The organism is Leptolyngbya sp. FACHB-671, assembly GCF_014695745.1.
In the GTDB taxonomy this organism is placed as follows: domain Bacteria; phylum Cyanobacteriota; class Cyanobacteriia; order Elainellales; family Elainellaceae; genus JAAUTN01.
On the sequence record NZ_JACJOV010000074.1, the window covers coordinates 1 to 91,236 of the forward strand.

A 91,236-nucleotide genomic window follows, 5' to 3' on the forward strand; every position below is an offset into this window, starting at 1 on the left:
CTCAAGAGCAGACTGTTATCCCACTATTTGATTGGGCAACTCAAATCACCCACTCTTGCTATGAAATTGGGCTAAGCTGACCACCACATTTAGTACATCTGCGTAAGTCCTGAGATAGATTCATGCAAGAAGCTGAATAAAGGGCAAAAAGTAAGCCCCAGCCAGTCCGAAGACTGCTGGGGAACCATCAGGGTGCATCTATTGATTTCAGTATACCCCCATGAGGGGTGAAACCCCTCACCCCGCAAAAAAATATTTTTGGGAATTTGAAATTGAGGTTGGGGGTTAGGGCTAGAAGGTGCGTGACCATTCCTGAAACCAGCGCTCGACAACGACTTTGGTCTGAGTGAAGAATTCGACAGCGTGATGACCTTGACCGTGCAAGTCGCCAAAGAAACTTTCCTTCCAGCCGCTGAAGGGGAAAAACGCCATTGGGGCCGCTACGCCGATGTTGATGCCGATGTTCCCGGCTTCTACTTCGTAACGAAATTTGCGGGCGGCAGCACCACTGCTGGTAAACAGACAGGCCATATTGCCATATTGCCCCCGGTTGACCAGGGCGATCGCTTCTTCAATGGTGTCTAAGTGAATTAAGCCCAACACCGGTCCAAAAATTTCGGTTTGAGCGATTTCTCCAGTTGGCGGCACATCTTGTAAAATCGTCGGTCGCACAAAATGTCCCTGCTCATAGCCTGGAATCTGAGGGCTACGTCCGTCTACTAGAACTTTTGCTCCTTCTTCTGCACCCCGTTGAATGAGTTTTTCAATTCGCGCTTTGCTTTCAGCCGAAATCACGGTGCCCATCTCGACTCCAGGGTCGAGTCCGTAGCCGACTACGCGAGATTCAGCGGCAGAGGCGATCGCTTCGGTGAAACTATGCCGCGCCTCTCCGACCGTGATAGCAACCGAGGCGGCGAGGCAGCGCTGTCCGGCACAGCCGAAGGCACTATCTGCCATGATGCGAGTGGTCGTGTCGAGGTTAGCATCGGGCAACACAATGACCGGATTTTTTGCACCACCCTGACACTGGGCCCGTTTTCCATTAGCGGCAGCACGGCTATAAACATAACGGGCTACAGGGCTTGACCCGACAAAACTCACAGCTCGAATGGCAGGATGATCCAAAATTGCATCGACTACATCCTTCGCCCCATTCACTAGATTCAACACACCGGGAGGTAAATCTAACTGATCGATCAGTTCAAATATTTTTCGCATCGTCAAAGGCACTTTCTCGGAAGGCTTGACGATGCAAGTGTTGCCGCAGGCGATCGCATAGGGCATAAACCAGAAAGGAATCATGCCCGGGAAGTTAAACGGACAGATGATTGCCGTCACACCGAGCGGCTGACGAATCATGATTTCATCCACACCTCTGGCGATGTCTTCTGAGTTGTAGCCCTGCATCAAAATTGGAATACCGCAGGCAACCTCAACATTCTCAACCGCCCGGCGCATTTCGCCGCGCGACTCTGCCAGCGTTTTGCCACACTCCTGTGTAATGGTCTGGGCTAAGTCGTCAAAGTGTGTTTCTAGAAGTTCTCGTAACCGAAACAAATATCGCACTCGTTCGTTAGCGGGTACTCGCCGCCATTCCACAAATGCAGCAGATGCAGCCTCAACAGCCCGCTCAACTTCTCCAGCTACAGACAAAGGAACCCTGGCAAGCTGCTCAAGTGTGGCAGGATTGGTGACTTCCAGAAGATCAGTGGTATCTGGAACAACCCATTGACCGTTAATATAATTTGCCAGGTCGTTTGTACTCATGCAGCAACATTCCTCAAGCGTCTGGTAATGCACAGTGTGGCTCAGATGACGCTGTTTTGGGCCACTGTTTTAGATATTATCGTTATTTGTCATTGGTCACAGGTCATTCGTTGTTTGTCATGAATGCAGAGTAAGCCATAGCATAGGGGCGGTTCGCGAACCGTCCCTACAGGGGTTTGTGGTTTATAGAAGTGAGAATTGCTGTAAGGATTTCTGAGAGGGGTTTTATACCGATTTGATTTGAAAAGAATGCAGATGCCCACAAGGGCGAATGGCCATTCGCCCTTACAAGGAGTTAATGTGTCGTGAAACCTATTTAAATCGGTATTACATCAATAGGGGCAAAACCTTCGTTCCCCCCTATCAAAGTGTCCTTAGAGTATTGTCAGATCAGCGATCGCTCCTTTTCTGAGGAATAGTTTCAAGCATCCTGATCTGTGGAAGTTTCGTCTGCATCTCTGTACAAATCGACTCTTAAATCTCGTCCTTCTTGATACATTTGGGGAGCAACTCCAGGGTTTCCCAAAATTTCTTGGGGGTCGCCTTCATACCCACCTTTAGATACTAAATCCATTACGTCATAAGTTTTGGAGGTGTCATTGGGGCGATCGCCAGTTTCACCTGGCTTTTGAGCTGCATTCTGCTTGTTCTCATCAGGCTTGGAAGATTGATTCGTTGGGCGATCGGTCATGGCTATTCACACTCCAAGTTTTGAATCTTTTCCTATCCTTTAGCAATCTTTGCAAAGTAGCATCCTACTTTGGGACAGGTTGTTGCTTGAGGTAGCGGGGTTGAGGAAGGGTAATGCAGTAGCGCACTGAGAGCATTCTCAAGCTTAATGTCACCATAAACCCCAAGAAAGTTGCCGTGGCAGTTGGAATATCGAGACTGACCGCCAATAAAAATGTCCAGGAACCTATAAAGGCACAGGTTGCATATAAGGAAGTTGAAGTCCTGAAGATCATTGGAATTTGAGCTAATAGGACATCTCGCAACACTCCACCAAACACACCTGTAATTACGCCAATAATCGATGCCACCAGGTAAGGCATTCGAAAGGTGAGCGCGTAAGATGTTCCTGAGATACTAAACAGAGCTAAACCCATTGCATCGACAATCGTAAATAACCTTCCAGTCACAGGTTGGTGAGGAATTGAAATTCGCGGCGAATATAAAAAGATAATAGCCATCAGCAAAACAATCAGCGGATATTCCTGATGCTCTACCCAAAACAAAGGTCGTCGATTTAACAATAGATCTCGCAGCGTTCCACCCCCAAATGCATTGACGAATGCCACGATGTAGATACCCACGAAATCTAGCTGTTTAGTCTGAGCAGCCAGCATTCCAGATAGAGATGCTGTAATCACAGCCCCAACTTCAATCACATATCCAAAGAATGCAAGCCGCTGTAAGTGATAGGCGATCGCCGTATCACGAGGCAAAGCCGACGTGAGCAAAACATCAAACCAATAACTGTCAGGGGGATGGAAAAACATAGTGGCAGGATTGCGATTAGCATAGAAAGCATAACCGAACACACTACCTATCCCGATGAAAACGAGCAGAATTCACCACGTTGCCATCATTTGCTCTAACTATGAGAAGTCAAAACAGTTTTATGTAGAGACTTTGGGGTTTGAAGTGATTGCGGAAACATTTCGTGCAGAAAGAAACTCTTACAAATTAGATCTCAGAGTTGGTGAACACGATCAGATTGAGTTGTTTTCTTTCCCCAATCCGCCCGATCGCCCCAGTCGCCCTGAAGCTTGTGGGCTGAGGCATCTGGCATTTGTGGTGGAAGATATTGAAAAATCGGTTGCGGAACTTCAGTCAAAAGGGGTTGCTGTGGAAGAGGTGAGAGTAGATCACCTGACGGGAAAACAGTTTACCTTTTTCCAAGACCCTGATGGATTGCCTTTAGAGATTTATCAGGCTTGAGCAAAACTGGTGTGTTGCTTTGAAGACTAATGGATTATTTGGGCGATCGCTTCGAGCGTTTTGACTTAGGCGGGGTTCGGTGTGCCCCAAAATATTTCTCACTGCGATAGCGCAACCACACCCGCAACTCCTGCGGAATTTGGTCTTTTTGCTCTTTGGTCAGAGTGTTGTAAAGTGCCAGAGCGCGTTCTCGCTCACCCCGACAAGCTCGATTGTTATGAGCATCCCAATAGCTGCGGGCAACCCGAATTCGCCGACAGACTTCTTTGATTAATTCTTTTTCGGGGAGGGGTTCTTGCTGTGCCATACTTCAATTGCAACGTCCTCTTCCCGATCCTAACTCACTCTCATCTTCCTCAGCCGCTCTGATGCCATCTAGTCAATTCCTAGGGAAACGCGATCGCCTCCGATCGCTCGCATTTGACCCAGAACATTAACAATTTGCTGGTAGGGTAGTCGGTAATCTGCCTGCAAAATAATTGAACCTTCTGGATTCTGACTCAAATACGCTTGCATCTGCTGGCTCAGTTGTTCTTGACTCACAGGTTGACCATTCAAGGAAAGTTGTTCCTGCTCATTCATTCCTACAATTAATGGATCAGGGTAGTTGACAGCATTAGCTCCTGAGTCAGCATTGGGAAGTGTAATATCTAATGCTTGCGAACCAAACTGAGCAGACATCGAAACGATGATGAAAAACGTCAGGATGGTCATTAGAACGTCCATCATTGGCACCAGGTTGATCTCTGGCATTTCTTGCTTTCTAGACCGATTGAATCGCATCGCTAAATCACGCCTCATCAAGCTTCTGCTGTCAACTTCATTTTAGGGCTGATTGTTGATCTAGTCAGATTCAGGTGGCTAAAGATTTGCTCGTTGTTTGCTCGTTGATGAAGTAGAGACAAAAACTAAAAGGGTTCAGCAGATTAGCTTCCTGAACCCAAATCTGATGTCTAAACGTTCTTATTACTCATAAACAGATTTGATTGTCTATTTTGAGGTTTTTATAAGAGCGTATACGGTTTTATTAAAACTCGCAGATTAAAGTGAAAAAGTATATTTGACAGGCGTTTAATTTCGTCTATAACAGGCGTTTAAATGCGGATAAACTGATTGAATTGCTACATTTTTGTATCTACCCTTGTGTGTAATTTTGATAGGCATCAATCATGAATTGAATTAAATGATGTCTTAATTCCGGAGAGTGGGAAGACGTGGGTATTCGGATTTTTGCAACCTTAGTAGTTGCTTTTGGTTTGTCAATGGGTTTATTTACAGGAGAAGCCCTGGCTCAAGCTCCTGATCCACTGGAGGCAGCGGCCACGGCTCAAAGCGCGGCAGATACAGCATTTATGCTGATCTGTTCTGCTCTTGTGCTACTGATGACTCCTGGCTTGGCATTCTTTTACGGTGGGTTTGTGCGATCGCTCAACATCCTCAACACGCTGATGATGAGTTTTGTACTCATGCTGGTAGTTGGGGTGACTTGGCTGCTTTGGGGATATAGTCTGGCATTTGCACCAGGAACCTCTTTTATTGGCGGCTTGCAGTGGCTGTTCCTGAACGGAGTTGGACTGGAGACAACGGACTATCTAACAGGTTCAGAACCAGAGGCGGTAGTGTCCTACGCTGCAACCATTCCTCATCAAGCGTTCATGGTTTACCAGGGCATGTTCGCTGTGATTACGCCTGCCCTAATTTCTGGAGCATTAATTGGACGGCTCAAGTTTAAAGCCTATTTCTGGTTCGTCCTGCTCTGGTCCGTGGTAATTTACTGTCCCTTAGCCCATATGGTTTGGGCGAAAGGTGGATTGATGGGGCTTTATGGTGGGTTTGGAGCGCTCGACTTTGCTGGTGGTACGGTGGTTCACATCAGTTCTGGAGTTTCCGCTTTAGTCGCTGCGATAGTTTTGGGCAACCGTAAGAGCTATCCTGGACATCTAACCCCTCCTCACAATGTCCCTTATATTCTGTTGGGGGCTGGCTTGCTGTGGTTTGGCTGGTTTGGCTTCAATGCAGGCAGCGCTCTTGCTTCTGGAGGGCTGGCAACCGTAGCCTTTGTGTCTACTAATGCCGGGGCGGCGGCGGCTGGACTGGTTTGGATTTTGATGGAATGGGTATTGACGGGTAAGCCGACCGCTGTGGGACTGGCTACTGGAGCCGTTGCAGGACTGGTTGGCGTTACTCCGGCAGCAGGATTTGTTACTCCGATGGGAGCATTACTCATTGGTGGCATCACGGCCTTTTGCTGCTATTACGCCATTCGCATTAAGAATAAGCTAGGAATTGATGATGCTTTAGACACTTTCCCCGTTCACGGAGTTGGCGGGACAGTTGGGGCAATTTTGACAGGAATCTTTGCCACCACGGAAGTGAATGCAGCGGGCGCAAATGGCTTACTCTTTGGAAATCCTGCACAACTGTTTAAGCAGTTGGCTGCTGTGGCGATCGCTTATGTTATTGCTGGAGTCGGCACGCTTGTACTGCTCAAGATCCTGCAAGCAACTATCGGGCTGCGGGTTTCAGACAATGCTGAGACTCAAGGATTAGATCCTTCAGAGCATGACGAAATTGGGTATGGTGAGCAAGGTCTTTCTGACTTGTCTGCGATTACTGCATCGAGCAGTACAGGTAAATTGAGTACCGAATAGAATTGGATTAACTCACAAATCTTTGGGTTATTTGCCACAAAACATATCAAACAAAACAGGGGAGTTAGAATGCTAAGAAATCTCAGTATTCTAACTCCTAGTTTTTGAATTAGGGTTGTCGTCAATACTTTTATGGTTTACTCATTGCTGCGTCCAATCTCTATATCGAGTCAAAATTCATACTCAAACATTTTTTGGCTGGTCGTTGGATTGTTCGCAATGGTCGTCTTTCTGGAACTTGTCACCCTCGCTGACTATGTTTTTAGCTATTTCTACATTGGTCCAATTCTGTTGGCTAGTCTTCGTCTAAATCGCAATGTTGCCGTTCGCTTAACGCTGTTGGCATCTGCATTAACTATTATTAATCTGTGGATTCCTGGTAGTCATATCATTACGGCCCCAACGGTCGGAAACCGGATCATTGCTGTATTTGCACTGGTTGTGACTCAAATGTTAGGCGATCGCAATCGCTACTACGAAGAGGCGATCGCTCAACAGAGAGCAAAACTGCGATTTCAAGAAAAACTAGCGAACTTACGAGAAGATTTTGTTCTCACGCTGACTCACGACCTGAAAACACCGCTGCTGGGTGCGATTGAAACCCTGAAAGCATTTCAGCAAGAGCGATTTGGCGCTGTAACTGAGATGCAGCATAAGGTACTCTCTACAATGACCCGGAGCCACCAAGCCAGCCTACAACTGATTGGCACGGTGTTGGATGTGTACCGCAACGATGCAGAAGGGGTCAGGTTAGAGCGATCGCCCGTCAACCTGATTGAACTCACCGGGCAAGTAATTCAGACCCTCAGCGATTTAGTATCCAGATATCAGGTATCGATTCATCTCAACACTGAAGCAATAAACGCTCAGTCTTGTTGGGTAAATGGGGATGCCCTTCAGCTTCAACGAGTTTTATCAAATCTGGTGATCAATGCCATTCACCATTCACCTACTAATGGAAATGTTGAGGTGATTTTACAGTCTGAGAACAATTCTCACGCAGCGCAGCAAGTAGTAATCAAGGTGTTAGATGAAGGGCCTGGAATTCATCCAGAAGAATTACCTCAACTCTTTGAGCGGTTTTATCAGGGACACAGCGATCGCCAAGCAAAGGGATCAGGTCTAGGGCTATACTTATCTCGACAGATCGTTGAAGCACACAGCGGCACAATCTGGGCAGAAAACCGATCCTCGCGTGGAGCCGTATTTGGGCTGTGCCTTCCTGCTCTCACGCCATAGCCCCTTTCCTTAGTTTCTATGGATTCCTCTCAGTTACGAATTTTACTGGTTGAAGATGACGAACTATTTCGTCTAGGGCTGCAAATGAAGCTGCAACAGGAACCAGACATTGAGATTGTAGCTGAGGCAGGAGACGGCGAAACCGCCATCAGATTAGCTAGCGAACATATCCTGGATGCGGTTTTGCTGGATATAGGACTACCCAGAATTGGTGGCATTGAAGCTTGTCGTCAGATCAAGCAAAACTGTCCTAACCTACCTATTCTGGTCTTGACCTCTCGCTCCGACCGAGCGCTGATTAGTCAACTGATTCAGGTGGGTGTCCGAGGTTACTGTCTCAAAGGCATTGCGGCTCAAACACTGGTGTTAGCCCTCCGCTCTGTGGTTGCAGGAGCATCCTGGTGGGATGAAACCGCAACGGTTGAAATTCAAGCGCTAGCCCACTCAAAAACTACAAATAAATCACCTTTAACCCCAAGAGAACAAGAAATTTTACAGTTAATTACTGCTGGCAAAACGACACAAGAAATTGCCCAAACGTTTTACATTACCCCTGGAACGGTCAGAGTTCACATTCACGCGATTCTACAAAAACTAGATGTTCGCGATCGCACTCAGGCTGCTTTACTGGCGCTGCAAAAAGGATTGATTACCTCTACCTGAATACGTCTGGAATAGACACATAATCCTTGAGTAGTGTGTCAACTTAACTTGTAGAGAAGGGATAGAATGCAAGTTTATGTACTCTTGTCATCGCTTCCTGATTCTGTCTGCTCTTTACGAAAAGCAAAAAGTCCAGCACTTCTTCTACAAGTGCATCTGGAACTTGTGCAATTTCTTGGATAAGTTGCTCTCTAGCTGTCCTGGGTGTAATTGCTATGGTTCTGTAGCTATTTTACCAAGTCCAAATTTGGCAATCCGCCTCTTTTGACTGAGCGATCGCTGCAAGTGAGAGGACGTTTGAAAAGTTCAATCTGTAGCCCAAAGATTTGTAGAGGCGTGGCATTCGGGCAAGGATTTTTGATCTATTTCAGGGTCTACCTGCCGAATGCTACGCCCTTACAGGGACATTCGCTACTTTTCAAACACCCTCTGAGGCAGCGGTACAGGTTTTAGGATTTTTCTCAGCAAGAATCGACTTTTCTACAGTAATCAATCAAGGTAATTGAACAAGTAAGAGCCACTTTATCTGGATTGGCAACCAGATTCTTGAAATGCTTTAAGCCATTCCATAAGTGATGTAAACCGTCTGTTCGATTGGACTCAGTCAACAAGGTGTCAGTTCTCATATCTGATGTTGAGAATGAGTCAGAGGCGATCGCTGTATTCTCTAGTAAGTTGCGATCGCCCCTAACCCAAGCTGAATATTGCATTGAGGATTAACTCGACGCAGATGTAGCAGGCTTGCGGGTAGGACGCTTGCGGTCTGATTTCTTTTTCAGCCCTACGGATTGCGCCTGATCGCTATCTGAGCCGTAGTGACCTCTTACCACTTCTTTCATGGCTAAAACTGCATTGTGAAATTCCCATTCTGCTAGTCGCGCAGCGTCGGATGCAGCTCGGTACAGGGCTAGTTTTTCGGTTTCATGCTGCTGTTGCGTCAGCATGGTTTGATATGTTTGTTTCAGATTGTCTGAGGTTGCTTCGGGGCGAACGGTTATGTAATCAACCACTGTTTTCAAGCCATTGAGCGAGTCGATGTCTTGACTGATGACTTGATCAGGAAGACGACGGTTTGTATTAGGAGCTACCATAGGCTACACCTTGATGGAGGACAGCATCAGTGTGCCCGTAGCCCTGTCGTTGCTAACAAAAGAAGTTACAATCTGCTGACGCAATACTAATGTGATGACTTACAGAAGCATTGTGATGACTTACAGAAGCATTGTGATGACTTACAGAAGCATTGTAACGACTTACAGAAGCATTGCAGCCAATGCAGAAGCATTGTGATGACTTACAGAAGCAATGTAACGACTTACAAAAGCATTGCAGTTGCTCTCTTCATACAATTTGCTTCGGTGCAGAGTCAGCGATCGCCCCTAGTTCATCCTATGAGCAGGGGTTAGGAGTAAATGGGGCGGTCGCCCCTGTTGCTTTTCCTAATGTGCTGATTGACTTGGCAAATCTGTTGAATTGAAGGCGATCGCTAGTTTTCTTGATACGAAAACGCTGGGCTTTGCTAATTGCAAGTTAGAACGGTGACAACAAAGCCATAACGCGGTCGGCAGAAGAAGTTTTAGATGAGGGTGATCGCATATCAAAATTAGCGGTAACAAAGATTACTCAACTAGGTACAAAAGGAAAACCGCAAAAAGTATTGCCCATCCATCTGATTTAGAACAGCATAAAAAGTATTGCAAGCCTAATTACAGCAGGTCACTGGGCCGTGGTTAGGACGTACCCATGAGTTACATGTGAACAAATAAAACTCAGTAGTCATCCCGCAAATTACCCAATAACAAATACTTAAATTCTTCAGGCTTCTGCTTCGTAAGCAATGATATTACCGTCATCATCCGAAGTAATAATATGCAGTTTGCAACCTTCGAGCGGTTTAGGAGCAGGGGGATATCGGTTCTTAGTTTTATATTGTTTGGAGTGAATATCATCTGTATAAAATTCTTCTAACCAATTATCTACGGCTGTTGCAAAACTCTCTATTAAATCCTGACGTAGCTCTTGCCTAGATAACTTCTTCAAGAATTTGGTAGCAATTTTCTCATCAACTTGAGCGAAGGAAACACCAGTACTCACATTTGGAGCTACTATCATTAGGAAGATTCCATTCAGTATCCTTGCTGCTCTTTCTCTAGCTGTGTTATATGTTGGATACATCTTAGGGTGAAAAGGTTTGCCTATCTTTGGCCGGTAACAAAAAATCTCAAAACCAGAGCCGATTATTATAGGGTAAGCACTGTTTAGCTTAAGATCCACTAGCTTAAGACCTATCAGCATTTCCTCTAGTTTTGAATCTTTGAAGTTTATCATTTCAACATAGTTTACTTTTGTTTCAAAATTGATTTCATGAATTCGGACCATTAGGATTGGCTGTCCTCGCCAAACAATAAGTCCCACTTCATCACTTCTGATGATTTCACCAACAAATAAACAAAGATTTTGAACAAATTCTCGACTAGGATCAATGACTAACTTTTTGCTGAAAACCCATTTAATGTCAGTTACTTTTATTACTTTCATCATTTTTGAAGGTTTTTGCATGAAAAACTTGTCGCTCTTGAAATAAGGGATGTTTAAACAAACAACTTTGATTATTGTTATAACTATAAAAATGGTGCATAGAAGTAGACTAAAGAAAAGTTTTTCTTTGTCCTCATGCCTCTATAGGTTCTACTTAGATCGTTGGTGCTGAAGATGCGACTGACCCCACGTGAAAAGGCAGAGAAGGCCCTTGCAGCAGTCTTTGATCCTGTTGATGTCATCGGCAGAGCGGTAATGGGAGATTTGTGGAAAACCTTGTGTGAATCTATACAGGACGCGGTTGCACTCAGTCTGCTACTCCAGATTCCAAGCTTAATTGGGCGGTGGATTCTAGGCAAGGAGTTTTCAGGATTTGATGCTTGCATGCACGAAAACCCGTTTGGAGTTAATCGCTATGCATGTTTCATTATTGTTGCTTCAGACTTTTGCCTATGGATCGTTTTAGCAGGTCGGGTCATCAGCCGTTTTTTAGCAGACCTTAACCAACTTCTTGCCAAGAAGGGAGGTGGACGTGCGGGTAATCCTTAACGTGCCAGTACTTTCAAGGCTTCAAACTTTAATGAAGCAGATACTTCCAGTCTTCTTAGGATTTGCAGTCATGCTGTTAATTACTAAGGGCTATCCACCATCCTCTTGGTTAGCCACCTATGTCACTGTGAGCATCTTTCTTGTTGCTTTAGATGAATATAGAAAAAACTTTCATTTTTCAGAACTCAAAGAGGATTTTTTTGAGTTAAGCAAAAAAGAAGTAGCTCAGCAAACTTTGATAAATAAGAATGCTCAATTAGAAATACTCCAACGCAATGTTCACGAATGGAATGATTGGAGACAAGAGTCAACTTCAGAAATTAATCTAAGCGGGATCAACCTACGTGAAATTGATCTCTCTGGAGCCGATTTTTCTGATGCTAATCTGCGTGGAATTAACCTGCGGGGAGCTAACCTTGCCAAGGCGAACCTTCAGTACGCAGACCTGCGGGATTCATACCTTAGCAGAGCTAATTTACATCGAGCTAATCTTGCTGGTGCTAACCTTAGCGGGGCTAATCTTAGTGAGACAAACTTTAGCAGAACTGATCTTAGTGAGGCTAACCTTAGTAGATCACACTTAAGCGGAGCAGATTTCAGTGAAGCTAATCTCTGTGAAGTTAACTTCAGCAGAGCTAATCTTAGTGAGGTCAACTTTAGTAGAGCTAATCTCAGCGAGTCTAATTTTCTATCGGCTGACCTTAGTGGAGTCAACGCTCAAGGTTCTGATCTTAGTGGAGCCAACCTTATTGGAGCTGATTTAAGCGGAGCTAACCTTCAAGAAGCTAACCTTAATGGAGCCAACCTCTATAGGACTGATCTTTGTGGCAGTAGTCTTCTAAACACCATCCTTAGCTACGCTAACCTTACTGGTGCTAATCTCAGTGAAGCTGATCTCACTAGTACTAGTGTAGAAGGGACAATTTTCGGGAACAACCGTGGTTTAAAAGAAGAAGATAAGGCAAATTTACGTGCCCGTGGAGCTACCTTCCGAGATATGCCAGACTCTGACGTTTCAGCTTTCATAGAACGTTAATACTAAGCTGACAAAATTGCGATTGTCCTAATGCAATAACAGGATGTGTTAAGAGTACATCTTGGGAGGGTGGTGATCGCCCTTCTACGACTGAGCAGTAACCTAATCTAGAAACAAGGAGAATTGTAATACAGCAAAATTAAAATTTTAGAAGGACAATAAAATAGGACATCAGGAGAGTAACTAAGTATCATGTGAGGGGGATGATTCAATCATTTAGCAATGTTGGCACTGAAGATATTTTTAACGGGCAAGACACCAAAGCTGCTCGTCGCACCTGTCCCCAATCACTCTGGAAGGTTGCCGCACGAAAACTCGATCAATTAGATTCTGCGGCAGAGTTAGACGATTTACGAGTACCACCAGGAAACCGTTTAGAAGCATTAGAGGGCGATCGCGTTGGACAGTATAGTGTTCGTATTAACGATCAGTATCGCCTTTGCTTTACCTGGCACGAGAATGAACCTAGCAACGTAGAAATTGTTGATTACCACTAGCCGTCACCTTAGTTAATCCAATGATTCGAGTTCCTACTCATCGTGTACCCACCCATCCTGGGGAAATGCTACTGGAAGAGTTTTTGCTGCCCGTCAACCTGCCTCTTCAAGAACTTGCCGCCGCGATCTACGTCCCCATGGCGCATATTCAGGCGATTGTGCAGCAACAGCAGTCCATTACGCCTGGGCTTGCTTTACGGTTAGCAAAATACTTTGGCACCTCAGTCGATTTCTGGATGAATCTACAACTGCGCTGGGATTTGTACCACGCATTAAATGCAGAAGCAGATACTCTGTCTCAAATCCAGCCTCGCTCTGCCTAACATCTGCTTTATTAGGCAGAGCCTCTAGGTCAGCATTTCCATGCTTTGCGTGGAAAGAAAGGGTTGATGTTTCTATTTTTCAGCATCCTGGCTTGAAGGGCCTAAATCATCGGGGAGCCGATCAACTGAACATTGCAAAATATGAAGCAGTGCTTTGAACTGACGGATGGTTAGCTTTGGTTCTGCTCTGCCCACTTCCCAATTGCTGACCGTTTGCACTGTAATCCCAAGAGCGTCTGCTACTTGCTTTTGAGTCAGGTTACGAATTCGCCTTAACCGGACTAACGCAGATTCTTGTTCTAGCTCCTCGGTCATTTATGCCTAAATTGATTTATATAAAACAGATTGACAAGCAGCCCTAAATCGATTTAGATAAGATAGAGGCTTAAATCAAACTGCCTCCTCAGAGACAGCACTAGTCAGAGGCATATCCTCACCATCTGGCATCTCTAAGTTTCTCACTATCCAAGTAACTTAAGGCATTTTAGTCCAGTCAGTTGGCTGTTTGTTCTGCTTGCCCTCAAGCAGTCAGGCCAAGTTGAGGCTTTGCCATGCCTATTTACCCTTGCCGCGACGCTAATAGCGCGATCGCCCACTTTCCCATGCCATCCTATCGAGATTCCCTGCATCCCTGGTGCATCGTCCGCTCTTTTCCCAACACTCATACCCTGGTTGTCGCTCGTTTTCGTCGTCGCAGCGATGCAGAAGCTCAGCTGAGAGCCTTGCAACGTCTGATTCCAGCGGCTACCTTTTGCATTGTGTTCGATGCAGGACAACATTCTGACCCGCCTGAAACCGAGGGAGAAGACAGCTAAAGGCGATCGCTAATCAGGGTAGCACCCACTTGTCAGGGCGATCGCTGAACTTTCTGATGGCGGAGAACAATTTGCCTCGCTTCACAGATGCCGTGTCTCTGCGGGTGCCGCCCACCAGTTGTTGTTGCGTCCATCGGCATACTGAACCGGAGCATCAACCAGCTCTTGCAAATCTACGTTGTCGAGGGCAGCGGGTTTGACCGAAACGTAGTCACCGCCAAGCTCTTCAAGGTATCCACGTCCAAACGGGCGGACACCACAGCGTTTACAGAATAGATGATGACTGCTCTGGGTATTAAACTGGTAGTCACTCAGATCATCTTCACCCGCGAGCAGTCGAAATGCGTCAGGCTTGATGATTACGCTCCAATTTCGAGTCTTAGTACAGATTGAGCAATTACACTTGCCTGTGCCCAAACTCAGATCGATATCTGCTTCAAAACGAACAGCGCCGCAGTGGCAGCTTCCAGCGTATGTCTTTTTCATGGGTGCATCTCCATAACGACTTCATAAGAACTTTGCTGACCGAGTTTCAGAAAATTCTTATCCTCAACCTCTCAGGAATCAGAACAATGGTGGCTCGCTTTTTCTCTCGGATTATCTCTCGCCTTAATAGAACAAGGTTTCCTGCGATCGCCTTTGTTGGCTTTACAGCCTTGCTTCTGCTCTGGTTTATATCTCCCGTTTTGTCTCAAGAATCGTTAGAAGAGAAGGTATTTAACGAGGTTTGGCAAACAGTTAACGATAATTTTTATGATGACAATTTTAACGGAATTGACTGGGCAGCAATGCCAGACAAGTATAGACCTCAAATCAGGCAAGTACAAAGTCGTCAGCAGTTTGCGGAGGTCATTAATCAGATGCTAGCTGAATTGCAAACCTCCCACACCTACTTTTACACCCTAAGCGAAACTGCTTACTACCAACTTTTAGGGATTTTTCAACCTGAAATCAACGATCTACCAGCTACTGCAAAAGCACTATTTCCCAACGATAGATATGAGTACACCGGCATTGGTATTTTCACTAAAACCAGCCACGAAAAAACTTTTGTCAGCGCGATTTTGGAGGGCAGCCCAGCGGCGATCGCAGGTTTAAGGGTAGGCGATGAATTACTTAGCGTAGATGGCAACCCCTATCAACCGATTGAGTCATTTACAGGTAAAGCAGGACAAGACGTAACGCTGTTAATTCAGCGATCTGCTGATCCCACCAGCCAGCAGGAGATTAATGTCACTCCTCAAACATTCGACACGACGACCTTGTTTAAAGAGGCGCAGCAAGCCAGTACTCAAGTGGTTGAGCAACAGGGTAAACGCATTGGCTATATTCACATTTGGTCAAATGCGGCTGATCTTCATCAACAGCAGATGATGGAAGATTTGATGTTTGGCAAGCTCGCCGATGCCGATGGTTTGGTATTAGATATTCGTGACGGATGGGGAGGAGGTTCGATCGCCTATCTCAATTTCTTTACGGGCGAGAGTCCGAGCATCACCAGTATTAGACGAGATGGAAGTGCATTCATCGCCGATTACCGCTGGAAAAAACCCGTAGTTCTTCTGATGAATGAGGGCAGCAGAAGCAGCAAGGAAATTATCGCCTTTGGCTTTCGGCAAGCTGAAATTGGGACTTTAGTCGGCACGACCACCGCAGGCGCAGTTGTAGCGGGACGCGGCTTTGTGATGCAAGACGGCAGTTTGCTGTATGTTGCTGTAGCAAATGTGTTGGTAGATGGCAATCAGAGATTAGAAGGAAAGGGAGTAACCCCAGATATTCCTGTGGCTTTTCCGTTGGAATACGCAGAAGGCGTTGACCCTCAAAAGCAGCAGGCGATCGCTACATTAGTTACTGCTATTGAACAGCAACACCACCATTAACTGCAACCGCTTTATCAAGAGAAGATAAGAAACAAAGCAGAGTTTCCTACCCGCTAACGTAGCGCTACGCACATACTTTAAATTCGATGTGTAAATTTTGTAGGGGCATAGCAATACCATGCCCCTACGAGGGGGTTGAGAGCCGTGAATCATACCCGCATTCAGCAACGCCTCAATTACTTTTTGTTTACGGTGTGCCCGTGTTCGACTCGGTGATGTCGTTGCTGTCACTTGGAGGTGGCTCTGGCTCTGCACCTGAACGAAGTGCAGCGTTCACCGTAACACTTTGAACACCCTTGATTTCTCTGGCAAGTGTCTCAATCTTATCGAGTTGAGCTTGGTCAACCACTGTGCCTGCAACTGTTACCGCGCCATCTTTTGCTTCAACTGTTAACTCAGCTGCGGGTAGATTAGCTTCAAGTTTTGATCTCACCTCACTCCGCAGATCGCCGTCCGCTTTCTCAGCATCGCCTCCCGTTATGTCATTGCGCTGCTCAGCAGAGCGAATATCAGAGTTTAGCTGCCTGCGACGTAGCTCGGAAGTTGCATCGTCTTGGTTAGTTTCGGCAGTGGGTTGATCCAAATCAGCTTCAGCATTAGCCGCCGAATCAGGAGCACTGCTGCTGGTTCGAGCGGTAGAGCAACCTACGGCACTGATTAACAAAACGCTACCCAAAAGTAATGAAGTTACTTTTTTCATAATCTGAATCCAATGATGTTGTAAAAAACGTTTACTGCACAAACTTTGAAGGCAAATTCAAAGGCAAATTATTTAGCAGCAATGCATTAGAAATAGCCTGAAATTTCTAATATTCATCTAATGCTTTTAATGCATTGCTGATAAAACTACACCTAAGTGCGATCGGATGGAAAATCAACCGGTCCCTCTACTCTTGGATGCCCTTTAACTTTGACATCCAGTTCCTCATGACGAACGGTCTCTTCAGCATTCACAACTTCCTGGTTGACTTCCTTCCGTAAGCTGACTTCTTCTCGCACAAAGGCTTGTTTTTGGATGTTTGGTGTTTCTTCGTACATCTCCATCCGCATTACTTCGCCTTCACGGAAGTCCGCATCGCTAGGAGCTACAGCTTTACCGATTTCAGACGAAATGCGCTTAACCACAATGCGCTCTTTCTCGATTGGAACTGCAACCCTAGCTGTCTCTGTTTCAACGTGCTTGCTAACCGTTACCTCGCCTGCTTTTTGCCGGGTTTTCCCGACCCGCAGTTGTTCTTCGTAAAGCCGAACTGATTCACTATCAGTGACTGCTCGAACCGGGGTTTCAACGGTGCTACTCGGCGGGTTGATTGGAGCAGCAACAGGTTGCGCCTGCTCAACGGTTTGGGTGTGGGAAGCATCCGTTACGTTGTAAATGCCCCAGTCTTGAATGGTGTGCCGCTTGAGAACTTGTTCAGCGTGCTGAACATCGGCATCTGTACCTTGCACCATGACCAAGTAGTCACCACGAGAAACGCGATCGCTATAGACCTGCGCTTCTTTTTCAGGAATGCCTAGCCCAACCAGCGCTCCCAGCAAACCACCTGCTGCTGCTCCAATTGCGGTTCCCGAAAGAGCCGTCGCCAGCACGGTTGCTCCAGCCCCAGCTAACATCACAGGCCCGATGCCAGGAATTGCTAAAACGCCCAAACCCACTAACAACCCAGTGAGTCCCCCCAAAGCGCCTCCTGATACTGCACCTGTTTTGGCTCCGTCATCAGCTTTGTTGCCTACATGCTCACTCACGCTTGCACCAGCAAGTTTATCAGTGCGGTCATCTCTGGCAATTACGGAGACTTTGTCCATTGGGAAGCCACTACGCTCCAGCTCGTGCAGCGCTTGTTCTGCTGCGCGTCGAGTGGGAAACGTTCCGATCGCTCTTCTGGTTTGAGTTAAAGCCATACTTCCGCCCTTTCATCTAAAGTAAACCTGTATTTCTTACTTCATGTTGGGTCAGCTTGACGGCAGTCGTGTTCCCCTAAAGACTGAGCCCAAAATGCTCGAAAGAAATAGCTTTCGGCTAATACCTCATATTGCTTTCAGCCCTATGAATACTTTTGTTCACTCCTTTTTCCACTAAATAATTCAGGGATGTATCCCTGCTTCCCTTGATCTTTTAGTACCTAATCTTTAATCGGGAAGAGAGTAAAGTATTTAGGTAATTTTTACTTGAGGTGGTAGTGGTAAGATTAAAATACTCTACACAAGAGTGTTCGCGTAGCGCTTGCACTAGACTTGACTGCCCAATTGGGTTGTGTGATTGAAGCACAATTCAGCGATCGCAAACACAAAGTAAATCAATCTGATATTTCTAATCCCTAACACCGAGCTTTAATCCTTGCTTTACCCGTATGAATCCTTTGAAGTTGCGCCCTGAAGATTGCTCAGCCTTTGGACAGTTGGTGTTGCAGTATCTTCAAGACAACCCTCAAACCAACATGAGTCAGCTTGCTAAACAAGTGCATATTTCTCGTGCTGGATTGGGCTGGATTTGCCTCAAGCGCAGTGGTCCTGATGAGGAAACTGCTAAGCGGATTTCAGAGGTGATTGGCGCTGATCTACGAGAGGTTGCACGACTAGTGCATGAAAACAAAGTAGAAAATTTGTCAAATTTGGGTGGGTTAAACTACGTTGCTAAGGTGAATGGCAACAGGGTGAAGCGATTGATTCCTGTCTCTGATGCTCTCGCGGGGTTAAATAGTCTTTATCAAGCATTTCATCAGGTCACAAGAAGCGTCTCACTTGCCGAGAAGCCGTCAGAATTCCAAATTTACAAGCAGTCGTTTGAACTGCTAAAAGCACACCTTCTCAAACCTAAACAGAGAGCTTCTAAACATTCTGATAGCTTTAATTCGCCTGATCAAAATTGATATCTTTACCAGATTGATATCCTTGTCAGGCTGAAGCGATGCCTTGCTCAGAGGTTCGCTCCAGACACCCTGTCTCCTGACTAGCGTTTCATTCACCAATGACATGAGGAAGAAAAGCCCGTCTCACTTCCGATGCTCCCCGTAGGCTTGGCTCGATCGTCGCTGTGAACCAGGATAGATCGCCTTTGAGGAAATGAGCGTGGAGATCAACGAGCTTTCCATAGCGGTTGGCGATCTCTTGAATTGCTGTATTTATGCGCTGAAGGTTTTTGCGGGCGATCGCTGGCTCAATTCCTGAAAAATTGAGCCTGTCGTCTCCCAAGGTTGGATCGTACACATTACCTAGCAAAACAGGGCGAATGGGAAGGTGCTGCACAAAGGTGTCGAGAGCGTTAGCAAAGGTGGCAATTCCTGGTCCTGTATCTTGCATGAGTCCACGAAGCAGATCGTTCCCACCAACAGTGATCAGGGCAATTGCTTTTCCTTCAACCCGCAATCCTTGTGCTTGAGTGGGCAGACCCGCAACTGTTGCCCCATCAACGGCACGATGTTCAAGTCGGGCAGATCCATGTGAGGTAAGGTCTTGACCCTGAAATTCGGGAAACAGGCGATCGTCGTTCTGAACCAGCAGTTGTCCTGGATGAACGCCAAATTCGTTGTATCGTCCGCAATCTAAGATCGAATCACCGAATGTGTAAAGGGTTGTCATGGTTTGCTCCTGCTGAGTGTTTTGCTCCCGCTGATTGCAGCCCAAAAGTGCCAGGAGGCTTACTCCTCCGACTGCCTGGATCAATTGTCGTCGCGTCACTCGCAACGAAGTCATCTCTATTCTCCTCCTTGTCCGACGTTGATTAAGCCGGATAGATCCGCAAACGACGGTTCGGTTCTACTCCAAAGCTGCTAGATTTGAGCCGATAATGCTCAATAAATTCATGCTGCAGCTTGCGAACATGAGCGGAGCGTGGCAGCAACTCGACAGGCTGACCTTTTGGAATCACCACTTGCTCAACGGCTAGTCGCGCTTCTTCCAGGGCATCCCACTCATCATCTTCATCACCGCTGTAAGCAGACTCGCTTGATTCCAAATCAGGCTCTACCGATTTGTCCTCTTGTCCCAATGCCTGCTGTAAGGTGCTGGCAATGTGAGCAACGGTGTTGGCTTTAACCGCATAGATCGGCAGCCCATAGCCTTCTGCCATCCGCCGTAGGTTGGCGTGTTTTCTTAAATTTGCCTTCAGCGTCAAAATTGCATCTGCTCGTTCAACCCCACCCACGACTCGAACCGGCAATTTCAGTTGTTCAATTACTTGTTCAACCAAACTCCGACTCATTTGGTAGGGGTAAAGAGATAGCGATGTCTCTGAGTTGTTTTGAGCCGGTGGAATGGCGTCTATCTCCCAATCGCTCAGTAAGCGCTCAGGTTGGGGAATCACCAGCGGTTCCGTCTCCACGCGCTGTGGAAATGGCAGCACATGCCCTGCTGCATGTCGTTTGAGTGTTGGTGTGGATGGTGTAGAGTATTGCCCACCCCGACCTGTTCGCCGCCCTAAGGGCACTTGTGGAATCTCTTGGGTAATCGTAATCTGTCCCTGCTCATTCACAGTTCTGATTTGACGCGCAGGCTGATTTCCACGCAGGAGGCGATCGACGGTGTCGGTTACACTCTCATGCACAACCCACTTTTGGCGTTCCTGCATTTCAACCGCAATCTCGAAGGTTGGAGGTGCTTTTCGCTCTAGCACACTCTTCTGGGAACCACGACGACGAGCTTCGTCATCGCCTAGGGTTACAGATTGGATACCACCCACTAGATCTGATAGGGTTGGGTTCTTGATCAGGTTCTCCAACTGATTGCCGTGAGCCGTACCGACGAGTTGCACCCCGCGTTCGGCGATCGTTCGGGCTGCTAGTGCCTCTAGTTCAGTGCCGATCTCATCAATTACGATGACCTCTGGCATGTGGTTTTCCACCGCCTCAATCATCACCTGATGCTGTAACTCAGGACGCGCCACCTGCATTCGTCTTGCCCGTCCGATCGCTGGATGAGGAATATCCCCGTCACCTGCAATTTCATTGGAGGTGTCTATGATCACGACCCGCTTGTTCAGGTCATCTGCCAGAACACGAGCAATTTCCCGCAAAGCTGTCGTCTTACCCACACCTGGACGACCTAACATCAGAATCGATTGTCCTGTTTCGACTAGGTCGCGAATCATGGCGATCGTTCCTTCGATCGCACGACCGACCCGACAAGTTAGTCCGATGATTTCGCCTTGACGGTTGCGAATGGCACTAATGCGGTGCAAGGTTTGTTCAATTCCTGCCCGATTATCTGCTCCAAAATGACCCACGCGATCAGTGCAATCTTGCAATTGCCCCTGAGTGACCACTTGCTCTGAGAGATACTCGGCTTGATTGGGAAACCGGGCTTCTGGTCGTCGTCCTAAATCAAGCACCACTTCAACCAAAGCGTCGCGCTGAGGATGATGATATAACGATTGCCCAATCTCCTGAGGCAGCATCTCCAGCAGTAGCTGAAGTTCGTTTGTTGTATGCATTCTATAAACTGGCGTATCAGCGCCGATAAAAGAACGTAATTTATGTTGCAAAGCTTGCTTTTACCAAGTCCCAGGTAGCAAAACGTAGCAGATGAGTGGGGACTGGGTGGACTGAGTGAATTGTATAAATGTCTTTGATTTACATCCTAGACCTAGGAATCTTGCTATAGAAGATCTTGATTGTAACAAACCCACCTTTAAAGTATTGGATGAGAACCGAACGTTTTAGTGCGGATCGTGGCGTTGCCAAATGCGGGTACGACTCCCGGATCTCAATCCCCTTTGTAGGGGCATGGCATTGCCATGTCCCCACGAAATTCATACATCAAATTAGCAGTAAGTTGGCAATGCCTGGAGCATTTCTTTCAATACAAAAGCTGCTTAAAGAAAATAAGCCAAATGGTAGAACGCACACAGGGGGAAAGCTCCCAGTTACAAAACTTTAGATGGAGCAAACTCAAGTATTGGATAGATTAACCTTAAAATCATATTCTAAACAACACTTCCACTATGCAATCTGAATTCTCAATGCCCTATCAGACTGGTGCAAAAATGCCTCAAAACTCCAGTCATGTTAAAAACTCCAGCAAGGCAAAACTGACGACCTCAATTTCACCTCCCAACATTGAGGGTTCTCCAAAAGAGCAAAATTGACGTTCAGGAGGGTTGCAGTATCTCCAACAGTTGCTTGGAAGGTATGCTGAGGCGTTTCGCTACGAAATAGGTAGTTTGTGTGGCGATCGCCCTCATTCAGGGCTTGCTCGAAACAACCATTTTCTACAAGTTGCCTTTAGAAGATTACATCCAAAGTTGAATCTACAGACCGGAAGGAAACGTTTCTGGAACTTCTGTCGCTTCAGGCTGGCCTAGGTGATCGAGCGGTTCTACTGCATGGGTATGGTCAATGTGAATTACTGCATCAAATTGTGCCGGAAGTTGAGCTTTAAAGTAATGGCTTCTACGCTCGGTTCGGGGTGAATAAACCACCCCGATCGCCCTTTCTAGGCGTGCTTTTTGCAGTCCTGTAATCGCTGAATTATCGTGACGTAGATTCAACCAAAACTGAGGCAGTTCAACCTGATGAAAGACTGCTTCGTAGCTTCCGGGTAAAGCCGGTCTAACTTGCTTTACCTCGACCGGATCTCCCCAATGAGAAGCTGCTGCTACGGTTCCGCTGTAGGTAGTAAAACCAATGAGAACAGCCTCTTGTCCATAACGTTCTCGCACCAGTTGCCCTAAGTTCCACTCACCTGCTTTTTTCATATCGGTTGCCCGTGCATCTCCCAGGTGAGAATTGTGCGCCCAGACAACAATCTTGGGCTGTTTTCCCTGGCGGTTAAGGTGGGCAATGAGATGATCTAATGTCTCTGCCATGTGGCGATCGCGCACATTCCAGGAACTCTCTCGATCTTGAAACACTGAGCGGTAATAGGCTTCTGCGTTTTTGACTAGACGGGCATTCTGTTCTGCGTAGAAGAAGTCATCTTCTGCTACACGTCCATCCCGTTGAGCATACTCTCCCTTATGGCGCTGCAATTCCATCAATTGATTGATAGCTTCATTTTCACAGGGAGTAGTTAAGCCAAAAGTGGTCGCGTATCCGTAACTTTGCGAGTCTTCGCCAGCCTGGTCAAAGCAGGAATAACGATGACGGGCCTGTTTTGCTGCTTCCGGATCAACCTGTTCTAGATATTTCAGCACGGCCTCCATTGAGGCATACATACTGTAGAGATCTAGCCCATAGAACCCTACTTTTGCGCTATAGTCAGGCAGGGTGTCGTTATATTGACGTAGCCAGTCTACGAAGTTCAATACATCAACATTTCGCCACATCCATAGCGGAAAGTCTTGGAAATCGTCCAAAGCATCTGTTGCTGTTACATCTTTGCTAATGCCCCGGACAAAGCGATCGACCCGATCAGCGTTGGGAAAATCAGCTTCTACTGCTACTGCGACAAAACCTTTCTCCTGAATTAACTGTTTTGTCAGGTCTGCTCGCTGCTGATAAAACTCATGAGTGCCGTGGGAAGCTTCTCCAATCAACACAAATCGAGCATCCCCAATAAGCTCCAGCAAAGAATTATAGTCTTGCTCGGCTCCAGTTAAGGGATGAGCAAGTTGTTGAATACTGTTTATTAGAGGGGCGATCGCTTCCGACATGACTTTCAAAAAGCCTCGATTGAATTTAGCTATGATAGTGCCTACATCAGATCAATTTTGCGAAACAGTTTCCATTGCGATGATGTCATAATACTTCCCTCCAAATATCAGTGATGACAAAAAGCTGTGTTACTCTTTCGTGAGTTTGCTCTCATAGTATTGAGGGTCAAAAATAGCTCCATCCACCCTTAGGATTAGTGCGATTTCACAAAGGACAGTATTCCGTGTCACGCGTATTGGTAATTCACAACAGTGTATGGATCTTTCCAACTTTGAATAACTGAGAGCAATCCTAAATGGATTGTGAGAGTCCACTTTTTAAGGGGTGCCTCTCACAACCTGCTCATCTCACCAGTAATTTAGGACTGCTATAGATGTAGTGAAAACTACGAAGCTTCACGTGAGTCTAGCGACACAGACATGATGATTGATGCCAATCTTGCTATTTAATCTTGCTGGAAGCCATTTTCAACACAGCTTGTAGCAATGTATCTGGGTCAACAGGCTTGGCCAAATGCTGCTGAAATCCTGCCGCAAGTGCTTGCTGTCGGTCTGATTCTTTAGCATCGCCTGTTAGGGCGATCGCTGGCACCTGCCCCCCTTGCTCCGCCGTCAATTCTCTAATTCGGCGAATCAAGGTATAGCCATTCTCCTCAGGTAACCTAATCTCACTCACCAGGATGTCTAGTTGTCGCTTTAGAAACGCTTGCAGTGCGTCGCTGGTTGAACGAACTGCTGTTACATCTGCACCGTAAGTCTCAAACAGAAAAGCGAGAAATTGAAGGTTGTCATTCCCATCGTCTACGACCAACACCTTCAAACCGTTCAGGTTTAGATCATTATTTGAAGTCATAGAGCAGGAGCTTTAACAAAGTCTTTGAATATGGTTAATTATGCTCACTGAGAAACTCGCCTATCGTCGTCTAGCTTACCAAGCTTCAGATCTCCATCTTTAGATAGATGCACTACAAAGGTTAATAGTGGCGATCGACACATTGGCGGATTAAGCGTTATCCCTGCTCTTTCCATTCCCTTTAAAGATAGATGTTGTTCAAGACAGTTCAGGCAATGTTGGAATGACTCATCAAAAAAGGGAAGTTATGGCAATCGAAGGGGTAATTCTGGATGTGGACGGCACCTTGGTCGTGAGTAATGATGCTCATGCACAAGCTTGGGTTGAAGCATTTGCGGACTATGGCTATGAAATTTCTTTTGACCAAGTTCGTCCTCTCATTGGCATGGGTGGCGACAAGGTTGTTCCTCGCATGGTTTCTTCCCTGAATGGCAAGAATGGCACTGGCAAGGAAATCGCCAATCGACGTAAGGAATTGATTATCAGTAAGTTCGGTGCTCAACTTCCACCAACAAAGGGGTCACGGGAGCTAGTGAAGAAGTTGCAAGCAGAGGGGCTGCATTTAATCATTGCCAGTTCTGCGACTGAGGAAGAAATGGGAGTTTTACTTAAGGCTGCTCAGGTCGATGATTTGATTTCGGAATTCACGACTTCTAGTGACGCAGAAGAGTCGAAACCAGAACCAGATTTGGTAGAAGCTGCTTTGGATAAAGCCCAGTTGCAGCCCGATCGCACCATCATGCTAGGAGACACACCCTACGACATTGAATCAGCAGGGAAAGCGGGTGTGGGCGTAATTGCCTTTCGCACAGGTGGATTCAGTGATGAGCAGCTTCAAGGGGCGATCGCCATCTACGACGATCCGAGTGACTTGCTAAATCACTATGAGACCTCGGCGATCGCAGGGGAGGGTTGACCTTCTGCTAGAGCTACAAACCGGGGCGACAGCAGCGCAAAACGCAACGAATTTAACTCAAAGGCTTTTGAAGCACTGGTTTGTAGTTTAAACATCACTACAGCTTCATCATTGGCTCATTCTAAGGATATGGCGATCGCCCCTACACTCATTCCATTAGTTTGAGGGAGGCGAACAATTCATAGCCATAGAATGGTTGCCAATGCTCCGTTTTGGAGTAATTTTTGCGTCACTATTTAGAGCTAAACTTTCACAACTTTCTAGCACCATAACAATAAAAATGTTCCTCGCCCGGATTACGTTATCCTCACTGCGTGCGTATTGGACTCGACTGCTCAGGCGACCCCAGGGGCGATCGCTGTCATCATTTTCTCTGGTGTTTGCGATCGCCTTGAGCTTGAGTCTTGTGCTTTCTGCTTGCGATTCAGGTCTGTTGAATAAATATGTTGCAGTACCTCAATTTAGCATTGGGTTAGATCGAGAAAATGTGATTCGGTTAGGGCATCAAAAATATGGAACGCTGAGCATTGTCAGAATGCAGCGGTCGGTCGAAGAACGACTGAAACCCCTCGGCGTTACGGTGCGCTGGAATCAATTTTCCACCGGGCCACAATTGCTAGAAGCGTTGAACGCGGGGCGGCTTGACTTTGGACATGCTGGAGAAGCTCCCCCTGTCAATGCTCAAGCCGCAGGAGCGTCCTTGCTCTATGTGGGTAGTCAACCTCCCAACCCCGCAGGCGAGGCAATTTTAGTACTCCCAGATTCTCCAGTTCGTCAGGTTGCTGACCTAAAAGGCAAAAGAATCGCATTCAACAAAGGCTCAAACGTGCATTACTTCGTAGTGAAAGCACTGGAAAAAGCCGGATTAGACTATAGCGATATTGAACCTGTTTTCTTGCCGCCCGCCGACGCACGAGCCGCTTTTGAGCGCAAGAATGTAGATGCCTGGGCAATTTGGGACCCCTTTTTCGCAGCGGCTCAATATGCAACTGATGCTCGAATTCTGACAGACGGGCAGGATATTATTGCAAATCGTGAGTTTTTTCTATCTTCACAGCACTTTGCCCAAACCCATCCCGATCGCCTTCAAATGGTTTTAGATGTCATTGCAGAGACGGCTGAATGGGCAAAACCACGACCCAGAGAGGTTGCCGCTTTAATATCCCCCCTACTGGGCATTAATGTTGAGGTTTTGACACAGGTTTCTGCTCGAACAAGCTATGGTCTGAATCCAATCACACCAGAAGTTGTCGCTTATCAACAAGAGTTAGCTGACACATTTCATCGTCTGAAGCTAATTCCAAATCAGATTGATATCAAACAAGTGGCGATGATGAATCCACAGATGAATCAACAAACAAATCAACAACAGTCATCATCGTTAGAGCGATCGCCAGTTACCACTAACCCATGACCCCAGAAAATTGATATGCACCGCAGACTTCCTAAAGTAGTCATAGGACAACTCACTCCTTGGATTTTGCCCATTACTTTGCTCATCCTTTGGCAAATTTTGGTGCAAATAGGCTGGCTCTCAACTAAAGTATTGCCTGCACCATCTGATGTGGTGATTGCAGGAGGATGGCTAGCTCTGACAGGAGAATTATCTCGTAACCTGATTATTAGCACCGTGCGTGCCATTATCGGGTTCTTAATTGGAGGCTCCATCGGCTTTGGTTTAGGATTGCTGAATGGTATTGCCCGTCCTGCCGAAGAAGTGTTAGATACCTCCGTACAGATGATCCGCAACATTCCCCATTTAGCCCTGATTCCACTCGTCATCTTGTGGTTTGGCATGGGCGAGGAGGCAAAGATCTTTTTAGTCGCGTTGGGTGTCTTTTTCCCAATCTATCTCAACACCTTTCATAGAGTTCGCTCAGTTGATCCAGAATTGATTGAGATGGTAAAGTCCTACGGTTTACAGGGCTGGTCTTTATTCAGAAAAGTGATTTTCCCAGGAGCATTAAGTTCAATTTTGGTGGGTGTGCGCTACGCGCTCGGCATCATGTGGCTGACGTTGATTGTGGCTGAGACCATTACCCTGGACTCTGGCATTGGCTACATGGCGATGAATGCGCGTGAGTTTATGCAAACCGATGTCGTCGTCTTGAGTATTCTTATGTACGCCATTCTTGGAAAGTTAGCCGACGTTGCCACCCGTGCGGTCGAGAAGAAATGGTTGAAGTGGAATCCAAACTACCAGACTGTTTAAGCAGAAATTTTAAAGCATGTCATTAATAAGAAATTAATAAGAAATTAATAAGGGTGTATCACTATGGAAAGGGCAAGCGGTGCAGATGTAAAAATCATGGGTTTAACGAAAACCTATGGGGATAAAACAGTTCTACAAAATCTTAATTTAGAAATTGCACGCGGAGAGTTTGTGGCGATCGTTGGGCGCAGCGGTGGCGGTAAAAGTACGCTCCTGCGGTTGATTGCAGGATTTGAAGAGGCGACAGACGGAGGCATCCTGATTGATGGAATGCCACTGCATGGACGCAATCGAGCAGCCTGCACCATGTTCCAAAATGCGCGTCTCCTGCCCTGGGAGCGAGTGCTTGAGAATGTTGGATTAGGACTACACCAGAAAAACTGGCGACAACAAGCACAACAAGCGTTAGCACAAGTCGGATTAGCGGAACGAGCTGGGGAGTTGCCGGCTGTTTTGTCGGGTGGTCAAAAGCAGCGGGTTGCCCTCGCTAGATCTCTGGTTAGAGAGCCGCGCTTACTTATGTTAGATGAACCGCTTGGTGCCCTTGATGCCTTGACTCGAATTGAAATGCAGCGGCTAATTGAAAGCATTTGGCAAGAAAAACAGTTCTCTGTGTTTCTCATTACTCATGATGTGGATGAAGCGGTAATGCTTGCCGATCGCGTCCTCTTAATCGAACATGGTCAGATCAGCCTGGATATGCCTGTGCCACTGCCCCGCCCCCGTCAACGAAAATCACGGGCGTTTGTAACCTTGGCAGAAGACATTCTAGAGCGGGTAATGGGAAATCAGGTGAATTTGATGAGTGTTTAATTAGCTCAGTATTTAAGGGAAGCCAAAACCTCGTTGTAAGGGACAACGCCTGCGACAGCATGGTTCACCTGCTTAGCCATACGAGAATTCTGTTTCATCAACATGGGCGGACTTAATTTTGATTGCTTCTTCTACAAATTCATTAGACTGGAGGGATATCCCTATCTGCTGAAGACTTTCTGTGCGGCTAACGAGAGCGGAAACTTATAGAATGACCGTCAGGTAGAGCTAATGGAGAGGCAACACCACCAAGCATGATTTATGAATGATGATCCGGTCAAACTTCATTTTCAAGTGATCCGGCAGCGAATTACGGCGTTGCAACAGGAAGATGCAGCAGCTTGGCAAGGAATTGATGTTGCGCTTGAAGACCTGCAGGTGATGTGTGAGGAGATGCAGAAAAATTTGGAGGCAACCGAGGTTGTCCAGAATGATTTACTGCATTATCGCGATTTGTTTCGGTCCTGCCCGATCGCCTATTTAGTCACTGACGCTGATGGGGTGATTCTGGAAGCGAACGAGGCGATCGCCAAACTCCTCAATGTACCGGAACGTTATTTAGTTGGAAGACCTCTCGCTTTATATGTGGCAGAAGGCGATCACCCCGCTGGAGAACTGCGAAGCAACCGCTTGGACTTTCGGACTCGATTGAACCAGCTTTCTGAAGCCCGTGAGACACAGATTTGGCAGATAAATTTATGCCCACGGGACGGGCAACCGTTTGCGTCTGAGTTGCATATTGCGCCCCTTGCGGTATCGACAAAGCAGCACGCTCATAGTCCGAATGGGCTAATCGAAATGCGAATTGGGGTGTACGACTTAAGCCGCTCTCAGCAGATCGTTTCGCCTACAGATTTGCACGAAACAATGGCTCGTCTGGCTGAGCAACAACCTTGGGAAGCCAAACGAGCAGAAGGGATATCCCTAATGAAAATACCTCATGCTCTAGATGGCTTACGAGTGCTGGTGGTCGATGACGAAGCAGACATCCGTGAATTTATCACCACTGTTTTGAATCCTATGGCATTGGGGTCAGGGCAGTTGCTAGCGCAGCGGCAGCGCTAGAGGAGCTAGAGCAATTTCATCCTGATATGTTGATGAGTGATATTCGGATGCCCAATGGAGACGGTTATAGCCTGATTCGGCAAATCCGGGCGTTAGAAGCTGGGCAGGGAGGGCACATTCCTGCTGTCGCAATCACCGCTTACCTAGACGAGGATCGGGAGAAAGCGTTGAAGGCGGGCTATGAGACACATTTGCACAAGCTAGCTCATCCCACTACATGGATTGAGATGGTGGCTCAATTAGCTGGATATTGATGAAAGCGGTAAATTTTGAGGGCTGGGCATCGGGATTCATCCTGATTTTCTGCCTATGTCTTTGATCGCTTCGCTCAAGCGGAAGTCTCCAGCAGCCATTCACCGGGAGGAGTGGGAATTGGGCTGGCGATCGCACGTCACCTAACCGAGTTGCACCACGGCAGGATCGAGGTCGCCAGTGAGAGAGCAAGACAAGGAGCAACCTTGACCGTCCGATTACCATTCATGAACGCGGCTGAACTGAACTCAAACGCCTCGGAACAGAAAGCGTAAATTTTATGCAACTCGACAATGACAAGCAGCTCTGCATCAGCGATCCCTTGCAGGATTCGGAAGTACTCCTGCGGGCGATGGTTGAAAATCTGCCGGGTGGAGCTGCGTTTGTGGTTGACTCCGATCTACGCTATCGGCTTGCTGAAGGTGAAGCGCTCTCTGCTGCTGGTTTCAAACCCGAAGATCTGGTTGGGCATACCATTTTTGAGGTATTACCGCCTGACTTAGCTGCGAGCTATGAGGGGCTGTATCGTAAAGGGTTGGCAGGTGAGACATTTAAGCATGAGCACAATGCTCACGATCGCTTCTACATCTCATGGGGCACGCCTTTACGGTCTGCAAATGGTGAAGTCTACGCCGTGCTGGCCGTCTCCTACGACATTACCGATCGCAAGCGTGTCGAAGCTGAGCGCAAACAAGCCGAAGCCGCTGCTGCTGCCGATCTCGAAGACACGCAACGGCTACGAGAACTTAGTACCCGACTGGTGGCTGAAGACGACATTCAAACGCTGTATCAAGAGATTGTAGCCACAGCGATCGCCCTCACCCGCGCCGATGCTGGATCAGTGCAAATTCTCGATGAAGCTACGCAAGATTGTCTGCTGCTGGCGGCTCAGGGTTTTGAGCAAACTATAATCGAGCGTTTCTATCGCGTTAACGCGAGTTCAAACGCCTCCTGCGGTATGACGCTGGCAACGGGCGATTGCGCCTTCATTGACTTTGATGGGCCCCATAAAGACCTCGATGCCTCAGTACGATGGCACTTTGAGGCAGGCTATCTCTCGGCTCAGTCTACGCCGCTGATTTCGCGTTCGGGCAAAGTGATTGGTATGGTTTCGACCCATTGGCGCAAACACCACCGACCGAGCGATCGCGAACTGCGCTTTCTAGATTTGCTTGCCCGCCAAGCGGCTGACCTGATTGAGCAGCGGCAAGCCCAAGTCACCTTACGCGAATCAGAAGAAAAATATCGATTGTTGTTCAACGCCATTAATGAAGGATACTTTCTCATTGATGTAATTTTTGATGAAACTAATCAGCCCGTTGACCTCTTGTATCTGGAGTCCAATCAAGCTGCGATCGCCATGACTGGGCAAGATTTCACCGGACGACGGCTGAGCGAAATTAACCCGAATTATGAACTCTTTTGGTACGAAATCTTTGGTCGCGTTGCCCGCACCGGCAAAGGTGAGCGATTAGAGCGATATGCCAAGCCGGATCAAAAATGGTACGACTTCTACGTGGTTAAAGTCGGTAATGCTAGCGCTCGCCGCATTGCCGTCGTCTTTCAAGACATCACCGAGCGCAAACAGGCAGAAGAAAAATTGCACCGAGCTGCCGAGATGGATGCCTTTCGGGTCAAGCTGTCGGATGCACTGCGATCGCTCACCAATCCGGTTGAAATTCAGGCAGTCGCCGCACGGGTGCTGGGCGAGCACCTCGGCGCGAATCAGGTACACTACGGCGAAACCATCGGCGAGTACGTGGTCATTAGTCAGGGGTACGGTAACGGACTTCCACCTATGGTCGGGCGCTTTCGCTTCATTGATTTTGGCGAACGACTCATAGCTGACTACCGGGCAGGTCGGATATCGCTATCGCGCGATGTGGTCAACGACCCCAACATTACCGAGTCCAAGCGACAAGTTATCACTGGAGCCGGTTTCCGCGCCTATGTCGCTGTGCCGCTCACCAAAGCAGAAGGATGGGTTGCCACCCTCGCCGTTCATAGTATCGCCTCCCACGGCTGGACGACCGATGAAGTAGAGTTGGTGCAGGAAACCGCCGAGTACACTTGGGCAGCGGTTGAACGTGCCCGCGCAGAAAAAGCCCTACGTGAATCGGAGATTCAACGGATTCAAGAACAATCTGCCCGTGAGCAAGAACGCCAACGCGCTGAAGCACTAACAGAACTCGATCGCGCCAAAACGATCTTCTTCAGCAACGTCAGCCACGAATTCCGTACTCCGCTAACGCTGATGCTGGCTCCCCTACAAGATGCCTTGAGCGATCGCGCCCTCCCTCCTGCTCATCGAGAAGGCTTAGATCTGGCTCATCGCAGTAGTCTTCGCTTGCTGAAACTGGTGAATACGCTCCTCAACTTTTCTCGCATCGAAGCCGGACGGATGGAAGCCGTTTATGAACCAGTCGATTTGGCACAGTGCACAACTGAGCTAGCGAGTGTGTTTCGTTCTGCAATCGAGCGGGCAGGTTTGCGACTGATTGTCGATTGCCCACCTCTACCAGAACCTGTCTTTGTAGACCGGGAGATGTGGGAAAAAATTGTCCTCAACCTGCTCTCCAACGCCTTTAAGTTCACCTTTGAGGGCGAAATTACCTTATCCATCAGAGCGGAAGCAGGGGAAACGCTTCAGGCTTCGACTGCCAAAGTTGATAGTTTCACCTCAAAACTCCAAATGCCAGGCTCCAAACTTGAAACTCTGAGCTTGGAACTTGAAACTCCGAGCTTGGAGCCCGAAATTCCGAGCTTGGAACCCGAAACTTCGAACTTGGAACTCGAAACTCCGAGCTTGGAACTTGGAGTCTTGAGATCAGAGGTCAAATCATCACCCTCATTCCCTCGTGTTGTTTTGGAAGTGCGAGATACAGGCGTTGGTATCTTGCTGGATGACCTGCCTCATCTGTTTGAGCGGTTCTATCAGGTGCGAGGCACCCAAGCACGAACCCATGAAGGATCAGGAATTGGTCTAGCCCTGGTAAATGAACTCGTTCGACTACATGGCGGCACCATCAACGTGAGCAGCACTGTAGGGCAGGGAACTTGCTTTACGATCGCCCTCTTCTTTGGCACAGAACATTTGCCCAGCGATCGCCTTCAGGTTGAAGGCGATCGTATTCAGCCAACCCGTACCCTAGCATCAACCGCGATTGATGCAGCCCTTTGTGTCAAAGCAGCAGAGCAGTGGGCTCCTCTGGGGTCCACCGAGACGCAGAGATACGGAGACGCGGAGAATTCTACTGTTTCTCCCACTCCGCGCCTCCCTCTTCCCGCGTTCTCCTGGTGGATGACAACGCTGATATGCGAGAGTACCTGACCCGAGTACTCAGCAAACATGTTCAAGTAGAAGCCGTGGCAAATGGAGGAGCGGCACTGGCAGCCGCTCAAGCGTAAGTGCCCGATCTAATCGTGAGTGATGTGATGATGCCAGAGCTAGACGGCTTTGGGTTACTTCAGGCATTGCGGGCAGACCCACGCATGAGAGAAGTTCCCATCATCTTGCTGTCGGCGCGTGCCGGAGAAGAAGCGATCGTGGAAGGACTGGAAGCTGGGGCAGACGATTACCTGATCAAACCCTTTTCGGCGCAAGAACTGGTGTCTCGCGTCAATGCCCATCTTCAGATGGCACAACTGCGTGGGGAAGCGCTTAATCAAGCAAGAACCACCATTCGCAGAAAGGATGAACTGCTATCCACGGTTTCCCACGAACTCAACACTCCCCTGGTCTCGATTTTGGGCTGGACGCGCCTGCTGAGAACTAATCCCCCCAGTCCGGCCATATTAACCAAAGCGCTAGACACGATCGAGCGCAACGCGACGCTGCAAGCCAAACTCGTGCAAGATTTGCTAGATATTTCTCGAATCACCACAGGCAAGCTGCGGTTGCAGCTTCAACCCGTCGAACTAACAGCTGTGATTGAGATGGCGATCGCCTCTATCCATCATCTCGCTGAAGCCAAAGGGATTGATTTGGTGAGTTGGGGCAAAGGTCAAGGTCAAACGGTTGATGCTGTGGTGATGGGAGATAGCGATCGCCTTCAGCAAGTCATCTGCAATCTCCTGACCAACGCGATTAAGTTTACGCCAGAAAGTGGGCAGGTCGAGGTTCAACTCATCACTCATGCCATTTCGCAGTCCGCAAACTACGCCGAAATCCGTGTCACCGATACAGGCATTGGGATTGCTGCTGATTTTCTGCCTCATGTCTTCGATCGCTTCCGTCAAGCCAGAGATTCTGATTCAGAGAATGGGCTGGGATTGGGACTGGCGATCGCCCACCACTTAGTCGAACTTCACAACGGGACAATTCACGCCGAAAGTGCAGGAGAAGGAAAGGGCACAACCCTGATTGTCCGCTTGCCGCTGCTAACATCAATGCCCGTTGAGCAATCGACAGGACCATCATGATTTGATGAAAGATACTCCCCTATCCGCAACAGATTTGATCTGCTCTCCTGTACCTTTTCTCTGCCATTTGACAGGGGCTTTGTTTTTGGGAAATTCCTACGATCTTTGTGTGGAAAAACACATTTTCATTTCTCCTTAATTTCACTTTTCTTTGATTTTGCCTTAATAATATGAGCTTCCTTTCGATTGAAGAACTGAAAGAACTGGTTGACCAGCCGCAAGGATTGTGTGTATCGATCTACATGCCCACTGTGCAGCTTGGTTCTGAAACTCAGCAAAACTCTGTTCGCTTTAAGAATCTAATTCGACAGGCGCAAGCAGAGTTAGAAAAATATGAATCGCCACCTCTCGATCTAGGTGAATTTCTTCAGCCTGCGATCGCCTTGGATACGGATGAATTTTGGCAGCATCAGGACGCGGGTTTAGCTTTGTTCGTCTCAGAAGGATTTTTCCGCTTCTATCGCGTGCCGCTCGAAATGATTGAACTGGTGGTCGTGAGCAATCGCTTTCATCTCAAACCATTAATTCCGCTGTTGGGCGGAGATAACCGCTTCTACATTCTCACGCTTGGTCAGCGCGATATCCGTCTTGTGGAAGCTAATCGCTACGGCATTACCCGTGAGGTTGAAATCGAAGGCTTGCCAAAAGACATGGATGAAGCCTTGCAGTATGACGAAACATCAAAAGATCAACAGCGGCGGCAGGAGGGCGGTGCAGGTCGTGCAGGCTTACAAGGTGGCGGCTCATATCACGGACAAGGAGCCGATCGCGAAAACGTGAAGGAAGATTTGCTGCAATATTTTCACTTAGTGGATAAAGCGCTGCACGACTTCTTCCGCAACCGTCGCTCTCCGCTTGTTCTAGCTGGCGTTAACTATTTGCTGCCAATTTATCAGGAGGCAAATACCTACAATTTTATTGTGGAAGAAGGCATTCAACACAATGTCAAAGAGCGATCGGCGGAAGAGCTTCATGCGGAGGCTTGGGCGATCGTAGGGCCACAGTTTGAAGCAGACCAGCAAAAGGCGATCGATTACTATCATGAGTCGATTGCTAATGGTAAAGGATCAAACGATTTGAATGAAGTGATTCAAGGTGCGTTTTATGGTCGTGTAGAACAGCTTTTTGTTCCAGTTGGGGTGCAGAAATGGGGGCATTTTGATCCGGACTCAATGCAGCTTGAAATGCACGATGAGACTCAACCGGGTGATGAAGATTTGCTCAATGCAGCAGCTATTCAAACGGTTCTTCATGGTGGAACGGTGTATGCCGTTGAGCCAGAAGGAGTACCGGATGAGACACCCGTTGCAGCAGTGTTTCGCTACTAATTGCGATTTATAGAGCGACACGTCAATTTCTGTGAGGGCGCACCGCGGTGCGCTCCTACCCACATCTACAACATCTTCAAATCAATAGAACAAAAAAGAGGACGGAGCTTTAGCTCCGTCCTCTTTATCAACTTCGTGAAGGTGAGGGTGTGACCGTGACAAGTCGAGTGCTTGAGTCGATTGCCACTTTTGCCAGTCCAAATTGCTCAATCACCCAGGCATTGGTGATCAGATGAGTACTGATTTCTGCCACTCGATATTGGCTGGGTTCCAAAGCTAAGGCGGCTGGCAGGAGGAGCTGATCCGCTAAATGAACATCAACGGGTGCTCCATTTTCGTGGAACGCTAGAAACTCCTGGGTGGCGATCGCAGCAACTTCTTCGGCAGGTAATCCGATTTTTCCAACTGCCCCAAAGCCTGTCCGGGTATGCTCATACTCTGCCATCAAAAAGATGCCCGTTCCGGGACCAACGCCTCGTTCTCGTTGGGGCTGCACCTGAGCTTTTAACTGCGCCTGCTCTAACAAATTCTGTGCTCTGTTTGCCATCCGTTGAGGAATGTGGGACGGCAGCTCTGTGGCGATCGCCAATCCTTTAACCTGATGTAAGTCTCCCCGCTCTAGCAGGTGAATTGGTTGAAGTGAACCCACTCCACCATTTCCACTAACCTGCAAGTTCAACTCACCGCCACCCCGCGGATACCAGCCCCAAGCCTTCAGTTTCACGGTTGCCTGTACACCCATCTGCTGCAAACAGGGCAAATACACATGTTCAATGTAAGGAGCGGGTGGACTCCAGGGAATAAAAGTGCCTCCTCTCAAAGTCACGATCGACTCCCCTTGAGTAAGTGCCAAGGGCAGCAAAACCGTTTGTAGAATTAGGGTTACGGCTCCGGCTGATCCAGTTCCTACCGTTTGTGCAACGTCAAAGGTATATTGTCCCGCTTGAATGGGTTGGCTGGGAGTAAATTCTATCTGGGTTGAACCAACGCGATCACCTACAACCTTCGCTTGACACAGCATTGCGGCTGCCCGCACTCCAGTTAAATGTTGGATTGCCAATCCTGGCTTTTCCCGTTTTGCTCGAATGCGATCGATCCGAATCGCTCGCCCGGTAATCGCCGCTAAACTCAAGCTGGTGCGAAGGATTTGCCCTCCCCCTTCTCCATAGGAACCGTCGATATGTAGCATCTTAAATATCCAGAATCACTTGTGCCATCCAACCCGACTCTGTTTTTTCGAGTTGAAACTGATGGAGCGTGACAGCTTTGACATCCACTCGCTGATGATGGCGATCGCGATCTAACCTTTCTCCTTGAGTCATGGCTGTCAGATGATAAATAGATTCCTTTTGGGCAATTTCCACCTGTTGGGCTCGGAGTAATAACAACTCACTGTCCTTGTAATAAACAAATTCTTGTAAAAAGTTAAATAATAGTAAATCCAGCTCATCATTTTCTAGTTGAAATGTGCGCGCTTCAGTGAGTGCGATCGCTTCGAGATTATCAATCATTGTGTTAATTACAGCATCTCCTGCCGCTCTGAATACTTCCTCCAAATCGTCTCCCCAGGCATGGAAGGCAATATCAGCCGTAGCGATATCTTCAAGGAATTCGTAGGGCATAGCACTTACTTTTGCTCACAGGATTGAAGGCGATCGCAAATTTCAGGTTTTTGTTGGGTGACGTGTTTGCCGATAAAAACAAGTTCTGTAGAAGAGGGTTCAAAGAGTTCTAAGTCCCAACGTCCGGCAACAAAATTGAACAGGTGGGTACCTTCAGGAAATTGCACAAACCCCTTGGCTCGATAGATATCAGAACTGAGAGAATCGGCAAATTCAGTAAAACAGGTGCGATCGTAAACTGCCTGCGATGTGTAACTGAAAGACTCAAACTCAGGTTGATGATGATGATGCAGGGATGGCTGTAAGCGCTCTCGACCAATGCCAAATAACAAATCGGGGTCGATCTGACAGCGAATCGTGGGAATGATCGAAGCAATTTCATTCAGACTCTGAAGTTTGCCCGTAATCGTTGCTAATTCCTGTTCAGAAACGAGATCTACCTTGTTGAGCAGCAAGATATCTCCAGACTCAATCTGGATGCGACTGGTATGTCCCACTTGGGGATACTTCACCAATCCGTCTGCATCAATGACCGTGATAACGCCATCTAGTCGAACTTGGGGCAAACTCTCTTGAATATCAAACACCAGAGCATCGGGTTCTGCCACCCCAGTAGTTTCGACGACAAGATAGTCTGGATTCACCGTCGCAATAATTTCATCGACCGCCGCTTCAAACTCACCTAGCAGCGAACAACAGACACAGCCGCCGCCCAGATCTGCCATCTCTACATTCTTGCCTTGCAGAATCTTAGTATCGATCGCAATTTCGCCAAACTCATTCATCAAAATGGCAATCTTGCGCGGTACCACCGTCAGAATGTGCCGCAGCAGCGTCGTCTTGCCGCTACCCAGCGGCCCCGTAAGAACAGTCAGTGGTGTACGTCCTGGCATACCTCACCCCTTCACATTGCCGATCGGGGTTAGTCTGACCACCCGCCGACTGATGCCTGCTAACTCTGCGGCTTCGATTACCTCATCGACATCCTTGTAAGCACCTCCCGCTTCCTCCGCCAACCCTGCATAGGAGGTACTGCGAACATAAATGCCCTTTTGCTGCATTTCTTTCTGAAGCTGCTGCCCCTGCCAGGTTTTGCGGGCTTTCGTGCGGCTCATCGTGCGTCCGCTGCCGTGGGCGGTGCTAAAAAAAGTTTGATCGCCTGTAGCTACGCCTGTAAGCAAATACGATCCCGTTTCCATGCTGCCACCAATAATCACGGGCTGACCGGTTTCTTGATAACGGTAGGGCAAATCACTCATGCCAGGACCAAAGGCGCGGGTGGCTCCCTTGCGGTGAACGAGCAGCGATCGCTCCTTACCATCCACGATATGTTTCTCTAACTTAGCGGTGTTGTGCGACACGTCGTAAACCATGTGCATTCCCAGAGCTTCGGGCGATCGCTCAAACACTTGAGAAAACACTTCACGAATGCGGTGTAAAATCACCTGTCGATTGGCAAAGGACATATTGATGCCACATTTCATCGCAGAAAAGTATGCTTGTCCTTCGGGGGAATTAAAGGGGGCACAGGCTAATTCGCGATCGAGGATTTTGATACCATACTTGCTTTCCATCACCTTGAGAAAGCTTTGCAGATAATCCGTCGCGATCTGATGCCCAAACCCACGGCTACCACAGTGAAACATTACCACCACCTGATCGGGACGGGTAATCCCCATCGCTTTAGCTAGATTCTTATCAAAAATATTTTCCCGTTTAGCAACCTGAATTTCCAGGTAATGATTACCGGAACCCAGCGTACCAATTTGGTGAACGCCGCGATCGATCGCCTTTTCACTAATCTTTTTGGCATCGGCTCCCTTTAAACAGCCTTGCTCTTCGATTAACTCCAAATCCTCTTCCCAGCCATAGCCATTATGAATGCACCATTGAGCTCCCTGCTCTGCCACCTTACGGAACTCATTACGGGAAAGTTTCACAAATCCAGTGCTGCCAACGCCTGCCGGAACCCGCTCATACAGCTTATCCACCAATTGTTTAATGTGCGGTTTGACCTCTTTGTAATCTAGATTGGTCGTCACTAGACGCATTCCACAGTTAATGTCAAATCCAATGCCACCAGGAGAAATGACGCCGCCCTGATCTATATCCATCGCTGCTACACCGCCGATCGGGAAGCCATAGCCAAAGTGTCCGTCGGGCATACACAAGGCATATTTGGTGATGCCGGGCAAAGTTGCGACATTGGTAATTTGGTCATAAACCGCATCATCCAATTCTCGAATCAATTTTTCAGTACCATAAATCCGCGCAGGTACCCGCATTCCATCCTTGTAAGAGACTGGAACCTCCCAAATGACATCCGAAATTTTGTTTAAGACATCGATAGGAGCCATGACTTTACCTCGTGAACTGCGCGAAGGATGTCTTCGACTTATGATTCATAGGGAACTGCGTCCAGTTTCTAAAGACACGGCAAAAAGAACCTCCCTCTATGGGTTTATCCATTGAGCGATTGTCACGAGTAGAGTTCGCACGGTTTCAGTAAGGTGTGACTGGGAGAATATTGACTTCTGCCACCACGGTTTCTAACCGGGTTACTGCACAGGGTTCAGCCCCTTGACAACCGCTGACACGCACTTGCCTATACTCCAAGCTGGCTCGTTGGTTCAGAAAGCGGTCTTGCTCCGCGCAAACATCAAAGGTGGCTCCGACATTCTCATATCGATCGCCTTCATCATCCACAATAGTGAGATAACACAGCACATCGTCACTCGCTACACTTTCAACTGTACCGACGGTTGGGTACTCCTCTGAATGAGGGGTTTGAGCAGCAGCAGGAACAACAGAAGGGACAAGAATTAAGGCGAAGAGTAAGGAAACACCGAGATTTAGACGTTGCATGGTTACGATGACCTCATTAAGTTGAATACGGTTGAAAAGGTAGATGCGATCGCACAACATAAACGAACTTACCAGCCAAGCAGACGACTAACCAGAAGGCAGTGAAGCCCACACGGCAACTAGCAAAGCCAATACCAGCAGATAAGCGAGTGGTACGAGGCTGACTTTGAAGGCGATCGCTGTTCTCCGAATTTTAGCCATCACCAGAGTCATGACAAGAGATACAAAATAAACTAATGGGTAACTGATAGACCCAATCAGGACGCTCTTAGCAACTACCGTCAATAGTGGTTCATTGTCCGTCCAAGGAGCAGCAAGGCTAATTGATACACCGATAAATACACCTGGATATATCAATAATGGCAACCCTCCAGCAATTAGGGAAAGCGCTATTCTGAAACGAACTGCTCTGCTACTTCGTAGCCGGTAATTTGAAATTCTTTGAGACATAGATGCAACCTACTGTTCCGAGTGTATAGGTAAGGCTCCGGGTAGACCAATTGCTACTTGTGTTTGGATAAACTCACTGTATGAAATTGGCTCTGGCTTGTCGTCCACTCAGAGTTGGCACTTTTATTAAACAAGTGATCAATCGTGAATCCATCTTGCAACGGGTTCTGAATGCCAACTAAAGTTGGCATTCAGAACCCACCATAAGCACAAGTTGCAAACTGACAATACTCTTCTTCAACACTTAATGCAGTGGCATTGCACAAATTGAGAATGATGCGGAAATTCCTAATATGCAAATCGCCCACTGTAGGGGCACGGCAATGCCGTGCCCCTACGAAAATCATTCGTTAAATGGGCACCCCTAATGCAGTTGCCCCCAATTGTATCAATCTCAGCAGAATCCGGAAGATTAAAGTGAAGTTGATTAGTATTAGCCGCTACATTGGATAAGCTGATGTGCCAAGTTCCTATCTATCGTGTAGCTACTCGTCTCGTGAAATGCTACTGAATTTTTTTTTGTTATCCGCTAATCTTTCAGAGGCGATCGCCTCTTGAATATTAAGAAGGTGAAGTATTATTGCTTCCACACCCGCTATAAAACGTGTCATCTATCGTAGGGATAGAAACAGTCAGTATGCTGTTAATTTAATCATGCTCAAAAGCTGACCCGATTGACCTTTCTATACCTAATATGAATAAAAACCGAACCTAGCCCTCTACTTCTATCCTGAGCACAAAAAAGAGAATGAGTATTACGATCGCTGGCTACGAGTTGCTCGAAGTTTTATATGAAGGAGCCACCACCTGCGTTTATCGAGCTAGGACGGCGTCTAAAAGCGATCTGGAACCAAATTCTGTCATTATCAAAACCCTAAAAGCCGAGTATCCGACCCTTGATCAATTGACTCGGTTGAGACACGAATATCAGATTCTTCAAGACTTAGATATCGCGGGAATTGCTAAACCATTAGGCTTAGAAAACTACCGCAATGGACTAGCCTTGATTCTGTCTGATTTTGATGGAGAATTGCTGGCTAAACTGATTGATTTGCAGTTCTCCAACGGGGTTGTCGCTACGCGACAGGTCAAGATAAACAATTTTTTACAAATTGCAATTCATTTAGCTTCAATTCTGGCGCAGCTTCATCAGCAGAACGTTATTCATAAGGATGTTAAGCCCCAGAATATTCTCGTTAATGAAGAAACAGGCGAAGTCAGGCTGATTGATTTCGGTATTGCGACCCGTCTATCTAGAGAAAATTTAACGATTACTAACGTTAATGTTCTCGAAGGCACGCTTTCATACATGTCTCCCGAACAGACGGGGAGAATGAACCGTTCAATTGATTACCGCACTGATTTTTATTCATTAGGCGTTACTTTTTATGAGATGTTGACGGGGCAGTTGCCATTTCAGGCGACCGATGCCCTGGAAATCATTCATTGCCACATTGCTAAAACACCGCTCTCGCCTCATTCGGTCAATTCAGACATTCCAGAAGTAGTGTCCGATATTGTGATGAAGTTACTGGCCAAGACGGCAGAAGACCGTTACCAAAGTGCACTAGGACTCAAGGCTGACTTAGAGACGTGTCTAGAGATGCTGCGGTCTTCTGGGGCGATCGCTCCCTTTAAAGTGGGAGAATTCGATCTATTTAGCCAATTTTCGATTCCAGAGAAGCTATATGGGCGCGATCGCGAAGTTAGTTTGTTAATGGATACCTTCGCTCGCGTCAGTGCTGGTAAAACTGAAGCCATATTGGTGAAGGGTTACTCTGGCATCGGTAAAACATCGTTAGTCAATGAGATCCGTAAACCCATTGTTGGAGCGAGAGGATACTTCATCCCTGGTAAATTTGACCAGTTTCAACGCAATATTCCTTACTCTGCAATTATCACTGCCTTTCAATCATTAGTGAAACAACTTTTGACTGAAAGTGAAACCCGACTCACACAGTGGCGAACCAAACTTTTAGCGGCTCTGGGCAACAACGCCCAAGTCATTATTGATGTTGTTCCAGATGTGGAGTTAATTATTGGCAAGCAACCTGCTGCTCCTAACCTGGCACCTACGGAAGCACAGAACCGATTTAATCTCGTTTTTCAAAACTTCATCCGAGTCTTTTGTTCAGCAGAACATCCCTTAGTCCTGTTTTTAGACGACTTGCAGTGGGCTGATTCCGCCACGCTAAAGCTGCTGGATGTGATCTTGATGGACGTAGAAACAGGCTATTTATGCTTAATTGGAGCCTATCGAGATAATGAGGTTAATCCAAGCCATCCTTTAGTCATGGCTTTAAACACTCTACGATCTAAAGCCGTTGTCATTCATGAAATCAATTTAGCGCCCTTAGCCCTCGTAGATATTAGTAATCTTATTGCTGACACGCTGCATAGTGATGATTCTGTTCAACCATTGGCTGAACTAATCATCCGCAAAACATCAGGTAACCCATTCTTTGTCAATCAGTTTCTCAAAACGCTACATCAAGAAAACCTTTTGACTTCTGAAACTCCAGCTAGTGTAGACAAAGCTTATTGGCAATGGGATATTACACAGATTGAAGCGATCGACATTACAGACAATGTCATTGAATTAATGATTCAGAAGTTACGAAAACTACCTGAATCAACTCAGCACGTCTTGCAGTTAGCGGCTTGTGTGGGTAGTGCGTTTGACTTGCAGGCGCTTTCCACAATTCATGGGCGATCGCCAGTCCATACTTATCAAGATCTTTTGCCAGCGATTGAAGAAGGTTTAGTCTTACCTATCTCTGAGCTAACCCTTACACAAAATTTGACTGATACGCATCCAGTCAACCTAGAATCTAGATTTCTGCATGACCGAGTGCAACAGGCAGCATACGCCCTGATTGACAATAGTTCTAAGGAAGCGACTCACTTGCAAATTGGTCGTTTGCTTCGACAAAACATGTCACCCGAAACATTATCAGAAAAGATATTTGAGATTGTCGATCATCTCAACTTAGGAATCAAGCTCATTACAGATACAGCAGAACGAACCGAAGTCGCCCAACTTAATTTAATAGCTGGACAGAAAGCCAAAGCAGCAATGGCTTGTGCTGTGGCTACAGAATATTTACAAACAGGGATGAACTTCCTCGCAGAAGATAGCTGGACTCATCAGTACGAACTTACGTTAGCACTGCATACCGAAGCGGCAGAGTCAGCCCATCTGAGCGGTGACTTTAAAGCAATGCAGAGATTCATCGACCCCGTACAAAATCACGGTAACAGCCTATTAGACAAATTAAAGGTTTATGAAATCCAGATTCAAACTCATGTACTGCAAAACAAGCTGCTAGATGCAGTGAATACAGCATTACAAGCCCTAAAGCTATTGGGGGTAAATTTTCCCGAACAGCCAACTCCATCTGATATTGGGCAAGCACTTTCAGAAACTGCGGCAATTTTGAACGGCAAGCAAATTGAGGATTTAGTTGATCTGCCTCAAATGAGCGACCCCTATCAATTGGCAGCTATTAGACTTTTAGCGAGTATCTTTGCTCCTGCTTATATTGCGGCTCCTACCCTGTTGCCGTTGACGCTATGTAAACAGGTAGATTTATCCGTTCAATATGGCAATGCTTCCGTTTCTCCGATGGCTTATGCCAATTATGGTCTTCTGCTGTGTGGAGTTGTGGGAGATATTGATTCGGGCTATCAGTTTGGACAACTCGCGTTAAATCTGCTGTCAACATTAAACGCTCAAGAAATTATCACCAAAACAACCGTCATCGTTAATATATTTATTCGTCCCTGGAAAGAGCATCTGAGACAAACCTTAGAGCCTTTGCTATCAGCTTACTCTAGCGGAATGGAGACAGGAGATTTAGAATTTGGGGCTTTTGGTCTGTTAGTGTATTCCTATTTTTCTTACTACAGCGGCAAAGAACTGAATGCCCTTGAAAAAGAGATGGCAGTCAATAGAGAGGCAATTGATAAAATTAAGCAAAAAACAGCGCTTAATTATCATGAAATCTATTGGCAGTCTGCCTTGAATTTGTTAGGAAAAAGCGAAAATCCTTGCTGTCTTCAGGGTGAAGCGTTTGACGAGCAGATCAGATTGCCACTACACGAGCAAGCAAACGACAAAGCAGCGATCGCCTACATTTATTTGAACAAACTTCTACTCTGCTATTGGTTTGAAAATTACTCAGAAGCAATTGAACATGCTGCAACTGAAGAGAAGTATTTGGATGCAGTGGTTGCGACCCCTCACATTCCTCTCTTCCATTTCTATGATTCTTTAGCAAAACTGGCGGTTTACTCTGATGCTTCACAGTCAGAGCAACAAGGCATTCTGGATAGCGTAAAAGCTAATCAAGAAAAAATGCAAAGATGGGTACATTTTGCGCCAATGAACCATCTTCATAAATTTCATCTCGTTGAGGCAGAAAGGCATCGAGTTTTAGGCGAAGAAGTAGAAGCAATGGAACGGTATGACCAAGCCATTGCTCTTGCTAAAGAAAACGAATATGTGAACGAAGAAGCACTGGCTTATGAACTGGCTGCTAAATTTTATCTAAGCTGGGGAAAAGAAGCGATCGCCCAACTCTATCTGCAAAAAGCACATTATGCTTATCAGGTTTGGGGTGCTCAGGCTAAAGTTGAGCATTTAGAAGAGAAGTATCCCCAATTACTAGACAGAACAACCTATAGTAGAAGCAATACAGATCATCAAACAACTGTCTCTACTCACAATCATTTTGAAACTGGCACTAGCTTAGATTTAACAACCGTGATGAAAGCCGCTCAGGCATTTTCGGGTGAAATCGTTTTAAGCAGGCTGCTAAACAAGTTGATGCAAATTGTGCTTGAAAATGCGGGAGCAGAAACTGGGATATTAATTCTGGACAAAGCTGAAAAACTTTTCATCGAAGCAACGGGACATGTTAATCAAAGTGAGATTGTTGTGCAGCAATCTATTGCTGTAGAAATGAATCGGTCATTACCACAGTCCATCATCAACTATGTCCGGCAAACCCAGGAAAATGTTGTTTTAAAGGATGCGACTCGTGAGGGAATTTTCACGACAGACGACTACATTCTGAATCACCAACCCAGATCCATTTTGTGTACGCCAATTGTGCATCAAGGCAAGCTGATTGGCATTCTTTATTTGGAAAATAATTTAACAACAGGTGCTTTCACGGCAGAGCGAGTAGAAGTTTTACAGCTGTTATCGTCACAAGCTGCTATTTCAATCGAGAATGCCCGTCTCTATCAAGATTTGGCTACCGCCAATGCTGGTTTAAAGCGATCGCACGAACAGTTAGCCGACTATAGCAAAACCCTAGAAGTAAAAGTAAAAGAGCGAACCGTACAGCTTCAGCACGAAGTGCGCGATCGCCAACGCGCCGAAGAAATTGCTCAGTCTGCCAATCGAGCCAAGAGCGAATTTCTGGCAAACATGAGCCACGAACTGCGTACCCCGCTAAACGGCATTTTGGGGTACACCCAGATTTGCCAAAAAGACCGAGCCTTATCGGAACAGCAAAAGAATCGCATTTCAATCATCCATCACTGTGGAGAACACCTACTCACGCTGATTAACGATGTTTTAGATCTTTCTAAAATTGAAGCCCGCAGAATGGAACTGTATCCGAGAGAGTTTCATCTCGCTGACTTCCTGCAAAGCATTGTAGAAATTTGTAGAATTAAAGCTGAACAAAAAGGAATTTCCATAACTTATCAATCGCGCTCTCCCCTGCCCAAGGTCATTCGAGCGGATGACAAACGCCTACGTCAAGTTCTGCTAAATCTGCTGGGCAATGCTGTCAAATTCACCGAAGCGGGAGCGATCGCCTTCACAGTGGGGTATCACGAGCAAAAAATTCGCTTTCAAGTCGAGGACTCCGGCATTGGCATTGCCTCCAACCATCTAAGTGAGATTTTTAAGCCGTTCCAACAGGTGGGTGAAGACAGCCGTAAGACAGAAGGAACAGGGTTAGGGTTAGCCATCAGCGGTCAACTGGTTGAGATGATGGGCGGAACGCTTCAGGTCAAGAGTACCCTGGGAATAGGCAGTACCTTTTGGTTTGATCTAGACTTGCCGACCGCTGATGCATTGATGGAGGCTGCTCATGCTTCAAAGCGCACAATTATTGGAGTCAAAGGTGACAAGCCCAAGATTTTAATCGTAGATGACAAACCCACCAACCGCTCTGTCCTGATTAATCTCTTAGAACCCATCGGGTTTGACGTGCTAGATGCTGTGGATGGACAAGACGGACTCAACAAAGCACAGTCTTTTCAGCCCCATGTCATCCTGATTGACTTAGTCATGCCCAAGTTAGACGGTTTTGAGGCAACCCGTCGACTTAGAGCCATGCCAGCCCTGAAAGACGTTATTGTGATCGCAGTCTCAGCCAGCGTTTTTGAATTCGATCACCAACAGAGCCTCCAGGTCGGCTGCAACGACTTTCTGGCAAAACCGATTCAAGAAGATAATTTGCTTCAGAAATTGCAAGAACACCTGAAACTGGAATGGATTTACGAGAATGAGAGTGAAGTCGGGGAATCCTCGAAGAATGTAGACAACCAGGACAGCCAGGTGAGTTTCTCAACTTCTGACCTCTTAATCCCGCCCGCAGAAGAAATCGCTATTTTCCTGGACCTAGCAATGCGAGGAGATTTGCGAGCCATCGCTAAACGAGCTACGCAGCTAGAGGAGGCAAACCAGCAGTGGAGTCCTTTTGCCGCTCACCTACGACAGCTTGCCAAGGGCTTTAAAGGACGGCAGATTCTGGAATTTTTACAGCAATTTTAAGAGGTTTTCATGGCTACAGGGACTGCGGAAGAAGGTGTGATTTTGATCGTGGATGATACCCCCACGAATCTAGATGTGCTGCTCGATTTACTAGAGGCTGCTGGGTTCAAAGTGGTGGTGGCTGAAGATGGGGAAAGAGCGATCGCCCTGGCAGAATACGCCCCACCTGATTTGATTTTGCTAGACATCCTTATGCCCGGTATAGACGGGTTTGAAACCTGCCGTCGGCTCAAAAGCAAGCCAGCTACCCAGGAAATTCCAATTATTTTTCTGACCGCGGTTAGCGATAACGACGACAAGGTCAAAGGCTTAAATCTTGGAGCAGTTGATTACATCACTAAACCGCTCAACCACGAAGAGGTTCTAGCGCGAGTCAACACTCACGTTCGACTGCAAAATTTAGCCAAGCGGCTAACAGAACAGAATGAGCGGCTAGAAAAGGAAATCCAACAGCGTCAGCAGCTAGAAGCAGAACGCGAGCAAGCATTTAAAGCACTACAGCGTAGTGAAGCTCGATTTAGACATTTAATCGAGTCCAACGTGATTGGGGTGATTTTTAGCATGGCTGATGGCAGGATTACAGATGCCAATGACGCCTTCCTCCAAATCATTGGATACAGTCGCGCTGACCTACAGGCTGGAAAGATCAATTGGCAGACCCTTACGCCTCCAGAATATGATTATCTCAATCAGGCAGCAATAGCAGAACTAGCCAGTTCTGGAGCGTTTAGTGCTTTTGAGAAAGAATATTTCCGCAAGGATGGACACCGCATTCCTGTGATGATCGGCGGGGCTTTGCTGGATGAATCTGAAGAGGCGATCGTTAGCTTTGTGCTTGATTTGACACAGTACAAGCAAGCAGAAGACAAGATCCGGGAACAGGCAGCTCTACTCAACATCACAACAGATGCCATCCTGGTACGAGACTTAAACAACAAAATTAAGTATTGGAATAAGGGAGCAGAGCAAGTCTACGAATGGAAGGCTGAAGAGGTCATCAACCAGGACGCAAATCGGCTCTTGTATCGGTTAGACTCGCTTGACCAACTTGAAACGGCTCAAAGAGGCTTAATGGAGTGCGGTACCTGGCAAGGCGAATTGCATCAGGTGAATAAACAGGGCAAAGAAATCATCGTCGCTAGCCGTTGGACATTAATGCGCGATGCCCAGGGGCAACCCAAATCTGTTTTGACGGTTAATACAGACATCACTGAGAAGAAACAGCTCGAGAGCCAATTCTTGCGAACGCAACGGCTCGAAAGCTTGGGCACTCTTGCAGGTGGTATTGCTCATGATCTCAACAACATTCTGACTCCCATTTTAAGTACGGCACAGCTGTTGCAGTTGAAGTTTCCCAATGCCGACGAGCAAAGTAAGCATTTGCTTAAAATCGTTGAAACCAACACCAAACGTGGGGCAGCTCTGGTCAAGCAAGTGCTTCAGTTTGCTCGCGGTGTCGAGGGCAAACGGACGATCGTGCAGGTCAAGCACCTAGTCCACGAGATTGAGCAGATTGCTGAAAAGACATTTCCTAAATCTATTGAGTTGTCGACTAATGTGGAGCCAGAGCTTTGGTTAGTGTCTGGAGACGCGACCCACCTACATCAGGTGCTGATGAATCTAGTCGTCAATGCGCGTGATGCGATGCCTCACGGCGGCACACTCACCATTTCTGCTAAAAACCTGTTTATAGATGAACACTACGCCCGCATGAATCTTGACGCATCCGTTGGTTCTTATATTGGGCTGAGCGTCAAAGATACCGGAACCGGGATGTCAACCGAAATCGTAGATAGAATTTTTGAACCGTTTTTCACCACGAAAGAGATTGGGAAAGGGACAGGGTTAGGACTTTCTACGGTAAGAGGTATTGTCAAGAGTCACAGAGGATTTATCGAGGTATTGAGCAAAGTGGGCGAAGGAACTGAATTTAGAGTGTTTTTACCAGCCGTCGAAGCCTCCGTTTCTCCCCGAGTAGAGCCTGCTGCCTCATCCAACGGGAATGCAGAATGGATTCTCGTGGTGGACGATGAAACGGCAGTTTTAGAAACAATCAAAGTTTCGCTAGAAGCCTACAACTATCATGTGTTGACAGCCAATGATGGGATTGAAGCAATTGCACTTTGCGCTCAATACAAACACAGAATTGCTGTTGCGCTGGTCGATATGATGATGCCCTCTATGGATGGCATCACAACCATTCAAACTCTCCTAAAAATTGATCCGCAGATCAAGGCGATCGCCATCAGTGGATTTGTGTCTAACGGTAAGTTGAGAGAGGCTAGCGGAATCAAAGGTTTTGTTGTGAAGCCCTACACCATTCAAGAGCTGCTGCAAACGTTGCAGGCTGTATTAGAACAGCCCGTTCAACCAGGATTTCAGCCCAATATCAATATCAATTCCCTCTAAGGCTATTTCTCAACGATTTCCCAAAGGTGCGTAACCTCAGCTTTAGCGTAGATAGACATCAGTTCAAATCCTTGTTGGGTCTGGAGCGTTTCACGAAATCTGTAAGACGCATCAAACAAGAAGCGCTCTCCCGGATAGGCAGGAATTCGAGGAATCTCAGGTGGGAAAACCAGCAACATGGGAGTATCTGGCTGTAAATAGCGGCTGGTAGCAAGCAGCGCAATGGGGTCAGCATCACTAATGAGCAAAGGTCGATTGGATCCATTTAGAATGTCGGCGACTGGTAGATAATGTCCGCTGCGATCGCGGCTTTTTGTCCACCAAACGTCTGCCTGCGCACTAAGGGAATTACCAATCACACCCAATGTAATAAGGATTGCCAAAAATGCTTTTGCAATTCTGCGTTGGCGCACCTTCTCACCATTCAGTTGGGTTGCAATTAGATAGGAAACGGCAAGCTGAACTCCTAAACAGCATGGAGTTGCATATCGCATCAGAGTAGAGCGTCGACCTCCCAGAATGACGTCTGGCAAGAGCAAGGTGAGCGCAGTCACTCCAGTTAAGCTAAGCACAAATAGCCAAACTGACCTGGGTGTTTTGCGGCAAAGAAAGTAAAGGGAATAGATCGTCAAAACCACAAACAGGATATTTAACGAACCTTGTTCATGGTCAAGAAAAATCCGGTTGAAATTGAGAAACCACTTGTCTATCAGTGATGAAAAAGTCAAGCCCCTGCGGGAACCTGCTGTGATGTCGTGAATTTTGAAAAACCCTGAAATGACGACAATTAACCAGGGTGTAAAAGACAAAATTCCAGCCCCCGAAGCGAGCAGGTAAGGCTTAAATGCTTTATCACGCAGATTTTTGCTTAGCAGAACATAAATGCCGTGGCTCACGCTCACCAACACCGCTAAGAGGTGAGCATAAAGCCCCAATGCAATGGTGATTGCGTAAAGCCCCCAGTTCACAGCTTTCCCCAGCCGAATTGCTTTGAGCAGGGCTGCACTAGATAGCAGAATTGTGACGGTCCAGAGGCTATATTCTCTCGCTTCCTGAGAATACAGCACGTGGAAGGGGGAGATGGCAATGACTGCCATTGCGATTAATCCGACCTGGGCAGAACCAAACAGTTCCAGGCAAAGCCAGTAGGCGCAGGGAAGTGCCAAAACGCCAATTACCGCAGTCAGGCTTCTCATGGCAGCAACTGAACTACCAAACCAGCTTGCCCACAGCCGCGCCATCAGATAGTAGAGGGGTGGATGCTCGGCGTTTCCGGCGAGGGCGGTGAGGGTATCACCCAGGTCTTTTTCGGGGCTGGGCTGCTGGAATTGCTGAAGCTGCTCAGCGGTAATGATTTCACCGTCAAATGCTTTTTGAACCAGTTCTGTCTCGGTGTGACCAAAGATTCGCAAAGAGGTGAGCGTTTCGTCATGCCAGTAGACTTTGCGGTCGAGGTTAACAAAGCGAAAAAAGATGCCGAGAACCAGCACAATCGCGATGAAGACGTGTAACCCGGTTAAATGTTTCCTCAAACGCCATATTGATTTGCTGTTCATACTCAAAGCGGTTTCTCAGCAGGTTCGATCTTTCACAGAAGCTTACAATATTTCAGGCTGATTCAGTTGCAGGGGTGGACGATGGTTCACCCTACAATCGGATGTGAGCAACCTGTACCTTCCTTATCGCTGCTATTCTAATGGCTCGTCTACATCACTTGTTTATGTCTGAAACGGCTCATAAATCTGGGTCTCAGCTAAAGTTTTGGTTTGGCTTTAGTTTAGCTTTCGCGGCAATTTATGGCATTTTGGGGCTTCAGCAGGCGTTTGGCAGTGAGTATGTGGTGCAGGATGATGCTCGTCAACATGTTTTTTGGATGCAGCGGTTCATGGATGCGGCGCTGTTTCCAGGAGACTTGATTGCTGACTATTTTCAGTCTGCTGTACCCGTTGGCTACACCAGTTTGTATCGGTTGGGAGCTTTGCTGGGCATTGACCCGATGATTTTTAATAAGCTGCTGCCGATCGCCCTCGGTCTAATCACGACGGGCTTTGTGTTTGGCATCAGTATGCAGATTTTGCCGATTCCGGTGACGGGTTTCCTAACGACGCTGCTGCTGAATCAAAACGTGTGGATGAAGGACGATCTGTCCTCTGCGACCCCTAGAGCCTTTCTGTATCCGCTATTTGCAGCTTTTCTGTATTTTTTGCTGCAGCGATCGCTCCTCCCGATGCTGGGGGCGATCGCCCTTCAGGGATTGTTTTACCCGCAATGTGTCCTAATCTCAGCCGGAATTCTCTGCCTCCAACCGCTTCAGTGGAATCAGGGGAAACCAGGCTTTTCTAAAGTTCGGTCAGACTATGAATTTTGTTTGGCAGGTCTAGCTGTAGCGGTACTGGTGCTATTGCCATTTGCACTGCAATCCTCAGAATTTGGCCCGACGATTACACCTGCTGAGGCGCGAGAATTGGCTGACTTTGGTGAGGATGGGCGATCGCGCTTTTTCATCAAAGATCCGTTTGAGTTTTGGCTGGTGGCAGAGCGCAGCGGTATCTTTCCGGCGCTGTGGGTGCCCCGATTGATGCTGAGCGGTTTACTATTGCCGATCATCTGGCGCTTTCCTGATCGCTTTCCGCTGCTGCGGCAGGTGACCAGTCAGGGGAAGCTACTGTCGCAGATCATTTTGGCATCAGTGGGTTTGTTTTTCATCGCGCATCTGTTGCTGTTTAAGCTTCAGCTACCCAGCCGCTATACTCAGCACAGCTTTCGCTTTGTCATGGCAATTGCAGCGGCGATCGCTATTACGGCAATTCTGGATGCTCTATTTCAGTGGGCAAATCGACCAGGCGATCGGGTCGCCTACAAAAAACTTCTAGCCGTGGGGCTTACTGCCCTGCTGAGCGGCGGACTGATTTTTTACCCCAGCCTGGTCGAAGAATTTCCTCAGCCTAACTACAAAGTCGGTGAAATTCCAGCCCTATATGAGTTTTTTCAGCAGCAGCCCAAAGATACGCTGATTGCTTCCTTGTCTAACGAAATTAACAACATTCCCTCCTTTGCTCAGCGATCGATTTTGGTCGGTCGGGAATATGCCATTCCCTATCAGCTTGGCTACTATCGCAAGTTTCGAGAGCGTGTTGTTGATTTAATTCGAGCGCAATACAGCTCCGATTTATCCGCTGTGAAGGCGTTTATTCAGCAATATGGAATTGACTTTTGGGTGCTGGAGCAAGATTCACTCACCGCCGAATATGTCGTAGACGAACGCTGGGTCAGGCAGCACGAAGAAGTTGCGGCAGAAGTAGTCACCACGATGCAGCAAGGCAACGTCCCTGCACTGAGCCGCGCATTAGAACAGTGTTCTGCCTTCGAAGTTGAAAATTTGATCGTGTTACAAGCTGACTGCCTTTTAGGATTGTCAGACTGAACTCACAGCCGTTTCCCCTTGGATAAACCACAAATCCCTGTAGGGGTCGTTCGCGAACGACCCCTACGCTATGGACCCATCGGAACATGGCTGTAATATTGCTTCTATACCTAGCTATATTCCGCCAAAGGTTTTGTCTGCAGAAGTTCCTGGCTCAGTGCCTGATGAATTTGCCCATTGGTTGCCAGAATTCGTCCCGAATTAATCACAAAAGGGCTTTCATCATAAGCAGTCACCTGACCGCCTGCCTCTTCTACCAAGATGACTCCAGCAGCCATATCCCAGGGTGATAGTCCCCGTTCCCAGTAGCCATCTAATCGCCCACAGGCAATATATGCTAGGTCAATGGAGGCAGACCCACCGCGCCGTACTCCCTGAGTTAGATGGGTCAGGCGGCAGAACTCAGCATAGTTATTGTCAGGGGTTTCGCGGCGATCGTAAGCAAAGCCTGTCACCAGTAGGCTTTTACCTAACTCAGCAGTTTTTGAAACATAGATGGGGCGGCGGTTGCGGGTTGCTCCCAGTCCTTTTGCAGCCCGAAACAAATCCTCGTGAAATGGATCAAAAATTGCGCCAACTTGTGGAACTCCATCAATCAGCAAACCGACCGAAACGGAGCAAAAGGGATATTGGTGGGCATAGTTGGTGGTGCCATCCAGCGGGTCGATCGCCCACAGATACTCACTGGTCGCTTCTCCCAGTTGCCCTGACTCTTCCGCCAGGATGGGATGGTCGGGCAGATGCCGCTGCAACACTTCCAAAACGGCTACCTCTGACGCTTTGTCTGCCTCAGTTACCAGATCTCCGGGTCGTCCTTTTTCCTGAATTTCCTCCAGTTTCCCCCAGTAAGATTGCAAAACTGCTCCTCCTGCAAGGGCCGCTTCGGTTGCAATATCGAGCAGGGTTTGGAGTTGGGCGGAGGAGTGGGGCATGGGATTGGGGGTTAGAGGTTGGGAAGGAGGGAAGACATTAACTGGGGCAAGAGATGGTTTCGTCTGGCGATCGCTGTTGTCGAAATTCACAGGGTAATTGTCGCATTGGCTGCTGCGGATTCCAAATGCCAACGCCTAAGAGTCGCGCTTTTTCTTGGGCACGGGTGAGGCGATCGCCATATTTGGGGTGGGGCGTCCCGACTGATAGCGCCAAACCGTCCTCAACTAACTGCTGGTTGACTAGTACGTCATTCAGCCAGACATAGCCCCAAATTCGGTCATAGCTGTCTCGCGTTGCTACATCTGCCTCTAGCAAAACCGTCTGTCCCTCTACCAGTTCTGCCAATCGTTCTCTCGCCTCGGTTCCCCACGGTTCCTGCTCTGGATGAGGCGCATCAATTCCTATCAGTCGAACTTCCTGATTGAGAACTGTTTGTCCAGTCGGGTCTAAAACCTCAATAGTTTGTCCACTAACGGCTCGCGACACCTGCACCGCTGTGCCTTGAGGCTTAATAGATGCTTGACAGCCGATGAGCAACAGACAGCAAAGAAGCAGGAGAAATTCCCTAATCTTCATCCAACGGTAAACCTGCTCGAACCCGTCCTTTGCCAAAATAGCGACCAAACTGAAGCTCATACACCTCGTCTTCATTTTGAGTCTCTACCTCCAGATCCGAGCGAGGATAGCTAACACATAACAGCGCATAGCCAGAATCCTTTAGCTTGGGAGAAAGCCCCATTGCTTCAGGCTGGTGAATTTCACCAGAGAGTACTCGCACCGCACAGGCTGTGCAAGCTCCATTGCGGCACGAAAAAGGCAATTGCACGCCCTGCTCCTCAGCAGTTTGCAAAATATAGCGATCTTCAGGAACCTGTACCGTGTGATAGGTTTCTGTCTGGCTATTGTGAATCCGGACAGTGTAAGAGCGAATCATGGATCTCGATAACCAGAAAAACACACAACCTCTGTATGATAAAGCGCTCTGCGCCCAACAAAGCATCACTTTAAGAGCTACCGTTCACGCACGAGGTCTAATATAAGACTGGGTTTGCTATTTTTAATAAAGCCTAAAGTCGTAAAATCAGACGTTTTGGATCAGCTATTGAACGACCCAACCGATCAACCCGCTCAAGCCAAGCGTCGCTGTGTCTTGGTTTGCCAGCACCGCTCTTGCCTGCGAAGTGGCTCGGCTGATGTGTTGGCTGCCTTTCAAGCTGCTGCAACTCCTGGCGTATTTGTCAGCGCTAGCGATTGCATGGGGCAGTGCGGTTCTGGGCCAACGGTGAAGGTTGCTCCTGACAACACGTGGTATTGCCGGGTTAAGCCCACTGATGTACCTGTGATCATTGAGCAGCACTTGCAGTCGGACAAACCTGTAGAAGCATTGCTGCATCCCCGGTTTCATCCTCGGATGGATGCTTTCTCATCCCAAGACTAAAAAAGCAGGGGCGGAATGCACCCCTGCTTCAAATTTAATAAAACTTATATTCTAAACTTCGCCGTGTGCCTCATCGTTCTTGCTGGGTGACGAGTTGTAGAGTGCATCAAGCTGCTCACGCGCATCTTCAACCGTGAAGGAGCGCATCACCAAGAATGGCTCATTCACAATGTTCCCAGCCTCATCCAACAGTTCTGGGTGGGGCACAGAACGCACTCGCCCATATCCTACTTGAGGCTGACCCGTTGAGTTGGGTGAAAATCGACCTTGCGGAGCATAAGAACGCTGAGACTCAATGCCAAGCGTCATTAAATTGCGAATCAAATTGCCAACCGCTAGAAACGCCAAAACTGTAAAGGCAAGAATGTAAATTAGATGTAACATAACCGCTCTCCTTTCGACCGACTGCTCACCGGGACAAAATACTCTTACTAAAACGCGCTCTTGGTAGTTACAGAACCTGAAGCCATGCAGACGACTAAATCGACTGCAACAAAAGTACCTATCTAACTTGTAGGGTATTCAGCTAATCTAAGCATCCATATTTTCTCAGATTTTTGCCTCAACCATAGGCTTAGGAACTTAATCAACCGGATTTTCTAAGCGAAATTGAATGGCAACCTGCCAGCACTCCGTAACCAACTGATGCCAAGGCATTAATACCGAAGTTTCTACCCCAACCTGGTTGTCAGTTGCTTTCATCAACATTTGAGCACTGCTAACCTGCTGCTGGGCTTGTTTGACTCGCTCTAACAGGTCTGCCTGCTTCTCGTCACCCAAAAAGTTGATGGTTTGGGATTCGAGTAAAGTGCGCGATCGCCCAAACCAATACTGAAAATCTTCCAGCAGAGGCTCCAACAAAGTCTTGAGCAGCTCAGGCTCAGGCACATTGAAATTAGAAGAGTTAAACATTGATTCAGATATAAAATTCTAGCTTAACTAAAATCTTAACTTAATTTACGTTTCGTAACAATTATTAGAAGGGAATTAGGGGCTAGGGGCTGGGGGCTAGGGTTAAGAATAAGGATCAGCTTCTGCTCGCTAACTTTTCATCCTTCATCCTTCCTCGTCCCCCGTGTAAGATAGAGGCTGTAGAATACTCAACCCTATGACCTATGCGAACTAGCACAGCTTTAACCCCAAACCGAACTACGGAATTGCTGAACGACTCATTCTTTGACCGATTTTGTCCATTTGTAGTCTCTATCAACCGATCACCAGACAATGCCTAACCTAGAATCATCTCTTTCCCAACAGCCTGAATCGCTTCAACAGCAGCCAGAAAAACAGCCAGAGAAAGTCTACCTGCCGCGCACCAGCGAATCTGAAAACTTGAGAAAAATTCGTCACACCGCTTCACATGTGATGGCGATGGCCGTACAAAAGCTATTTCCCAAGGCGCAGGTAACTATTGGACCCTGGATCGAAAACGGTTTTTATTACGACTTTGACAGTCCTGAACCGTTTACCGAGAAAGACTTAAAGGCAATTAAGAAGGAGATGACTAAGATTATCAACCGAAAGCTGCCCGTGACGCGGGAAGAAATCAGCCGGGAAGAAGCTGAACGCCGCATCAAGGAAATTAATGAGCCTTACAAATTAGAAATCCTGGAAGGGCTAGAAGCCCCGATTACGATTTACCATTTGGGCGACCAGTGGTGGGATTTGTGTGCTGGACCGCACCTGGAAAGCACGGTTGAACTGAATCCTGATGCGATCGCTCTCGAAAGCGTGGCGGGTGCCTACTGGCGCGGCGACGAAACCAAAGCGCAGCTTCAGCGTATCTACGGCACTGCCTGGGAAACGCCAGAGCAGTTAGCTGAATATAAGCGCCGCAAAGAAGAAGCCCTTAAGCGCGACCACCGCAAGCTGGGCAAAGAACTAGGGCTATTTATCTTCGCAGATCCGGTTGGGCCGGGTTTGCCGCTGTGGACTCCTAAGGGAACGGTATTGCGATCGACGCTAGAAGATTTCCTTAAGCAAGAGCAAGTCAAGCGCGGCTATCTGCCTGTCGTTACACCGCATATTGGACGGGTTGACCTGTTCAAAATTTCGGGACACTGGCAGAACTACAAAGAAGACATGTTCCCGATGATGGCGGAAGATGACGACGCCCGTCAGGCAGAACAGGGATTTGCGCTAAAGCCAATGAACTGCCCCTTCCACATTCAGATCTATAAGAGTGAATTGCGCTCTTACCGGGAACTGCCCATGCGGCTGGCAGAGTTTGGCACGGTCTACCGCTATGAGCAATCGGGCGAACTGGGCGGATTGACCCGCGTTCGGGGCTTTACGGTAGATGACTCTCACCTATTTGTCACGCCCGAACAGCTGGATGAAGAATTCCTCAGCGTCGTGGACTTAACTCTATCGGTGTTTAAGAATCTGCAGCTGAAAAACTTCAGAGCCAGACTTAGCTTCCGTGACCCTGCGTTAGATAAATATATTGGCTCTGATGAAGCCTGGGACAAGGCAGAATCTGCCATTCGCCGTGCAGTAGAAACGCTAGGCATGGATCACTTTGAAGGCATCGGGGAAGCAGCTTTCTACGGGCCAAAACTCGACTTTATCTTCCAGGATGCGCTCGATCGCGAGTGGCAGTTGGGTACGGCGCAGGTTGATTACAACTTACCCGAACGGTTTGACCTAGAGTATGTGGCGGAGGACGGTAGCCGCAAGCGCCCTGTGATGATTCACCGCGCTCCGTTTGGCTCTCTCGAACGGTTAGTTGGCATTCTCATTGAGGAGTATGCAGGTGACTTCCCGCTGTGGCTATCTCCGGTTCAGGTACGCCTGTTGCCCGTGGGTGAAGAGCAGTTGCCTTTCGCTAAAGAAGTTGCAGCCAAGATGCGATCGCTCAACATCCGCGTCGAAGTGGATAACAGTGGCGATCGCCTTGGCAAACAAATCCGCAATGCTGAGAAGGAAAAGATTCCGGTCATGGCCGTCATTGGCGCAAAGGAAGTGGAAGCCAATTCTCTCAGCGTCCGTATTCGTGAAGCCGGAAAGGAAACGCAGGATCTCGGCGCAATTCCAGTTGAGCAAGTGATTGAGCGGGTGAAAGGGGCGATCGCTCACTACAGCCACTTCTAACCAAACTTGATAGGGTGCGTCGTGACGCACCCTACTTCTTAGTGCCTATGAGATATTAGGTGTTCCTGAACTGTGGCGCTACGAGAATGGCAGGTTAAAGGTTAGCGTTCTTCAAGCTGGTAAATACAGTGAATCTGAGACCAGTCCGACCTTCCCTAATTCGCCTATTGTTGAAACCATTCCTCAGTTCATAGAACAGAGCAAAAGTAAGGGTACAAGCCCTGCTTTAAGGGCATTTCGGTAGTGGGTAAAGGATAAAATTTGCTAGAAAGAGGAAATCTCTCCATCTGGGGCGGTTGTCTGGGGTGAATTCTATTGGCTCAAGATCTATCTTGAAAGAGCTGATGAATTGGATTTTGTGTTTTGAGTTTGAAGATTGCCACGCCACAAGAGCAAGACCGTGAGGCGCTTAACCGCCTTCTCAACATTCAGACGATCTATTATGAACCCGCTGTTTTAGAAGTTCCGCGAGGGCAGGAGATTTTTGCTCAATATCCCGATACGCAGCGAATTGAGGTCGAGTCACACTGGCAGATTCCTGAACTACATGGCAACGAGGGAGCCGTAGAAGACTGGAACCGGATCAAGCGAAGTGTCTTAATTCTGGGTGTGAAAAAGTCACTTCAGGCACGTCCTAACTCTCGCAGTTCTGACTTTATTGCACCTTCCCATGCAAATGGCTGTGCGATGGCTTGTTCATACTGCTACGTGGCCCGGCGCAAGGGCTTTGCTAAGCCTATTACTACATTTGTCAACATCGAGCAGATTCAGCGATATCTTCAGCGTCATACAGCTAAGCAGGGTAACAAGCCTGAGCCAAATCAGGTCGATCCGCAGTATTGGGTTTATGAGATTGGTGAGAATAGCGATTGCTCGGTGGATGCAGCCATTTGTGACAACGTGAAGGATATCATTCAGCTTTTTCGCACCATTCCAAATGCAAAAGCAACGTTTGCCACAAAGCGTGTTAATCGTGAGTTGCTTGACTATGGCCCACAGGGCAAGACTCGCATTCGGTTTAGCTTAATGCCTCAGTCAAAAGCGCAGATTGTGGACATTCGCACTTCTAGTATTGGCGATCGCATCTCCGCCATCAACGACTTTGTCGAAGCGGGTTATGAAGTTCACATTAACCTTGCACCGGTGATCTACACCGATACTTGGCTGACTGACTACGAGGAGCTGTTGCAGCAGATCGACGACACGCTGTCCCCTCAAGCAAAAGCCCAACTGAAAGCAGAAATCATTTTCCTGACTCATAACGATAAACTGCACGAGGTTAACATGGGCTGGCATCCGCAAGGAGAGACCTTACTCTGGCAACCTGATTTGCAGGAACAGAAGCATTCTCAGACGGGTGGCAAGAATGTCCGCTATAAGCGCGGCTTTAAAGGAACTCTCGTGGATGCCCTTACTCAGTTAATGCAGGAGCGCTTACCCTATTGCACCATTCGCTACGCGTTTTAGATGAGAGGATTAGAGTAGGTCTGTGGGCATCCAAGAAACCACCCTTAAAACCTGCTCCTTGTATCTTTCGGAGATAGTTGTTATTGGTCTAAATTGCTATCTATCGTGCTATCAATTCCCCCTGACTGCAAGAACTCACGCCAAGTCGTATCGATACTCAGATCATCAGGTTGGCTGCGCTTTAACTCGAATAGGAGAGTAAGGGCATCGTACCAAATGCCATCCTCTTGATATAGTGCAATACGCCGGGCAGGGGGAGATTGCTCAATTTGACTCAGACGGACTGGGTTTAGCTCGATACGTTGAATGCTGCCTGTAACAAACTGATCTTCGATACGATTGTCTGGGTTGCAAATGATAGCAAATGACCATGTATAGAGACTGCCAATTTCTAAAGGAGCAACCTGATCGGGAAGGGAAATGCTGATTAAAGTAGGAGTATCCGTCAGGGGGACTGTTGTTCGATAAATGCCTCGTCCGTCTCGGCTGCGAAGGCTAAACTCTGCGTTCTCGGCACTGGTGCTGGGCACGTATACCAGAAACGTAGGGTGCTCTGCCAGGCTTAAACCCGGTGTAGTCGTTGGGCTAAGAGCAGTCAATAAGGGATCGGTTGTTGCCGCGATCGCATCTTGGGGGCAGGTGGATGCACTGCGCCGTCCTCCTGCGGCTGAGCTACCTGGATTGTTAGGCGGGGGTGGGGGTAAGGTTTGCTTGAGCGTCTGCTGAACAGCCGTTGCTTGGGGGGCGATCGCCAGTTCTAAAATCAAGACAACTGCAATAGATAGGCGGCACAGCAAAGATTGGATGTAAGTCATGACGTTGTTATAACCGGTTTTCTAGAAGGGCAAAACTTAAGTATCAGGGAAACGGTGGATTAGGTTACTCCTTTCAGTGTTGCCAGGTGAACAAGTGGCTGGTTGATTGGAGGAGTTCTGCACGACTGGCTCAGGAGTGATAGCCATCAGGAGAACCTCTCCAGTGGAAGTGGTTTGCCATCCTGTAGCTTCGGTGAGTGGGGCGTTGGAAGCGCGGAGAGGGGTTGCGGCAAATTCCCCAGATCCTGGTGTCTCTATGTCTCCCCGACCTTCCCCCTCATCCCTTTGCTGGGTTACTGTTAACCTGCGTCTATCCTGCCAACCTGCGTCATCATCTAGTTGCTGCTCGAGATTGGGGGGCAAACCCCCTCGACCACTAATGACGAATGAATTGCCCTCGTCTGCCGGACAGCCTTGAGCAATTAACTGAGATGAGTCTACTAAGTCAATGGGGAGCTCAACTAAACCAGGTGTGGGGTCAGTTCCGGTGAGGGTGAGGGCAATGGTTCCATCTAGAGCGGCGTTTGCGCCTGTAGCGGTTATGTCGCTTAAAGGGGTAGGAGTAAGACGTGGCTGGATACCCAAAATACCAGATGCGTTGATGCTGATGTTGCCACCCCGAAAATTCTCAGAATTAGCGCTGATATTGCTATCTTCGTTGGACACAGCAATTAGAAATTGAGTATCGATTGCAATGTTGCCGCCAGGAATGTTACTTCCAGTGGCATTGGTTGTGATGTTGCTACCGTTGCGTAGGAGAATGAGGGGCGATCGCAAGTTAATATCACCCCCACCACCAGACGTGTCCGCCCGAATACTACCTTGATTATTGAGAAAGATCTGACCTGCATCTACAAACAGGGAACCTGCACGTCCCCGACCTGAACTACTCACCGTCACTTCTGCTTGATCTTGAATGTTCAGCGTTTCGGTTTGCAGGTTTAGGTTACCTCCCGCTCCTCTGCCGCTGGTTTCGGCTGAGATGATGGAGCCATTACCTGTTAACGTGATAGACTCTGGAGCCGTAATGGTCAGCGCTCCACCTCGACCGCCCCCAGAGGTAGAAGCAGAAATTTGCGCTCCTTCCTGTAACTGCACTGTTATGCTCTGCCCGTTCCCTTGGGGCTGAATCCTCAAGTTACCTGCATTCGCATCGGTGGTTGTCTGAGCGAACAGTCCACTTGATGCACCAGAGAGCCGCAGATTAGATGAGTTTACTGTGATGTCTCCGGCATCCCCTTGTCCTGCAGTGCTGCTAACTAGACGACCACCATTCAGCAATGAGAGGAAGTCAGTAGTAAGGGCGATCGCCCCGCCTGCACCACTAGAGTTAACTTCAGTGTTGGTAAACAGTCCACTAGCCGCACTCACCGGATCAACCGTGGTTCTGCCAAACCGAGCTAGTCGAGCGTCAAAGGCAGAGTCACTGCCTGCGATGTAGAGGCGATCGCCCGCATTCACAGTGATGCTTCCCGCTTGACCACTACTAAAAGCAGTGGTGAGTAGTTGTCCGCCCCCAGTTAGATCAACAGTTTCAGCATTCACAATAATTTCACCCCCTCTTTCGGTGCTGGAAGAGCGGGCACTCAAGACTGCTCCCTCCTCTACCCGCAAGGCGTTAGTATCGATACGAATGGCACCGCCCCGCCCTGTTGATGTGTTCTCTGTATTGGTGAGCAAGCCGCTGGAAAATCCAAAGGAACTGGTGCCGGAGAGCGTCACTGCATCGGTCGCCCGAACTCGAATGTTGCCTGCACCCCCTCGTCCAGACGTACTGGCAGCCAATCGCCCACCCGCTTCAACGGTTAGTTCGCCCGTCGCTATCCGAATACTTCCTCCCCGTCCAATCGAGTTTGGTTCTGTATTGGCATATAGTCCACTGGCTGGGCCTGCACTAATCGCATCAATCTCATCATCAGGTTGAGGAACACGACTGGTGTAGTTTGCATCTGTTCCAGAAATGGCTACCCGCTCTCTCGCATTAATTGAGATATTTCCGGCTCGCCCCTGACCTAACGTAGTCGTCGCCAATTGTGCTCCACTGATCAACGAAACTGAGTCTGCTGTGATCTCGATTTGCCCTCCGATGCCGACGGCTCCAGCGTCTACACGAGTGTTAATCGCACTGGCGGATACGCGATTTGCTCCATCCAGGAGAACGGTATCACGAGCATCAACCGTGACATTCCCAGCATCACCGCGTCCCCTAGTGCTGGTGGATAGTTGAGCACCATTGAGCAGAGTGAGCGATCGCGCAGCAATATCAATATCACCGCTTCTACCAATGGCATCTCGATCTAATGTGCTGACAGCATCTCCACCATTAAAGGAAACGGTATCCCTTGCCTGAATTCGGATGTTTCCAGCCCTGCCTTGTCCCTCAGCATTGGTGATAATCCTTCCCCGATCAGAAACGGAAAGTGAGCCTGTGGTGATGATGACATCTCCTCCGTTGCCCGTTGATCCTTCCGTTGCTGAGGTGAATATTCCACTGCGGTTGGTAGTCTGAACGGGGGCTGTACCACGAATCTGTATAGCGTTACGAGCCTCGATACTGACGCGACCTGAGTTACCCGTTCCACCAACATTTGCAGTATTGATTGCCCCTCCATTGGTCAGAAACAGTGAGCCAGTTGTGATATTTACCGCCCCTCCCTGCCCCACCGCTCCTGGCTCCACTCGTGTAAAAATAGTGCTTGCAATGGTGCCATCGGAAGACTCACCATCCAGGGAAACGCGATCGCGCGCATTGATGGTAATGTTGCTGGCATTCCCCCGTCCAGAAGTTCCAGCAACCATTTGAGCCCCATTGGTGAGAGTGAGTGTCCCCGTCGTGATATTGATACCGCCAGCATTACCGATAGCAGTTGAGCCCACCGTGTTGGATATCTGTCCACCCTCCATCAAGACGGTGTCGCGAGCATTGATATTGACACTGCCACTATCCCCTTGCCCTAGCGTGGATAACAGCATCCTAGCGTTTTCTGTAAAAGCAAGTGACTCCGTAGTAATGTTAAGGTCACCACCGTTGCCAATACCCGTTGGTTCCACATAATTGAATACAGCACTGTCCTCTGAAAGAACGGTATCACGGGCATTGATATTAAGATTGCCAACGTCTCCTCTCCCTGCTGTGAATAGAATGAGTTGAGCGTTCTCGGTAAGAGCAAGAGACCCTGTGTTGATATTGATGTTGCCACCGTTGCCGGTGCTCGTTGGTTCTACGGTATTGTATACAAAACTGTTGTTGAACAAGACGCGATCGCGAGCGTTGATGAAGATATCACTCGCATCCGTTTGCTGAGAGGTATTGGAAATTAAAAGTGTACCGTCGAACAAGATTGTTCCCGCTGAGATGGTCACATTTCCCGTATTGCCGCTGCTGCCAGGTTCGGCTGTGCTGAGCAACCTATTTCCCAGGATCGTGATGCGATCGCCTGCTGTGAGATAGATGCTGCCGGTATTTCCCTGTCCAGCCAAGATGTTGGTTACGGGAGTGTTGGAAATTGTGATCGAGCCAGTTGCATTTAGCTCAAGATCCCCAGTTTGAGTATTGGGAGATCCTGTATCTCTTAAAACCCCAACTCGAAGTGACCCTCCAAAAACCTCAATGTTTTGGGCAAGAATTCTGATACTGCTACCACTGTCTCCTTCGACACTAACATCAGGACTACCATTCCTTAAGAAAACATCCGCTCTGGTTACTTCATTGGGTATATTTAATCGCCAATTCTCGCGCACCGTGGATAACCTGACGGTTCCCGCCTCACCAACACTTCCTAATTCGACATGGCTCCCTGGACTAATCAGCCGCCCGCCATCTAGTTGAATTTCTCCTCCAACTAGCAATAGATTCTGTCTAGGAAGAACTTGTAAACCCTGCTCGTTAAAGATGGATTGGTTAACAATAGGCTGTGGAGTGGGTTGGTTGAAGAAGAGCGCATTGGGATTAATGCTGAGCAATTGATTGGGCAGGGGTTGAGCTATATCGCTGCTGAACACTTCCCCATTGGGAAAGCTGATCGCATCCGCAGTCGTAGCAACGAATGAGCCACCAATATTAAGTGCCGCATTCGGCCCAAACAGAATGCCATTGGGATTGAGCAAAAATAGGTTAGCAGTCCCATTCGCTCGAATCACGCCATCAATCTCTGAGACTGACCCGCTTGTAACGCGGCTGAAAATGTTTTGGATACCGGCAGCATTATTAAAGAAGGCAGAACCGTCAGTAGGCACCGAAAACTGGCTAAAACTGTGGAATAGATTTCCCCCTCGCCTTGCTCCACCATCAATCTGAAAATTGGGGTTGCCTGTAACTTGCGATCGCTCCCTTGCAGGCAGAGTAACATCAGGAATGACCTCTGCAACACTGGGTTGCACCCAACCCAATATTCCTACAGCACTGGTCAGCAGAAACCATACATTCAGATGCCCCTTACTCATCTAGTCTCGTCCCCAGAATTGAATAATTTGGTGCAGACAGTCTTGTTGCATAAGTGCGATCGCGCTATCCGTGGCTAATCCTCTCCTAAACGCCATACAGTTATCCCGATTCAGCCATTATTTTCTGGCTGACTTGCTTTCAGTCAATATTTAACGGGTAGGGACTCCACAGCTCCTTCTCAAATTTCCGTTTTTTATTGTCGTATTTATTTTTCAACATTTCTTCATTTCTTACCACTTAAGTTCATTGAGTTAACTCTTAACTTAAGCTGACATCAGGTTATTGCTCAATTAAATTCGATTTAGGCTACCTATATCTTAATAAAGCGTTATAACTCTATAAGCCGGAGTATCTATATTGTGCTGGAGCTGCATCTTATTTGAGATGACTCTGATACCGCTTGAAGCCCAGTTTGAGGTAGTGTAGCGGTCGCTACAAAATTTCTCACCCTTAGAAGAGTGGTTGAGAATGTTCTGTCTATGCTGTTACGAGTGTTATGTCGCAAAAACTGTTTAAGGACAAACAATCTGTATTATTTGGATACTCGAAACGTAATTCCAAAGAGTGCTTAAATAAACTTGGCTGAGAGACTCTACTTTCTTAAGGGCGTTGTTGAATGCGGGTATGATTCACGGGTCTCAATCTCCTCTGTAGGGCATGGCAATGCCATGCCCCTACAAAAATTCATATATCAGGTCAGCAATGCCTCCTTGAGCAATTCCATTAACTTGTCCCTTGCGGATCATATTCATCGCTTCAATCCCACTGGAAGTTCTTCTCGCGCTATTGAACGATTTGAATCCCATCATCGCTTCACAACACGGTTGATGCTTCAATGATCTTGCTCAACGAGGTTATTCAAATATTTGCTTTGCCTCAATTCGGTCTTATTTCCAATCGTCTCATCTTCCTTAAGAGTCCCGTTGCCGCTGAGTAAGCGATATCCTCGTCCACCGTAATCACCCGTGGAGGCTAAGTGTGCTGTACTTGGGCGATCGGCAAAAAGCCAATCGAAAAAAACAGCGTGGACAAACCAGGATTAAAACACCTTGTATGGATAACCTCCTGAATTGATAGCCTTGACTGGTTTTACAGAATTACAGCCGTTTTCACTCGTATAAACCACAGACCGCTATAGGGGCAGTTCACGAACCGCCCCTACGCTATGGCTTACTCATCCGAAAATGGCTGTAAGTTTTGGTAACTTCCATAAATTGGCTACAAAAAATTAGCTACAAAACAACAGTGAAACCTTTTTTATTTCAAGTAGTGTTCTAGATGTTCCACAAGATGTTTCTTTAAAACGATCACCATTTGCTACTCCTTGCCACGATTGGGTGAGGAGTCTCAGGAGTTGGACGTGCTTGAGGTACAAACAGCGTTTCAGGGAAAAAGGAATGACCAAAAATTTCAATACTCGGATTTCACCTTCACTATCTGAACCAGTTACCTTCAATAGTTAGTAGTGTTGCAAAATGGTAGTTCTGTCGCAAAAAAAGTGACTACTTTATATCAAGGACACTATGCTTAGAATCCCGCATCGGTTTCCTAAGCATAGTGTCCCTAAAAATTCTTGCGACAGAACCGGAACAAGCACTTTAACAGTACGGCTCCAGAGGAGCCTAGCTCACCAAGCTCACCTCTCCTGTATCAAGGTCGTAGTAGGCTCCAACCACCTTAAGCTTGCCTTGTTCTACTGCGTTGGCAATGACTGAAGAGGTTTGTAGCCGTTGCACCTGAAGTCGAACATTCTCTTTGATCGCATTTGTTAGTCGATCGCCTGATTGTCCTTCAGATGCTCCAACAGCAGGTCGAATGGCGTACACGAGGGACTCAATCACACCAGGAAGTTCTGTACCAACTTCTAGAGCAGCTTGCACTGCGCCACAGCGTTCATGTCCCAAGACAACGAGTAACGGTGCTCCGAGCACGCCAACAGCAAACTCTTCACTGGCAATACCTTCTGTAATGGCAATATTGCCTGCAACCCGTACCACAAAGAGATCGCCAATGCCCTGGTCGAAAACCATCTCTGAAACAACCCGCGAATCAGCACAACCGAGAATGGCAGCAAAGGGAGCCTGTCCAGTTGCTACCTGGCTAATGCGAACGCTGTCTTGATTGGGATTCAACCGTCTATTTGTCACAAAGCGCTGGTTGCCCTCCATCAACTTGGCTAGTGCTTCATCGGGAGTCAAAGTGGATGAAGACGTATACGGAGCACTGCCCGAAGCTTGAGCCACTTGAGTTCGATCGGCTCGGTTTTGAACGGTACGAGCCAACGCTCCAGACCCTAACCAAGCAGTGAGCGAAGTTGCACCCACGAAGGCACTACCCAATTGCAAAATGTTTCTTCTTGAAACCAAAGATTTATCTGAATGCTGCTTCATATTCTCTCCTCTCTGCGTAGATCTCCATCACAATTCGATCGCCACGCAAAACGAACTCAGCCGCCCAAAATGGTAGAAGCTTGCTGTACTAATGAGTGCGATCGAGGTTGATTGAGTTTCGAAACAGCTTACCATAGATTAATCTCAATTCTCGCGAAATAAACCATTGAATTTAATCGATGGTTTTCATTAGTGCAACACGACCCGATCGCACCATCACTGTTTTTTATTCCTGCTTAGATGAGTAGAGAAAACGCATTGTGCCATTGATGAAACCCAATTCCGCGCAAAAGCTTAACCACAGCATGACATCCAACATCGCTCGGAACAGTTTGTCGTAGCCAAAGATGCGATCGCTCACCATCCCTAACAACCAGGGCATCGCCAGCAGCACAATCGCTGGGAAAAACATCCATCCGATGCTCAAAATGAGTTGCCATTTGGGCATCGTGTGGGTCTTTCGTCTCCACTGGGAAAGGTGAAGCAGGCTGCGAATCGCAAATGCCACACCAATAACCGTGACAATTGCAACACTGATACCCCAGAAATTAATGCTGAAACCACCTGAAGGAAACGTTCCATAAGTGAGCAATTGAATCAATCCAGTTTTGATTTGTGGCAGGGCGAAGGCGATTAGCGGCAAAGCACTGATGTTATAGAGCAGAGCGATACCATATTTTTCATTCGGCAACACAACAGTATCAGTATAGAAAGTAGACAAAATGCCATTATGCTGAAGAACTTGCCTGCCATTTTCTGTTGTGGCAAACCATCCCATCGCATAGGAACTGTCAAGCTGTTGTGGAAGCGTATGCATAAGGGACATGCTGCTTGGAGTTAGCAGTTGTGTCTTCTCATGCCCCGCGTGATTTTGCAGAATGAGATACTTTGCCATGTCCTCAGCGGTGGAAATAATGCCTGCACTGCCACCTAAATAGCCTGATAGCTCTGGATAAGCAAATGGAATGGCAAACGCCATCAAATGACCTGATGCCAAACCTTTAGCTTGCTGCTGTGCTTCAGCCATTGTCGTGGCATGGAAGGTCTGTGACATTTGAAGCGGCGCAAAGATGTGCAATCGCAAATAGTCTGAAAAGGGTTGACCGCTGACCACTTCCACCACTCTCGCCAAAACATCATAGTTAGGATTGAAATAGTGAAACTCAGTTCCGGGAGCTGCAACTGGATGGGCTTTGTGCAAACTGTTTACTCGTTCTGCATTGGTTGTGGGTTGAGGTTGCAGTGACTCCGGAAAGCCACGATCAGACAATCCACTGGTCTGATTTAGCAACTAGGGAAGTGAGTTTTAAGGTGAGTGAAGGTCGGAGAGAAGATAATACTACCATCACTTGCTCTCACGGTAATGCTGCGTAGCTTCGTGTGGGGCAATTCCAGGAGACGATCTGCTAAACCCATCTCCTCCATAATTTCCATTGCGGAGGGTTGGAGGGTATCTCCTCGAAAGTCGCGATCGAAGTCCCGATGGGCTTCCAAAAGCGTTACGGCAATGCCTTGACGAGCTAGAAGTAATGATAGAACTGCGCCTGCTGGGTCACCTCCGATAATGCAGCAGTCTACTTCCTGTACATCTGCTATTTCATGAGTCTGGGAAACTGGCTCAGTTTGAGGTGAACTGAAATGGATTGACATCGCGAACCTCCTCGGGATGTTTTGCTCCCTCTTCTACAAAGCTCAATTAACAGAGCCTTGGCGAAGGAAATAAATGCTCCCACGATTCTCTTGTAAGCTGCCACTCAATCTGATTCCATCCTCGCACATTCATCCAATCAGGACTGGGTTGTATACCAATCTCAACGAATCCGTAACGTTTTGCTAGTCGGGATACCCTCAGGTTAGCGCTCACAGAAATACCGATGATTTCTTTTAGCCCCAAATCGCGAAACCCAAAGTCAATTAACGCCTTACCGATCTCAATCGCGTAGGCATAACGTCCCCAAAATTGAGGTGCCAGTTCAATTCCCAGTTCTGCTTGTTCGGAGCCATAGCCATTCTGTCGCAAACCGCCGCAGCCAACTAACTCTAGAGTCCGGTGATCGACGATCGCTAACTGGTAATTGCGTCGAGGAATTTCGGTTGCCCACTGTCTGAACCGTTGAAACAGTTCTTGAATAAACTCTGGTGTCGATTCTTCTGCTGAACAAAATTCGGCATATCGAGGCTCAGCATGATAGGCAAGAAATGCAGGCTCATCCTCTTGAACAAAATCACGCAGAATAAATCTCTTGGTAATAATCTCCATGATCAGTACTCTGCCCTCTTATTGCTCAGTGTAGTTACTCGGTGTAGTAACTTATGTTTACGTTTCTCCATCAGGGCTAGAAAGAAAGCCCGTCTCATTCAGCAACTGTTGTAGTTTTTTGTGAGGTAACTCTGTGTCTTTTTTAGGATTGCTCCACATTGTAGAAAAGAAGTTTTGCATCAACACGACAATGCTGTGATATTTAACAACGCTATCCACATAAAACTGATCTAGATTCAGATCCTCATCCACATGAATCTGTTTGATGTTGTTGAGTAGTATGGCTCCCACTTGGTAAGGTTGTAGACCCTCGTTTATGCCATATTTCTCCATTATCTTGCGTTTGCTATTGTCTGAGCATGAATCAAATGCCCAGCGAATTGGATGTCCTAAATTTCGCAGGACTTCCCCGTAATCATAAAAAGTGTTTTGCTCAAAGAAATTTTCTTCCTCTTCCGTCGGTGCAAAACTCTTGTCCAAAGCTAGACCAAAATCGGTTAAATAAGTTTGTTCGCCATCAGTGAGAACATTGCGAAAATGTGCGTCGAAATGGATGATGCCCTTCGTTCTCAAGAAAGCGATCGCCCTCCACAAGTCGTTGAGAGATTGCCGAAGCTTGCTAGGGTTTTCTTGCAACCATGTTTCTAGCACATGAGGAACGTACTCCAGAAATAGAACCAACTCGTGCTGAGCATTTGACCTATCTAACACATATTTCTTGACGTTGATATGATTGCCCCAGTGCTCTACATCAATCTCTAAATCTGCACGCTCTCCAGTGGAAGGAACAATTCGATAATGGTACATCAATGGAAATGTTGCGTGAGCGTCACTGCTGGAGGCGATCGCACCTTCTAGTACCCAGTGAGTTGTTTTGAGATGAGTCACAAGTTCACGGAAAACCCCTAACCCAGTAGAACCGAAGCCATAGTTGTAAGTGGGTGGAAGATTATAGAGATTTTTAGTAGAAAACAGGTTGTCATATTCAAGATCTGTAACTGGAACCCGTTTCACAAAGACTTTAGATTGTTCAAAGATGATGATGTGATTCATCCCCCAACCTGTGCCCGATTCATTCGATGCACTTTGGTCAAGCAAAGAACGTAGTTTTTCGTCATCTAACTGGCTAATTTGTGAACTAATCTCGAAATATTTCTGCCTTCTAAGTTCTAAAGAGTTTCTAGGCACGTCCTAAACACCTCATGTAGGTCGAGCAATAGTTTTATCCGTAGTGTAGCGATCAATCTGGTTCAAAGACCTTTCCATCCTTGCTCAAACTGTGCCATTCTTGCATTCAAACACAGCATCTTTGAAGAGGTTCATTCAACATCTGTGTAAAGTGCGATCGTCTCCTTAGCTGCTTGCACAATGCGATCGCGTAATTCTAAAGGTTCAATCACTTCCATCTGTGCACCAAACCCCAACACATAAGCACAAGCCGCTTTCTCAACGTCAAATCGTAACGAGACAGGAATCCAACCCTCGGCATCGGGTGCATCAATCATTTGTTCGATGCGAGCAAAGTACCCAGCGTAGCGCAACCAGGACATTGCTTCTGGTGCGACCCGTACCGTTACGTCATAGTAAGGTAGATTCGCTTTAAACTCCACCATCGATCGCTGCCAATAGTCGGCTAAGTCGAACCCAACTGGACGAACACAGTGGGCATTCATCAGTACAGCATTCTGCACTCGTGAAATGCGGTAAGAACGCACCTCTCCTTCTACGGCTGCTACCAAATACCAAACACTACCTTTAGCAACCAGTCCTAGAGGATTGATCAACCGTTCAATCTGCTTACCGTTGCTACGCTCATAGCTCAAAAAGACTTGCTGCTCTTGCCAAATTGCGGCTTGCAGAACCGGAAATGCTGACATCTCTTCGTCCCAATGATGCCATCCGGTTGGGTCAACATGAATGCGCTGACTCACCACTTCTGCCTGCTGACGATTAGCAGCAGGCAATGCTGCCAGAAGTTTGAGTAGTGCGGCTTCAAATGCCTGGTTCCAGCCTAAATCTGCTAGCACATGAGTCGGTTTTGGCAAAAATAGCGCTTGAATTTCTGCCAGGTTGAGTCCGGTCAGGGTGGTTTGATAGTCCTCCAGCAAGCCCCATCCGCCGCCCTTACCGCGTTCTGCCACCACCGGAACCCCTGAACTGCTGAGGGCATCCATATCGCGGTGAATAGTGCGCTCAGATACTTCCAGCCGCTCTGCCAAATCTCGTGTGGTTAACCGAGAATGAACCTGCAACAACATCAGAATGGAGAGGAGTCGATCGGCACGCATAACGATTTTTAGAACGATCGCAACTTCTTCTACACTACTGCTGAAATATGACAAAGGGTGTCAGGAAGTCGTCTTTATGCTGTTGGCTAGAACGATTTTGAGGGGTCATGATGCAGCCATTAAAAGATAAGATTGCGATCGTTGCAGGAGGCACGCGCGGTGCAGGACGAGGCATTGCGACAGAACTGGGTGCAGCCGGAGCAACGGTTTATGTGACTGGACGCACAACTCGTACACAACAGTCAGACTACAACCGCCCAGAAACCATTGAAGAAACCGCAGAGCTAGTGACTCAGGCGGGTGGACAAGGGATTGCAGTTCAAGTGGATCATCTAGATCTAGAGCAGGTGCGATCGCTCGTAACTCGTGTTGAACGAGAGCAAGGACAGTTAGACATTCTGATCAACGATATCGGAGCAGAACATTTCGCGGAATTTGATAAGCCCGTCTGGGAGGTTGATTTGGAGCGGGGTCTACGTTTGTTACGATTGGCGATCGATACTCATCTCATTACCAGTCACTTTGCCCTGCCGCTACTGATTCAAAAGCCCGGAGGATTAGTGGTTGAACTCACTGATGGAACGGCGGATTACAATAATCAGCACTATCGGCAAGCATTAATGTACGATCTCGCCAAGAATTCAATCATTCGGATGGCGTGGGGACTAGCACAGGAGCTTAAACCCCATCACTGCACGGCAGTGTGCCTGACTCCAGGCTGGTTACGATCAGAGATGATGCTAGATCATTTTGGCGTGAGTGAAGCCAATTGGCAGGATGCTACAGCAAAGGAACCGCATTTCATCATTGCCGAAACCCCCCGCTATGTAGGACGTGCTGTTGCCCATCTTGCTGGTGATCCAGAGGTGGCTCATTGGAATGGTCAGTCTCTTTCCAGTGGGCAACTCGCGAAAGTTTATGGTTTTACGGATCTGGATGGTTCTCAACCGGATGCTTGGCGTTATATCCAGGAGGTGACAGAGATGGGTAAACCTGCTGACGCAACGGGATACAGGTAAGGTTAGCTGTTGAATTCGGAGCAATTAAAGAGACTTTAGCCAGAGTTGAAATGCAGTTCGTGCCCTACATACAACTTCTCTTGATCACCTCTGCAAAACACAGTTATTTCATTATATACTTCCGTTTAAATTGCTTATGCAAGTTTTGGGTTGCAGTCTCACCAAATGACGCTTTGACAAGGGCAAAACTAGAAAAGTCTTTTGCACGCTACTCATTTTGTGGCACCTCTTCAATGTAGTAAAAATAATCCCAGAGGATGGCTTCCCAGCTTGTGCAGCGAAGCAGTTTGCCGCCAAGACTTCCCGTAGGCTCTAACGTGCGGTGTGTCGCTGTATTGCCTCAATCATAATGAACCAGTCATCACGATGCAGCTCATGTCCTGTCCCAGGCAACGTGAGTAATTCAGCGTTAGGAATCTCTGCCTTTAATGCCAAAGCATGAGCATAGGGCAGCACAGGATCTTCTGTACCGTGAATAATCAGTGTTGGAGCAGCGATCGCGGCGAGACGGTTCAGCCATTTCTCTCCTCCTTGAAGCAGGGCATGATTAAAAGCAGTTGTTGGATTAGGTGTGCGATCAAAATCAGCAATCACCAATTCACGTATAGCTGATTCATCAAAGGGATGGGCTGAGCCAGAGAGCAACCGCCATGCCTCAACCTGGTATTCAACCACTGCTTCACGGTTCGTCCAATCGAGTTCACTGGCTTTTGCATGATAGTTGAGGACAGACGGATCAATCCCAGGTATGGTGGGGTCTGTCTCAGCCAAACGTTCTGAGGCAATTAAGGTTAAACTTTTGATGCGTTGAGGATGCTTAAGCGCCATGAGTTGACTGAGATAGCCTCCCAGTGACATCCCAATTAAATGGGCACTCTGAAGACCATAGCCATCGAGTACCCCAAACGCGTCATCCGCCAGATCGTCAACGGAATAGTTGATCTGTCCTGGCTCGTAGCTGGTTGAGCATCCAGTATCTCGGTGATCATAACGAATCACATATCGTCCCACAGCAGCCAACTGACGGCAGAATGCTTCCGGCCACCAGATCGCTGAAGCCGTTGCTCCCATGATTAACAAAATTGGAGTATCGTCTGGAGAACCAAACGATTCTGAAAAAAGGTGAACTCCGTTGATGCTAATTTGTTTGCTTTTCATACGTTGCCTTGTTCAGTTCGGTTTTGTAACTCCAGTTAATTGAACGGGTGCTGCATATTTAGTTCGCTGTGACTGGCGATCGCTTCTAAATTCGCAATTCGTTCTTCAAGGAATCACATGATGAACACTGCAAAGTTCAAGCTATGTCTCCATCGGAACTCCAGTTAATGTCTATTGTCATGGTTCTAATGGTTCAAAGGGCTTGGCATCTGAGAAATCATAGATTTCGACCGCTTCTTCACGCCGAATCATCCGTTTTCCCAAGCGAGGAAACTCAGCAATCTCAACATCCAGGTTCTCTCCTCCTGCCAGATACACGAGGTCTTGAGTCCCTGTATTCCTGAGATGGTGAGCCACTGAAGGGGTAGGAAATCCCATAAAATCTCCAGCACTCACCTCAAATTCTGACCCATCAATTTCTGCGACACCATCACCCGATAGGACATAAATCCATTCTTCTTCCCGATGATGGGAATGATAGATAAATGATTCTTTGCCGGGAGGTACTTTAATGAAGTTCACTCCTGTGCGCTGCAGTCCAACCGTTTTGCCTAACTGCATTCCTGCCAGCTCGGAGTTTGGGTTCCAGGGATGTGAGAAGTTTTGCAAGTTTTCAACAATTTGTTTGGATTGGAGAAGCAAAGGCTGTTGATCTGTCATGCTAATTATCCTCCGGAAACTAATTAGTACAGCTTACTCGTAAGTTGATATGCCCTACCGTACTCCAACGTTGGTTTGTGTGCTGACGAGATGAATGCGATCGCACTCAGTCGCAGGATGAAGCCGCAACTCCCCTAGCTTGCCATTTCAATGAGCGAATCCCTGGATCGGGAAAGCGAGTTGAGGAAATACGATATCCGTTGGCACGTTGCTCTAGCAGTTTTGCCCCAATAGGACTAAGCTCAACAGGCAGTATCAACTCAGGTGGAGACGCATAGGGCTGTGGATAAAACACATCTGTTTCGCCAACTCCTAGTACAGCTGATAAATCACCTGATTGCATGAGTAATGCATCATCACCTTCTGCACAAATGATACCCACCTGGCGACTTTGCAAAGTTGCCATTTCAATTTTCAATCTTGCTACTTCAGCCTCTGACTCAGCCAGTCTAGCCTCCAGGGACTTCAGTTCTGCATCACTTGTAGAAGCATTGCACGAGGCTAGACTGGCGAAACAAGCAGTAGCAAGAAATACCTGGTGCCAAGAAAGGTTAAACATTGTTTCACACTCTCAATTGAGCAAATTGAGGCGATCGCTTTTCAGGTCGTGGATTTGCTTTAATTTATCTAAACAAAATAATTCACGTAAAGAAATTTGCTCAACATCATTTTTCCCGTACTACGCCCATCCTTACAACTTTTCTAGAGTAGAGAAATTGTCTAAATCTGGCTATCTGCTTCCTGCCATACTATCAAAATCTTGCGACCAGCTTTCAAAAGCCAGAGTGAGCCGCGCAAAAGTGACTACAATCGAAACAAGGCTTTTCATGTACACAACCAGATTTATAGAATGAGACATCAACAACCACCTAGTAGCTTTGTATGAACCGTGCTGTATCTTTATTAATGGCTGTGTGTATTAGTTTCATTGCAGGGTTACTCATTTGCATAGGAACCTATTGGTTTGTCCGAGCTTACTTATTTCCACCAGCGACTCTCGAAGTTCGTGGAGTTTTGAGGTTTCAATCACAACCCAGTGCTCCAAGTGCCACTGGTAATCCTCCCAATGGCTATTTTATTGAATCAACTGCAATTGATCGATTTTATCTAGAGGGCGATTTGATCAAGACTTACGTTGGTTCTCTTGTTCTTGTGAAAGGAACGATTTCGACCGTGTGTGGTCCTGATACTTACCCTTGCTACCCAAATCTCTTAGTAGAATCTGTAATTCAAGTTCCAGGGTAAGGTTAATGATCGAGAGGATCAAGACTCATCAGGTCTAAAACATCCTTTAATACTCCACTAATAAAAAGGCGATCGCGCCAACTCAAGTTTGACAATCAAGTGAACTTAAGTTCACATTGTTCCAATACTTTAGATTGCTTGATTAGCAATCGTTCTGTTACTTAAAGTGCAAACTCTGAGTTGACGACGGATTTGGATTTGTTTCCTATAGTGAATACTACAAACTGCTATCCAAGATTGAAGAGAAGCGATTTCACAGTGCCTCTAGTACAGGAATTTATTTTTCTTCAGAGGTTTAAAATGAGCCACGATATTTTTACTGAAACAGTTAGCGATCGCAACCAATTAAGTGTACCTCCCTCAGAACAAGATCATCTTCAGGGATCGCTCAATGCCAAAGTTGTACTTGTTGAATACGGAGATTATCAGTGTCCTCAATGTGGAAAACTTCATGCTTTAGTTCAGACCATCCAAAACCATCTCAATGCAGCCGGTTCTAAACAAAATAATCTCTGCTATATATTCAGGCATTTTCCTCAGCCCCAAATTCATCCATACGCTCAAAAGGCAGCGGCAGCAGCAGAAGCAGCGGCAGCACAAGAGCAATTCTGGCAGATGCACAAAGTTTTACTGCAGCATCAGCTAGCTTTGAGCGATGGTCATCTAGCGGAGTATGCTCACAATTTAGGGCTTGATGTGACTCAGTTTGTTCGTGACATTGTTAGAAAAGTGTATGCTGATTCCATCAGTCGAGATGTCACGAGTGGAAGGCACAGTGGCGTGATCAGCACTCCGGCTTTGTTTATTAATGGTGTTCGTTATAGAAACGCTCTAGAACTTGAACCGTTATTGGCTGCGATCGCCAAATCTAACAATTCTCTATGACAAGCTATTCGCGTTTTAATTGTTGATGACCACTCCATTGTTCGGTGAGAAATTATGACCCAACATCAAGATCAATTCAATCAGAAGCATCCCAGTCAGAATATTGAAGGACAAGAAGAATCTCGTTATGAGGACGAAGCATCCATCGGTGGAGCCATGGATGAGGCACAACTTAGCAACGAAGAGCTTGCCGGTATTTCTGGTGGCTTAAAAAATTCGAGCGACTTACTTCAGCAAGAAATTTCACACGATGTTCTTGGCGAGGAAACCAAGTCATTTGAACCTGAGCCAACTTTTCCAAAGCCATCTCATCTAGAAGACTTGTCATAAGCATCGTCGATTCCAGACTTAAGGAGTAATTCATGACGACCTATCGCACGGTTGCGATCGATGGTTTAGATATTTTTTACCGCGAAGCAGGTTCTCGTGATAATCCAACAATTCTGCTGTTGCACGGATTTCCGGCTTCATCACATATGTTTCGCAATCTGATCCCTGCGCTTGCTGATCAGTTTCATTTAGTTGCCCCCGATTACCCGGGCTTCGGCAACAGTTCGATGCCAACTGTAGATGAGTTTGATTACACATTTGATCATCTAGCTGAGATCATCGAGAAATTTATCGATGCGATCGCCGTCCAGAAATATAGTCTTTATGTGATGGATTATGGTGCTCCCGTTGGCTACCGCATTGCAGTTAAACATCCAGAGCAGGTAGAAGCATTAATTGTCCAGAACGGGAATGCCTACGAGGAAGGATTTGGTAAGTTCACGGACCCGATTAAGGAATACTGGCGAAACCCTTCTCCTGAAAATACTGACAAGATGAAACAATCTTTCACTCTGGAAACAACAAAGTGGCAGTATACCAACGGTGTTAGTAATCCAGAAGCAATCAGTCCTGACACCTGGACGATGGATCAATTCTTTCTTGATCGCCCAGGAAATGAAGAGATTCAGCTAGCACTGTTTTATGACTACAGAACGAATCCACCGCTCTATCCACAATGGCAGGAGTATTTTCGCAATCATCAACCTCCTACCTTGATTGTTTGGGGTCAGAACGACGACATCTTTCCTGCCGAAGGCGCTTATCCCTACCAGCGTGACCTGAAAGACGTTGAGTTTCATCTGCTCAATACCGGACACTTTGCATTGGAAGAGGAAGGAGAGGCGATCGCCAATTACATCCGTCAATTTCTCACATCACGACTGCAACCCATTTCTGCTTAATCAAATAGCACAAACAGCTATTCCGACCACTACATCATCTGCGGTTGATGTAGTGGCAGCAATTCAGCGTCAACAATCGCTCGTGCCATCCTTGGGACAGTTTCTATGCAGAAGGACGGCAGGTCATGACTCCTTCCCTCTGAGTATCGGCATTAGGGTTACTGCCCATTGCCCGAACTGTAATCGTAGGTTCATAGCCAGGGTAACAACGGATCAAAACAGTGTCTGCAGCTTGGGTCACGTACAGCACATAAACAGGTCTACCTCCTAGTACAGCAGGAACCAAGTCGGGGGGTGCCGGAGCAGTTGCAACAAGTGTTGATTGATTCAGAGCATCTACATCCGGCGTTTCAGATAAAACAGACCGTGCTTGAACAGACTGCAAACTGATCAGGACTAATGCCACGAGAGTAGCTAGTGCAGCAAAGAATTTAGCGGATAGTTTGAACATGACTTTAAAGTATGTGTGTAGCGTTATATGACTTTAATTTAAGGAACAAATTCCAATCTGTCGTCAACTCAAAGTCCTGATTTGAAGCAACAGAATGACTGCTTACTGGGCAAACTGAGGTACTGCTGTTGCATCAAACTTAAGTTCACGCAACATTCCTATAGGCTAAGCAATATTCACTGTCCTGCTAGAGCTTGAGCCTGCTCTAACAGTTGTTCAGCATTCTCTGCCCATTCTGGCTGTGCCTGAGTGGTAAACAGATCTTTGGCATATTGCAAAACTCGCTCGGCACTAGCGTATTGCCGCTGCTGAATAAATACTAGTCCGGCTCCGTAATATGCATTGGGATAATTAGAGTTGGCTTCGGCAGCTCGACGAAATGATTCTAGTGCGTCGTCCAGATTACCCTGAGCAAACTGAATTGAGCCCAGATTGTAGTGTGCCTCTGGATAGTTGGGACTGATCCGAATTGCCTGACTAAAGGCAGTAGCAGCTTGTTCAAACTGTTCTTGTTGAAGGTGAACCAAGCCTAAGTGATAGTGTGGCTCTGGTGCGGAGGGGCTGAGTTCGGTGGCGCGTTGAAAGGCAGCGATCGCCCTACCCCAATCTTGCTGTTGTTCTCGCACCAGTCCCAAATTGTAATGAGCTAAACCTAAGTTTGGATCAAGGGCGATCGCCCGCTCCAAATAATCGTCTGCCTGGTCAAAGTTGTTTCCCTCTAGCAGTGCTGCTCCTAAATTGGCAAAAGCCAGAGCAAATCTTGGTTCTGCCTGAGTTGCTTGATAAAAGGCAGTGGCCGCATCCTGAAGCTGTCCTTGCTGGCGCAAAGCTAATCCCAGGTTGTAGTGGGCGGGTGCAAGTCCAGGATTCAGTTCAGTAGCTTGACGGAAGGCGGCGATCGCCTCATTCATTTGCCCTTGCTGCACAAACTGCAAGCCTTGATTCAGCCGATCTTCTGCCGTTTGTGAAACTGTCTGTGCCTGAGCAACGGAAATCGCACTTAAACCAATCGGAGCAAACAGCACTGGAATCAAAGACAAACTAACGAGTAAAGATCTTGCAACCATGCCAACCACACTCCTGGGCGATCGCCGCTATTGTACTGCGTTCATCGTTCTAATCGAACTGTTGCAGTCTGACCTGACAAAACCAATCCCTTATTATTAAGTCAGTGAACTGTTGCGATCGCCCATACCATGTCTGCCCCAGCCACCGAAACAATTGAAACCGTCCTGGAGGAAGCGGTAGACGGCATCGTCCTTCCCCCCAGTGACCTCTACAGCGACGAACCTCCTTTGGAAACTCATCTCCACTTGCAGCAAATGCTGCTGCTGCTTAAGTGCCTGGATTGGCTATGGCGCGATCGCAACGATTACTTCGCCACAGGCAACCTCACAATCTATTACAGCTCTCGTCGGCTCAAGTCAGAAGATTTTCGTGGGCCAGACTTTTTTGTAGTGCTGGGTACGGAATGCAAGCCGCGCAAAAGCTGGATGGTGTGGGAAGAGGAAGGAAAATATCCAAACGTAATCGTTGAATTGCTCTCAAATTCCACCGCCAAAACCGACCGAGGGTTAAAAAAACAAATTTACCAAGACACCTTTCGCACGCCCGATTACTTCTGGTTTGACCCCGATTCGCTGGAGTTCAAGGGTTTTCATTTGGTGGATGGCACCTATCATGACCTTCAGCCAAATGAGCAAGGGCAGTTGTGGAGCCAGCAGCTAAACCTTTACTTGGGCATTCACAACCATCAACTGCGGTTCTTTACTCCAGAAGGACAACTCATTCCCACTCCAGAAGAGTCTGCCCAAGCGGCTGAGGCAATGGCGACAGCGGAACGACAGCGGGCAGAAGTAGAACGGCAGCGGGCAGAAGTAGAACGGCAGCGGGCAGAAGTAGAACGGCAGCGGGCAGAAGTAGAACGGCAGCGGAATGAAAAACTAGCAGCAAAGCTACGAGAGCTAGGCATTGATCCCGATACAGAGGTCTAGAACACCTTTGAGGATGACTCCGATCCCGCAAAAAATTCTAGGTTTTGTTTAATTCTCAATCTTAAGCAAAGTACACTAGAAGGAATTTAGTGGCGGTGAAGTGGGACGTACAGAATGTCTTTAAAGATTGAGCAGGGACTATTTAACTCAGACTTCATTGACTACCATGCGATTTTGGGAGTTCCCGTTGACGCAAATCCGAAAGAAATCCGGAAGCGCTACCTCAAAATTGCTCGACGGCTCCATCCAGATAGTTTCGCGACAGAAGATCAGACAGAGCGCGATCGCGCCAGTGAATTGCTTTCAAAGCTGGTCAACCCCGCCTATGAAAAAATCTCTCAGGAAAAAAGCTACAGCGAATACTGTGTTGTGCTGCGGCTCAAAGGACAGCAGGCGCTCAAGCAGCAAGATACAGTCGTGTTGATGAACGAAGCCTCTCGCACTCTAGCTTCAACCAACGACTTGGAAAACTACTACAAATCGACTCTAAAAGAGTTGGCAGAGCAGCAGTATCAATTGCTCAACCAAACTCTAGAACTAACGGGGCGGATCAGCGAACTCAACCTGGTCTACCTGATGCGTAAAGAAGCGCGCGGAGAGCCTGCAAACCATCAGCCCGTTCAGTCTGATTCTAAAAAAGGCTCGACGCAAAAAGCTCCATCCGCCCCAACAACGCCTAAACCCCCACCCACCAAAGAGGCGATCGTAACAGCCTATTTGCGTCGAGCTAAGGAATTTGAGGCAAAGCAGGATTTTCCCAGGACAATCCTTGAACTGCGTGAAGCGATTCAAATTGACCCTCGCAATAGCAGCTGCCATAGCCGCTTGGGAGCAGTCTACCTGAAGACGAATCAAGCGACGATGGCAAAAATTTACTTTAATCAAGCATTAAGCCTTAACCCCCAAGACCCAATTGCGCTGGAGGGTAAACGTCAACTTGAGGAGGCAGGCGGTCAGTCTGCCAAATCTCAGCAGACGAGTGCGAAGAGCAGCAAAGCCAGTAAGCCAAGTGGCGGGCTGTTTGGATTGTTTGGCGGAAAGAAGAAGTAACAAAGAAGTAGCAATGTATCAACCTCCCTCTGGAGCCAGAGATCTGTTTCCTCTGGATGTGGCTCAAAAACGCTGGATCGAAAACCGTTTGCAGCAGGTTTTTCAACGCTGGGGCTACCACCGCATCATCACCTCTACCCTGGAACGGGTAGATACGCTGATGGCAGGTGGGGCTGTGCAGCAGTCTACGGTCATTCAATTGCAAGAACTTGAGGATGAAACGCTGGGGTTGCGTCCAGAGTTGACCGCTTCGATCGCCCGTGCAGCAGTGACTCGTATGGCGGGCGTGAGCCATCCCCAGCGCCTCTATTACAATGCCAATGTGTTTCGACGGGCGCAGCGGGGCAGCCACAACCGCCAGCAGGAATTTTACCAGGCAGGGGTGGAGTTGTTGGGCAGTGGCGGCATAGTGGCCGATGCTGAAGTGGTGCTGCTGTTGATGGATTGCCTTAGCACGTTGGGACTAAAAGATTGGCATCTGGTTTTGGGGGAGGCTGGGCTGACGCGATCGCTCCTTTCCCCTTTCCCAGAGGAACTGCGCGACCGGGTAAGACGGGCGATCGCCCACCTCGATCGAATCACCCTAGAAACTTTGCCCCTATCTACCGAGTTGCGCGATCGAGCGCTGCTGCTGCTAGACCTGCGCGGTCGTCCGGCAGATGTGCTGCAACGAGTTTCCAGTCTGGACTTGGATGAAACCCAGCGGGCTACTGTGAATGCCCTAAAGTCGCTGATGGAAGTGCTGCAAGCCAGCTTTGAGGCTGAAGGGGAGGCGATTGCCCCCTCCCTAATTCTGGATTTAAGCTTAATTCAAACCTTTGACTACTACACGGGCATCGTCTTCGAAGTCGTAGGAGATGCCAACACGGGGCGGCGAGTGCTGGGTCAGGGCGGTCGCTATGACCAGCTTTTGGGCATCTATCACCCACAAGCAGAAACCTATCCAGGTGTCGGATTTGTCTTTAACCTGGAAGAGTTGCACCAAACGCTGCTGCCTACAGGTCAACTGCCCCATAACACTCCAGCGACCAACTGGTTAGTTGTTCCATCTAGCCCACAGGACTGTGCAGTTGCCTTTGCTTATGCCCAGAAAATTCGCGAATCAGCCAACCTGGTCAGGGTAGAAGTTGACCTGGATCAGCGGGATAGCCAGGATGCGGTGCGCGACTATGCCCGTCATCGCGGCATTAGCCAGATTGCCTGGATCAATGCTGACGGTGTGCCTGAGATTGAAACCCTGTCTTCTGTAGGATAAATCTCACACATAAATCACCTCTTGAGACGTGAATGGTAGCGCGGTTCCATCGTGCTACCATTCACGCAAGAAATCTAATGAGCCTTTGCCTGTAAAAGTAGATACGGTTGCAGTCGTGGCTACACCTGTTAGGCTAGAAAAAGCTGAATCAGGCTCATCCTGCTGATTCTTTAAGAGAGAACACTGAGAGAGAACACTGTGCCGCATACGATTCTGACCAATACCTGTGAGGGCATTGCTGATTGCGTTGATGCCTGCCCGGTTGCTTGCATCCATGAAGGGCCAGGCAAAAACGAAAAAGGGACAGACTGGTACTGGATCGACTTTGCTACCTGCATCGACTGCGGCATTTGCCTGCAAGTCTGCCCGGTAGAGGGGGCGATCGTGCCGGAAGAAAGACCCGATCTGCAAAACACGCCTGAGTAGGGTAAAAGATCTAACCGATCTGACCATTAGAGCGGGATTGCGGCTAGCTGCAATCCCGCTTTAATGGCTTATACCAGTTCTCCAAAGTAAGGGGATAGATGTGTAAAGCTTGTAGAGGGTTCAACGGTAGGATATGGCAGTGGGATACAAGCTAGAGATTAAAGAGAGCTCAAGCAACTGCTACGAGGGGAAAAAATGGCATCTGGTAAAGAACGAATTCAACTGTTGTACCTGCTGAAGATTAGGCAAGCCACATCATTCTGTTATTTCAATCCCCTCATTGTCTTGAGAACTGCTCTGCACTGGCTGAAAACTTGACTCAACCGTGATACCAAGCTGTTGAGCTTTGCTGCAAATCGCATCAATGAGTCTAATAACAGCTTAAACTACTGCTTCCTCCACAGAAGTTTATTGCTTTAATCCTTTTGCAACACAACCAAACTGAGTCCGTGGAGGAGTCATAGTGAAAGGGTTAGGCGATCGCTAAATCTTGCTCCTTGCGGATGAAAACAGCAGGTTGTTGTAGGTCATCAGACATATAAGCAACTGCCATATCCTGGGAGTTATATGCCCAGCCGATCTGCCCATCTCGGTCGAGCAAAATGCAGCCTGCTTCTCCCGGAACCCGCTGTTTTAGTACCTCAATTGCTTTCTCCGCCGCTTTTTCGGGATGGCAGGCGACGATTCCATTCATACTTGCAGCATTACCTGACAGAAAATCAACCGCCGTCTTCGCTAATACGACTGGAATGATCGACTCACCGTCGCCCGTCGTGGAGCAAGCACCCCGACCATCGGCATATAAGCCACAACCAACCAACGCTGTATCCCCAACGCGACCCTGATTTTGATCCGTCACTCCGCCTGTCGAAGTACCAGCGACCAGTCTGCCATTAACATCTAGCGCTACACAGCCAACAGTGTTAGGACGATCTACAACTTCTGCCTCTTCTTCCCACTCCTGTTTTTGCTCCTCACTGACTAAATCCTCTTTAGCACACAGTTCCAGTCCATGCTCCAGAGCAAAGCGTTCCCCGCTACGGGCTACTAGCAGTCGGGGCTTATCTTCCATGACTTTGCGGGCCACGGAGATTGGATGACGGACTCCTTGCACTGCGGCTACAGATCCCCATCCGAAATTCATACTCTCCATGATTGCAGCATCAACCTCTACCTCTCCTTCACTGTTGAGGGTCGAGCCAAACCCTGCATTAAAGGTCTGGTCAGATTCGAGCACTCGAATGGCCGCCTCAACTGCATCTATGGCATCCCCCCCCCGTTGCAGAATTTCCCAGCCTGCCTGGACAGCTGCCAAACAACCGTCTTTATTGGGTTGTTCTTTACCTTTGGAAATAGTTTTTGCTCCACCATGCACAATAATTGCTACAGTCATGTTCTTTTACCAATCGGGTGTTCAGTTAATCAAAAAATTCTCAGTCCAGTTCAGACTGTGTTACAGCCACAAGTACAGTGACTAGCGGGTACGGAGACAGAATAAATCTCATTTAGCCTCTACCGCTGAGGGTAGGTGTCGCTAAAAGTGTTAGTGCAGCTACTCCTAACGCAGCGATCGCTTCTTGCTGCCACAATCGATTTTGCGCCTCTTTGAGCAAACTGGAGCGCTGTTTCTCGTCCGATGCCGTTGGAGGCACCAAAGATGACAACCACCTGCTGGTCTATAGGCTTCAGATTCATATTGCTATTCCAAAAGTTCTTGCGGCGATTAGCCTGGAAGCGATGTCGTATTTTATGAGTAACAGCGTAATGGTTGCCTTTTCGGTCAGACTCTACCGCAGGGACAAGTCCAGCTTCTCTGTGGATAGAATTGTGAGTTAAGTAAAGTGGTGTTTCGTAAACGAAGGCACTAATCCTAAACTTAGGTTTCAGCTTTCACAGGCAAATTGCCTGAGCAAATCCATCCTAATGAGTTCTCCGTTCGTGCAGCCCGTAGTGCCCCGCTGCCAACATTGAACTAGTTTTGAAGATGGCGATCGCCCTTTGTATACTCCAGCACAAGTAAAAGTAACATTAGCTGTCGTGTAGTTGCTATTCTCAAAGTAGTGTAAACCACTTTTTTAAGGACGAATGCAATAGTTATTACACAATATGTTTACAATAAATCTTCCTAGAGCAGTTGCCAGAGTAGGAACATAAAGCGAAGCTTCAGATTATCCATGAAACTTTAAAGATAAACTTCTTGTGTCACAACCTGAACAGACCATTTTAGTGACTGGAGGGGCAGGATACATTGGCTCCCACGCGGTACTAGCGCTACAAAGAGCAAGCTATCGAGTGATTGTGTTAGACAACCTCTCTGCGGGTCATCGAGAGCTAATAGAGCCATTGCAAGTTGAGCTAATTGTGGGAGACGTGAGCGATCGCCCATTCCTTGACGACCTGTTTGCAACTCACTCGATTGCAGCAGTCATGCACTTTGCGGCCTACATCGCCGTGGGTGAGTCAGTAACAGATCCAGCAAAGTACTATCACAACAACGTCGTTGGCACGCTGACCTTGCTAGAAGCGATGGTGGCGGCATCGATCAAAACCTTTGTATTTTCCTCCACCTGTGCTCTGTATGGCGTACCAAAATTTGTTCCGATTACAGAAGAACACCCCCAAGATCCCATTAGCCCCTATGCCACAACCAAGTGGATGGTAGAGCGAATTCTGGCAGATTTTGATGCGGCTTATGATCTAAAGTCGGTGCGATTTCGCTATTTCAACGCGGCAGGAGCTGACCCCGAAGGTTTACTTGGAGAAGACCATTCCCCTGAAACCCATCTGATTCCGCTTGTGCTGTTAGCCGCTCTGGGAAAACTTCCCGCAATTAAGATTTTTGGTACGGATTACCCAACTGAAGACGGTACCTGTATCCGAGATTACATTCATGTTGCTGATTTGGCACAGGCGCACGTTTTAGGACTGAAGTATTTGCTGGACGGCGGGGATAGCGATGTGTTTAACCTGGGCAACGGCAGCGGGTTTTCAGTCAGGCAAGTGATTGAGGCAGCCCAACAGGTTACTGGGAAAGAAATTAAGACCCTGGAGAGCGATCGCCGCCCTGGAGACCCATCCATTCTAGTAGGCAGCAGTGAAAAAGCTAGAAATATTTTGGGCTGGCAGCCGCAATATGCAGACCTAAACAAGATTTTGGCTCATGCATGGCAGTGGCACACCCATCGGCACGGGCAATCTTAAATGGAAAACCCATTTTCCCAACCTGACATTACTTTTGGGAATGCCAAGACAGATGGTGTTGAGCGCCGAGGCTGGTTTGTAGGGCACTTTGTCAACGCTGCTAACCTACGCTCAACCGAAATTCTAGAAGTAAAGTGGGGCATTCACGCAGAAGGAGATAGTCGCTCAGAGTGGAGCGTTAACCAGGTCGCAACGACGCTATCTATCCTGATCAAAGGACGCTTTCGCCTGCAATTTCCTGAGCAGGAGTGTCTATTGGCTGAGGAGGGCGATTACGTCATCTGGTCAGCAGGAGTGCCTCATACCTGGATTGCCGAACTGGCTTCTACGGTTGTTACAGTTCGCTACCCCTCGCTAGAAGGAGATAGCATAGAGAAAGCAGAGTAGAAGCAAGTTTGCCAAGATGACCAGGCCTTGTCAAGATGATGTATGGCCTTTATCTACTGACTCAAGCGAGGGAGCTGTTCCTTTGACATCTCCAGCTAAGTCTGCTAACAAAGGTTAAATCATAAATCAATAAGGGCACCCTTTCTTGAGCAGCTAGGGTTGAACTTTAATGAAAACATTCGGTAAGTGCCTCGAAGACCGCTATCCTTGCCCCATTGGGACTGACGACGTTCTACAAACGCCTCTACAGGGGTATCCGCGCCCACAGTTGCAGCGATTGCACTGGCTTTCTCTCAACGGGCAGTGGAAGTTTATGTTTGATGATGAAGGGCAGTACACCAAGCCCGACCAGATATCCAGTTGGAGTCATACTATCGAGGTTCCCTTTGCACCGGAATCTACCCAAAGTGGGATTGATGATCATGGCTTCCACCCCAACTGCTGGTACGAGCGAGAATTTCTCTTGCCAGCTAAAGAAGGACGAGTACTGTTGCATTTCGGTGCAGTAGACTACCAAACACGGGTTTGGGTCAACGGTCAGTTCATGGCAGAACACGTAGGCGGACACACCCCGTTTAGCATGGACATCACGCCTGTCCTGAATGCTGATGGAGTGCAACGGGTTACCGTTTGGGCACAGGACGACCCTCACGATTTAGCAAAACCGCGCGGCAAGCAAGATTGGCAGCTTCAACCCCATAGCATTTGGTATCCACGCACTAGCGGCATTTGGCAAACCGTCTGGGTGGAACAGGTGCCAGAAACCTATATCGACCGTCTGCGCTGGACTCCCCATTTTGAGCGCTGGGAAATTGGCTTTGAAGCCTTTGTCAATGGGGAAGAGCAGGGCGACCTTCAGGTTAAAGTGCGGCTAACCGTAGGGCAACAGCTTCTTGTCAATGACACCTATGCTGTACTCAATGGAGAAATTCATCGCCGCATCGCGCTGTCTGACCCCGGTATTGACGATTACCGGAATGAATTGCTCTGGAGTCCTGAGAAGCCAACCCTCATCCATGCTGAGATTCAGCTTTGGCAGGACGGGCAGCTTTTAGATCAGGTGCAGTCCTACACCGCTATGCGAACTGTGGGAATTCAGCGCGATCGCTTCATGCTCAACGGACATCCCTACTACCTGCGTTTGGTGCTAGACCAGGGTTACTGGGAAGAAACACTCATGACCCCTCCCTCCGACGAAGCCCTGCGGAGAGATGTAGAGCTAGTGAAGCAAATGGGCTTCAATGGCGTCAGAAAGCACCAGAAAATCGAAGATCCTCGCTTTTTGTATTGGGCAGATGTACTAGGGCTACTCGTTTGGGAAGAAATGCCCAGTGCTTATCGGTTTACCCCTAAAGCCGTTGAACGCATGACCCGAGAATGGGCAGAAGTGATCGAGCGAGATGCCAGTCACCCCTGCATTGTTGTTTGGGTGCCGTTTAATGAGTCGTGGGGTGTGCCTGACCTGACCGCGACTCCCGCCCACCGCAACTACGTTCAAGCGCTTTACCACCTGACCAAGACGCTTGACCCGACTCGCCCTGTAATTGGTAACGATGGTTGGGAAAGTACAGCCACCGATATTTTGGCAATCCACGATTATGACAGTCATCCGCAACGGTTAGCAAACCGTTATGGTCCTGAAGTTAAGCTGTCTGACCTGTTCGATCGCCAGCGTCCGGGCGGGCGTATTCTCACCTTAGATGGCTACCCTCACCAGGGACAGCCGATTATGCTCACCGAGTTTGGTGGTATCGCCTACACACCCCCGGATGAGGCCCACAAAACCTGGGGCTATGCCCGATCTGACAACGCTTCTGAGTTTTATCAGCAGTACGCAGACTTGTTGAGAGTAATAAATCAGGTTGAGATCTTTAGCGGTTTCTGCTATACCCAGCTGACCGACACTTTCCAGGAAGCAAACGGGCTGCTCTACGCCGATCGCACTCCTAAGTTCGCATTAGAGGCGATCGCCGCTGCCACTCATGGTAGAGGCTTCAGCCCTGATGTCGTATCAGGGCAGTGGACACCCCCCTCCGAACAGCCTCAACTCGTGGCCCACTGCGGACCTAACGGTTGTTGAAGTTCGGGAGGAACAAGAAACAAGAACAACTGCGCCCAATCCAGTTCCTCTCCTACGGGAGAAGGACTGGGGTGGGCGGAATTAGGGCACCCTACTGGCTAGACCTACTGGCTAGACTAAGGATCAATCAGACCGTAATAAATCGCTGCGATAAAAAGAAGCGATGCCAGAAAAAGTCCTACAACAACCCTAAAACCTAGTGAATAAGCAGAAGCTTTGTTAACGTTTCCCCGATCCACTTGGATCTGTTCTAAGGGTATGGTTGATGTTCCTAAAACGTGTATTTGAGCGGAATAACTACGGTCGAGAGCTTCGCTCGTAGATTCTTTTGTTCTCTCTTTTGAATAACTCATTGTTCGCTTGCCACTTTAACCCGTGGTGGGATATGAAGAGTTCGCTTGAAAAGAAACAAGCGCCCAATCCAAAAGATCTCCGGGTTGGGCACTTATCAATGGTTAACGATGAGGAGTTAGCGACTTAAGCAAATCTACTGGCGGTTGAGGCTATCAGGAAGGCTGCATAAGTGAGAATGTAGCCAACCGTAAAGTGAATTAGACCGATCAACCATCCCTGAACAATGGACAGAGCAACAGGCTTATCCTTCCAGCGAACCAAGTTCGCCAAAGGTGTGCGTTCATGGGCCCAAACAAGAGTTTCAATTAACTCTTGCCAGTAACCTCTCCAGGTAATCAGGAACATGAAACCCGTCGCCCAAACTAAGTGTCCAAATAGGAACATCCAATCCCATACCGCAATGTTGTTCATGCCGTAGGAGTTGTAGCCATTGATGATTGGCGCAGAATAGAGCCACAGATAATCCCGTAGCCAGCCCATCAAGTAGGTCGAACTTTCATTGAACTGAGCAACGTTGCCCGACCAAATGCCCAGGTGTTTCCAGTGGAAGTAAAAAGTAACCCAGCCCAACGTATTCAGCATCCAGAACATCGCTAGGTAGAAAGATTGCTGCCACGCAGAAGACTGACAGGTGCCGCCCCGTCCAGGACCATCGCAGGGGAAGGAGAAGCCAAAGTCCTTTTTGTCAGGAAATAGCTTGGTTCCACGTGCATCCAGGGCACCCTTCACACAGATCAAGGTGGTGGTGTGCAGACCTAGGGCGATCGCATGGTGAACCAGAAAATCGCCAGGTCCAATGGTTAGGAAAAGAGAATTGGTACCACTGTTGATACCTCCTAGCCAACCAGGTAGCCAGACGTTGCCGTGATTTGGCCAAGCTGTAAAAGCAAGGCTGTCTGGGTTAGACAGAAGTGTGTCAAAGCCATACAGTGCTTTACCATGAGCAGCTTGAATGAACTGAGCAAACACAGGCTCAATCAAGATTTGCTTCTCAGGCGTTCCAAAGGCAACCACCACGTCATTGTGAACATACAATGCCAGCGTATGGAAGCCCAGAAATAGCGATACCCAGCTTAGGTGAGAGATGATTGCCTCTTTGTGCTCCAAGACGCGAGCTAGCACGTTGCCCTGGTTCTGAACGGGGTCATAGTCCCGCACCCAGAAGATCGCACCATGAGCAAACGCACCAATCATTAGGAAGCCCGCAATGTACTGGTGATGAGTATAGAGCGCTGCCTGAGTGGTGAAATCCCTGCCCATGAAAGCATAGGGTGGCATGGAGTACATGTGCTGAGCCACCAGAGACGTGACAACGCCCAGCGCCGCCAGGTGAATGCCTAGCTGGAAGTGCAGGGAGTTGTTGTAGGTATCGTACAAACCCTGGTGAGGCAAGTTAAACTGCCCTTCAGTTTTGATGCCGAAGAAGTTCTTGGCGTTCAACATCTCCTTGATGTTGTGACCAATCCCAAAGTTGGTGCGGTACATATGTCCCGCAATGATGAAGATCACGGCGATCGCCAAGTGGTGATGCGCCATATCCGTCAACCACAGAGACTGAGTCTGAGGATGAAAACCACCCAAGAAGGTCAGAATTGCATCTCCAGCACCTTGAGAGGTGCTGAAAAGGTGATCAGGGGTGTCAGGATTCTGAGCATACACGCCCCAATTGCCCGTAAAGAATGGTTTTAGACCAGCGGGGTGGGGAGGAGTAGACAGGAAGTTGTCCCAGCCCACATGCTGTCCGCGAGACTCAGGGATGGCAACGTGGATCAAGTGACCTGCCCAAGCCAAGGAGCT

The 91,236-nt window shown here is 47.8% G+C and carries 83 protein-coding genes; 39 read left to right on the top strand and 44 right to left on the bottom strand.

Annotation, left to right across the window (positions count from 1 at the left end; translation table 11 throughout):
* Positions 1–291 precede the first annotated feature (291 nt).
* From H6F93_RS09020 to H6F93_RS09030, 3 genes are all read right to left on the bottom strand, one after another.
* Positions 292–1,767 (bottom strand): CoA-acylating methylmalonate-semialdehyde dehydrogenase, encoded by a 1,476-nt coding sequence (locus H6F93_RS09020; protein ID WP_190680150.1) that lies wholly within the window; start codon positions 1,765–1,767, stop codon positions 292–294.
* Positions 1,768–2,188: 421 nt separating this feature from the next.
* Entirely contained in the window at positions 2,189–2,458 is a 270-nt protein-coding gene (locus tag H6F93_RS09025; protein ID WP_190680151.1) for a hypothetical protein, read from the bottom strand.
* A gap of 64 nt (positions 2,459–2,522) precedes the next feature.
* On the bottom strand, positions 2,523–3,266 hold the full coding sequence (locus H6F93_RS09030; protein ID WP_190680152.1) for a trimeric intracellular cation channel family protein: 744 nt from the start codon (positions 3,264–3,266) through the stop codon (positions 2,523–2,525).
* A gap of 55 nt (positions 3,267–3,321) precedes the next feature.
* On the opposite strand from H6F93_RS09030, the gene gloA2 reads away from it, so the two are divergent.
* On the top strand, positions 3,322–3,708 hold the full coding sequence (gloA2, locus tag H6F93_RS09035) for an SMU1112c/YaeR family gloxylase I-like metalloprotein (RefSeq protein WP_190680153.1): 387 nt from the start codon (positions 3,322–3,324) through the stop codon (positions 3,706–3,708).
* A gap of 34 nt (positions 3,709–3,742) precedes the next feature.
* Here gloA2 and H6F93_RS09040 read toward each other — a convergent pair whose 3' ends face one another.
* Complete coding sequence (locus tag H6F93_RS09040; protein ID WP_190680154.1) at positions 3,743–4,015, bottom strand: Precorrin-3B methylase; 273 nt, start codon at positions 4,013–4,015, stop codon at positions 3,743–3,745.
* A 68-nt stretch (positions 4,016–4,083) separates the two neighbouring features.
* The gene (locus H6F93_RS09045; RefSeq protein ID WP_242042274.1) at positions 4,084–4,509 is read right to left on the bottom strand and encodes an ExbD/TolR family protein; all 426 of its coding nucleotides are present in this window, start codon (positions 4,507–4,509) and stop codon (positions 4,084–4,086) included.
* A gap of 413 nt (positions 4,510–4,922) precedes the next feature.
* On the opposite strand from H6F93_RS09045, the gene H6F93_RS09050 reads away from it, so the two are divergent.
* The 3 genes from H6F93_RS09050 (at position 4,923) to H6F93_RS09060 (ending at position 8,261) form a co-directional block, all read left to right on the top strand.
* The gene (locus H6F93_RS09050) at positions 4,923–6,359 is read left to right on the top strand and encodes an ammonium transporter (protein ID WP_524537920.1); all 1,437 of its coding nucleotides are present in this window, start codon (positions 4,923–4,925) and stop codon (positions 6,357–6,359) included.
* A 219-nt stretch (positions 6,360–6,578) separates the two neighbouring features.
* Positions 6,579–7,598, top strand: coding sequence for a sensor histidine kinase (locus H6F93_RS09055; RefSeq protein ID WP_242043363.1), 1,020 nt, complete (start codon positions 6,579–6,581; stop codon positions 7,596–7,598).
* Between the two features lie 18 nt (positions 7,599–7,616).
* Positions 7,617–8,261 carry a response regulator transcription factor gene (locus H6F93_RS09060; protein ID WP_190680156.1) on the top strand — a complete coding sequence of 215 codons (645 nt, stop codon included), beginning with the start codon at positions 7,617–7,619 and terminating at the stop codon, positions 8,259–8,261.
* Between the two features lie 716 nt (positions 8,262–8,977).
* Here H6F93_RS09060 and H6F93_RS09065 read toward each other — a convergent pair.
* Positions 8,978–9,352: a spore coat protein gene (locus H6F93_RS09065; RefSeq protein ID WP_190680157.1), complete on the bottom strand. Its 375-nt coding sequence runs from the start codon at positions 9,350–9,352 to the stop codon at positions 8,978–8,980.
* A 182-nt stretch (positions 9,353–9,534) separates the two neighbouring features.
* Here H6F93_RS09065 and H6F93_RS09070 point away from each other — a divergent pair, with 182 nt between their 5' ends.
* Complete coding sequence (locus H6F93_RS09070) at positions 9,535–9,738, top strand: hypothetical protein (RefSeq protein WP_190680158.1); 204 nt, start codon at positions 9,535–9,537, stop codon at positions 9,736–9,738.
* A gap of 338 nt (positions 9,739–10,076) precedes the next feature.
* On the opposite strand, the gene H6F93_RS09075 is transcribed toward H6F93_RS09070, so the two are convergent.
* Positions 10,077–10,820: a hypothetical protein gene (locus H6F93_RS09075; RefSeq protein ID WP_190680159.1), complete on the bottom strand. Its 744-nt coding sequence runs from the start codon at positions 10,818–10,820 to the stop codon at positions 10,077–10,079.
* A 153-nt stretch (positions 10,821–10,973) separates the two neighbouring features.
* On the opposite strand from H6F93_RS09075, the gene H6F93_RS09080 reads away from it, so the two are divergent.
* From H6F93_RS09080 to H6F93_RS09095, 4 genes are all read left to right on the top strand, one after another.
* Entirely contained in the window at positions 10,974–11,348 is a 375-nt protein-coding gene (locus H6F93_RS09080) for a hypothetical protein (RefSeq protein WP_190680160.1), read from the top strand.
* Positions 11,349–11,418: 70 nt separating this feature from the next.
* Complete coding sequence (locus H6F93_RS09085; protein ID WP_190680161.1) at positions 11,419–12,384, top strand: pentapeptide repeat-containing protein; 966 nt, start codon at positions 11,419–11,421, stop codon at positions 12,382–12,384.
* Positions 12,385–12,587: 203 nt separating this feature from the next.
* Positions 12,588–12,881, top strand: coding sequence for a type II toxin-antitoxin system RelE/ParE family toxin (locus H6F93_RS09090; RefSeq protein ID WP_190680162.1), 294 nt, complete (start codon positions 12,588–12,590; stop codon positions 12,879–12,881).
* 20 nt (positions 12,882–12,901) lie between these two features.
* Positions 12,902–13,204 carry a HigA family addiction module antitoxin gene (locus H6F93_RS09095; RefSeq protein WP_190680163.1) on the top strand — a complete coding sequence of 101 codons (303 nt, stop codon included), beginning with the start codon at positions 12,902–12,904 and terminating at the stop codon, positions 13,202–13,204.
* Positions 13,205–13,276: 72 nt separating this feature from the next.
* On the opposite strand, the gene H6F93_RS09100 is transcribed toward H6F93_RS09095, so the two are convergent.
* Entirely contained in the window at positions 13,277–13,519 is a 243-nt protein-coding gene (locus H6F93_RS09100; protein ID WP_190680164.1) for a helix-turn-helix transcriptional regulator, read from the bottom strand.
* A 236-nt stretch (positions 13,520–13,755) separates the two neighbouring features.
* Between H6F93_RS09100 and H6F93_RS09105 the strand changes: the two genes are divergently transcribed.
* Positions 13,756–14,019, top strand: coding sequence for a hypothetical protein (locus H6F93_RS09105; RefSeq protein WP_242043364.1), 264 nt, complete (start codon positions 13,756–13,758; stop codon positions 14,017–14,019).
* 81 nt (positions 14,020–14,100) lie between these two features.
* Here H6F93_RS09105 and H6F93_RS09110 read toward each other — a convergent pair whose 3' ends face one another.
* Entirely contained in the window at positions 14,101–14,505 is a 405-nt protein-coding gene (locus H6F93_RS09110; RefSeq protein WP_190680165.1) for a GFA family protein, read from the bottom strand.
* Here H6F93_RS09110 and H6F93_RS09115 point away from each other — a divergent pair.
* Positions 14,493–15,899, top strand: a complete 1,407-nt coding sequence (locus H6F93_RS09115; RefSeq protein WP_206755717.1) for a S41 family peptidase — start codon at positions 14,493–14,495, stop codon at positions 15,897–15,899. The genes H6F93_RS09110 and H6F93_RS09115 overlap by 13 nt on opposite strands.
* A 187-nt stretch (positions 15,900–16,086) precedes the next feature.
* Here the strand turns inward: H6F93_RS09115 and H6F93_RS09120 are convergent, their stop codons facing one another.
* Positions 16,087–16,599: a BON domain-containing protein gene (locus tag H6F93_RS09120; RefSeq protein WP_190680167.1), complete on the bottom strand. Its 513-nt coding sequence runs from the start codon at positions 16,597–16,599 to the stop codon at positions 16,087–16,089.
* 152 nt (positions 16,600–16,751) lie between these two features.
* The gene (locus H6F93_RS09125; protein WP_190680168.1) at positions 16,752–17,801 is read right to left on the bottom strand and encodes a YsnF/AvaK domain-containing protein; all 1,050 of its coding nucleotides are present in this window, start codon (positions 17,799–17,801) and stop codon (positions 16,752–16,754) included.
* Positions 17,802–18,250: 449 nt separating this feature from the next.
* Here H6F93_RS09125 and H6F93_RS09130 point away from each other — a divergent pair, with 449 nt between their 5' ends.
* Positions 18,251–18,769: a helix-turn-helix domain-containing protein gene (locus H6F93_RS09130; protein WP_190680169.1), complete on the top strand. Its 519-nt coding sequence runs from the start codon at positions 18,251–18,253 to the stop codon at positions 18,767–18,769.
* 88 nt (positions 18,770–18,857) lie between these two features.
* On the opposite strand, the gene H6F93_RS09135 is transcribed toward H6F93_RS09130, so the two are convergent.
* The 4 genes from H6F93_RS09135 to H6F93_RS09150 form a co-directional block, all read right to left on the bottom strand.
* Positions 18,858–19,592 carry an SGNH/GDSL hydrolase family protein gene (locus H6F93_RS09135; protein ID WP_190680170.1) on the bottom strand — a complete coding sequence of 245 codons (735 nt, stop codon included), beginning with the start codon at positions 19,590–19,592 and terminating at the stop codon, positions 18,858–18,860.
* 28 nt (positions 19,593–19,620) lie between these two features.
* The gene (locus H6F93_RS09140) at positions 19,621–21,327 is read right to left on the bottom strand and encodes a R3H domain-containing nucleic acid-binding protein (RefSeq protein WP_190680171.1); all 1,707 of its coding nucleotides are present in this window, start codon (positions 21,325–21,327) and stop codon (positions 19,621–19,623) included.
* A gap of 816 nt (positions 21,328–22,143) precedes the next feature.
* The gene (locus H6F93_RS09145; protein WP_190680212.1) at positions 22,144–23,487 is read right to left on the bottom strand and encodes an erythromycin esterase family protein; all 1,344 of its coding nucleotides are present in this window, start codon (positions 23,485–23,487) and stop codon (positions 22,144–22,146) included.
* 442 nt (positions 23,488–23,929) lie between these two features.
* Entirely contained in the window at positions 23,930–24,340 is a 411-nt protein-coding gene (locus H6F93_RS09150; RefSeq protein WP_190680172.1) for a response regulator, read from the bottom strand.
* A 223-nt stretch (positions 24,341–24,563) separates the two neighbouring features.
* On the opposite strand from H6F93_RS09150, the gene H6F93_RS09155 reads away from it, so the two are divergent.
* From H6F93_RS09155 to H6F93_RS09195, 10 genes are all read left to right on the top strand, one after another.
* Complete coding sequence (locus H6F93_RS09155) at positions 24,564–25,256, top strand: HAD family hydrolase (RefSeq protein ID WP_242043365.1); 693 nt, start codon at positions 24,564–24,566, stop codon at positions 25,254–25,256.
* Positions 25,257–25,536: 280 nt separating this feature from the next.
* Complete coding sequence (locus H6F93_RS09160; protein ID WP_190680173.1) at positions 25,537–26,670, top strand: sulfonate ABC transporter substrate-binding protein; 1,134 nt, start codon at positions 25,537–25,539, stop codon at positions 26,668–26,670.
* A gap of 15 nt (positions 26,671–26,685) precedes the next feature.
* Entirely contained in the window at positions 26,686–27,468 is a 783-nt protein-coding gene (gene ssuC, locus H6F93_RS09165; protein ID WP_190680174.1) for an aliphatic sulfonate ABC transporter permease SsuC, read from the top strand.
* A gap of 63 nt (positions 27,469–27,531) precedes the next feature.
* Positions 27,532–28,281, top strand: coding sequence for an ATP-binding cassette domain-containing protein (locus H6F93_RS09170; protein WP_190680175.1), 750 nt, complete (start codon positions 27,532–27,534; stop codon positions 28,279–28,281).
* A 261-nt stretch (positions 28,282–28,542) separates the two neighbouring features.
* A complete protein-coding gene (locus H6F93_RS09175) occupies positions 28,543–29,346 on the top strand; it encodes a PAS domain-containing protein (RefSeq protein WP_199313586.1) in 804 nt (267 codons plus the stop codon).
* Complete coding sequence (locus H6F93_RS33325) at positions 29,307–29,600, top strand: response regulator (RefSeq protein WP_347277268.1); 294 nt, start codon at positions 29,307–29,309, stop codon at positions 29,598–29,600. The genes H6F93_RS09175 and H6F93_RS33325 overlap by 40 nt, the downstream gene beginning before the upstream one ends.
* Positions 29,601–29,711: 111 nt before the next feature.
* Positions 29,712–29,873 (top strand): ATP-binding protein, encoded by a 162-nt coding sequence (locus H6F93_RS35095; protein WP_347277267.1) that lies wholly within the window; start codon positions 29,712–29,714, stop codon positions 29,871–29,873.
* Between the two features lie 5 nt (positions 29,874–29,878).
* The gene (locus H6F93_RS09185; protein ID WP_199313587.1) at positions 29,879–32,929 is read left to right on the top strand and encodes an ATP-binding protein; all 3,051 of its coding nucleotides are present in this window, start codon (positions 29,879–29,881) and stop codon (positions 32,927–32,929) included.
* Between the two features lie 77 nt (positions 32,930–33,006).
* Positions 33,007–34,020 carry a hybrid sensor histidine kinase/response regulator gene (locus H6F93_RS09190; protein ID WP_199313588.1) on the top strand — a complete coding sequence of 338 codons (1,014 nt, stop codon included), beginning with the start codon at positions 33,007–33,009 and terminating at the stop codon, positions 34,018–34,020.
* Between the two features lie 170 nt (positions 34,021–34,190).
* Positions 34,191–35,348, top strand: a complete 1,158-nt coding sequence (locus H6F93_RS09195; RefSeq protein ID WP_190680176.1) for a baeRF3 domain-containing protein — start codon at positions 34,191–34,193, stop codon at positions 35,346–35,348.
* A gap of 127 nt (positions 35,349–35,475) precedes the next feature.
* Here the strand turns inward: H6F93_RS09195 and rtcA are convergent, their stop codons facing one another.
* The 6 genes from rtcA to H6F93_RS09225 form a co-directional block, all read right to left on the bottom strand.
* On the bottom strand, positions 35,476–36,537 hold the full coding sequence (gene rtcA, locus H6F93_RS09200) for an RNA 3'-terminal phosphate cyclase (protein WP_190680177.1): 1,062 nt from the start codon (positions 36,535–36,537) through the stop codon (positions 35,476–35,478).
* Position 36,538: 1 nt separating this feature from the next.
* Positions 36,539–36,970 (bottom strand): archease, encoded by a 432-nt coding sequence (locus H6F93_RS09205; protein WP_190680178.1) that lies wholly within the window; start codon positions 36,968–36,970, stop codon positions 36,539–36,541.
* A gap of 5 nt (positions 36,971–36,975) precedes the next feature.
* Complete coding sequence (locus tag H6F93_RS09210; protein WP_190680179.1) at positions 36,976–37,863, bottom strand: CobW family GTP-binding protein; 888 nt, start codon at positions 37,861–37,863, stop codon at positions 36,976–36,978.
* A gap of 3 nt (positions 37,864–37,866) precedes the next feature.
* Positions 37,867–39,327 carry an RtcB family protein gene (locus tag H6F93_RS09215; protein WP_190680180.1) on the bottom strand — a complete coding sequence of 487 codons (1,461 nt, stop codon included), beginning with the start codon at positions 39,325–39,327 and terminating at the stop codon, positions 37,867–37,869.
* 145 nt (positions 39,328–39,472) lie between these two features.
* Entirely contained in the window at positions 39,473–39,835 is a 363-nt protein-coding gene (locus H6F93_RS09220) for a hypothetical protein (RefSeq protein WP_190680181.1), read from the bottom strand.
* Positions 39,836–39,922: 87 nt separating this feature from the next.
* Positions 39,923–40,285, bottom strand: coding sequence for a hypothetical protein (locus tag H6F93_RS09225; RefSeq protein ID WP_206755718.1), 363 nt, complete (start codon positions 40,283–40,285; stop codon positions 39,923–39,925).
* Positions 40,286–41,033: 748 nt separating this feature from the next.
* Here H6F93_RS09225 and H6F93_RS09230 point away from each other — a divergent pair.
* Both H6F93_RS09230 and H6F93_RS09235 read left to right on the top strand, forming a co-directional pair.
* Entirely contained in the window at positions 41,034–47,081 is a 6,048-nt protein-coding gene (locus H6F93_RS09230) for a hybrid sensor histidine kinase/response regulator (RefSeq protein ID WP_190680182.1), read from the top strand.
* Between the two features lie 9 nt (positions 47,082–47,090).
* Positions 47,091–49,490, top strand: coding sequence for a hybrid sensor histidine kinase/response regulator (locus H6F93_RS09235; RefSeq protein WP_190680183.1), 2,400 nt, complete (start codon positions 47,091–47,093; stop codon positions 49,488–49,490).
* A gap of 2 nt (positions 49,491–49,492) precedes the next feature.
* Here the strand turns inward: H6F93_RS09235 and H6F93_RS09240 are convergent, their stop codons facing one another.
* Positions 49,493–51,046 carry a glycosyltransferase family 39 protein gene (locus H6F93_RS09240; protein ID WP_190680184.1) on the bottom strand — a complete coding sequence of 518 codons (1,554 nt, stop codon included), beginning with the start codon at positions 51,044–51,046 and terminating at the stop codon, positions 49,493–49,495.
* Positions 51,047–51,186: 140 nt separating this feature from the next.
* On the opposite strand from H6F93_RS09240, the gene H6F93_RS09245 reads away from it, so the two are divergent.
* Positions 51,187–52,914: a hypothetical protein gene (locus tag H6F93_RS09245; protein WP_190680185.1), complete on the top strand. Its 1,728-nt coding sequence runs from the start codon at positions 51,187–51,189 to the stop codon at positions 52,912–52,914.
* A 110-nt stretch (positions 52,915–53,024) separates the two neighbouring features.
* Here the strand turns inward: H6F93_RS09245 and H6F93_RS09250 are convergent, their stop codons facing one another.
* From H6F93_RS09250 to H6F93_RS09260, 3 genes are read right to left on the bottom strand one after another with little or no spacing between them, the layout of a single operon-like run.
* A complete protein-coding gene (locus H6F93_RS09250) occupies positions 53,025–53,936 on the bottom strand; it encodes an inositol monophosphatase family protein (protein ID WP_524537921.1) in 912 nt (303 codons plus the stop codon).
* Positions 53,884–54,483 carry a thermonuclease family protein gene (locus tag H6F93_RS09255; protein ID WP_242043366.1) on the bottom strand — a complete coding sequence of 200 codons (600 nt, stop codon included), beginning with the start codon at positions 54,481–54,483 and terminating at the stop codon, positions 53,884–53,886. The genes H6F93_RS09250 and H6F93_RS09255 overlap by 53 nt, the downstream gene beginning before the upstream one ends.
* Positions 54,413–54,781, bottom strand: coding sequence for a 2Fe-2S iron-sulfur cluster-binding protein (locus H6F93_RS09260; RefSeq protein WP_190646023.1), 369 nt, complete (start codon positions 54,779–54,781; stop codon positions 54,413–54,415). The genes H6F93_RS09255 and H6F93_RS09260 overlap by 71 nt, the downstream gene beginning before the upstream one ends.
* A 156-nt stretch (positions 54,782–54,937) precedes the next feature.
* Between H6F93_RS09260 and H6F93_RS09265 the strand changes: the two genes are divergently transcribed.
* Positions 54,938–55,285, top strand: coding sequence for a (2Fe-2S) ferredoxin domain-containing protein (locus H6F93_RS09265; RefSeq protein WP_242043367.1), 348 nt, complete (start codon positions 54,938–54,940; stop codon positions 55,283–55,285).
* 51 nt (positions 55,286–55,336) lie between these two features.
* Here H6F93_RS09265 and H6F93_RS09270 read toward each other — a convergent pair whose 3' ends face one another.
* Positions 55,337–55,669: a DUF2973 domain-containing protein gene (locus H6F93_RS09270; RefSeq protein ID WP_190646021.1), complete on the bottom strand. Its 333-nt coding sequence runs from the start codon at positions 55,667–55,669 to the stop codon at positions 55,337–55,339.
* A 198-nt stretch (positions 55,670–55,867) separates the two neighbouring features.
* Entirely contained in the window at positions 55,868–56,197 is a 330-nt protein-coding gene (locus H6F93_RS09275) for a DUF2605 domain-containing protein (RefSeq protein WP_190680186.1), read from the bottom strand.
* 312 nt (positions 56,198–56,509) lie between these two features.
* On the opposite strand from H6F93_RS09275, the gene thrS reads away from it, so the two are divergent.
* Both thrS and H6F93_RS09285 read left to right on the top strand, forming a co-directional pair.
* Positions 56,510–58,378 (top strand): threonine--tRNA ligase, encoded by a 1,869-nt coding sequence (gene thrS / locus H6F93_RS09280; RefSeq protein ID WP_190680187.1) that lies wholly within the window; start codon positions 56,510–56,512, stop codon positions 58,376–58,378.
* A 363-nt stretch (positions 58,379–58,741) separates the two neighbouring features.
* Positions 58,742–59,845: a spore photoproduct lyase family protein gene (locus H6F93_RS09285; protein ID WP_199313589.1), complete on the top strand. Its 1,104-nt coding sequence runs from the start codon at positions 58,742–58,744 to the stop codon at positions 59,843–59,845.
* Between the two features lie 80 nt (positions 59,846–59,925).
* Here the strand turns inward: H6F93_RS09285 and H6F93_RS09290 are convergent, their stop codons facing one another.
* The 8 genes from H6F93_RS09290 to H6F93_RS09325 form a co-directional block, all read right to left on the bottom strand.
* Entirely contained in the window at positions 59,926–60,660 is a 735-nt protein-coding gene (locus H6F93_RS09290) for a DUF928 domain-containing protein (RefSeq protein ID WP_190680188.1), read from the bottom strand.
* 36 nt (positions 60,661–60,696) lie between these two features.
* The gene (locus H6F93_RS09295; protein ID WP_190680189.1) at positions 60,697–65,103 is read right to left on the bottom strand and encodes a two-partner secretion domain-containing protein; all 4,407 of its coding nucleotides are present in this window, start codon (positions 65,101–65,103) and stop codon (positions 60,697–60,699) included.
* A 1,623-nt stretch (positions 65,104–66,726) separates the two neighbouring features.
* Positions 66,727–67,494: a carbonic anhydrase gene (locus H6F93_RS09300; RefSeq protein ID WP_190680190.1), complete on the bottom strand. Its 768-nt coding sequence runs from the start codon at positions 67,492–67,494 to the stop codon at positions 66,727–66,729.
* Positions 67,495–67,720: 226 nt separating this feature from the next.
* Entirely contained in the window at positions 67,721–68,764 is a 1,044-nt protein-coding gene (locus H6F93_RS09305; protein ID WP_190680191.1) for a serine hydrolase domain-containing protein, read from the bottom strand.
* Positions 68,765–68,778: 14 nt separating this feature from the next.
* Positions 68,779–69,144, bottom strand: a complete 366-nt coding sequence (locus H6F93_RS09310; protein WP_190680192.1) for an FAD-dependent monooxygenase — start codon at positions 69,142–69,144, stop codon at positions 68,779–68,781.
* A 46-nt stretch (positions 69,145–69,190) separates the two neighbouring features.
* Positions 69,191–69,754, bottom strand: coding sequence for a GNAT family N-acetyltransferase (locus H6F93_RS09315; RefSeq protein ID WP_190646013.1), 564 nt, complete (start codon positions 69,752–69,754; stop codon positions 69,191–69,193).
* A 57-nt stretch (positions 69,755–69,811) separates the two neighbouring features.
* Entirely contained in the window at positions 69,812–70,942 is a 1,131-nt protein-coding gene (locus H6F93_RS09320; protein ID WP_190646012.1) for a BUD32 family EKC/KEOPS complex subunit, read from the bottom strand.
* Positions 70,943–71,073: 131 nt separating this feature from the next.
* The gene (locus tag H6F93_RS09325; RefSeq protein ID WP_242043368.1) at positions 71,074–72,096 is read right to left on the bottom strand and encodes a helix-turn-helix transcriptional regulator; all 1,023 of its coding nucleotides are present in this window, start codon (positions 72,094–72,096) and stop codon (positions 71,074–71,076) included.
* A 53-nt stretch (positions 72,097–72,149) separates the two neighbouring features.
* Here H6F93_RS09325 and H6F93_RS09330 point away from each other — a divergent pair, with 53 nt between their 5' ends.
* Positions 72,150–73,061 carry an SDR family oxidoreductase gene (locus tag H6F93_RS09330; RefSeq protein WP_199313590.1) on the top strand — a complete coding sequence of 304 codons (912 nt, stop codon included), beginning with the start codon at positions 72,150–72,152 and terminating at the stop codon, positions 73,059–73,061.
* Positions 73,062–73,373: 312 nt separating this feature from the next.
* Here H6F93_RS09330 and mle read toward each other — a convergent pair whose 3' ends face one another.
* The 3 genes from mle to H6F93_RS09355 form a co-directional block, all read right to left on the bottom strand.
* Entirely contained in the window at positions 73,374–74,219 is an 846-nt protein-coding gene (mle, locus tag H6F93_RS09345) for an alpha/beta fold macrolide esterase (protein WP_190680194.1), read from the bottom strand.
* Positions 74,220–74,396: 177 nt separating this feature from the next.
* Positions 74,397–74,879 carry a cupin domain-containing protein gene (locus H6F93_RS09350; RefSeq protein ID WP_190646010.1) on the bottom strand — a complete coding sequence of 161 codons (483 nt, stop codon included), beginning with the start codon at positions 74,877–74,879 and terminating at the stop codon, positions 74,397–74,399.
* 106 nt (positions 74,880–74,985) lie between these two features.
* On the bottom strand, positions 74,986–75,438 hold the full coding sequence (locus H6F93_RS09355; protein WP_190680195.1) for a hypothetical protein: 453 nt from the start codon (positions 75,436–75,438) through the stop codon (positions 74,986–74,988).
* Between the two features lie 986 nt (positions 75,439–76,424).
* Here H6F93_RS09355 and H6F93_RS09360 point away from each other — a divergent pair.
* The 3 genes from H6F93_RS09360 to H6F93_RS09370 are packed head-to-tail and all read left to right on the top strand — an operon-like array spanning position 76,425 to position 78,241.
* Complete coding sequence (locus H6F93_RS09360) at positions 76,425–77,009, top strand: DsbA family protein (protein ID WP_190680196.1); 585 nt, start codon at positions 76,425–76,427, stop codon at positions 77,007–77,009.
* A 54-nt stretch (positions 77,010–77,063) separates the two neighbouring features.
* Positions 77,064–77,339 (top strand): hypothetical protein, encoded by a 276-nt coding sequence (locus H6F93_RS09365; protein ID WP_190680197.1) that lies wholly within the window; start codon positions 77,064–77,066, stop codon positions 77,337–77,339.
* A 32-nt stretch (positions 77,340–77,371) separates the two neighbouring features.
* The gene (locus H6F93_RS09370; protein ID WP_190680198.1) at positions 77,372–78,241 is read left to right on the top strand and encodes an alpha/beta fold hydrolase; all 870 of its coding nucleotides are present in this window, start codon (positions 77,372–77,374) and stop codon (positions 78,239–78,241) included.
* Between the two features lie 103 nt (positions 78,242–78,344).
* On the opposite strand, the gene H6F93_RS09375 is transcribed toward H6F93_RS09370, so the two are convergent.
* Positions 78,345–78,692: a hypothetical protein gene (locus H6F93_RS09375; RefSeq protein WP_190680199.1), complete on the bottom strand. Its 348-nt coding sequence runs from the start codon at positions 78,690–78,692 to the stop codon at positions 78,345–78,347.
* A 176-nt stretch (positions 78,693–78,868) separates the two neighbouring features.
* Positions 78,869–79,759, bottom strand: coding sequence for a tetratricopeptide repeat protein (locus H6F93_RS09380; RefSeq protein ID WP_190680200.1), 891 nt, complete (start codon positions 79,757–79,759; stop codon positions 78,869–78,871).
* Positions 79,760–79,888: 129 nt separating this feature from the next.
* Between H6F93_RS09380 and H6F93_RS09385 the strand changes: the two genes are divergently transcribed.
* From H6F93_RS09385 to H6F93_RS09400, 4 genes are all read left to right on the top strand, one after another.
* Positions 79,889–80,686 carry a Uma2 family endonuclease gene (locus tag H6F93_RS09385; RefSeq protein ID WP_190680201.1) on the top strand — a complete coding sequence of 266 codons (798 nt, stop codon included), beginning with the start codon at positions 79,889–79,891 and terminating at the stop codon, positions 80,684–80,686.
* A 114-nt stretch (positions 80,687–80,800) separates the two neighbouring features.
* Positions 80,801–81,736 (top strand): J domain-containing protein, encoded by a 936-nt coding sequence (locus tag H6F93_RS09390; RefSeq protein WP_190680202.1) that lies wholly within the window; start codon positions 80,801–80,803, stop codon positions 81,734–81,736.
* Positions 81,737–81,749: 13 nt separating this feature from the next.
* Complete coding sequence (locus H6F93_RS09395; RefSeq protein WP_190680203.1) at positions 81,750–82,991, top strand: ATP phosphoribosyltransferase regulatory subunit; 1,242 nt, start codon at positions 81,750–81,752, stop codon at positions 82,989–82,991.
* A gap of 198 nt (positions 82,992–83,189) precedes the next feature.
* A complete protein-coding gene (locus tag H6F93_RS09400; protein WP_190646000.1) occupies positions 83,190–83,417 on the top strand; it encodes a 4Fe-4S dicluster domain-containing protein in 228 nt (75 codons plus the stop codon).
* Positions 83,418–83,889: 472 nt separating this feature from the next.
* Here the strand turns inward: H6F93_RS09400 and H6F93_RS09405 are convergent, their stop codons facing one another.
* Positions 83,890–84,810 (bottom strand): isoaspartyl peptidase/L-asparaginase family protein, encoded by a 921-nt coding sequence (locus tag H6F93_RS09405; RefSeq protein ID WP_190680204.1) that lies wholly within the window; start codon positions 84,808–84,810, stop codon positions 83,890–83,892.
* A 119-nt stretch (positions 84,811–84,929) separates the two neighbouring features.
* Positions 84,930–85,112 (bottom strand): SDR family NAD(P)-dependent oxidoreductase, encoded by a 183-nt coding sequence (locus H6F93_RS09410; protein WP_190680205.1) that lies wholly within the window; start codon positions 85,110–85,112, stop codon positions 84,930–84,932.
* 504 nt (positions 85,113–85,616) lie between these two features.
* Between H6F93_RS09410 and galE the strand changes: the two genes are divergently transcribed.
* The 3 genes from galE to H6F93_RS09425 all read left to right on the top strand — a co-directional run bounded on the left by galE (position 85,617) and on the right by H6F93_RS09425 (position 89,085).
* Positions 85,617–86,618, top strand: a complete 1,002-nt coding sequence (gene galE / locus H6F93_RS09415; protein WP_190680206.1) for a UDP-glucose 4-epimerase GalE — start codon at positions 85,617–85,619, stop codon at positions 86,616–86,618.
* Positions 86,619–87,005, top strand: coding sequence for a signal peptidase I (locus H6F93_RS09420; protein ID WP_190645996.1), 387 nt, complete (start codon positions 86,619–86,621; stop codon positions 87,003–87,005). It abuts the gene before it with no gap.
* 169 nt (positions 87,006–87,174) lie between these two features.
* Entirely contained in the window at positions 87,175–89,085 is a 1,911-nt protein-coding gene (locus tag H6F93_RS09425; RefSeq protein ID WP_190680207.1) for a glycoside hydrolase family 2 protein, read from the top strand.
* A 116-nt stretch (positions 89,086–89,201) separates the two neighbouring features.
* Here H6F93_RS09425 and H6F93_RS09430 read toward each other — a convergent pair whose 3' ends face one another.
* Positions 89,202–89,438 carry a hypothetical protein gene (locus tag H6F93_RS09430; RefSeq protein WP_190680208.1) on the bottom strand — a complete coding sequence of 79 codons (237 nt, stop codon included), beginning with the start codon at positions 89,436–89,438 and terminating at the stop codon, positions 89,202–89,204.
* 124 nt (positions 89,439–89,562) lie between these two features.
* The coding region (gene psaB / locus H6F93_RS09435) for a photosystem I core protein PsaB (RefSeq protein WP_190680209.1) at positions 89,563–91,236 on the bottom strand (1,674 nt) is incomplete at its 5' end.

Bases quoted from the DNA above. Each gene is read 5' to 3' on its own strand.
- H6F93_RS09020 (WP_190680150.1), bottom strand. From the start codon at position 1,767: ATGAGTACAAACGACCTGGCAAATTATATTAACGGTCAATGGGTTGTT.
- H6F93_RS09025 (WP_190680151.1), bottom strand. From the start codon at position 2,458: ATGACCGATCGCCCAACGAATCAATCTTCCAAGCCTGATGAGAACAAG.
- H6F93_RS09030 (WP_190680152.1), bottom strand. From the start codon at position 3,266: ATGTTTTTCCATCCCCCTGACAGTTATTGGTTTGATGTTTTGCTCACG.
- gloA2 (WP_190680153.1), top strand. From the start codon at position 3,322: ATGAAAACGAGCAGAATTCACCACGTTGCCATCATTTGCTCTAACTAT.
- H6F93_RS09040 (WP_190680154.1), bottom strand. From the start codon at position 4,015: ATGGCACAGCAAGAACCCCTCCCCGAAAAAGAATTAATCAAAGAAGTC.
- H6F93_RS09045 (WP_242042274.1), bottom strand. From the start codon at position 4,509: ATGAGGCGTGATTTAGCGATGCGATTCAATCGGTCTAGAAAGCAAGAA.
- H6F93_RS09055 (WP_242043363.1), top strand. From the start codon at position 6,579: ATGGTCGTCTTTCTGGAACTTGTCACCCTCGCTGACTATGTTTTTAGC.
- H6F93_RS09060 (WP_190680156.1), top strand. From the start codon at position 7,617: ATGGATTCCTCTCAGTTACGAATTTTACTGGTTGAAGATGACGAACTA.
- H6F93_RS09065 (WP_190680157.1), bottom strand. From the start codon at position 9,352: ATGGTAGCTCCTAATACAAACCGTCGTCTTCCTGATCAAGTCATCAGT.
- H6F93_RS09070 (WP_190680158.1), top strand. From the start codon at position 9,535: ATGCAGAAGCATTGTGATGACTTACAGAAGCAATGTAACGACTTACAA.
- H6F93_RS09075 (WP_190680159.1), bottom strand. From the start codon at position 10,820: ATGCAAAAACCTTCAAAAATGATGAAAGTAATAAAAGTAACTGACATT.
- H6F93_RS09080 (WP_190680160.1), top strand. From the start codon at position 10,974: ATGCGACTGACCCCACGTGAAAAGGCAGAGAAGGCCCTTGCAGCAGTC.
- H6F93_RS09085 (WP_190680161.1), top strand. From the start codon at position 11,419: ATGCTGTTAATTACTAAGGGCTATCCACCATCCTCTTGGTTAGCCACC.
- H6F93_RS09090 (WP_190680162.1), top strand. From the start codon at position 12,588: ATGATTCAATCATTTAGCAATGTTGGCACTGAAGATATTTTTAACGGG.
- H6F93_RS09095 (WP_190680163.1), top strand. From the start codon at position 12,902: ATGATTCGAGTTCCTACTCATCGTGTACCCACCCATCCTGGGGAAATG.
- H6F93_RS09100 (WP_190680164.1), bottom strand. From the start codon at position 13,519: ATGACCGAGGAGCTAGAACAAGAATCTGCGTTAGTCCGGTTAAGGCGA.
- H6F93_RS09105 (WP_242043364.1), top strand. From the start codon at position 13,756: ATGCCTATTTACCCTTGCCGCGACGCTAATAGCGCGATCGCCCACTTT.
- H6F93_RS09115 (WP_206755717.1), top strand. From the start codon at position 14,493: ATGTCTTTTTCATGGGTGCATCTCCATAACGACTTCATAAGAACTTTG.
- H6F93_RS09110 (WP_190680165.1), bottom strand. From the start codon at position 14,505: ATGAAAAAGACATACGCTGGAAGCTGCCACTGCGGCGCTGTTCGTTTT.
- H6F93_RS09120 (WP_190680167.1), bottom strand. From the start codon at position 16,599: ATGAAAAAAGTAACTTCATTACTTTTGGGTAGCGTTTTGTTAATCAGT.
- H6F93_RS09125 (WP_190680168.1), bottom strand. From the start codon at position 17,801: ATGGCTTTAACTCAAACCAGAAGAGCGATCGGAACGTTTCCCACTCGA.
- H6F93_RS09130 (WP_190680169.1), top strand. From the start codon at position 18,251: ATGAATCCTTTGAAGTTGCGCCCTGAAGATTGCTCAGCCTTTGGACAG.
- H6F93_RS09135 (WP_190680170.1), bottom strand. From the start codon at position 19,592: ATGACTTCGTTGCGAGTGACGCGACGACAATTGATCCAGGCAGTCGGA.
- H6F93_RS09140 (WP_190680171.1), bottom strand. From the start codon at position 21,327: ATGCATACAACAAACGAACTTCAGCTACTGCTGGAGATGCTGCCTCAG.
- H6F93_RS09145 (WP_190680212.1), bottom strand. From the start codon at position 23,487: ATGTCGGAAGCGATCGCCCCTCTAATAAACAGTATTCAACAACTTGCT.
- H6F93_RS09150 (WP_190680172.1), bottom strand. From the start codon at position 24,340: ATGACTTCAAATAATGATCTAAACCTGAACGGTTTGAAGGTGTTGGTC.
- H6F93_RS09155 (WP_242043365.1), top strand. From the start codon at position 24,564: ATGACTCATCAAAAAAGGGAAGTTATGGCAATCGAAGGGGTAATTCTG.
- H6F93_RS09160 (WP_190680173.1), top strand. From the start codon at position 25,537: ATGTTCCTCGCCCGGATTACGTTATCCTCACTGCGTGCGTATTGGACT.
- ssuC (WP_190680174.1), top strand. From the start codon at position 26,686: ATGCACCGCAGACTTCCTAAAGTAGTCATAGGACAACTCACTCCTTGG.
- H6F93_RS09170 (WP_190680175.1), top strand. From the start codon at position 27,532: ATGGAAAGGGCAAGCGGTGCAGATGTAAAAATCATGGGTTTAACGAAA.
- H6F93_RS09175 (WP_199313586.1), top strand. From the start codon at position 28,543: ATGAATGATGATCCGGTCAAACTTCATTTTCAAGTGATCCGGCAGCGA.
- H6F93_RS09185 (WP_199313587.1), top strand. From the start codon at position 29,879: ATGCAACTCGACAATGACAAGCAGCTCTGCATCAGCGATCCCTTGCAG.
- H6F93_RS09195 (WP_190680176.1), top strand. From the start codon at position 34,191: ATGAGCTTCCTTTCGATTGAAGAACTGAAAGAACTGGTTGACCAGCCG.
- rtcA (WP_190680177.1), bottom strand. From the start codon at position 36,537: ATGCTACATATCGACGGTTCCTATGGAGAAGGGGGAGGGCAAATCCTT.
- H6F93_RS09205 (WP_190680178.1), bottom strand. From the start codon at position 36,970: ATGCCCTACGAATTCCTTGAAGATATCGCTACGGCTGATATTGCCTTC.
- H6F93_RS09210 (WP_190680179.1), bottom strand. From the start codon at position 37,863: ATGCCAGGACGTACACCACTGACTGTTCTTACGGGGCCGCTGGGTAGC.
- H6F93_RS09215 (WP_190680180.1), bottom strand. From the start codon at position 39,327: ATGGCTCCTATCGATGTCTTAAACAAAATTTCGGATGTCATTTGGGAG.
- H6F93_RS09220 (WP_190680181.1), bottom strand. From the start codon at position 39,835: ATGCAACGTCTAAATCTCGGTGTTTCCTTACTCTTCGCCTTAATTCTT.
- H6F93_RS09225 (WP_206755718.1), bottom strand. From the start codon at position 40,285: ATGTCTCAAAGAATTTCAAATTACCGGCTACGAAGTAGCAGAGCAGTT.
- H6F93_RS09230 (WP_190680182.1), top strand. From the start codon at position 41,034: ATGAGTATTACGATCGCTGGCTACGAGTTGCTCGAAGTTTTATATGAA.
- H6F93_RS09235 (WP_190680183.1), top strand. From the start codon at position 47,091: ATGGCTACAGGGACTGCGGAAGAAGGTGTGATTTTGATCGTGGATGAT.
- H6F93_RS09240 (WP_190680184.1), bottom strand. From the start codon at position 51,046: ATGAACAGCAAATCAATATGGCGTTTGAGGAAACATTTAACCGGGTTA.
- H6F93_RS09245 (WP_190680185.1), top strand. From the start codon at position 51,187: ATGGCTCGTCTACATCACTTGTTTATGTCTGAAACGGCTCATAAATCT.
- H6F93_RS09255 (WP_242043366.1), bottom strand. From the start codon at position 54,483: ATGAGCTTCAGTTTGGTCGCTATTTTGGCAAAGGACGGGTTCGAGCAG.
- H6F93_RS09260 (WP_190646023.1), bottom strand. From the start codon at position 54,781: ATGATTCGCTCTTACACTGTCCGGATTCACAATAGCCAGACAGAAACC.
- H6F93_RS09270 (WP_190646021.1), bottom strand. From the start codon at position 55,669: ATGTTACATCTAATTTACATTCTTGCCTTTACAGTTTTGGCGTTTCTA.
- H6F93_RS09275 (WP_190680186.1), bottom strand. From the start codon at position 56,197: ATGTTTAACTCTTCTAATTTCAATGTGCCTGAGCCTGAGCTGCTCAAG.
- thrS (WP_190680187.1), top strand. From the start codon at position 56,510: ATGCCTAACCTAGAATCATCTCTTTCCCAACAGCCTGAATCGCTTCAA.
- H6F93_RS09290 (WP_190680188.1), bottom strand. From the start codon at position 60,660: ATGACTTACATCCAATCTTTGCTGTGCCGCCTATCTATTGCAGTTGTC.
- H6F93_RS09295 (WP_190680189.1), bottom strand. From the start codon at position 65,103: ATGAGTAAGGGGCATCTGAATGTATGGTTTCTGCTGACCAGTGCTGTA.
- H6F93_RS09300 (WP_190680190.1), bottom strand. From the start codon at position 67,494: ATGAAGCAGCATTCAGATAAATCTTTGGTTTCAAGAAGAAACATTTTG.
- H6F93_RS09310 (WP_190680192.1), bottom strand. From the start codon at position 69,144: ATGTCAATCCATTTCAGTTCACCTCAAACTGAGCCAGTTTCCCAGACT.
- H6F93_RS09315 (WP_190646013.1), bottom strand. From the start codon at position 69,754: ATGGAGATTATTACCAAGAGATTTATTCTGCGTGATTTTGTTCAAGAG.
- H6F93_RS09330 (WP_199313590.1), top strand. From the start codon at position 72,150: ATGATGCAGCCATTAAAAGATAAGATTGCGATCGTTGCAGGAGGCACG.
- mle (WP_190680194.1), bottom strand. From the start codon at position 74,219: ATGAAAAGCAAACAAATTAGCATCAACGGAGTTCACCTTTTTTCAGAA.
- H6F93_RS09350 (WP_190646010.1), bottom strand. From the start codon at position 74,879: ATGACAGATCAACAGCCTTTGCTTCTCCAATCCAAACAAATTGTTGAA.
- H6F93_RS09355 (WP_190680195.1), bottom strand. From the start codon at position 75,438: ATGTTTAACCTTTCTTGGCACCAGGTATTTCTTGCTACTGCTTGTTTC.
- H6F93_RS09360 (WP_190680196.1), top strand. From the start codon at position 76,425: ATGAGCCACGATATTTTTACTGAAACAGTTAGCGATCGCAACCAATTA.
- H6F93_RS09365 (WP_190680197.1), top strand. From the start codon at position 77,064: ATGACCCAACATCAAGATCAATTCAATCAGAAGCATCCCAGTCAGAAT.
- H6F93_RS09370 (WP_190680198.1), top strand. From the start codon at position 77,372: ATGACGACCTATCGCACGGTTGCGATCGATGGTTTAGATATTTTTTAC.
- H6F93_RS09375 (WP_190680199.1), bottom strand. From the start codon at position 78,692: ATGTTCAAACTATCCGCTAAATTCTTTGCTGCACTAGCTACTCTCGTG.
- H6F93_RS09380 (WP_190680200.1), bottom strand. From the start codon at position 79,759: ATGGTTGCAAGATCTTTACTCGTTAGTTTGTCTTTGATTCCAGTGCTG.
- H6F93_RS09385 (WP_190680201.1), top strand. From the start codon at position 79,889: ATGTCTGCCCCAGCCACCGAAACAATTGAAACCGTCCTGGAGGAAGCG.
- H6F93_RS09390 (WP_190680202.1), top strand. From the start codon at position 80,801: ATGTCTTTAAAGATTGAGCAGGGACTATTTAACTCAGACTTCATTGAC.
- H6F93_RS09395 (WP_190680203.1), top strand. From the start codon at position 81,750: ATGTATCAACCTCCCTCTGGAGCCAGAGATCTGTTTCCTCTGGATGTG.
- H6F93_RS09405 (WP_190680204.1), bottom strand. From the start codon at position 84,810: ATGACTGTAGCAATTATTGTGCATGGTGGAGCAAAAACTATTTCCAAA.
- H6F93_RS09410 (WP_190680205.1), bottom strand. From the start codon at position 85,112: ATGAATCTGAAGCCTATAGACCAGCAGGTGGTTGTCATCTTTGGTGCC.
- H6F93_RS09420 (WP_190645996.1), top strand. From the start codon at position 86,619: ATGGAAAACCCATTTTCCCAACCTGACATTACTTTTGGGAATGCCAAG.
- H6F93_RS09425 (WP_190680207.1), top strand. From the start codon at position 87,175: ATGAAAACATTCGGTAAGTGCCTCGAAGACCGCTATCCTTGCCCCATT.
- H6F93_RS09430 (WP_190680208.1), bottom strand. From the start codon at position 89,438: ATGAGTTATTCAAAAGAGAGAACAAAAGAATCTACGAGCGAAGCTCTC.